The sequence below is a fragment of the Streptomyces sp. NPDC057249 genome, assembly GCF_042669245.1.
GTDB lineage: Bacteria > Actinomycetota > Actinomycetes > Streptomycetales > Streptomycetaceae > Streptomyces.
Window position 1 is genome coordinate 1 of the sequence record NZ_JBHUXS010000022.1, and the last position, 110,278, is coordinate 110,278.

The 110,278-nt window shown below is 72.2% G+C and carries 114 protein-coding genes and 1 tRNA gene (1 of these 115 cut by a window edge); 56 read left to right on the top strand and 59 right to left on the bottom strand.

Annotated features, from left to right (window positions below):
* Positions 1–141: 141 nt before the first annotated feature.
* Positions 142–1,656 carry a M4 family metallopeptidase gene (locus tag ACFUJY_RS30420; RefSeq protein ID WP_383305719.1) on the top strand — a complete coding sequence of 505 codons (1,515 nt, stop codon included), beginning with the start codon at positions 142–144 and terminating at the stop codon, positions 1,654–1,656.
* A 30-nt stretch (positions 1,657–1,686) separates the two neighbouring features.
* On the opposite strand, the gene ACFUJY_RS30425 is transcribed toward ACFUJY_RS30420, so the two are convergent.
* The 4 genes from ACFUJY_RS30425 to ACFUJY_RS30440 are packed head-to-tail and all read right to left on the bottom strand — an operon-like array spanning position 1,687 to position 5,528.
* The gene (locus ACFUJY_RS30425; protein WP_383305613.1) at positions 1,687–3,111 is read right to left on the bottom strand and encodes a M1 family metallopeptidase; all 1,425 of its coding nucleotides are present in this window, start codon (positions 3,109–3,111) and stop codon (positions 1,687–1,689) included.
* A 50-nt stretch (positions 3,112–3,161) separates the two neighbouring features.
* Positions 3,162–4,325 (bottom strand): hypothetical protein, encoded by a 1,164-nt coding sequence (locus tag ACFUJY_RS30430; RefSeq protein ID WP_383305614.1) that lies wholly within the window; start codon positions 4,323–4,325, stop codon positions 3,162–3,164.
* Positions 4,322–4,942, bottom strand: coding sequence for an ankyrin repeat domain-containing protein (locus tag ACFUJY_RS30435; protein ID WP_383305615.1), 621 nt, complete (start codon positions 4,940–4,942; stop codon positions 4,322–4,324). Before ACFUJY_RS30435 ends, ACFUJY_RS30430 begins: the two co-directional genes overlap by 4 nt.
* Positions 4,943–4,970: 28 nt before the next feature.
* Positions 4,971–5,528, bottom strand: a complete 558-nt coding sequence (locus tag ACFUJY_RS30440; protein ID WP_383305616.1) for a heme-binding protein — start codon at positions 5,526–5,528, stop codon at positions 4,971–4,973.
* A gap of 227 nt (positions 5,529–5,755) precedes the next feature.
* On the opposite strand from ACFUJY_RS30440, the gene ACFUJY_RS30445 reads away from it, so the two are divergent.
* From ACFUJY_RS30445 to ACFUJY_RS30455, 3 genes are read left to right on the top strand one after another with little or no spacing between them, the layout of a single operon-like run.
* The gene (locus ACFUJY_RS30445; RefSeq protein WP_383305617.1) at positions 5,756–7,126 is read left to right on the top strand and encodes a sensor histidine kinase; all 1,371 of its coding nucleotides are present in this window, start codon (positions 5,756–5,758) and stop codon (positions 7,124–7,126) included.
* Positions 7,123–7,764 (top strand): response regulator, encoded by a 642-nt coding sequence (locus tag ACFUJY_RS30450; RefSeq protein WP_383305618.1) that lies wholly within the window; start codon positions 7,123–7,125, stop codon positions 7,762–7,764. Before ACFUJY_RS30445 ends, ACFUJY_RS30450 begins: the two co-directional genes overlap by 4 nt.
* 54 nt (positions 7,765–7,818) lie before the next feature.
* The gene (locus ACFUJY_RS30455; RefSeq protein WP_383305619.1) at positions 7,819–8,316 is read left to right on the top strand and encodes a hypothetical protein; all 498 of its coding nucleotides are present in this window, start codon (positions 7,819–7,821) and stop codon (positions 8,314–8,316) included.
* Positions 8,317–8,334: 18 nt separating this feature from the next.
* On the opposite strand, the gene ACFUJY_RS30460 is transcribed toward ACFUJY_RS30455, so the two are convergent.
* Entirely contained in the window at positions 8,335–9,015 is a 681-nt protein-coding gene (locus tag ACFUJY_RS30460; protein WP_383305620.1) for a pentapeptide repeat-containing protein, read from the bottom strand.
* Positions 9,016–9,130: 115 nt separating this feature from the next.
* Between ACFUJY_RS30460 and ACFUJY_RS30465 the strand changes: the two genes are divergently transcribed.
* Positions 9,131–10,117: a zinc-binding dehydrogenase gene (locus ACFUJY_RS30465; RefSeq protein ID WP_383305621.1), complete on the top strand. Its 987-nt coding sequence runs from the start codon at positions 9,131–9,133 to the stop codon at positions 10,115–10,117.
* An 18-nt stretch (positions 10,118–10,135) separates the two neighbouring features.
* Here ACFUJY_RS30465 and ACFUJY_RS30470 read toward each other — a convergent pair whose 3' ends face one another.
* The gene (locus tag ACFUJY_RS30470) at positions 10,136–10,612 is read right to left on the bottom strand and encodes a GNAT family N-acetyltransferase (RefSeq protein WP_383305622.1); all 477 of its coding nucleotides are present in this window, start codon (positions 10,610–10,612) and stop codon (positions 10,136–10,138) included.
* Between the two features lie 31 nt (positions 10,613–10,643).
* Positions 10,644–11,558 carry an aminoglycoside phosphotransferase family protein gene (locus ACFUJY_RS30475; RefSeq protein ID WP_383305623.1) on the bottom strand — a complete coding sequence of 305 codons (915 nt, stop codon included), beginning with the start codon at positions 11,556–11,558 and terminating at the stop codon, positions 10,644–10,646.
* Between the two features lie 158 nt (positions 11,559–11,716).
* On the opposite strand from ACFUJY_RS30475, the gene ACFUJY_RS30480 reads away from it, so the two are divergent.
* The gene (locus ACFUJY_RS30480) at positions 11,717–12,121 is read left to right on the top strand and encodes a rhomboid-like protein (RefSeq protein ID WP_383305624.1); all 405 of its coding nucleotides are present in this window, start codon (positions 11,717–11,719) and stop codon (positions 12,119–12,121) included.
* Positions 12,122–12,158: 37 nt separating this feature from the next.
* Here ACFUJY_RS30480 and ACFUJY_RS30485 read toward each other — a convergent pair.
* Positions 12,159–12,232: transfer RNA gene (locus tag ACFUJY_RS30485), tRNA-Thr, on the bottom strand.
* Between the two features lie 164 nt (positions 12,233–12,396).
* On the opposite strand from ACFUJY_RS30485, the gene ACFUJY_RS30490 reads away from it, so the two are divergent.
* From ACFUJY_RS30490 to ACFUJY_RS30505, 4 genes are all read left to right on the top strand, one after another.
* Positions 12,397–13,797 carry an RNA-guided endonuclease InsQ/TnpB family protein gene (locus ACFUJY_RS30490; RefSeq protein WP_383305625.1) on the top strand — a complete coding sequence of 467 codons (1,401 nt, stop codon included), beginning with the start codon at positions 12,397–12,399 and terminating at the stop codon, positions 13,795–13,797.
* A 371-nt stretch (positions 13,798–14,168) separates the two neighbouring features.
* Complete coding sequence (locus ACFUJY_RS30495; RefSeq protein WP_383305626.1) at positions 14,169–15,305, top strand: ABC transporter ATP-binding protein; 1,137 nt, start codon at positions 14,169–14,171, stop codon at positions 15,303–15,305.
* A gap of 230 nt (positions 15,306–15,535) precedes the next feature.
* Complete coding sequence (locus ACFUJY_RS30500; protein ID WP_383305627.1) at positions 15,536–15,967, top strand: hypothetical protein; 432 nt, start codon at positions 15,536–15,538, stop codon at positions 15,965–15,967.
* A gap of 46 nt (positions 15,968–16,013) precedes the next feature.
* On the top strand, positions 16,014–16,724 hold the full coding sequence (locus ACFUJY_RS30505) for an NDP-sugar synthase (RefSeq protein ID WP_383305628.1): 711 nt from the start codon (positions 16,014–16,016) through the stop codon (positions 16,722–16,724).
* Positions 16,725–16,800: 76 nt separating this feature from the next.
* Here ACFUJY_RS30505 and ACFUJY_RS30510 read toward each other — a convergent pair whose 3' ends face one another.
* The 10 genes from ACFUJY_RS30510 to ACFUJY_RS30555 all read right to left on the bottom strand — a co-directional run bounded on the left by ACFUJY_RS30510 (position 16,801) and on the right by ACFUJY_RS30555 (position 28,430).
* Positions 16,801–18,417, bottom strand: coding sequence for a DoxX family membrane protein (locus ACFUJY_RS30510; protein ID WP_383305629.1), 1,617 nt, complete (start codon positions 18,415–18,417; stop codon positions 16,801–16,803).
* A gap of 189 nt (positions 18,418–18,606) precedes the next feature.
* Positions 18,607–19,563 carry a 23S rRNA (guanosine(2251)-2'-O)-methyltransferase RlmB gene (rlmB, locus tag ACFUJY_RS30515; protein ID WP_383305630.1) on the bottom strand — a complete coding sequence of 319 codons (957 nt, stop codon included), beginning with the start codon at positions 19,561–19,563 and terminating at the stop codon, positions 18,607–18,609.
* A gap of 81 nt (positions 19,564–19,644) precedes the next feature.
* Positions 19,645–21,048, bottom strand: a complete 1,404-nt coding sequence (gene cysS, locus ACFUJY_RS30520) for a cysteine--tRNA ligase (RefSeq protein ID WP_383305631.1) — start codon at positions 21,046–21,048, stop codon at positions 19,645–19,647.
* Positions 21,049–21,111: 63 nt separating this feature from the next.
* The gene (locus ACFUJY_RS30525) at positions 21,112–22,326 is read right to left on the bottom strand and encodes an MFS transporter (RefSeq protein WP_383305632.1); all 1,215 of its coding nucleotides are present in this window, start codon (positions 22,324–22,326) and stop codon (positions 21,112–21,114) included.
* Positions 22,323–24,047: an ABC transporter permease subunit gene (locus tag ACFUJY_RS30530; RefSeq protein WP_383305720.1), complete on the bottom strand. Its 1,725-nt coding sequence runs from the start codon at positions 24,045–24,047 to the stop codon at positions 22,323–22,325. The genes ACFUJY_RS30525 and ACFUJY_RS30530 overlap by 4 nt, the downstream gene beginning before the upstream one ends.
* Positions 24,048–24,052: 5 nt before the next feature.
* Positions 24,053–25,576, bottom strand: a complete 1,524-nt coding sequence (locus tag ACFUJY_RS30535; RefSeq protein WP_383305633.1) for an ABC transporter substrate-binding protein — start codon at positions 25,574–25,576, stop codon at positions 24,053–24,055.
* A gap of 54 nt (positions 25,577–25,630) precedes the next feature.
* On the bottom strand, positions 25,631–26,221 hold the full coding sequence (locus tag ACFUJY_RS30540; RefSeq protein WP_383305634.1) for a GNAT family N-acetyltransferase: 591 nt from the start codon (positions 26,219–26,221) through the stop codon (positions 25,631–25,633).
* A gap of 112 nt (positions 26,222–26,333) precedes the next feature.
* Positions 26,334–26,852: a 2-C-methyl-D-erythritol 2,4-cyclodiphosphate synthase gene (gene ispF, locus ACFUJY_RS30545; RefSeq protein WP_383305635.1), complete on the bottom strand. Its 519-nt coding sequence runs from the start codon at positions 26,850–26,852 to the stop codon at positions 26,334–26,336.
* Complete coding sequence (gene ispD / locus ACFUJY_RS30550; protein ID WP_383305636.1) at positions 26,842–27,588, bottom strand: 2-C-methyl-D-erythritol 4-phosphate cytidylyltransferase; 747 nt, start codon at positions 27,586–27,588, stop codon at positions 26,842–26,844. The genes ispF and ispD overlap by 11 nt, the downstream gene beginning before the upstream one ends.
* A 359-nt stretch (positions 27,589–27,947) precedes the next feature.
* A complete protein-coding gene (locus tag ACFUJY_RS30555) occupies positions 27,948–28,430 on the bottom strand; it encodes a CarD family transcriptional regulator (RefSeq protein WP_006380568.1) in 483 nt (160 codons plus the stop codon).
* A 609-nt stretch (positions 28,431–29,039) separates the two neighbouring features.
* Between ACFUJY_RS30555 and ACFUJY_RS30560 the strand changes: the two genes are divergently transcribed.
* Positions 29,040–29,690, top strand: a complete 651-nt coding sequence (locus ACFUJY_RS30560; RefSeq protein ID WP_383305637.1) for a DUF461 domain-containing protein — start codon at positions 29,040–29,042, stop codon at positions 29,688–29,690.
* An 84-nt stretch (positions 29,691–29,774) separates the two neighbouring features.
* On the opposite strand, the gene ACFUJY_RS30565 is transcribed toward ACFUJY_RS30560, so the two are convergent.
* Positions 29,775–30,455, bottom strand: a complete 681-nt coding sequence (locus tag ACFUJY_RS30565) for a response regulator transcription factor (RefSeq protein WP_239221456.1) — start codon at positions 30,453–30,455, stop codon at positions 29,775–29,777.
* A complete protein-coding gene (locus tag ACFUJY_RS30570) occupies positions 30,452–31,726 on the bottom strand; it encodes a sensor histidine kinase (protein ID WP_383305638.1) in 1,275 nt (424 codons plus the stop codon). The genes ACFUJY_RS30565 and ACFUJY_RS30570 overlap by 4 nt, the downstream gene beginning before the upstream one ends.
* Positions 31,727–31,934: 208 nt before the next feature.
* On the opposite strand from ACFUJY_RS30570, the gene phoU reads away from it, so the two are divergent.
* Positions 31,935–32,612 carry a phosphate signaling complex protein PhoU gene (gene phoU, locus ACFUJY_RS30575; RefSeq protein ID WP_164399916.1) on the top strand — a complete coding sequence of 226 codons (678 nt, stop codon included), beginning with the start codon at positions 31,935–31,937 and terminating at the stop codon, positions 32,610–32,612.
* A gap of 225 nt (positions 32,613–32,837) precedes the next feature.
* Entirely contained in the window at positions 32,838–32,987 is a 150-nt protein-coding gene (locus ACFUJY_RS30580) for a hypothetical protein (protein WP_383305639.1), read from the top strand.
* Positions 32,988–33,006: 19 nt separating this feature from the next.
* On the opposite strand, the gene ACFUJY_RS30585 is transcribed toward ACFUJY_RS30580, so the two are convergent.
* Positions 33,007–34,311, bottom strand: coding sequence for an MDR family MFS transporter (locus ACFUJY_RS30585; protein WP_383305640.1), 1,305 nt, complete (start codon positions 34,309–34,311; stop codon positions 33,007–33,009).
* 203 nt (positions 34,312–34,514) lie between these two features.
* Between ACFUJY_RS30585 and ACFUJY_RS30590 the strand changes: the two genes are divergently transcribed.
* The 4 genes from ACFUJY_RS30590 to ACFUJY_RS30605 all read left to right on the top strand — a co-directional run bounded on the left by ACFUJY_RS30590 (position 34,515) and on the right by ACFUJY_RS30605 (position 36,504).
* Positions 34,515–35,273, top strand: coding sequence for a phosphoglyceromutase (locus ACFUJY_RS30590; protein WP_383305641.1), 759 nt, complete (start codon positions 34,515–34,517; stop codon positions 35,271–35,273).
* A 97-nt stretch (positions 35,274–35,370) separates the two neighbouring features.
* Complete coding sequence (locus ACFUJY_RS30595) at positions 35,371–35,958, top strand: hypothetical protein (protein WP_383305642.1); 588 nt, start codon at positions 35,371–35,373, stop codon at positions 35,956–35,958.
* Between the two features lie 58 nt (positions 35,959–36,016).
* Positions 36,017–36,265 carry a hypothetical protein gene (locus ACFUJY_RS30600; protein ID WP_143621014.1) on the top strand — a complete coding sequence of 83 codons (249 nt, stop codon included), beginning with the start codon at positions 36,017–36,019 and terminating at the stop codon, positions 36,263–36,265.
* Entirely contained in the window at positions 36,262–36,504 is a 243-nt protein-coding gene (locus tag ACFUJY_RS30605; protein ID WP_383305643.1) for a hypothetical protein, read from the top strand. Before ACFUJY_RS30600 ends, ACFUJY_RS30605 begins: the two co-directional genes overlap by 4 nt.
* A gap of 7 nt (positions 36,505–36,511) precedes the next feature.
* On the opposite strand, the gene ACFUJY_RS30610 is transcribed toward ACFUJY_RS30605, so the two are convergent.
* Entirely contained in the window at positions 36,512–37,312 is an 801-nt protein-coding gene (locus tag ACFUJY_RS30610; RefSeq protein ID WP_383305644.1) for a hypothetical protein, read from the bottom strand.
* A gap of 197 nt (positions 37,313–37,509) precedes the next feature.
* Here ACFUJY_RS30610 and ACFUJY_RS30615 point away from each other — a divergent pair, with 197 nt between their 5' ends.
* Positions 37,510–38,517: a phosphotransferase family protein gene (locus tag ACFUJY_RS30615; protein WP_383305645.1), complete on the top strand. Its 1,008-nt coding sequence runs from the start codon at positions 37,510–37,512 to the stop codon at positions 38,515–38,517.
* A 7-nt stretch (positions 38,518–38,524) separates the two neighbouring features.
* Here the strand turns inward: ACFUJY_RS30615 and ACFUJY_RS30620 are convergent, their stop codons facing one another.
* Both ACFUJY_RS30620 and mshA read right to left on the bottom strand, forming a co-directional pair.
* Positions 38,525–39,049 (bottom strand): YbjN domain-containing protein, encoded by a 525-nt coding sequence (locus tag ACFUJY_RS30620; protein ID WP_383305646.1) that lies wholly within the window; start codon positions 39,047–39,049, stop codon positions 38,525–38,527.
* A 79-nt stretch (positions 39,050–39,128) separates the two neighbouring features.
* Positions 39,129–40,493: a D-inositol-3-phosphate glycosyltransferase gene (gene mshA, locus ACFUJY_RS30625; RefSeq protein WP_383305647.1), complete on the bottom strand. Its 1,365-nt coding sequence runs from the start codon at positions 40,491–40,493 to the stop codon at positions 39,129–39,131.
* A 200-nt stretch (positions 40,494–40,693) separates the two neighbouring features.
* Between mshA and ACFUJY_RS30630 the strand changes: the two genes are divergently transcribed.
* From ACFUJY_RS30630 to ACFUJY_RS30640, 3 genes are all read left to right on the top strand, one after another.
* Complete coding sequence (locus ACFUJY_RS30630) at positions 40,694–41,473, top strand: class I SAM-dependent methyltransferase (RefSeq protein WP_383305648.1); 780 nt, start codon at positions 40,694–40,696, stop codon at positions 41,471–41,473.
* 300 nt (positions 41,474–41,773) lie between these two features.
* Positions 41,774–42,826, top strand: coding sequence for a C40 family peptidase (locus ACFUJY_RS30635; protein WP_383305649.1), 1,053 nt, complete (start codon positions 41,774–41,776; stop codon positions 42,824–42,826).
* 368 nt (positions 42,827–43,194) lie between these two features.
* Positions 43,195–44,532, top strand: a complete 1,338-nt coding sequence (locus tag ACFUJY_RS30640; protein WP_383305650.1) for a PP2C family protein-serine/threonine phosphatase — start codon at positions 43,195–43,197, stop codon at positions 44,530–44,532.
* Here ACFUJY_RS30640 and ACFUJY_RS30645 read toward each other — a convergent pair.
* From ACFUJY_RS30645 to ACFUJY_RS30660, 4 genes are all read right to left on the bottom strand, one after another.
* Positions 44,514–44,849 (bottom strand): DUF2516 family protein, encoded by a 336-nt coding sequence (locus ACFUJY_RS30645; protein ID WP_383305651.1) that lies wholly within the window; start codon positions 44,847–44,849, stop codon positions 44,514–44,516. The two genes, ACFUJY_RS30640 and ACFUJY_RS30645, sit on opposite strands and share 19 nt — an antisense overlap.
* Positions 44,850–44,963: 114 nt before the next feature.
* Positions 44,964–45,593, bottom strand: a complete 630-nt coding sequence (locus ACFUJY_RS30650; RefSeq protein WP_383305652.1) for a hypothetical protein — start codon at positions 45,591–45,593, stop codon at positions 44,964–44,966.
* Positions 45,594–45,642: 49 nt separating this feature from the next.
* On the bottom strand, positions 45,643–46,050 hold the full coding sequence (locus ACFUJY_RS30655) for a helix-turn-helix domain-containing protein (RefSeq protein ID WP_383305653.1): 408 nt from the start codon (positions 46,048–46,050) through the stop codon (positions 45,643–45,645).
* Positions 46,051–46,173: 123 nt separating this feature from the next.
* Complete coding sequence (locus tag ACFUJY_RS30660) at positions 46,174–47,022, bottom strand: alpha/beta fold hydrolase (RefSeq protein WP_383305654.1); 849 nt, start codon at positions 47,020–47,022, stop codon at positions 46,174–46,176.
* Between the two features lie 128 nt (positions 47,023–47,150).
* Here ACFUJY_RS30660 and ACFUJY_RS30665 point away from each other — a divergent pair, with 128 nt between their 5' ends.
* Both ACFUJY_RS30665 and ACFUJY_RS30670 read left to right on the top strand, forming a co-directional pair.
* Positions 47,151–47,699, top strand: coding sequence for a sigma-70 family RNA polymerase sigma factor (locus tag ACFUJY_RS30665; RefSeq protein ID WP_383305655.1), 549 nt, complete (start codon positions 47,151–47,153; stop codon positions 47,697–47,699).
* Positions 47,700–47,709: 10 nt separating this feature from the next.
* Positions 47,710–48,030: a hypothetical protein gene (locus ACFUJY_RS30670; protein ID WP_383305656.1), complete on the top strand. Its 321-nt coding sequence runs from the start codon at positions 47,710–47,712 to the stop codon at positions 48,028–48,030.
* 6 nt (positions 48,031–48,036) lie between these two features.
* On the opposite strand, the gene ACFUJY_RS30675 is transcribed toward ACFUJY_RS30670, so the two are convergent.
* From ACFUJY_RS30675 to ACFUJY_RS30685, 3 genes are all read right to left on the bottom strand, one after another.
* Positions 48,037–49,290 (bottom strand): GNAT family N-acetyltransferase, encoded by a 1,254-nt coding sequence (locus tag ACFUJY_RS30675; protein WP_383305657.1) that lies wholly within the window; start codon positions 49,288–49,290, stop codon positions 48,037–48,039.
* Between the two features lie 71 nt (positions 49,291–49,361).
* Entirely contained in the window at positions 49,362–50,351 is a 990-nt protein-coding gene (locus ACFUJY_RS30680; protein WP_383305658.1) for an asparaginase, read from the bottom strand.
* Positions 50,352–50,401: 50 nt separating this feature from the next.
* Positions 50,402–51,031 (bottom strand): ABC transporter substrate-binding protein, encoded by a 630-nt coding sequence (locus ACFUJY_RS30685; RefSeq protein WP_383305659.1) that lies wholly within the window; start codon positions 51,029–51,031, stop codon positions 50,402–50,404.
* Between the two features lie 118 nt (positions 51,032–51,149).
* Here ACFUJY_RS30685 and dtd point away from each other — a divergent pair, with 118 nt between their 5' ends.
* Positions 51,150–51,599: a D-aminoacyl-tRNA deacylase gene (gene dtd, locus ACFUJY_RS30690; RefSeq protein ID WP_073964780.1), complete on the top strand. Its 450-nt coding sequence runs from the start codon at positions 51,150–51,152 to the stop codon at positions 51,597–51,599.
* Positions 51,600–51,612: 13 nt separating this feature from the next.
* On the opposite strand, the gene ACFUJY_RS30695 is transcribed toward dtd, so the two are convergent.
* From ACFUJY_RS30695 to ACFUJY_RS30720, 6 genes are all read right to left on the bottom strand, one after another.
* Positions 51,613–52,578: a YgfZ/GcvT domain-containing protein gene (locus tag ACFUJY_RS30695; RefSeq protein ID WP_383305660.1), complete on the bottom strand. Its 966-nt coding sequence runs from the start codon at positions 52,576–52,578 to the stop codon at positions 51,613–51,615.
* Between the two features lie 45 nt (positions 52,579–52,623).
* Positions 52,624–53,094: a Fur family transcriptional regulator gene (locus ACFUJY_RS30700; RefSeq protein WP_383305661.1), complete on the bottom strand. Its 471-nt coding sequence runs from the start codon at positions 53,092–53,094 to the stop codon at positions 52,624–52,626.
* A gap of 49 nt (positions 53,095–53,143) precedes the next feature.
* Positions 53,144–53,716 (bottom strand): FABP family protein, encoded by a 573-nt coding sequence (locus ACFUJY_RS30705; RefSeq protein WP_383305662.1) that lies wholly within the window; start codon positions 53,714–53,716, stop codon positions 53,144–53,146.
* 259 nt (positions 53,717–53,975) lie between these two features.
* Positions 53,976–54,857 carry a hypothetical protein gene (locus ACFUJY_RS30710; RefSeq protein WP_383305663.1) on the bottom strand — a complete coding sequence of 294 codons (882 nt, stop codon included), beginning with the start codon at positions 54,855–54,857 and terminating at the stop codon, positions 53,976–53,978.
* Complete coding sequence (locus ACFUJY_RS30715) at positions 54,854–55,729, bottom strand: hypothetical protein (protein ID WP_383305664.1); 876 nt, start codon at positions 55,727–55,729, stop codon at positions 54,854–54,856. Before ACFUJY_RS30715 ends, ACFUJY_RS30710 begins: the two co-directional genes overlap by 4 nt.
* Complete coding sequence (locus tag ACFUJY_RS30720; protein ID WP_383305665.1) at positions 55,726–56,568, bottom strand: hypothetical protein; 843 nt, start codon at positions 56,566–56,568, stop codon at positions 55,726–55,728. The genes ACFUJY_RS30715 and ACFUJY_RS30720 overlap by 4 nt, the downstream gene beginning before the upstream one ends.
* Positions 56,569–56,675: 107 nt before the next feature.
* Between ACFUJY_RS30720 and ACFUJY_RS30725 the strand changes: the two genes are divergently transcribed.
* Positions 56,676–57,038 (top strand): DsrE family protein, encoded by a 363-nt coding sequence (locus tag ACFUJY_RS30725; RefSeq protein WP_361029930.1) that lies wholly within the window; start codon positions 56,676–56,678, stop codon positions 57,036–57,038.
* Positions 57,039–57,070: 32 nt separating this feature from the next.
* On the opposite strand, the gene ACFUJY_RS30730 is transcribed toward ACFUJY_RS30725, so the two are convergent.
* The 8 genes from ACFUJY_RS30730 to ACFUJY_RS30765 all read right to left on the bottom strand — a co-directional run bounded on the left by ACFUJY_RS30730 (position 57,071) and on the right by ACFUJY_RS30765 (position 62,470).
* Positions 57,071–57,388, bottom strand: coding sequence for a DUF3099 domain-containing protein (locus ACFUJY_RS30730; protein WP_383305666.1), 318 nt, complete (start codon positions 57,386–57,388; stop codon positions 57,071–57,073).
* A 158-nt stretch (positions 57,389–57,546) separates the two neighbouring features.
* Positions 57,547–57,834 carry a DUF1416 domain-containing protein gene (locus tag ACFUJY_RS30735; protein WP_018101653.1) on the bottom strand — a complete coding sequence of 96 codons (288 nt, stop codon included), beginning with the start codon at positions 57,832–57,834 and terminating at the stop codon, positions 57,547–57,549.
* Positions 57,835–57,881: 47 nt separating this feature from the next.
* The gene (locus ACFUJY_RS30740; RefSeq protein WP_383305667.1) at positions 57,882–58,727 is read right to left on the bottom strand and encodes a sulfurtransferase; all 846 of its coding nucleotides are present in this window, start codon (positions 58,725–58,727) and stop codon (positions 57,882–57,884) included.
* A 160-nt stretch (positions 58,728–58,887) separates the two neighbouring features.
* Positions 58,888–58,995, bottom strand: coding sequence for a putative leader peptide (locus ACFUJY_RS30745; RefSeq protein ID WP_365679305.1), 108 nt, complete (start codon positions 58,993–58,995; stop codon positions 58,888–58,890).
* Positions 58,996–59,201: 206 nt separating this feature from the next.
* Positions 59,202–59,897 (bottom strand): DUF2993 domain-containing protein, encoded by a 696-nt coding sequence (locus tag ACFUJY_RS30750; RefSeq protein ID WP_383305668.1) that lies wholly within the window; start codon positions 59,895–59,897, stop codon positions 59,202–59,204.
* Positions 59,898–60,064: 167 nt separating this feature from the next.
* Positions 60,065–61,255 (bottom strand): hypothetical protein, encoded by a 1,191-nt coding sequence (locus tag ACFUJY_RS30755; RefSeq protein ID WP_383305669.1) that lies wholly within the window; start codon positions 61,253–61,255, stop codon positions 60,065–60,067.
* Between the two features lie 10 nt (positions 61,256–61,265).
* On the bottom strand, positions 61,266–61,520 hold the full coding sequence (locus ACFUJY_RS30760) for a MoaD/ThiS family protein (protein WP_143621062.1): 255 nt from the start codon (positions 61,518–61,520) through the stop codon (positions 61,266–61,268).
* A gap of 65 nt (positions 61,521–61,585) precedes the next feature.
* Positions 61,586–62,470 (bottom strand): alpha/beta fold hydrolase, encoded by an 885-nt coding sequence (locus ACFUJY_RS30765; RefSeq protein ID WP_383305670.1) that lies wholly within the window; start codon positions 62,468–62,470, stop codon positions 61,586–61,588.
* Between the two features lie 239 nt (positions 62,471–62,709).
* Here ACFUJY_RS30765 and ACFUJY_RS30770 point away from each other — a divergent pair, with 239 nt between their 5' ends.
* The 5 genes from ACFUJY_RS30770 (at position 62,710) to ACFUJY_RS30790 (ending at position 67,938) form a co-directional block, all read left to right on the top strand.
* Positions 62,710–63,495 carry a response regulator transcription factor gene (locus tag ACFUJY_RS30770; RefSeq protein ID WP_383305671.1) on the top strand — a complete coding sequence of 262 codons (786 nt, stop codon included), beginning with the start codon at positions 62,710–62,712 and terminating at the stop codon, positions 63,493–63,495.
* Positions 63,496–63,519: 24 nt separating this feature from the next.
* Positions 63,520–64,560 carry a LacI family DNA-binding transcriptional regulator gene (locus ACFUJY_RS30775; RefSeq protein WP_383305672.1) on the top strand — a complete coding sequence of 347 codons (1,041 nt, stop codon included), beginning with the start codon at positions 63,520–63,522 and terminating at the stop codon, positions 64,558–64,560.
* Between the two features lie 93 nt (positions 64,561–64,653).
* On the top strand, positions 64,654–65,715 hold the full coding sequence (locus ACFUJY_RS30780; protein ID WP_383305673.1) for a S1C family serine protease: 1,062 nt from the start codon (positions 64,654–64,656) through the stop codon (positions 65,713–65,715).
* A 70-nt stretch (positions 65,716–65,785) separates the two neighbouring features.
* Complete coding sequence (locus ACFUJY_RS30785) at positions 65,786–66,517, top strand: response regulator transcription factor (protein ID WP_383305674.1); 732 nt, start codon at positions 65,786–65,788, stop codon at positions 66,515–66,517.
* Positions 66,514–67,938, top strand: coding sequence for a sensor histidine kinase (locus tag ACFUJY_RS30790; RefSeq protein ID WP_383305675.1), 1,425 nt, complete (start codon positions 66,514–66,516; stop codon positions 67,936–67,938). Before ACFUJY_RS30785 ends, ACFUJY_RS30790 begins: the two co-directional genes overlap by 4 nt.
* A 12-nt stretch (positions 67,939–67,950) precedes the next feature.
* Here the strand turns inward: ACFUJY_RS30790 and ACFUJY_RS30795 are convergent, their stop codons facing one another.
* Complete coding sequence (locus tag ACFUJY_RS30795; protein ID WP_383305676.1) at positions 67,951–68,460, bottom strand: peptidoglycan-binding protein; 510 nt, start codon at positions 68,458–68,460, stop codon at positions 67,951–67,953.
* Positions 68,461–68,672: 212 nt separating this feature from the next.
* Complete coding sequence (locus ACFUJY_RS30800; protein WP_383305677.1) at positions 68,673–70,550, bottom strand: bifunctional metallophosphatase/5'-nucleotidase; 1,878 nt, start codon at positions 70,548–70,550, stop codon at positions 68,673–68,675.
* A 132-nt stretch (positions 70,551–70,682) separates the two neighbouring features.
* Between ACFUJY_RS30800 and mshD the strand changes: the two genes are divergently transcribed.
* The 11 genes from mshD to pstB all read left to right on the top strand — a co-directional run bounded on the left by mshD (position 70,683) and on the right by pstB (position 82,008).
* Positions 70,683–71,621: a mycothiol synthase gene (gene mshD, locus ACFUJY_RS30805; protein WP_383305678.1), complete on the top strand. Its 939-nt coding sequence runs from the start codon at positions 70,683–70,685 to the stop codon at positions 71,619–71,621.
* An 89-nt stretch (positions 71,622–71,710) separates the two neighbouring features.
* Positions 71,711–72,121, top strand: a complete 411-nt coding sequence (locus tag ACFUJY_RS30810) for a GntR family transcriptional regulator (RefSeq protein ID WP_383305679.1) — start codon at positions 71,711–71,713, stop codon at positions 72,119–72,121.
* Positions 72,118–73,008, top strand: a complete 891-nt coding sequence (locus ACFUJY_RS30815) for an ABC transporter ATP-binding protein (RefSeq protein WP_383305680.1) — start codon at positions 72,118–72,120, stop codon at positions 73,006–73,008. The genes ACFUJY_RS30810 and ACFUJY_RS30815 overlap by 4 nt, the downstream gene beginning before the upstream one ends.
* The gene (locus ACFUJY_RS30820; protein ID WP_383305681.1) at positions 73,005–73,775 is read left to right on the top strand and encodes a hypothetical protein; all 771 of its coding nucleotides are present in this window, start codon (positions 73,005–73,007) and stop codon (positions 73,773–73,775) included. Before ACFUJY_RS30815 ends, ACFUJY_RS30820 begins: the two co-directional genes overlap by 4 nt.
* A 251-nt stretch (positions 73,776–74,026) precedes the next feature.
* Positions 74,027–76,279: an RNA degradosome polyphosphate kinase gene (locus ACFUJY_RS30825; RefSeq protein WP_383305682.1), complete on the top strand. Its 2,253-nt coding sequence runs from the start codon at positions 74,027–74,029 to the stop codon at positions 76,277–76,279.
* Complete coding sequence (locus ACFUJY_RS30830; protein WP_383305683.1) at positions 76,266–77,285, top strand: CHAD domain-containing protein; 1,020 nt, start codon at positions 76,266–76,268, stop codon at positions 77,283–77,285. The genes ACFUJY_RS30825 and ACFUJY_RS30830 overlap by 14 nt, the downstream gene beginning before the upstream one ends.
* Positions 77,282–77,695 carry an NUDIX hydrolase gene (locus tag ACFUJY_RS30835; RefSeq protein WP_383305684.1) on the top strand — a complete coding sequence of 138 codons (414 nt, stop codon included), beginning with the start codon at positions 77,282–77,284 and terminating at the stop codon, positions 77,693–77,695. Before ACFUJY_RS30830 ends, ACFUJY_RS30835 begins: the two co-directional genes overlap by 4 nt.
* Before the next feature lie 177 nt (positions 77,696–77,872).
* A complete protein-coding gene (gene pstS / locus ACFUJY_RS30840; protein ID WP_383305685.1) occupies positions 77,873–79,009 on the top strand; it encodes a phosphate ABC transporter substrate-binding protein PstS in 1,137 nt (378 codons plus the stop codon).
* Positions 79,010–79,132: 123 nt separating this feature from the next.
* Positions 79,133–80,119, top strand: coding sequence for a phosphate ABC transporter permease subunit PstC (pstC, locus tag ACFUJY_RS30845; RefSeq protein ID WP_383305686.1), 987 nt, complete (start codon positions 79,133–79,135; stop codon positions 80,117–80,119).
* Positions 80,116–81,204, top strand: coding sequence for a phosphate ABC transporter permease PstA (pstA, locus tag ACFUJY_RS30850; protein WP_383305687.1), 1,089 nt, complete (start codon positions 80,116–80,118; stop codon positions 81,202–81,204). The genes pstC and pstA overlap by 4 nt, the downstream gene beginning before the upstream one ends.
* Positions 81,205–81,231: 27 nt before the next feature.
* The gene (pstB, locus tag ACFUJY_RS30855; protein ID WP_383305688.1) at positions 81,232–82,008 is read left to right on the top strand and encodes a phosphate ABC transporter ATP-binding protein PstB; all 777 of its coding nucleotides are present in this window, start codon (positions 81,232–81,234) and stop codon (positions 82,006–82,008) included.
* A gap of 173 nt (positions 82,009–82,181) precedes the next feature.
* On the opposite strand, the gene ACFUJY_RS30860 is transcribed toward pstB, so the two are convergent.
* A complete protein-coding gene (locus tag ACFUJY_RS30860; RefSeq protein ID WP_383305689.1) occupies positions 82,182–83,180 on the bottom strand; it encodes an anion permease in 999 nt (332 codons plus the stop codon).
* Positions 83,181–83,185: 5 nt separating this feature from the next.
* Entirely contained in the window at positions 83,186–83,806 is a 621-nt protein-coding gene (locus ACFUJY_RS30865) for a DUF47 domain-containing protein (protein WP_164401152.1), read from the bottom strand.
* A gap of 200 nt (positions 83,807–84,006) precedes the next feature.
* On the opposite strand from ACFUJY_RS30865, the gene ACFUJY_RS30870 reads away from it, so the two are divergent.
* A complete protein-coding gene (locus tag ACFUJY_RS30870; protein ID WP_383305690.1) occupies positions 84,007–84,384 on the top strand; it encodes a metal-sensitive transcriptional regulator in 378 nt (125 codons plus the stop codon).
* A gap of 6 nt (positions 84,385–84,390) precedes the next feature.
* On the opposite strand, the gene ACFUJY_RS30875 is transcribed toward ACFUJY_RS30870, so the two are convergent.
* Together ACFUJY_RS30875 and ACFUJY_RS30880 are read right to left on the bottom strand one after the other, a co-directional pair.
* Positions 84,391–84,585 (bottom strand): hypothetical protein, encoded by a 195-nt coding sequence (locus ACFUJY_RS30875; RefSeq protein ID WP_383305691.1) that lies wholly within the window; start codon positions 84,583–84,585, stop codon positions 84,391–84,393.
* A 114-nt stretch (positions 84,586–84,699) separates the two neighbouring features.
* The gene (locus ACFUJY_RS30880) at positions 84,700–85,560 is read right to left on the bottom strand and encodes a hypothetical protein (protein ID WP_383305692.1); all 861 of its coding nucleotides are present in this window, start codon (positions 85,558–85,560) and stop codon (positions 84,700–84,702) included.
* Between the two features lie 284 nt (positions 85,561–85,844).
* On the opposite strand from ACFUJY_RS30880, the gene ACFUJY_RS30885 reads away from it, so the two are divergent.
* Together ACFUJY_RS30885 and ACFUJY_RS30890 are read left to right on the top strand one after the other, a co-directional pair.
* Positions 85,845–86,018 (top strand): hypothetical protein, encoded by a 174-nt coding sequence (locus tag ACFUJY_RS30885; protein WP_383305693.1) that lies wholly within the window; start codon positions 85,845–85,847, stop codon positions 86,016–86,018.
* A gap of 66 nt (positions 86,019–86,084) precedes the next feature.
* Entirely contained in the window at positions 86,085–87,677 is a 1,593-nt protein-coding gene (locus ACFUJY_RS30890; protein WP_383305694.1) for an FAD-binding oxidoreductase, read from the top strand.
* Between the two features lie 78 nt (positions 87,678–87,755).
* Here ACFUJY_RS30890 and ACFUJY_RS30895 read toward each other — a convergent pair whose 3' ends face one another.
* The 5 genes from ACFUJY_RS30895 to ACFUJY_RS30915 all read right to left on the bottom strand — a co-directional run bounded on the left by ACFUJY_RS30895 (position 87,756) and on the right by ACFUJY_RS30915 (position 94,378).
* Complete coding sequence (locus ACFUJY_RS30895; protein ID WP_383305695.1) at positions 87,756–88,487, bottom strand: phosphatase PAP2 family protein; 732 nt, start codon at positions 88,485–88,487, stop codon at positions 87,756–87,758.
* Between the two features lie 239 nt (positions 88,488–88,726).
* Positions 88,727–89,737, bottom strand: a complete 1,011-nt coding sequence (locus ACFUJY_RS30900) for an NlpC/P60 family protein (protein ID WP_383305696.1) — start codon at positions 89,735–89,737, stop codon at positions 88,727–88,729.
* A 636-nt stretch (positions 89,738–90,373) separates the two neighbouring features.
* A complete protein-coding gene (locus ACFUJY_RS30905) occupies positions 90,374–92,251 on the bottom strand; it encodes an alpha/beta hydrolase (protein ID WP_383305697.1) in 1,878 nt (625 codons plus the stop codon).
* A complete protein-coding gene (locus ACFUJY_RS30910) occupies positions 92,248–92,655 on the bottom strand; it encodes a hypothetical protein (RefSeq protein WP_383305698.1) in 408 nt (135 codons plus the stop codon). Before ACFUJY_RS30910 ends, ACFUJY_RS30905 begins: the two co-directional genes overlap by 4 nt.
* Before the next feature lie 166 nt (positions 92,656–92,821).
* Positions 92,822–94,378, bottom strand: coding sequence for a hypothetical protein (locus ACFUJY_RS30915; protein WP_383305699.1), 1,557 nt, complete (start codon positions 94,376–94,378; stop codon positions 92,822–92,824).
* A 336-nt stretch (positions 94,379–94,714) separates the two neighbouring features.
* On the opposite strand from ACFUJY_RS30915, the gene ACFUJY_RS30920 reads away from it, so the two are divergent.
* Complete coding sequence (locus ACFUJY_RS30920; protein ID WP_383305700.1) at positions 94,715–95,905, top strand: low temperature requirement protein A; 1,191 nt, start codon at positions 94,715–94,717, stop codon at positions 95,903–95,905.
* Positions 95,906–95,907: 2 nt separating this feature from the next.
* Here the strand turns inward: ACFUJY_RS30920 and ACFUJY_RS30925 are convergent, their stop codons facing one another.
* On the bottom strand, positions 95,908–97,071 hold the full coding sequence (locus ACFUJY_RS30925; protein WP_383305701.1) for a hypothetical protein: 1,164 nt from the start codon (positions 97,069–97,071) through the stop codon (positions 95,908–95,910).
* A gap of 286 nt (positions 97,072–97,357) precedes the next feature.
* On the opposite strand from ACFUJY_RS30925, the gene ACFUJY_RS30930 reads away from it, so the two are divergent.
* Both ACFUJY_RS30930 and ACFUJY_RS30935 read left to right on the top strand, forming a co-directional pair.
* Positions 97,358–98,146 (top strand): DUF4232 domain-containing protein, encoded by a 789-nt coding sequence (locus tag ACFUJY_RS30930; RefSeq protein ID WP_383305702.1) that lies wholly within the window; start codon positions 97,358–97,360, stop codon positions 98,144–98,146.
* A 78-nt stretch (positions 98,147–98,224) separates the two neighbouring features.
* Positions 98,225–98,662, top strand: a complete 438-nt coding sequence (locus ACFUJY_RS30935; RefSeq protein ID WP_383305703.1) for a DUF6892 domain-containing protein — start codon at positions 98,225–98,227, stop codon at positions 98,660–98,662.
* A gap of 7 nt (positions 98,663–98,669) precedes the next feature.
* Here the strand turns inward: ACFUJY_RS30935 and ACFUJY_RS30940 are convergent, their stop codons facing one another.
* On the bottom strand, positions 98,670–99,542 hold the full coding sequence (locus tag ACFUJY_RS30940; protein WP_383305704.1) for a helix-turn-helix domain-containing protein: 873 nt from the start codon (positions 99,540–99,542) through the stop codon (positions 98,670–98,672).
* A complete protein-coding gene (locus ACFUJY_RS30945) occupies positions 99,539–100,387 on the bottom strand; it encodes a helix-turn-helix domain-containing protein (RefSeq protein ID WP_383305705.1) in 849 nt (282 codons plus the stop codon). Before ACFUJY_RS30945 ends, ACFUJY_RS30940 begins: the two co-directional genes overlap by 4 nt.
* 270 nt (positions 100,388–100,657) lie before the next feature.
* Between ACFUJY_RS30945 and ACFUJY_RS30950 the strand changes: the two genes are divergently transcribed.
* The 9 genes from ACFUJY_RS30950 to ACFUJY_RS30990 all read left to right on the top strand — a co-directional run.
* Positions 100,658–103,048, top strand: coding sequence for a glycoside hydrolase domain-containing protein (locus ACFUJY_RS30950; protein WP_383305706.1), 2,391 nt, complete (start codon positions 100,658–100,660; stop codon positions 103,046–103,048).
* Positions 103,045–103,707 (top strand): hypothetical protein, encoded by a 663-nt coding sequence (locus ACFUJY_RS30955; RefSeq protein WP_383305707.1) that lies wholly within the window; start codon positions 103,045–103,047, stop codon positions 103,705–103,707. The genes ACFUJY_RS30950 and ACFUJY_RS30955 overlap by 4 nt, the downstream gene beginning before the upstream one ends.
* Positions 103,708–103,745: 38 nt before the next feature.
* The gene (locus ACFUJY_RS30960; RefSeq protein ID WP_383305708.1) at positions 103,746–104,189 is read left to right on the top strand and encodes a peptidoglycan-binding protein; all 444 of its coding nucleotides are present in this window, start codon (positions 103,746–103,748) and stop codon (positions 104,187–104,189) included.
* 111 nt (positions 104,190–104,300) lie between these two features.
* The gene (locus ACFUJY_RS30965) at positions 104,301–104,990 is read left to right on the top strand and encodes a DUF402 domain-containing protein (protein WP_383305709.1); all 690 of its coding nucleotides are present in this window, start codon (positions 104,301–104,303) and stop codon (positions 104,988–104,990) included.
* Positions 104,991–105,269: 279 nt separating this feature from the next.
* Positions 105,270–105,578, top strand: coding sequence for a hypothetical protein (locus ACFUJY_RS30970; protein WP_024493027.1), 309 nt, complete (start codon positions 105,270–105,272; stop codon positions 105,576–105,578).
* Positions 105,579–105,760: 182 nt separating this feature from the next.
* A complete protein-coding gene (locus tag ACFUJY_RS30975; protein ID WP_383305710.1) occupies positions 105,761–106,630 on the top strand; it encodes a hypothetical protein in 870 nt (289 codons plus the stop codon).
* Positions 106,620–107,969: a hypothetical protein gene (locus ACFUJY_RS30980; protein ID WP_383305711.1), complete on the top strand. Its 1,350-nt coding sequence runs from the start codon at positions 106,620–106,622 to the stop codon at positions 107,967–107,969. The genes ACFUJY_RS30975 and ACFUJY_RS30980 overlap by 11 nt, the downstream gene beginning before the upstream one ends.
* Positions 107,966–109,516 carry an SCO6880 family protein gene (locus tag ACFUJY_RS30985; protein WP_383305712.1) on the top strand — a complete coding sequence of 517 codons (1,551 nt, stop codon included), beginning with the start codon at positions 107,966–107,968 and terminating at the stop codon, positions 109,514–109,516. Before ACFUJY_RS30980 ends, ACFUJY_RS30985 begins: the two co-directional genes overlap by 4 nt.
* Positions 109,517–109,555: 39 nt before the next feature.
* Positions 109,556–110,278: the 5' portion of an ATP-binding protein gene (locus ACFUJY_RS30990; RefSeq protein WP_026171334.1), read on the top strand. 696 nt of this gene lie beyond the right edge of the window; only the first 723 of its 1,419 coding nucleotides appear in the window; its start codon is at positions 109,556–109,558; its stop codon lies off the right edge, out of view.

Consider the following 110,278-nt stretch of genomic DNA (forward strand, 5'->3'; position numbering starts at 1 on the left):
GCCCACTCCGTCAGATTCACGCCCTGAGAACGACACTCACTCATGCGTGGTTACGCTCACTCCCTCAGCTCTGAGGAACAGCAGGTGGATACCCCCCACGTCACCACCCGTCGCGCCGCAGCCCTGGCCGCCGTGGCCGCGATGGTCCTCGTCGGCATGCAGACCGGTACGGCGAACGCCCACCCGAACACCCCCGGCGACTCCGCCTCCGCCACCCCGGCCTTCAACAGCGCCTCGGCCCGCACCGCCGCCATCGAGTCCGCCCAGTCCGACGCCTCCGCCACCGCCTCCGCACTGAAGCTGGGCGCCAAGGAGAAGCTGATCGCCCGTGACGTGATCAAGGACGCCGACGGCACCGTCCACACCCGCTACGAGCGCACCTACGCCGGACTGCCCGTCCTCGGCGGCGACCTCGTCACCCACACCGCCGCGAACGGCCGGCTCAAGAGCGTCACCAAGGCGACCACCGCCCGCATATCCGTGCCGTCCACCACGCCGAAGATCAAGACGGCGGCGAGCGCCCGCACGGTGATCTGGGCAGGCGACGGCACCCCCGTCCTCGCCCTGGAATCCGTGAAGACCGGCGTCCAGAAGGACGGCACCCCCAGCCGCAAGCGCGTCATCACCGACGCCACCACCGGCAAGGTCCTCCAGAGCTACGAGGAGATCGAGACCGCCGGCATCGGCAACAGCCAGTACAGCGGCACGGTCGACCTCACCACCACCGCGTCCGGCTCCGGCTTCGAGCTGACCGACGGCGACCGCGGCGGCCACAAGACGTACGACCTGGGCCAGGGCACCAGCGGCACCGGGGACCTCGTCACGGACGACGACGACACCTGGGGCGACGGCACCGGCGACGACCGCCAGACCGCCGCCGTCGACGCCCACTACGGCGCCGCGCGGGCCTGGGACTTCTACAAGTCCGCCTTCGGCCGCGACGGCATCGCGGGCGACGGCAAGGCCGCGTACTCCCGCGTCCACTACGGCGACGCGTACGTCAACGCCTTCTGGGACGACAGCTGCTTCTGCATGACCTACGGCGACGGCGCCGACAACAAGAGCGCCCTCACCGCCCTCGACGTCGCCGGCCACGAGATGAGCCACGGCCTCACCTCGTCCACCGCCAACCTCGACTACGCGGGCGAGTCCGGCGGGCTCAACGAGGCCACCAGCGACATCCTCGGCACCTCCGTCGAGTTCTCCGCCGACAACGCCACCGACGTCGGCGACTACCTCATCGGCGAGAAGATCGACATCAACGGCGACGGCAGCCCGCTGCGCTACATGGACCAGCCCAGCAAGGACGGCGGCTCGGCCGACTACTGGGACAGCGGCGTCGGCGACCTCGACGTCCACTACTCCTCCGGCGTCGCCAACCACTTCTTCTACCTGCTCGCCGAGGGCAGCGGCGCGAAGACGATCAACGGTGTCGACTACGACTCCCCCACCGCCGACGGCTCCACCGTCACCGGCATCGGCCGGGACAAGGCCGTCCAGATCTGGTACAAGGCCCTGTCCGCGTACATGACCTCCACCACCGACTACGCGGACGCCCGCACCGCCACCGAGAAGGCGGCGACCGACCTCTACGGCGCCGACAGCGCCGAGCTCAAGGCCGTCGACGCGGCCTGGAGCGGCGTCAACGTGAAGTAACCCGTACGCGGGAGCAGAAGCGGGAGCCGGTCAGCCGTCCGCGGCGGGCCGGCTCCTGCCGTACAGCCACGCCTTCCACAGGTCCGACAGGTCCTGCCCCGTCTCCTCCTCCACGTACGCCGTGAAGTCCGCCGTCGACGCGTTGCGGTGCCGGTACTTCTCCGTCCAGCCCTTCAGCAGCGCGAAGAACTCCTCGTCGTCGTCCACCGCCTCGCGGATCTTGTGGACGACCATCGCCCCGCGCCCGTACACCGGATCGTCCGAGATGGCCGCGGCCGACGGCGGATCGGCGGGCGGGAACGCCCAGTTGTCCTCGTCCTCGTAGGCGTCGTCGAACGACTCCTCCGCCGGGGTGTCCTCCTTCTCCTCCTCCCACAGCCACTCCGCGTACGTCGCCAGACCCTCGTTCAGCCACATGTCGCGCCAGCTCTCCGGTGTGACCGAGTCGCCGAACCACTGGTGCGCCATTTCGTGGACGAGCAGCCCGGCGCTCGGCGGGCCGGGGAAGAACGGCCGGGTCTGCGTCTCCAGCGCGTACCCCGCGTCGTCCTCGCGGTCCACGATCGCGCCCGTCGCCGAGAACGGATACGGACCGAAGTGCTCCGCCTCCCACGCCACGATCTCCGGGACCCGGCCGACGGTCCGCGCGCTCGCCTTCGCCACCTCCGGGTCCACGGCCGTGAACACCGTGATGCCGTCGGCCGTCGTCGACGTCTTCGTCTCGAACCGCCCGACGGCCAGCGTGGCGAGATAGCTCGCCATCGGCTCGGCGGTGTGCCAGCGGAAGGTGGTGCGGCCCTTCTCCGTCACCGGCGGCCCGGCGAGCACTCCGTTCGACACCGCCGTGAGGCCCTTCGGGACCGTGACCGCCAGGTCGTACGCGGCCTTGTCGCTCGGGTGGTGGTTCCCCGGGAACCAGGCCATCGAACCGGTCGGCTCACCGAGCGCCAGCGCCCCGTCGTCGGTCGGCAGCCAGCCCTCCTCGGACCCGTCCGGGTCGGTGATCGTCTTCGGCGATCCGGAGTAGCGCACGAAGGCACGGAACGTCTCACCCTTCCGCAGCCGGTCCTCGACCTCCGCGTCCGTACGGAGCGTCAGCTCGTTGCCCGCGCGGTTCACGGCGGCCGGGCGGCCCTCCACGGTCGCCGAGTCCACGGTCAGCCCGGCCAGGTCCAGATTGAACGAGCTCAGATCCTGCGTGGCGCGCGCGGTGATCTCGGCCGTCCCGCGCAGCGTCTGCTCGTCCGGGTCCACGTCGAGCGTGAGGGCGTAGTGCGTGACGTCGTAGCCCCCGTTGCCCAGCTTCGGGAAGTACGGATCGCGCACACCGGACGCGCCCGGCTTCCCCTCGACCCCGCCGGAGCAGGCGGGCGCGAGGAGGGCGAGGGTGAGCAGGGGGAGGGCGGCGCGGGCTGCCCTGGGGGCCCTTCGGCGTACCGGAGTTCGATGATCCACACGGATGATCCTATGTGCGGAATGTCGCCATCCGGGGGTGGTGCGCCGGGTCACAGCACCGCGATCCCCAGCGGCCGTTCGCCCGCCGCCAGCCGGACCGGGGGCGTCCTCCCGTCGAGGGCGACGACCGTGATGCCGTTCCAGTAGCCGTCCCGGGTGAAGCCTCCCGTCACGTACGCCGTACGGCCGTCCCGCGACACGGCGACGTCCTCGTGCGGACCGTCCAGCCGCACGACGCGCTCGGAGCCGTCCGGCTCACGGATCGTCAGTGACGCCGCGTCGTCGCCGGAGGTGATCGGGCCGGTGCCGACGACGAGCAGCCGGCCGTCGGGGGTGAGCGCCGCCCCGTGCTGGTGGGTGTCGGCCGTCATCCGCTCGACGGCCACCTGCCCGGTGCGCGGGTCGAGGACCGCGAGCCGCTCGCCCTCGAACGGCAGCAGCAGCTTCCCGTCGGACGGCCGGACCACCGCGTAGTGCGGCTTCAGCCAGGACCCCAGCCCGCCCTCGGTCCCGTACGGGGCGACCTCCATGCGGCGCGCGCGGAGCGTGTCCGTACGGACGGACGTCACGTCGAACGAGTCGTGCCCGGTGGCGTACGCCTCCGAGCCGTCGCGCGACACGTCCACGTCGAAGGGCCGGCGCCCCACGGGGACCGTGCCGGTGACCGTCCGGGTCGCGGTGTCGATGACCTCAAGGACCCCGTCGCCGTCGGGCACGTTGACGCCGACGTACGCGTGGCGGCCGTCGGGGGCCAGCGCGATACCCATCCCGCCGCCCCGGTATTCCCCCGTCGTCACGGGCCCGGTCCGCGTCCGGTACGGAATCCGGGCCAGCCGCGTCCGCTTCCCGGTGTCCACGACCGCGACGCCCTCGGCGGTGGCGACCCACGCCCGCCCGTCCGCGCCGACCGCGACGCCGTAGGGGGCGGTGCCGACCTCCACCCGGTCGAAGACGCCCCGTACCGGGTCCACGAAGGACACGGTGTCGGCCCCGAAGTCGGCGACGAGCAGAGTCCCTTCGGGGGTCGCCCCGGGCTCGGGCGTGGCGGTGGGCGCGGGGGCCCGGGCGTCCGGCGCGGAGGGCGGCCCCCCACCGGGCGCGGCCGTACCCCCGCACCCGGCGAGCAGGGCGACCGCCGCGAGCACGGCCGCGACGGCGGGGGCGGCCCGGCGACCACCCGCACGGCGCGCCGGGCGGACGGGGCCGGCGCTCACCGCGTGCCCCCGCCGTCCGACGCCTCCGCGTCCCGCAGCAGCGCCGCGATCCCCGCGAACCCGCGCCGTTCCGCGTGCTCCAGCGCCGTCACCCCGTCGCCGTCCGCCAGCCCCGGCGTCGCGCCCGCCGCGAGCAGCAGCTCCACGATCTCCAGGTGCGCCCGGCCGCCGTCACCGAGGATCACGGCCTCCAGCAGGGCCGTCCAGCCCAGCCGGTTGACGTGGTCCACCGCGATGTCGGTGACCCTCAGCAGCTCCCGTACGTACGCGACATGACCGCGCTCACTCGCCGGGATCAACGCGATCCCGCCGAACCGGTTGCGCAGCTTCAGATCGGGCCCCGCCGGGAGCAGGGCGTGCAGCATCTCCACGCTGCCGGTGACTCCGGTGGCCAGCCACGGGCTCTCCTCGCGCCGGTCCTGCGCGTCCGGGTCGGCACCCGCCGCGACGAGCAGCCGGGCCACCTCGACGTGGTCCCCGTGGACGGCCAGGAGCAGCGGGGTGCGCAGTTCCTCGTCGCGGGCGTCGACCCGGGCGCCGCCCTCGATCGCGGTCCGCACTCCGTCGGGGTCGCCGGTGCGCGCGGCGTCGAGCAACTGGTGATCGAGGGCGTTCATGTCCGTCTCCCGGGGGTGCGCGTGCGTACTACTTGGCCAGGGCGGCGACGCCGGCCCGCGCGAACTTCTCGTCCAGGTCGCCGCTGGGCGCGCCCGCGACGCCGATGCCCGCCACCGGGGCGCCCTTGACCTGCACGGGGGCGCCGCCCCCGAGGAACAGCGTGCCAGGGATGTCCTTCAGGTTCGGGGCCTGGGCGAGCCGCTCGGCCAGCTCGGAGGTCGGGGCGTTCCACGACACGGCGGTGTACGCCTTCTTCTCGGCCGACTCGTACGCCTGCGGGCCCGAGCCGTCGCCGCGCAGGGTCAGGATCGTGTTGCCGTTGCGGTCCACCACCGAGACCGCGACGCGCTGGTTCTCCTTCTTCGCCGCGTCCAGGGCGGCCTTCGCGGCCTTCGTCGCGGCGTCGAGCGTCAGGTGCGTCGACTGCTGGAGGTTGCGGTGCGCGGTGTCGGCCTTGACGGCGGTCGCGGGGGCGGCGGCCGGGGTGGACGCGTTCGCGGACATCGCGCCGAACGTGCCGGCCCCGAGGGCGGCGGCGGCGACGGCACCGGTCAGGACGCGGGTACGCAGCGACATCTTCTTCATCAGGGGCTCCTCAGCGGGGGACGGAAGCGGGTGGTTCCCGCGTCCTGTCATCCATCGTTGGCCCGGAACCGCCTCCGGACGGTCGTCGTACCGGCTCGACCCGGCGCCCGGGACGGCTGACGTCCCCATCGGCCGATCGGTTGATGCGCGGGCGCCCGTCCGGGGTGACGATGGAATGTCCACGCAGGTCAACGGGGGTCCCCTTGGGACCGGAGAGGGGGTGCGAGGTGGATCAGGACGAGGGAACCGAGCGGCAGCCCCCGCCCTCGGACCGAACCGAACGGCACGGGTCCCGCCGCGACGCCGACGCGGCACGCAATGCCGACGCGGCACGGGGGCGCGGGGGTGCGCCGCGTGACGCCGCACGCCCGCGTCGCCGCCCGGGGTCGGCGGGGTCCCGGCCCGTCGACGACGCCGACACCCGCCCTCTCGCCCTCCTCATGCACGCCGCGTTCTTCCTGCTCCTCGGCGCCTCGCTCGCCCGGTTCCTGCTCCGGCACCCCGGGGAGGCCCGCACGCCCTGGATCATCGGGCTGTCCATCGCCCTGGCCGTGCTCTACGTCATGGGGCCGGTGCTCGGCTCGCGTCCCACCGCCCGCAGCCTCGTCTGGCTCGGCGGGCTCGTCGTCGTGTGGATGGTGGTGGTCGTCCTCGCGCCCAGCTTCGCCTGGTGCGCGGTGCCGCTCTTCTACACCGGGCTGCGCATCCTGCCACCCCGCGCCGCGTACGCCCTCGTCGCCCTGCTCACGCTGTTCGTCGTCGCCGCGCAGCTCCGCCTCGCGCACGGCTTCGACCCCAACCTCGTGCTCGCCCCGCCCGCCGTCGCCGCCGTCGCCACCGCCGTGTTCGTCCATATGCGGCGGCAGGCCGTGCGACAGGGCCGGCTCATCGACGACCTCCTCCGCACCCGCCGCGAACTCGCCGCCACCGAGCGCCGCGAAGGCACCCTCGCCGAACGCCAGCGGCTGTCCATGGAGATCCACGACACCCTCGCCCAGGGCCTGTCCAGCCAGCAGATGCTCCTCCAGGCCGCCGACCGCACCTGGGACACCGACCCGGCCGCCGCCCGACGCCACATCCGTACCGCCGAAGGCATCGCCGAACGCAACCTCGCCGAGGCCCGCCGCTTCGTCCACGACCTGGCCCCCGCCGACCTGGCCGAGGGCGGCGGCCTCGACGCGGCCCTGCACGCACTGGCCGCCCGCGAAACCGCCCAGGCGCAGGGCAGGCTCACCGTCCGCTGCCACATCGAGGGCGCCCCGCACACCGTCCTGCCCGACCGCACCCAGTCCGCCCTGCTGCGGATCGCCCAGGGCGCCCTGGCCAACGTCGCCGAACACGCGGGCGCCACCGAGGCCGCCCTCACGCTCACGCACCTGGACGACCGCACCGTCCTCGACATCGCCGACAACGGCCACGGCTTCACGCCCGCCACCGCCACCGGAAGCCCCGGCGGGGTGCGCGGCCACGGGCTGCCCGCCATGCGCGCCCGGCTGCACCAGCTCGGCGGCACCCTCACCATCGAATCGGCCCCCGGCGAAGGCACCGTCGTCACCGCCACCGTCCCCGTCGCCCCCACCCCCCAGGACCCCGCATGACCGCCGACCCCACCACCGACCGCATCCGCATCCTGCTCTGCGACGACCACGCCGTCGTACGCGCCGGGCTCCTCGCCCTCCTCGGCAGCGAACCGGACATCGAGGTCGTCGGCGAGGCGGGCAGCGGCGAGGAAGCCGTCGCGCTCGCCACCCGGCTCACTCCGGACGTCGTCCTGATGGACCTCCAGCTCGGCACCGGCATCGACGGCGTCGAGGCGACCCGCCGCATCGCGGCCCGGACCGGCACCCACGTCCTCGTCCTCACCACGTACGACACCGACGCCGACATCACGCGCGCCATCGAGGCCGGCGCCACCGGCTACCTGCTCAAGGCCGAACGCCCCGAGGAACTGTTCGCCGCCATCCGCTCCGCCGCCCAGGGCCGCACCACGCTCTCGCCGCCCGTCGCCAGCCGCGTGATGGCCCGCATGCGCGCGCCCCTGCCCACCCTCACCGACCGCGAACGCGACATCCTCGGCCAGCTCTCCCGGGGCCTGGGCAACCGCGAGATCGCCCGCGCCCTGTTCATCAGCGAGGCCACGGTCAAGACGCACCTCGGCCGCATCTACGACAAGCTGGGCGTCGACACCCGCGCGGGCGCCGTCGCCGTCGCCAAGGAACAGCGCCTGCTGCCCTGAGGCCCCCGGACCGCTGGTGCCGGACCGACACGCCGGGCATGACACCATCGGACCGTGCTCGACATCGGCTACTCCCTCTCCCGCCGCTTCCCCGACCCCCCGCAGACCGACTACCGCCGCGCGGACGTCCACGCGCTGCGGCACGACCTGTTCTCCGGGGACGTCTACCTCGCGGACACCAAGGAGGACCGCGAAGTATCCACAGCCTGGGGATGGGTGCCGGTGCTCGACTTCGCCTGGGCGCTGTGCGACATCGTGGAACGGATCGACCAGGACCCGCGCGGCAACCGCTCGCACCGCCGCCAGCAGGCCGAACTGGACTTCACCGAGTCCTCCGACCGCATGCTCTTCGAGCGCCGCTTCGGCTGGGTCGACATCGAGGCCGACTGGATGGACCCCGAGGAACCGCCGCTCACCTTCAGCCACTCCCTCCTGCGCCGCGAAGCCCGCGACTTCCTGCACGACCTGATCGCCGACCTGGCCGACATGCATGAGGGCCTGGCCGACAACCCGGCCGTCTGGGACCTCCAGTCCCGCTTCCCCCGCCTCTGACCCGGCCCGGCCGCCCCCTCACGCCTCCACCCGCACCCCGATCTGCGCCGCGAACGCCGGCGCCAGCTCCATCAGCTGCACCGGGCTGATCACCGCACCCGCCAGCCGCTCCACCCCCCGCGCGATGTCCAGCTCCGCGACCGCCCGCAGATCCACCGCCTCCATCCGCGCCGCGCTGAAGTCCGCCCGCCTCAGCACGCAGTCCCGGAACTCCACCCGCGTCAGCCGCGCGCCCCCGAAGTCCGGCTCCGCCAGCACGCAGCCCTCGAAGACGACATCCGTCAGCCGGGCCTCCCGCAGATTCAGGTAGTCGATCTTCCCGCCGCGCACGAGCACCCGTTCCAGCACCGCCCCGTGCAACTGCGTCCCGCCCAGCCGCGCGTCCACCACCTCCACGTCCCGCAGCGACGCCTCCGCGAGATCGGTGCCCACCCCCCGTACCCCCGTCAGCACCGCGTCCATGAACCGCGCCCGCACCAGCTCCGCCCGGTCCAGGGCACAGCCCTCCAGCGCGCAGTCCATGAACCGCGCGCCCCTGCCCGACGCGTCCGCGAGTTCCACCGACGCCCCGAACCGCACCCCGTCGTAATCCCCGTCCGGTACGAGCCCGTCCCCCTCGAACTCCACCAGCGGCGGCAACCGCACCTCCGGCCGCCGCGCCGCCTTCACACCACCGCTCCGACCACCACCGCGCACCATGCCCCCATCGTGACGCACGCCACTGACAACGCCCCGCCGACGCTTGACCTCAACCCTGCTTGAGGTCACAGGCTGGGGCCGACAGAGCCCGCACACCACTCCGGGGGGACCCGCCATGCACGCCGTACGACTCCACGCCTTCGGGCCCGCCGAAAACCTCGTCCACGAACACGTCGACACCCCCCGGCCCGGCCCCGGCCAGGTCCGCATCGCCGTCCGCGCCGCCGGCGTCCACCTCCTCGACACCACGCTGCGCCAGGGCATCCCCGGCCCCCTCCCACCCGCCCAGCTGCCCACCGTCCCGGGCCGCGAAGTCGCCGGCACCGTCGACGCGCTCGGCGAAGGCACCGACCCCGACTGGCTCGGCCGCGACGTCGTCGCCCACCTCGGCAACGTCCCCGGCGGCTACGCCGAAATCGCCGTCAGCGACACCGACCGGCTCCACCTCGTGCCCGAAGGACTCGGCCACGCGGAAGCCGTCGCCATGGTCGGAACCGGCCGCACCGTCCTCGGCATCCTCGGCTTCACCCCCCTCGGCCCCGACTCCCTCGTCCTCGTCACCGCCGCCGCCGGAGGCATCGGCACCCTGATCGTCCAGTACGCCAAGAACGCCGGAGCCACCGTCATCGGACTCGCCGGAGGCCCCGCCAAGACCGCCCGCGTCCGGGACAACGGCGCCGACCTCGCCGTCGACTACACCCGCCCCGACTGGCCCGACCACGTCCGCGCCCACCTGGACGCACTCGGCCGCCGCGCCACCGTCGTCTACGACTCCGTCGGCTCCACCACCGCCCGCGCCGCCGTCGACCTCCTCGGCAAGGGCGGACAGCACGTCATCTACGGCCGGTCCGGCAACGGGCACCCCTTCTCCCCCACCGAGGACGAACGCGAAGCACGCGGCATCACCTCCGAGAACGTCCTCGGCCCCGGCCTGTTCCGCAAGGGCGGCGGACCGCGCGCGCTCGAAACCCGCGCCCTCGCCGAAGCCGCCGCCGGCCGCCTGCGCCCCGCGATCCAGAGCTACCCGCTCGCCCGCGCCGCCGACGCGCACCGCGACCTGGAGACCCGGCGCACCATCGGCAAGGTGGTCCTCATCCCCTGACGGCGGAACCCGCCCGCCTCACGCCCCGCCCAGCTCCGCCAGCGCCCCGTCGGTCAGCCGGTACACCGTCCACTCGTCCTGCGGACGCGCGCCCAGCGACTCGTAGAACGCGATCGACGGGGCGTTCCAGTTCAGCACCGACCACTCCAGGCGCTCGTAACCCCGCTCCACACAGATCCGCGCCAGCTCCGTCAGCAGCGCCTTCCCGTGCCCGCCGCCGCGCCGCTCCGGGCGTACGTACAGGTCCTCCAGATAGATCCCGTGCACTCCGCGCCACGTCGAGAAGTTCAGGAACCAGAGCGCGAAGCCGACGACCTCGCCGTCCTCGTCCGACTCGGCGATGTGCGCGAACGCGGCGGGCCGCTCGCCGAACAGCGCCTCCCGCACGTGCTCCTCCGTCGCACGCACCTCGTGCAGGGCCTTCTCGTAATCGGCCAGCTCACACACCATGGCGTGGAGGGCGGGGACATCTGCGGGGGTAGCGGTACGAATCATGGGGGCAGCGTAAACAGCGCCCCGCCGACGGCTACCCCCGGCCCAGCACCACCCGTGCGATCTCCGCCTGCTCCGGCGCCAGCCGCCGCGCCCCGCCGGACACCGTCCAGCACCCGTTCTGCAGTACCCGTCCCAGCGTCCACGCCGCCGCCCGCTCCCGGTCCAGCCCCAGCACTCCGGTCAGCACGTCGAACCGCCTCCCCACCGCGTCCGCGTCGAACCTGTTCACCAGCGCGGGCAGCAGCTCGAATCCCGGGTCCCCCACCAAGGGCTTCGGATCGATGGCCACCCACCCGGACCCGCCGTCCGCCGCCAGCACGTTCCCGAAGTGCAGGTCCCAGTGCAGCAGCCGGTCCCCCGGCTCCGCCGCCACCTCACGCACCGCCGCCGCGCAGTCCCGTACGAGCCCCCGCTCCTCCTCGTCCGCCAGCGCCGCCACCACGTCCGGCGCGGCGGCCAGCATCCGGGAAGCCGCCTCCGCGAGCCCGCGCAGCCCGTGCCCGGCCCCCGCCGCCCCCGGCCGCACCGCCGTCAGCTCCGCCAGCAGCCCGGCGATCACCCGGACCGCCCGGTCCGCGTCCGGCTCACCCTCCAGCGAACGGCTTCCGTCCAGCCGCTCCAGGAGCATCGCCCCGGACTCCGGATCGTGCTCCAGCAACCGCACCGCCCCGGCCCCCGCCGCACCCCACAGCCGCAGCGCGACCGGCTCCCCCACCGTCTCCGCGTCCACCGGCTGCAACTTCAGTACCGCCCGCCGCCCGTCCCCCACCCGCACCACCGGCACAACCAGCGCGCACACCCCGTGCATCACCGCACCGTCCCGGCGCAGCCCCCACCGCTCCATGCACTCCGCCGCCATCCCCGGCAACGCGGCCACGAACGCCCGGCCGGCCTCCCCGTTGTACGCGGACTGGGTGGCGACGAGCTCATCCGGAATCTCGATCACGGCCCCGATCGTAGGAGCGTGCGCCGACCGGGCAAGCCCTCCGGCCACCCAGCACGGCCCGGCCGGCTCCTCCGCGCACCGGTTCCTGGATCCGCAGCGCCCCCGGCACCTACCTCTGGCTGGCCGCCCTCCTCGTCACCACGGTGATCGTCCACCAGATGTCACCAGCCTTCGAGGAGGAGTTCCTCGTGCCAACGCTCCACCAACATCCACGAGCTGTCCCGCGCCCCCGTCCGCGTCCTCATCGCCGGCACGTCGCCGCCACCGCCCACGTCCTCGCCACCCTCGTCAGCGAATCCATCCTCGCCTGGGCCATCCGCCACGGCCATGCCCCGCCCTCCGCGGCCGACACCCTCGACATGGGCGCCAGCTACGCCCTGGCCGACGTGATCGCGGTCCTCACCTACTGCATCCCCCGCCCCTGGCGCCCGCCGTACCTCTTCGCGGTCCTGGTGATCTACACGCTCCCCCTGACCGCCAACCCGACGTTCACGGACATCGGCCACCTGACAGCGGCCCTGATCGGGCTGGGGTGCTATCCGCTGACGCGGCGCGGGGCATAAAAAAAACCAGGTCAGCGGGGCGCTGACCTGGGATTTGAGCCGCCTGTCGGAATCGAACCGACGACTTTTCGATTACAAATCGAACGCTCTGGCCAACTGAGCTAAGGCGGCAACGCGCACGCTGAGAAGGCCACGCGCGCGATCCTCACTTTACACAGCACCCCACGTTCTACTCCACGAAGATCTCTCGCCCCCGTAACCACCCGAGCACCCGTGCGTTAAGAACACTGACGTGCTGATCCGGATATCGGACGGCCGAGGGGCGGGGAGGGCTCATGGCGGACACCGAGGACCAGCGGACGCGCGTTACGGGCGACGAGGCCAAGCGCATCAAGCGCGAGGCACTGGGCATCGGCGACCGCAGAAAGCATCAGGGTCGTGCGGCCACGGCCATCAAGAGCAGGGTCAAGGAGCCGGGTACGCAGCAGCGCGTGTACCGCTACCGCTTCTACCCCACCCCCTCGCAGGCCGAGCAGTTGGAGAAAACGTTCGGGGCCTGCCGTTGGGTCTACAACGAAGGGTTGGCACTCCGGTCGGGTGCGTGGGAGCAACACCGTGTGTCCGTCGGCTTCGCCGAGTCGTGCCGGGCGTTGACGGGCTGGCGGCAGGCGCCGGAGACGTCGTGGCTGCGCGAGGTCTCGTCGACGGTCCTTCAGCAGGCGTTGCGCCATCTGGACGGGGCGTTCACACGGTTCTTCAAGCAGTCGGCGAAGTATCCGCAACGAAAGAAGAAGCATCGGTCACCGGATTCGGCGAGCTACGTACGCACCGGCTTCCGGTGGTCGGAGGATCCCGAGCGGCCCGGCACGGGCCTGGTGACACTGGCGAAGCAGACAACGCCACTGGATGTGCGCTGGTCCCGGCCCTTGCCGGCTGGTGCGGCGCCGGTGAGGTTGTCCGTGACGCGTGACCGCGCCGGCCGGTACTTCCTCGCGGTGCTGGTGGAGGAGTACATCGCTCATCTGCCCACAGCGCTCCTGCCGGGCAGTCGCGAGCCGAAGGCCGTCGGAATCGACCTCGGCCTGGCCGCCCTCGTGACTCTGGACGACGGAACGAAGGTGGACCATCCACGGCTGCTGAAGAAGTACGACAAGGAGCTGGCGCGGCTGCAGCGGGGTCTACACCGCAAGAAGAAGGGGTCGAACAACCGGGGCAAGGCCCGGAAGCGGATCGCTCGGCTGTACGCGCTGATCAGTGACGTACGCAGAGGCATGCTGGACCAGTTGACCACCCGCCTCGTGCGCGAGAACCAAGTGCTCGTGGTGGAAGACCTGGCCGTCATGAATCTGCTGCGTCCGGCAGTCGGGAAGGGCCGGCGCCGCAAGGCCCGGCTGAACCGGTCGATCATCGATGCCGCCTGGGGTGAGCTCGTACGGCAGTTGCGGTACAAGTGCGCGTGGTACGGGCGGACGCTGGTGATCGTGGACCGCTTCTTCCCGTCGACACGGCGGTGCTCCGACTGCCACGCGAAGGGGCCGTCGCTCGACGTGTCCGTACGGGAGTGGACCTGCACGGATTGCGGTGCGGTCCACGACCGGGATGTGAACGCGGCGCGGAACCTCCGTGACGAGGGCATGCGGCTGTACTGGCTCGTGGCCACCGCGCTGCCGCCGGGACGGATGCCACCGCCGGTGATCAAGGCGTCGGAGCTGGCAGACGTACAGCTGGCTGCGTAAGAAGTACTGCGGTACGGACCGACGGGCCGTCGGTCGTCATGCCTACGGAGCCCATGTAAGACCGGTCGGGAGCGCCCCTCAGGGGTGCGTCCGGGCGGCGGGGGCGTCGAAGCAGGAAGTGCGTGCGAGGCACGAGGCCAAAAAGCCGGCGCTCTGCCCTGCGCGTGCGGGTCAAAAGTGCGGTGCTCTGCCATCCCGCACGCACACGGTCAAAAGGCCACCGCTCTGCTGCGAGATTTTCCTCCCCCAAGAACTACTGACAGATTCGAAACCGCCAGGTAGCGTCCTTGCAGGTTCACTCCGATGGACCAGACCACTCCCTTACAACGGATCGTCCGGCACGTTCCTGCCGGTGGAGGAGAAGAATCAGCATGGCCAGTGTCACGTTCGACAAGGCGTCCCGCGTCTACCCCGGCTCCACGAAGCCCGCGGTCGACCAGCTCGAGATCGACATCGCGGACGGTGAGTTCCTCGTCCTCGTCGGTCCCTCCGGTTGCGGCAAGTCCACCTCCCTCCGCATGCTCGCCGGCCTCGAGGACGTCAACGGCGGCGCCATCCGCATCGGCGACCGCGACGTCACGCACCTGCCGCCGAAGGACCGGGACATCGCCATGGTGTTCCAGAACTACGCGCTGTACCCGCACATGACCGTCGCGGACAACATGGGCTTCGCGCTCAAGATCGCCGGTGTCAACAAGACCGACATCCGGGCGAAGGTCGAAGAGGCCGCCAAGATGCTGGACCTCACCCAGTACCTGGACCGCAAGCCGAAGGCGCTCTCCGGTGGTCAGCGCCAGCGTGTCGCGATGGGCCGCGCGATCGTGCGTGAGCCGCAGGTCTTCCTCATGGACGAGCCGCTGTCGAACCTCGACGCCAAGCTCCGTGTCTCCACCCGTACGCAGATCGCCTCGCTCCAGCGCCGCCTGGGCATCACGACCGTGTACGTCACCCACGACCAGGTCGAGGCCCTGACCATGGGCGACCGCGTCGCGGTCCTCAAGGACGGTCTCCTCCAGCAGGTCGACTCGCCGCGCAACATGTACGACAAGCCGGCGAACCTCTTCGTGGCCGGCTTCATCGGCTCCCCGGCGATGAACCTGGTCGAGGTCCCGATCACCGACGGCGGCGTGAAGTTCGGCAACAGCGTCGTCCCGGTCTCCCGCGAGGCGCTGACCGCCGCCGCGAACCGCGGTGACACCACCGTCACGGTCGGCATCCGCCCCGAGCACTTCGACATCGTCGAGCACGGCGGCGCCGCCGGCAAGGCCCTCGTCAAGGACACCTCGGGTGCCCCGGCCGGCCTGGCCGTCTCGGTCAACGTGGTCGAGGAGCTCGGCGCCGACGGCTTCGTCTACGGTGCCGCCGAGGTCGGTGGCGAGCACAAGGACCTGGTCGTCCGCGTCGGCGGCCGCGCCGTTCCGGAGAAGGGCACCAAGCTGCACGTCGTGCCCCGCCCGGACGAGCTGCACGTCTTCGCCACGTCGACCGGTGAGCGCCTCACCGCCTGACGTCGCACCCGCTGTACGGTGGCCCCGCACGCTCGTCGTGCGGGGCCACCGCGCGTTCCGGGCCGGGTTCGCGGCGGCGGAGGCGTGTGAAGCGAGCGGGGGCGAATTCCCCGCCAGAACGGTCATTTCGCTCCCGCTCGTCAACACGCGATTCGAAAAGCGCACTCGAACCATCCCCCGCGAGAGTGACGTAATGTCGCCACGCCATCACCGGCCGCTACGCTCGCTGCGTGACCCACACCGTGCGCCGTATCGGCCGAACCCTCGCTTTCGTACTGCCCGTCGTCATGGTCCTGTCCGGGACCCTCGCGGTCACCGCCGTGCCGTGGGCAGCCAGCAACTCCGACTCGCAGCTCCTCGCCGCGTCGGCCCGTACCGTCTCCGACGCCAAGGGTGCCGAAGCCGCCGTCAAGCCGCGGGCCCCGCAGGACGTCCTGCGCGACCGGCTCCTCCAGGAGCTCCGCGCCAAGGACCCCGGGGTCGCGCTGACGGACCTCCAGCGCGCCGTCGAGGGGCGCCCGTCGCTCGCCAAGCACTGCATGTCCATCGCGAAGACCCTGGGCAAGGCGGCCGTCGAGAAGTACGGCCCGACGCGCGCGCACCGCTTCTCGCGCCCCGTCTGCGACACCTCGTTCGCCTCGGGCGTCGCCCAGTTCAGCTGACCGGCGCACCACTCCCCGCTGCCGGGCACGGCCTATCGTGCCTGGCATGCATACGTTTCCGACGCAGGCCGTGATCCTGGCGGGTGGCCAGGGGTCACGGCTGCGCCCGTACACCGATGACCGCCCCAAGCCGATGGTCGAGATCCCGGGCACCGGGACGCCGATCATCGGCCATCAGCTTTCCTGGCTGGCCGCCGAGGGCGTGACCGACGCCGTGGTGTCGTGCGGGCATCTGGCCGAGGTGCTCCAGGAGTGGCTGGCCGATGCGGTGCTGCCGCTGCGCGTGACGACGGTGGTGGAGTCCGAGCCGCTGGGGCGCGGCGGGGGCCTGAAGTACGCGGCGGCGCGGCTGCCCGAGCCGGACGAGCCGTGGTACGCGACCAACGGGGACATCTGGACGCGGTTCTCGCTGCGCGAGATGGCGGCGTTCCACGCGGAACGCGACGCGACGGCGACGCTCGCGCTGGCCCGGCCCCGGATTCCGTGGGGTGCGGTGGAGACCGACGCGTTCGGGCACATCACCGACTTCATCGAGGCGCCGCCGTCGCCGTATCTGATCAATGCGGGGGTGTACGTGTTCTCCCCCGCGTTCACGGGCATGCTGCCGGACCTGGGCGATCACGAGCGGACGACGTTCCCCCGGCTGGCCCGCGAACGCCGGCTGGCCGGCTACCCGTTGCCCCACGGGGCGTACTGGCGGGCGATCGACACCGCGAAGGACCTGACGGAGGCCGCCAAGGAGCTGGGCGAGCGGTAGGACGTACGGAAGCGGGGCGGGCCCGGAGGATGTTCCTCCGGGCCCGCCCCGTTCGCTGCCTCAGGGGCTCCCGCGGTCAGCCGAGGAGGCCGCCGATCGGGTTGCGGCCCCCGCTGCCGCCGTCCCCGCCGCCCGAGCCGGCGCCGGGGTCGGGGTCGGTGCCGCCGGTGGTGGAGCCGCCGCCGGTGCCGGTGGTCCCGGAGGAGCTGGGGCCGGAGCTGGTGGCGGGGGGCTGCTGGGGGGTGGTCTGCTGCGGGGGCTGCTGGCCGGTGCCCTGGGTCTGGCTGGGCTGTCCGGTGCTCGCGCCCGCCGCCTGGCCCGTCTCGCGGACGCTGCCCGAGGAGGGCGTGGAGGCGTCGGCGGACGGGGTGCTGGGTGCGGTGCTGTGGGACGGGGCGGGCTGGTGGCCGGTGGGGCTCTTGGACGCCTTGCCCTTGCGGGACTTGTCGGGGAGGGGCGAGCCGGGGAGCTGGTTGGTGGGCACGCCGTGCGGGCCGGGAACGGTGACGACCTCCGTGGAGCGGACGGCGCCGCCGAGGACGGAGCCGATGAGCAGGGTGAGGCCGACGACGACGCTGGCGACGACCGCGCCCCGGCGCAGCACGCGGCGGCGCAGGTCCCAGATCTCGGAGCGGGGGCCGAGCTTGCGCCAGGCCTCTCCGGCGAGCCGCCCGTCGATGGAGTAGACGGGGGCGCCCGCGATGATCAGCGGGCTCCAGGCGGCGAGGTAGATGATGTCCGGCGCGTCGTAGGCGGCGACGGTGCGCCAGCTGACGGTGACCAGGAGGGCGGCGGACAGCAGGGCGCCGACGGTGGCGGCGACGCGCTGCCAGAGCCCGAGGACCGTGAGGACGCCGACGACGACCTGGAGGAAGGCGATGGAGAGGCCGGCCCCGACGGGGTGCGAGAGGGCGAACTCGCGCAGCGGCTCGGCCATCGCCCACGGGTGGAGCGAGTTCAGCCACTTGACCATCGAGCCGCGCTCGCCGCCGTCGAAGTACACGGGGTCGCAGAGCTTGCCCATGCCGGCGTAGATGGAGATGAAGCCGAGGAAGACCCGCATCGGCAGGAGGACGACGCCGAGGTTCATGCGGCGGCCCGGGTAGTACGCGTGGCGGACGTCGTCGGCGCCGCCCTGACGCCGGCCGCGCTCCTCCTCGTCGGTGAGGTCGACGGCGGCCTCGTCGTCGTACGGGCCCCGCTCGTCGTAGCCGTCCGGGTCGTACGGCCCGGGGTCGACGGGGTCGTAGGCACCGACCGCCCGGCGCATGGGCGGCAGCAGGGGCCCGCCGGAGCGGGGTGCGCCGATGACGGGGTTGGGCTGGGTCTCTTCGAGCGGGGACTCGTCGAGGCGCGGGATGACCTGGGTGCCGGCACCGCCGCGTCCGTGGTCGAACTCGTAGGAGGCGTACGGGTCGTAGGGGTCGTACGCGGTCTCCGGGCTGCCGGTGGTGGAGTTGCGTACGGCCTGGAGGAGCCCGGTGGCGCCGGGGTCGCCGGGGGCGGACTTGCCGCTCCAGACGACGGGGGCGCGCCGGCCGCGTCCGGCTCCGGGGGCGCTCATGGCGGGAATCCTGGGCGCGCCGGCGGGGGTCACACCGCGCAGCCGTGCGCGCTGGCCGGGGGCGAGCTGCACCCGGAAGCTGGCGTGGTTGACGATGACCTGCGCAGGGTCGCAGTCCACCTTGGTCATGCTCAGGGCGGGTAGTTCGTCGAACCGAGGCGTTCTGGTGTCCACACTCATCTAACCGAGTGATGTGTGATTAGGACACTGCCTTGACCGTGCCGAAGGTGTCCGAGACCCGTCAACAGGTGGTGGGGGGTTGCGCGGGGGCGCGTGCACGTGCGCGCGCGCCCCCGGGCGGCCCCTCGGACCGGTCGGTCAGGCGCGGCGGCGCGCGACCTCGTACATGACGATGCCGGCGGCGACACCGGCGTTGAGCGACTCGGCGCCGCCCGGCATGTTGATCCGGACGCGGTAGTCGCAGGTCTCGCCGACGAGGCGGCCGAGGCCCTTGCCCTCGCTGCCGATGACGATGACGACGGGCCCGCCGAGCGCTTCGAGGTCCTCGACGGTGTGCTCGCCGTCGGCGGCGAGGCCGACGACCGCGATGCCGTCCTTCTTGAACGCTTCGAGGGCGCGGGTCAGGTTGGTGACCTTGGAGACGGGGGTGCGGGCGGCGGTGCCGGCCGAGGACTTCCAGGCCCCGGCGGTCATGCCGGCGGCGCGGCGCTCGGGGACGACGACGCCGTGGCCGCCGAAGGCGGAGACGGAGCGGACGATCGCGCCGAGGTTGCGCGGGTCGGTGACGCCGTCGAGGGCGACGATGAGCGGGTCCTCGCCGTTGTCGTACGCGGCTTCGAGGAGGTCCTGCGGGTCGGCGTACTCGTAGGGCGGGACCTGGAGGACGAGACCCTGGTGGTTGAGCCCGCCCGTCATGCGGTCGAGCTCGGGGCGCGGGGCCTCCATGAGGTTGATGTTGCCGCGCTCACCGGCGAGCTGGAGGGCTTCGCGGACGCGCTCGTCGTTGTCGATGTACTGCTGGACGTAGAGCGTGGTGGCGGGGACGCCGTCGCGCAGAGCCTCGTACACCGGGTTGCGGCCGACGACCATCTCCGAGGTGCCCTTGACGCCGCCGCGCCGGGGGGCGGGGCGGCGGGCGGCCGCCTGCCTGGCCTGGGCGTTGGCGACGCGGTTCTTCTTGTGTCCCTTGCGGGCGGAGGCGGGCGGGGTCGGGCCCTTGCCTTCGAGGCCCCGGCGTCGCTGGCCACCGCTGCCGACCTGCGCGCCCTTCTTGTTGGACGTGCGGCGGTTCCTGCGCTGGCTGTTCCCGGCCATGACCTACCTGTTTCGTTGCTTCGGTCGTGCGTGCGTACAAGTGAAGTGTGCCGCCCGGCGGACCGGGCGGCATGTGGTGGGCTACTGGCGGGGGCCGAGTGTCCACCGGGGGCCGGACGGGCTGTCCTCGATGACGAGTCCGGACTGGTTGAGCTGGTCGCGAATGGCGTCGGCGGCGGCCCAGTCCTTGCGGGCGCGCGCGGACTGCCGCTGGTCGAGGACGAGGCGGACGAGCGTGTCCACGACGCCGTGGAGGTCGTCGCCGCGGTCGCTCTCACCGGCCCAGTGGTCGTCGAGCGGGTCGAGGCCGAGGACGCCGAGCATGGCGCGGACCTCGGCGAGGCGCGCGACGGCGGCTTCCTTGTCGTCGGCGGCGAGGGCGGAGTTGCCCTGGCGGACCGTGGTGTGGACGATCGCGAGCGCCTGCGGGACGCCGAGGTCGTCGTCCATGGCGTCGGCGAAGGCGGGCGGCACCTCGGCGGCCGGGGCGACGGTCTCGCCGGCCTTCTCGGTGACGCGCTGGATGAAGCCCTCGATGCGGGCGAACGCCGACTCGGCCTCGCGCAGGGCCTCCTCGCTGTACTCGATCATGGACCGGTAGTGCGGGGTGCCCAGGTAGTAGCGCAGGACGATGGGGCGCCAGGTTTTGACCATCTCGCTGACGAGGACGGAGTTGCCGAGGGACTTCGACATCTTCTCGCCGGACATGGTGACCCAGCCGTTGTGCACCCAGTAGCCCGCGAAGTCGTCGCCGAACGCCTTGGCCTGGGCGATCTCGTTCTCGTGGTGCGGGAAGATCAGGTCGATGCCGCCGCCGTGGATGTCGAAGGCGGTGCCGAGGTACTTGTGCGCCATGGCGGAGCACTCCAGGTGCCAGCCGGGGCGACCGCGGCCCCAGGGCGTCTCCCAGCTGGGCTCGCCGGGCTTGGACGCCTTCCACATGGCGAAGTCGCGCTGGTCGCGCTTGCCGGTCTCGCCCTCGCCGGAGGGCTGGCGCAGGTCGTCCAGCTCCTGGTTGGACAGCGCCAGGTAGCCGGGGAACGAGCGCACGTCGAAGTAGACGTTGCCGTCGGCGGCGTACGCGTGGCCGCGCTCGATGAGCCCGCGCATCATCTCGATCATCTCCGGGACGTGCCCGGTCGCGCGCGGTTCGTAGGTGGGCGGCAGGCAGCCGAGCGCGTCGTAACCCGCGTTGAACGCCCGCTCGTTCTCGTAACCGATGGACCACCAGGGGCGGCCCTGGTCGGCGGACTTCGCGATGATCTTGTCGTCGATGTCCGTGACGTTCCGGACGAACGTCACGTCGTAGCCGCGGTACGCGAACCAGCGGCGCATGATGTCGAAGTTCAGTCCGGACCTGATGTGCCCGATGTGCGGGGCGGCCTGGACGGTGGCGCCGCAGAGGTAGATCGAGACACAGCCCGCGGTGAGCGGGACGAAATCACGGATCTGCCGGGCGCTGGTGTCGTACAGGCGAATAGTCACCCCTCAAGGGTAGTGGGCCCGCACCAGTGCCCCGCGCCCCTGTGGATATTGCGGTCCCAGTTGTTACGCCCGCGCGGCCGGGGTCCGCTCGCGATGCGCACCCGCCGGCAGGGCCAGGGCGAGGGCGGCGCCCGCGAGGGGCACGGCGGCGAGCGCGGACCAGCGCAGCGGGGCGGACACGTCGAGCAGGGCGCCGGTGGCGGCGCTGCCGCCGAGCACGGCGAGCCCGGACACGGAGGAGAGCGCCCCGGTGGCGAGGCCGAGGTGGCGGTCGTCCACGAGGTCGGGCACGAGTCCGCGGGCGGCGGGCACCAGGAGCATCTGGCCGAGGGTGAGCAGGACGACGAGCACGGTGGCGGGGAGCAGTCCGCCGGGGCCGGCCGGGGTGAGCGGGACGGCGGCGAACCCGGCGGCGACGACCGCGAGGCCGGCGGCGAGCGCGGTGCGCGGGGTGACGCGGTCGGCGGACCAGCGGGTCAGGGGCAGTTGCGCGCAGACGACCAGGAGGGACGAGAGGGCGAAGAGGCGGCCGAGCGCCGTCTGCGATCCGGTGGCGTCCTCCACCTCCGCCGGGAGCGTCAGGTAAAGCTGGTTGTAGGCGATGAGGTAGCCGCTGTACGCGAGGCAGAGCAGCAGGAACGGCCGCCGGGTGAGGACGGCGCGCAGCGAGCCGGGCGCCGGGGTGCGGGCGACGGGGGCGCGGCGCGGCATCAGCAGGGCGTGGCCGGTGAGGACCGCGGTGAAGACGAGGGCGCCGGCGAGGCAGGCCGCGCGGAAGCCGTCGTCGAGGAGCAGCAGCAGCGACCCGATGAGCGGCCCGAGGAAGGCGCCGGCCTGTCCGGCGGCGGAGAAGCGGGCGAGGACCCGGGCGCGCGGGGTGCCGGTGAGCCGTTCGTGGCGGACGGCTTCGCGCGCGGTCTCGGACTCGACGGCGGGCGAGAAGAGGGCGGCGGCCAGTCCGGTGAGGACGACGGCGCCGATGACGGCGGCGGTGGAGGAGGCGAAGGCGAGCCAGCCGAACCCGGCGATGCGCAGGGCGCAGCCGGCGAGGACGACGGGGCGGGGGCCGTACCGGTCGGTGAGCGCCCCGCCGACGACGAAGAGGCCCTGCTGGCTGAAGGTGCGCAGGCCGAGGACGAGGCCGACGAGCCAGCCGGTCATGCCGAGGCCGGTGCCGAGGTGGGTGGCGAGGTAGGGCAGGACGGCGTAGAAGCCGATGTTGAAGGCGAGCTGGGTGGTGGTGAGGAGGCGCAGGTACGGGGTGGTGGCGGGGCTCATCGGGTGGCGTTCCGGCCGGTCCGGCCCCGCACGGCCGCGGCCGTGAGCACGGTCAGGACGCCGAGGACGGCGAGCGCGGCGGCGGGGGCGAGGACCGGCCAGGGGGCGCGTTCGGCGTAGGGGAGGTTCTCCGAGAGCATGCGGCCCCACTCGGGCGCGGGCGGAGCGGTGCCCAGGCCGAGGAAGCCGAGGGAGGCGAGGGCCAGCGCCAGGGCGGGGACGCGCAGGACGGCGTGCCGGACCACGGGCGGCAGGATGCCGGGCAGCAGGTGGCGGCGCAGCAGGTGGAGTCGTCCCGCGCCGAGGGCGCGGGCGGCGGCGAGGTGGGGGGCCGCGCGTTCCTGGGCGCAGAGGGCGCTGGTGTGGGCGGCGAGCGGGGCCCAGGCGACCGCGGTGACGGCCGCCGCCGCGCTCCACGGTCCGGGTCCGGCGATCCCGGCGACGAGGAGGCCGGTGAGGATCGCGGGCAGGGCGTTGGCGGTCTCGGTGAGCGCGGTGGCGCGCAGGGCTCCCATGACGAGGCCGATGACGAGGGTGGTGGCGGCGACGGCCAGCGCGGTCAGCACGGTGCGGGCGGCTCCGTGGCCGAGGCGGGCGAGGACGTCACGCCCGAGGGAGTCGGTGCCCAGGGGGTGGTCGAGGCTGGGGGCGGCGAGGCGGGCGGCGGCGTCGAGGTGGAGGGGGTCGCGCAGGAGCCCGGCGACGGTGGTGGCGGCGAAGAGGGCGGCCAGGAGGAGGGCGCAGGCGATGAGGGGGCGGCCGGCGCGGGCGGCGGGCGGGACCAGGGCGGGCAGGGCGCGGTCGTCCAGGGCGGGGCCGAGGAGGGCGCGGGTGCCGAGGTGGGCGGCGAGCCCGGCCGCGGTGCCCAGGAGCAGGAGGACGAGGACGCAGGCCCGCAGGACGGGGAGGTCCTGCGCGACGGCGGCGGCCAGGGCGGTGGAGCCGAGGCCGGGGATGGCGTAGAGGGTCTCGACGGCGACGGCCCCGCCGGTGAGGCCGACGACGGTCAGCCCGATCTGCGGGAGCAGGCCGGGCAGGGTGCGGCGCAGCGCGTGGCGGGCGGTGCGGCGGGCGGGCAGGCCGTGGGCGGTGGCGGCGCGCGCCCACGGCTCGGCGAACGCGGCGGGCAGCGCGTCGTCCAGGAGCCGGCCGATGAGGGCGCCCGCCGGGACGCCCATGGCGAGCGCGGGCAGCACGGCGTGCCGGGGGCTGCCCCAGCCGAGCGCGGGGAGCCAGCCGAGCCGGACGGCGACGACCGCGGCGAGCACGGCGGCGATGAGGAACTCGGGGAGCGCGGCGAGGACGGCGGCCGCGGTACCGGCCCGGGGGGCCGCGGTGCGGTGCCGGGCGCCTCGGCGCAGGGTGCGGGCGGTGAGGGCGGCCGCGGTGAGGAGGGCGGCGGTGAGCGAGACGCCCATCAGGGCGAGGGAGACGCCGAGGGCGGACAGGGTGTCGGGCGCGATGGGCTGTCCGGAGACCCAGGAGGTGCCGAGGTCGCCGTGGAGGAGGCCGGTGAACCAGTCGCCGAGGAGGCGCAGAGGGTGGCCGTCGAGGCCGGTCTCGGCCCGGATCGCGTCGAGGGTCTCGGCGGTCGGGGGCCGGTCGGCGTAGCGGGCGTGGAGGATGGTGCGGGCGGGGTCGGTGTGGGTGAGGCGGGGCAGCAGCCCGATGACGGCGAGGACCGCGAGGAGCGCGGCGGCCCGTCCGGCGAGGTGCTTCACCCCGGTCACCCGACGCGGGTGTCGGCGGTGATGAGGGTGCGTTCCAGCGGGTCGAGGGCCACGCCGTGCACGCGGGAGTCGTCGTACCCCTGGACGAAGCGTTCGTGGACCAGCGGGACGAGGGCGTCGGTGCCGAGGACGCGGGCTTCGGCGGTCGCGACGGCGCGGTGCCGGGCGTCGGTGGCGGCGGTGGACGCGGCCCGGGCGACGGCGGCGTCCACGCGGGCGTCGCAGAGCTGCGAGATGTTGAAGCTGCCGTCGCAGGTGAAGTCGGACGCCAGGTACGAGACGGGGTCGGCGGTGTCCAGGAGGGTGTTGCGGGCCTGGATGAAGGCGTCGTACTTGCCGACGAGGGCGTCGGCCTCCATCTGGGCGTAGTCGCGGACGACCTGCTTGACGGTGAAGCCGCGCTTGCGGAGCTGTTCCTGGACGACGGTGGCGGCCTCGGGGAGTTCGGGCCGGTTGGTGTAGGTGGCGAGGACGATCTCCCCCGTCCCGGCGACCTGGGCCCGGCCGGCGGCCTCCGCCCGGCCGGTGGGGGGCGTGCGGACGGCGCCGGCCCAGGGGACGCCGGGGCCGAGGAGCCCCTGTCCGGCGTCGGCGCGCCCTTCGTAGACGGCCTTGACGAGGGCCGGGGAGTCGATGGCCTCGCGGGCGGCGGCGCGCATCGCGGGGTCGGCGAAGACGCCGCGCCGGGTGTTGAGGGAGAGGCCGTTGGTGCGGGCCGAGGAGAAGGCGTGGGCGAGCCCGTCGCCGAGGAGGGACGCCTGGGAGACCGGTATGTACTCGGCGACGTCGACGGCCCCGGTGCGCAGGGCGTTGGCGCGGGCGGTGCCGTCGGCGACGAAGGTGACGTCGGCGCCGGGGGCCTTGGCCTTGCCGCCCCAGTAGGTGTCGTTGCGTTCCAGGGTGGCGCTGACGGCGCCCTTGACGGCGGTCAGCGTGAAGGGGCCGGTGGCGTGGCCCGCGGGGTCCACCCTGCCGTCCTTGTAGGCGGCGCCGGACAGGATGGCGAGGGAGGGGTTGGCGAGGCGCTGGGGCAGCAGCGGGTCGGCCTCGTCTGTGACGATCCGTACGGTGCGGGCGCCCCGCGCCGTGGCGGTGATGTCGGTGTCGGACAGGACGCGGGGGCCGGGTGACGCCTGGTCGGCGGCGTTCAGCGAGCGGGCGACCGAGGCCGCGTCCACGGCGGTGCCGTCCTGGAAGGTCGCCTCGCGCAGGGTGAAGGTCCAGGACGTGGGGGTGTCGCGCTTCCAGGAGGTGGCGAGTGCGGGCGTGGCCGCGCCCTCGTCGTCCAGGGCGGTGAGGCCCTCGACGACCGCGAGGCGGCTGAGGGTGACGGCGTCGTCCCCGTAGGGGGACATGGCCTGGGCGGGCGGGAAGGCCATGACGACCCGGAGGCGCTTCCCGTCCCCGGCCGTGGCCCCGGCGTCGGAGCCGCCGGAACAGGCGGTGGCGAGCGGGACGAGGAGGGCGGTCGCGGACAGGATCAGCGGCAGCGCGGAGCGACGACGGCGGGGGGTGGGCATGGCGACGACCTTATATGAAAATCATTGTCATTTACTCGGCGGGGTGCGGCCCGTTCACGACTCCGGGAGGCTCCCGGCCCCCGGCAGCGGCAGCTCGAAGTGGACGATGCCCTGGCCACCGCCCGGCAGCGCGCGCTCGTCGCACACCTCCCGCGCGAGGGACCGCCAGAACGGCTCGGCGCCCGGCACGGCCGGGTCGGTGTGCAGGTAGACCGCCTCGTAGCCGCCGGCCCGCGCCGCGAAGGCGCACAGCTCGCGCACCATCCGGCGGGCCAGGCCGTGCCTGCGGTGCTCCGGTCGCACGTAGATCCGGCACAGCTGCGCCGTGGTGCCGGACGGGAAACGGTCGGCGACCCACTGCGGATTGGGCGGCGCCTGCGGACCCCGGTCGCGCACGGCGCCGGTGGCGACGATCTCACCCGCGTACTCGGCCACCAGCAGCGTGCAGCGGGCCGGCCGCAGATAGGCGGCCTCCGGATCGATGATGTCGGCGTGCCAGCGTGGTACGTAGCCGGAGCGCAGGTCGCGGTAGACGGTGTCGAGCATCACGGCCCGCGCCCCGCCCACGTCCCCGGGGCCCGCGGTGCGCAGGACGTACTCCCCCGCACCGGCCCGCAGCGCCGTCGCTCCTGTGGCCGTCGCCATCCCGCAGCCCCACCGATCCTCGCCGTCACATTCTTGCCGTACCAGCGTACGTGCGAACGATGCGCAACAAGGGTGGGGGGCCGGGGAGCCCGCGGCCGGCGGGCGGCCCGCGTCAGCCGGTGCGGTACACCAGGGCGGTCGCGATCCCCGCGATCCCCTCGCCCCGGCCGGTGAACCCGAGCCCGTCGGAGGTGGCGGCGGACAGCGAGACGGGAGCGCCGACCGCGTCGGACAGCACCCGCTGCGCCTCGTCGCGCCGCTTGCCGATCTTCGGCCGTACGCCCACGACCTGGACGGCCACGTTGCCGATCTCGAAGCCCGCCGCGCGGACGATGCGGGCGGCCTCGGTGAGCAGCGTGACGCCCGCGGCGCCCGACCACTCGGGGCGGCCGGTGCCGAAGTGCTGCCCGAGATCGCCGAGCCCGGCGGCGGAGAAGAGGGCGTTGCACGCGGCGTGCGCGACGACGTCCGCGTCCGAGTGCCCGGCGAGCCCGGGGCCCTCGCCGTCCCAGCGCAGACCGGCGCACCACAGCTCGCGGCCCTCTTCGAAGGCGTGGATGTCGGTGCCGATGCCGACGAGCGGGATCACCGGCGCGGGGGCCCCGCCGGGCCCGGGGGTCTCAGAAGCCATCGTTGGCCCTCCTGCGTGCGAGAACCGCCTCGGCCAGGACCAGGTCCAGGGGGCGGGTGACCTTGAACGCCTCTTCGTGTCCGGGGACGACGACGACGGGTGCGCCGAGCTGTTCGACCATGCCGGCGTCGTCGGTCGCGCCCTCGCCGCCGACGGCGACCTGCTCGTGGGCGCGGAGCAGGGTGGCCCGGTCGAAGCCCTGCGGGGTCTGTACGGCCCTGAGCCGGGCGCGGGCCGGGGTGGCGAGCACCGGCTCGGGGGCGCCGGGGGCCCCGGGCTCGACCTCCTTGACGGTGTCGGCGAGCGGCAGGGCGGGAACGACCGCGGGGGCGCCGTCGCGTACGGCCTCGACGACGGCGTCCACGGTGTCCACGGGCACCAGGGGCCGGGCCGCGTCGTGCACCAGGACGGCGGAGATGGTGTCGGGGAGCGCGTCGAGGCCGCACTTCACGGATTCCTGGCGGGTGCCGGCGCCGGGCACGACGAGGAAGTCGGTGCGTTCCGGCAGGGCGTACTCGTCCAGGAGGCCGCGAACCTCGGCGGTGCCCTCGGGCGGTGCGACGACGACGACCAGGGACACGTGCCGGGAGGCCGCCATGGCGCGTACGGCGTGCACGAGCATGGGCGTACCGCCGAGGGCGCGGAGCGCCTTGGGGGCACCCGGGCCGAGCCGTACGCCGCGGCCGGCCGCGGGGATCACGGCGGCCGTGCGGTAAGGACGCGGTTGTTCAGACATCGGTTGCACTCCGAGGCTTCGGCATGTTTGTGTCCACGGCCGACGTGGGTATGGCCACAAGCGAGCCGGGCGCTGCGCCATGACTCGACCGGGACCCTTTCCGTGACCCCGGGCGGGCCGGGACGCGCCGCGGCCGTTCGGGGTCGGTCTCGCACGCCGGGTTCAGCAAGATCGCGAGCAACGTACCAAGGACGGGTAGCGGGGGATCGTCGGGAAGTGGCCGGAATTCGCCGTTGGGTTTGCGGTCCGGACATGCCGCAGCGCCCGACGACACAGCGTGGATACGGCTGGTCAGCGGGCACCGCGGCACATTTTCTACGGCCGGTGCGATCCGGTCGTCAGGACCGGTGCCATCCGGTTCAGGATGCGAGGACCTCGTCGAGGAGAGCCTCGGCCTTGTCCTCGTTGGTGTTCTCCGCGAGAGCGAGCTCGCTCACCAGGATCTGCCGGGCCTTGGCGAGCATGCGCTTCTCACCTGCGGAAAGTCCGCGCTCACGCTCGCGGCGCCACAGGTCGCGCACGACTTCGGCGACCTTGATGACATCGCCGGACGCGAGCTTCTCGAGATTTGCCTTGTAGCGCCGGGACCAGTTCGTCGGCTCCTCGGCATACGGTGCGCGCAGCACCTCGAAGACGCGGTCCAGCCCTTCCTGCCCGACTACGTCGCGCACGCCCACGAACTCCGCATTGTCCGCCGGCACACGCACCGTCAAGTCGCCCTGAGCGACCTTGAGCACCAAGTAGGTCTTGTCCACGCCTTTGATCTGGCGAGTTTCGATAGCCTCGATCAGCGCGGCCCCGTGATGGGGATAGACCACGGTGTCGCCAACCTTGAACGTCATGTGACAGGTACCCCTTCCGTGGCTATCAAGCGTAACACGAGAATCGCTACTCCTGAATGGCGTTTTCGCAGGTCAGGGCATATCTCGGGGCTTGACAAGAGAGACGGGGACGTGCTGCGGAGGGTCCGCGGAAGACGGTATTCGCAGGTCGGAGCGGCTGTCCGGCGGCGGAGAAACGCGGACGTTACACACACTCCACCTCGCTCCGAAGGGGCCGAACGTCCTGTTTTGCCGGGTTCCGCTTGCTGAACTTTCCGTAGTCCGTTCGGCGATGGATCACTCGTTCGGACGTAAGTACCGATGGCCAATGAAATTGATCAACGTACGACCCCGGCGGGGATTATGCGCAATGAATGCGCCACCGTCCGTGAACCGCCACGAAGCCCGAGGCGAACGGGTGGCCGGAATTTGATCAAGCGCGTTATGTGAAGGGACCGCGAATGTCCGTAGGTGTCCGAGCCCCGCGATCACGGGCCCGTCAGGGGCGGGTCGGGTGCGGGGCGGCGAGGAGGGCTCGGTAACCTGACGGCTGACAGACCCTTAGGGCGGCTTTATCCCAGGCGCCCGACCCGTCCGCACCGTCCGCACGTTCAAGGAGTTGCCGCCGCCGTGAGCCGCAGCCTTCGACACGGCGCCCTCGCCGCCACTGCCATCGCGTTCTCGATCACCGCGCTCACCGCATGCGGCGCGGGCAACAACGCGCAGACGCTCGGGGTGCGGCCGGACAACGCCTCCACCCGGTCCGGCGCGATCAAGATCCAGAACGCCAACGTCATCACCCAGCCCGAGCGCGAAGCCGAGGGCCCGGCGGTCGTCACCGCCACGCTGTTCAACAACGGCACCGAGCCGGAGACCCTGGACTCCATCACCCTGAAGGGCGGCAGCGGCTCCGTGCAGCTGCACCCCGCCGAGGGCTCGGGTCCGGTCGTCGTCCCGGCCGGCGGCCGGGTGATCCTGGGCGGTAAGGGCAACGCGTCCGCCGTCATCGAGAACGGCGACGAGGCCACGGAGAACGGCGACGTGCAGCCGCTGGTCTTCAAGTTCAGCCGCACCGGCGACATCTCGCTGGGCGCCTCCGTCGTCCCGGCGACCCACTACTTCAAGGGTTTCGGCCCCAGCGCGCTGCCGGAGCCGCCGAAGACGCCGGACGCCTCGCCGTCCGGCTCCCCCTCCGGGTCGGCGTCGCCGGACGCGTCCGGGAGCCCGTCCGGCGAGGCCGGGGCCTCCGCCTCGGCCTCCACGTCCGGCCAGCCCGGCTGAGCCGCACCCCGCACGCACATGGCCGAGGCGCCTTCCCCACCCGGGGGAGGCGCCTCGGCCATGTGCACGGTGTCCGGGGCCGGCCTACGGCTCGAACTTGTACCCGAGGCCCCGCACCGTCACCAGGAACCGGGGCGCGCCCGGGTCCGGCTCGATCTTGGCGCGCAGCCGCTTCACGTGGACGTCGAGGGTCTTGGTGTCACCCACGTAGTCCGCGCCCCAGACCCGGTCGATGAGCTGCATCCGGGTCAGCACCCGGCCCGCGTTGCGCAGCAGCATCTCCAGCAGGTCGAACTCCTTCAGCGGCAGGTCGACCTTGCCGCCGGAGACCGTGACGACGTGCCGGTCGACGTCCATGCGGACCGGTCCGGCCTCCAGGGCGGCGGGGGCGACCTCCTCGGGCTCGCCGCGCCGGCGCAGCACGGCCCGGATGCGGGCGACGAGCTCGCGGGAGGAGAAGGGCTTGGTGACGTAGTCGTCGGCCCCTATCTCCAGACCGACGACCTTGTCGATCTCGCTGTCCTTGGCGGTCACCATGATCACGGGCACGTTGGAGCGGCTGCGCAGCTGGCGGCAGACCTCGGTGCCGGGGAGTCCGGGCAGCATCAGGTCGAGCAGTACGAGGTCGGCGCCGTTGCGCTCGAACTCGTCCAGACCGTCGGGTCCGGTGGTCGCGATGGCGACCTCGAAGCCTTCCTTGCGGAGCATGTAGGACAGGACGTCGCTGAAGGATTCCTCATCCTCGACGACAAGCACTCGGGTCACGGAAGGGCCTCCGGGGAAGGGAACGAATCGAAGGAGTCGGGGGCGGCGCCCGGGTGGGGCGCCTCGTCGCCGTTGACGATGAGCGGGCCGCCGGACGCACGGTCCCGGCCGCGTGCGGAGCCCGCTTCGGGCAGCCGCAGGGTGAAGGTGGAGCCCTGTCCCTCCGAGCTCCACACGGTGACCTCCCCGCCGTGCGAGGCGGCCACGTGTTTGACGATGGCCAGGCCGAGGCCCGTACCACCGGTGGCGCGTGAGCGGGCCGGGTCGACGCGGTAGAAGCGTTCGAAGACCCGTTCCCGGTCCTTCTCGGAGATGCCGATGCCCTGGTCGGTCACGGCGATCTCGATCTCGTCCCCGCCGGGCACGACCACGCGGCGGGCGGCGATGCCGACGCGGGTGCGGGCGGGGCTGTAGTTGACGGCGTTCTCGACGAGATTGCCCAGGGCTGCGGCGAGCTGGCCGCGGTTCCCCCATATCCGCAGGTCGGCGGTGCCGCCGGCGGCCATGGTGATCTGCTTGGAGCCCGCCTGCTGACGGCAGCGGTCGATGGCCTCGGCGACCAGCTCGTCCACCCGGACCGGCTCGGCGTCCTCCAGCGGGTCGTCGTTCTGCACCCGGGAGAGGTCGATCAGCTCCTGGACGAGGTTGGTGAGCCGGGTCGCCTCGATCTGCATGCGGCGGGCGAAGTGCTCGACGGCCTCCTGGTCGTCGGAGGCGTCGAGCACGGCCTCCGAGAGCAGGGACAGGGCGCCGGTCGGGGTCTTGAGCTCGTGGCTGACGTTGGCGACGAAGTCGCGCCGGACCGCCTCGATGCGGCGGGCCTCGGTGAGGTCCTCCACGAGCAGCAGCACCAGCCGGGAGCCGAGCGGGGCGACCCGCGCGGAGACCGCCAGGGCCTCGCCCCGGCCCGTGCCGCGGCGCGGGAGGTCCAGCTCGACCTGGCGTATCTCGCCGTCGCGGCGGGTGTCCCGCGCCATGTTGAGCATCGGCTCGACGGCGAGCCGGCCGCCCCGGACGAGCCCCAGCGCGTATGCGGCGGAGCTGGCCTTGACGACGCTGTCGCTCTCGTCCAGCACCACGGCGGAGGAGCTGAGCACGGACAGGACCGTGTCGACGCCCGGGGGCAGCGGGGCGCCGCTGACGGGCCGCAGGGAGGTGCGCGTCGGCTTCTTCAGGTCGCGCTCGCTCCAGCGGAACGCCAGCATGGCGATCACGCCGGTACCGACACCGGCGATCGCGGCAGCTGCGGCGACCGCCGCGTTCACGTCCATGTGTCCAGGTTATGCGGCTCCTCGGACACTCTCCCAGCCGTCCCGGGGCCTCCTCGGCCACTCGTCGCCCAGAGTTCACCGAGGGGCAAGGGCCGGTTCACTTGGCCGGTCGGAATCCGACGCGTACGCCCGTCACGGTGGTGTCGTGGGGTTCGGAGCCGGTCGTCGGCGGGCCCCGGCCTCGGTCAAGGACTGGAGAGGGACACCCATGCGTGACGCGTACCACGAGGAACTCGACTCGATCGGCGAGGGCCTGGTCGAGATGGCCCGGCTCGTCGGCTCGGCGATAGGCCGGGCGACGACGGCGATGCTCGACGCCGACCTGAAGCTGGCCGAGTCGGTGATCGCCGCCGACCAGAAGGTGGACGACCTCCAGCACGAGCTGGAGGCGCGGGCCATCGCGCTGCTGGCCCGGCAGCAGCCGGTGGCGACCGATCTGCGGATCGTGGTGACGTCGCTGCGGATGAGCGCGGACCTGGAGCGCTCGGGCGACCTCGCCCAGCACGTCGCCAAGCTGGCCCGGCTGCGCTTCCCGCAGTCCGCGGTCCCGCACGACCTGCACGCCACCATCCTGGAGATGGGCCAGCTCGCGCAGCGCCTGATGGCGAAGGCGGCGGAGGTGATCGTCACCAAGGACGTCGACCTCGCGCTCCAGCTGGAGCAGGACGACGACGAGATGGACCTGCTGCACCGCGCGCTGTTCCAGCACCTGATGGACGACCGCTGGAAGCACGGCATCGAGACGGCCGTCGACGTGACGCTGCTCGGCCGCTACTACGAACGGTTCGCGGACCACGCGGTGTCGGTGGCCAAGCGCGTGGTCTACCTGGTGACGGGTGAGCACGCGGACGAGATCCAGCAGCCCGCGCCGGTCGAGGGGGCTTAGCGTCGAGGGGGCTTGGCGGGGCTGCGGCGCGGGAAGGGCGGGGCGCGAGCGGCCGGGCGCACGCCCGCGCGCACGGCTCGTACATACGTTCCTGCGCGCGTGCGCCGTTGATGCGCCCGTCCGGGTGGGCATGCAATGGGACGGGGCGGCACGACGTGTCCGTACGCCCCGGTCGCGGGCCCCGCTGCGGGCGTGCGGCCCTGTCGTACGCCTTGAGGAGGAACCATGGCCGATTCCCCCATGACCGAACCGGAGCGGGAGGCCCCCGCCGAGGTGGCGCCGCTGACCGTCCTGGGCGCCTGCGGCTGCGGCTCGGGCTGTGGGTGCGGCTGCCAGTCCGGGGCGCCCTGCCAGTGCGGGGGCTGCTCCGGCTGACACCGCCGGACCGTACGGGTTACGAGGGTGACGCCTCCGCCTTCGTGGCCCGTGCCCCGGCCCTCGGCGACGGTGCGGCGGCCTCCGCCACCGCGGTCTCCCCCGTCGGCAGGCCGCGCATGAGCAGCCAGTACCCGGCGGCGGCCACCGTGCCCAGGAGGGCGGTCGTCGCCCACAGCCAGCCGGCGCCGAAGTGGTCGATGACCACTCCGGACATCAGCGGGGCGATGAGCGCGGCGGCCGACCAGGACAGGGTGTACATGCCCTGGTAGCGGCCCCTGCCGTGGGCCGGGGACAGCTGGACGACCAGGCCGTTCTGCACGGGCGCGTTGATGATCTCGGCGACCGTCCACACGCTGATGGTCAGCGCGTACACCCCGACGGAACCGGCGAAGGCGGTCAGCCCGAACCCGTACCCCGCGAGCAGCGAGGAGGCGACGAGCAGCCGGCGCGGGTCGCGGCTCTGGATGAACCGGGTGACGGGGATCTGGAGCACGACGATGAGGACGCCGTTGACGGCGATCGCGGTACCGAAGTCGGAGCTGCTGAGCCCGTCGGCGCCCATGGCGACCGGCAGGCCCACATACCCCTGCTGGAAGATCAGCGCGATCACGAACGACAGGCCGACGACGCCCATGAAGCGTCCGTCGCGCAGCACGGTGGAGAGCCGCACCCCGTCGTCGGCCGGCGCCCCGCCGGGCACCGCCGGCGCCGAGCGCTCCGGGCGCGATTCCGGCACCTTCAGGAAGACGACGACCGCGCAGACGAGGGTCATCGCGGCCTCGCCGAGGAAGCCCGCGCGATAGCTGTACTCGGCGACGAATCCGGCGCCGGCGGAGGAGACCGCGAAGCCGAGGTTGATGGCCCAGTAGTTGACCGAGAAGGCCCGCACCCGGTCCTTCGCGGGGACGATGTCGGCGATCATCGCCTGGACCGCCGGGCGGGAGGCGTTGCTCGCCATGCCGACGAGGAAGGCGACCCCGGCGATGGCCACCGGATGCGTCATGAAGCCGAGCACGGCGACCGCGGCGGCGGTGGAGAGCTGCGCGGCGAGCATGGTGGGCCGCCGCCCGATGCGGTCGGTCAGCACCCCGGACCCGAGCGAGGAGACGACCCCGCCGAGCCCGTGGAGTGCGGCGACGAGACCGGCGAACGAGGCGGAGTAGCCGCGGTCCAGGGTCAGGTACAGGGCCATGAAGGTGGCGACGAACCCGCCCAGGCGGTTGACCAGGGTGCTGGTCCACAGCCACCAGAACTCCCTGGGGAGCCCGGAGACGGTTTCCCGGGTGGCACGGGTGGCCCGTCCGAGACCGGTGGCAGACATACGGGTTCCCCCCAGGGACGCACGGCGGATGGGGCCGGAGGAGGTAAGTGGCCCACCGGCGGTCCGAACATTACGAATCCGCGGGGTGCCGCTGCCAGTCAATTGACGGTCGCCGTCAAACGTCGGAAGGCCCCCGCCGCCGGCCCTGTCCGCTCTGTGACCGGTCGCGCGCCGCCCGGACGGGTTCGATTACGCTCGGAGCCATGGCCGACGCACCGTACAAGCTGATCCTCCTCCGCCACGGCGAGAGCGAGTGGAACGCGAAGAACCTGTTCACCGGATGGGTGGACGTCAACCTCACCGAGAAGGGCGAGAAGGAGGCGGTCCGCGGCGGTGAGCTGCTGAAGGACGCCGGCCTGCTCCCCGACGTGCTGCACACCTCGCTCCAGAAGCGCGCCATCCGCACCGCCCAGCTCGCGCTGGAGGCCGCGGACCGCCACTGGATTCCCGTACACCGTTCCTGGCGCCTGAACGAGCGCCACTACGGCGCGCTGCAGGGCAAGGACAAGGCGCAGACGCTCGCCGAGTTCGGCGAGGAGCAGTTCATGCTCTGGCGCCGCTCGTACGACACCCCGCCGCCCGCCCTCGAGGACGGCACCGAGTTCTCCCAGAGCGACGACGCGCGCTACGCGACGATCCCGCCGGAGCTGCGCCCGCGCACGGAGTGCCTCAAGGACGTCGTCACGCGCATGCTGCCGTACTGGTACGACGGCATCGTCCCGGACCTGCTGACCGGCCGCACGGTCCTGGTCGCCGCCCACGGCAACAGCCTCCGCGCCCTGGTCAAGCACCTCGACGGCGTCTCCGACGCCGACATCGCGGGCCTGAACATCCCCACGGGCATCCCGCTGACCTACGAACTCGACGCGGACTTCCGCCCCCTGAACCCGGGCGGCACCTACCTCGACCCGGACGCCGCGAAGGCGGCCATCGAGGCCGTGAAGAACCAGGGCAAGAAGTAGTACCCGCCCCCGAAGGCCCCCGCCCCGCACCACCGGGCGGGGGCCTTCGCGTGACGGCGCTGCGGAGCACCGGATCCCCACATGTAGGTTCAGCTCCGTGCCCGAACAGACAGCCGATCATCGGTCCGTCATCAACGCGATCCTCGACAACTGCCGCCGCGCGACGCTGCCGTACCAGCACCGCGGGGGCGTTGACCCGCTACGAGCTCGCCGAGATACGTCTGCGGCACGAGCTGTCGGACACACCCATGAATGGGCGTGGGCGACCGACGAGATCACCGACGGCATCGCCGCGAAGGAGCAGGACACCGCCCTGCTGGGCGACGGTCCCGTGCCGGCGTACGCGCTGGGCCATGACGTGGGGCCGGACCGCACGCAACGCGAACAGGCCGTGGTCGTCGGGGAGATCGTGCGCTGCGGCGAGGGCCGTGGCTTCGTGTGGAGCGGGCACGCACCTCGGGGCTGCGCCGGGGCGCCGGTCTTCGTCGGGCTCCACCTGGCGGACCGCAGCTTCAGGCTCGTGTGTCTCGGCGTGTTGCTGCCCGGAGAGGGGGAGGGCGATACGGCGTTCCACCGCGTGGCCACCTTCGATCGCATCCGTACCGCCGTGAGGGGCCTGCCGCGGCAACCCGCCGCCGGGGCCGCGACGCCCGCCCCCGCCCGGTGGTGGCGAAGGCAGAAGTGACGCGCGTCACCCCGGCCCGTACGCTGTACGCCATGCGGGGAAGAGCGGGAGGGCGGTTATGGGTGAGCCGTTGAAGACCTTTGTCGGGGGTGCCGAGGTCGAGGTGCCCAACAGCATTCCGGCGATCCGGGACGCGTTGCCGGAGGGGCGGCGGGCGGAGTTCGAGCGGGCCATCAACGAGGCCGGGGTGCACGAAATCCAGGCCGTGATGCGGCACTGGATGCTGGAGGCCGTTCCCGATCCCGAGGCCGAGCGGATTCTGGACCGGCTGGCGCAGGACGAGGCCGAGAGGCGGAGCGTCGCTTGAGCTTCCGGATCTCCTATGCGCCGCCCGCCGACGACACCCTCGCCAAGATGGCGGACGGTGAGCCGTTCCGGGACGAGATGGCGGCGACCCTGGGGCGTGAGCCGTACGGCCACGGGTCGACCGCCGTCAAGGGGGAGCACGATCGCCGGGAGGCGACGGTCGCCGGGGCGATCGTGCTCTATTACGTCTCCGGGTCGGTCCTCACCGTCACCGTCGTACGGCTCGTCCCGCTCCCCTGACGGAAAATCAGGCCAGCTTCTTCGCCTGCGCGTCGATCACCGCGGTCGGCAGGTCGAAGTCCTCGCCGGAGCCCGCCGCCGCGAGGTTCATCGAGCTGAGCGTGGCCAGCGTCGCGCCCTGACGCAGCGCGGTGAGCTTGAGCGAGCTCTTCTCGCCGTCCGACTCCACCGTCACCGTCCAGGCAGCCGCCTCCTCGCCGCCCTTGACCTGCTCCTCCGCGATCTTGGCGACCTTCTGCTTGTCCCCGGCCACGGTGAGCGTGAAGCCGCCCGCGCAGTCCGTCGCGGCGGTGCGCAGCGCGGCCAGCGTCTCCTCGGCGCCCTTGCCGTCGTACGAGGCGAGCGTGGTCATCGTCGTCGTGATGTCGAAGGCGGCCTTGAACGCCTCCTCGGGGTCGGCGATGTCCTTGTCCGCGCCCTTCTTCGGCACGCTCGCCACCTTGCGCTGCGTGGCGGCGGCGGGCGAACCGGCCTTGGCGCCCATGAGCGCGTCGCCGAAGACGTCGCAGGACTCCTTGTCCGCGGTCACGTCCTTGGCGTCGATCAGGTCGGCCGGGCCGGCCTTGGTGATCTTGTGGTCCTCGACGTCGCCCTGCGCCAGCGAGACCTGCTCCAGTTCGGCGGCGGACAGCGCCTTGGCGGGGGCCTCCGCGCCCTTGTCGGCGCCCTTCTCCGACGGCTGGGCCGAGGAACCGGCCGCCTTGCCGCCGTCCTTGTCGTCGCCGTCCGAACCGCAGGCGGCGGTCAGGAGTGCCAGGGACATCACGGTGGCGGCAACGGCGGTACGGCGTATGACAGTGGGTCGCATGGCCCGTCCTTCTGCTCAAAGTGTTTCGCCCGCACGCGAGCAGCCCCGCCGGGTTCGGCGCGGCTGAAATGGGGGTGCGTGGGGGTGAGCCAACTCTATGAGCCCGCTGTGGTTTGGCAATCCTTTACCGTGGGCATCGCAGCCGATCGTGACGACGTCGTGATCACTTCGCGCACACCGTTCAGGGGGAGTCCGCCGTGTCGATCGATTCCGTTCTCTCCGATGTCATCGGCACACCGGCCGTACCGCCCGGCCTGGTCGCCTCCTGCGAACCGCTCACCGGGGGCACGTACAACGCCGTCAGCCGCGTCCGGCTGACGGACGGACGGGACTGGGTGGTGAAGGTGCCGCCGCCGCGCGCCGGTGACCACCTGACGTACGAACAGGACCTGCTGGTCAACGAGGTGACGTTCTACCAGGTCGCCGAGGACGAGCCCGCCGTGCCCCTCCTGGTGCGCGCCGCGCTCGATCCGGCCGCCCCCACCGGCCCGTACCTGGTCATGTCCACCCGCCCCGGCCGGCCCTGGCACGAGCTGACCGGTGCCATGGCCGACGGCGAGGAGGCGCGACTGCGCACCGAACTCGGGCGGATCGTCGGCCGGCTGCACGGCGCGCCGGCACCGGGCGGCTTCGGCTACCCCTCGCGGGCGCTCGGCCCGCTCGCGCCCACCTGGCGCCAGGCGTTCACGACGATGACGGACGCGGTCCTGGCCGACGCGCGGACGTACGCGGCACGCCTCCCCCGTACGGTCGCGGAGATCGGCGACACGCTCGCCGCCGCCTCGTACGTGCTGGACGACGTGACCCGGCCGGCGCTGGTCCACTTCGACCTGTGGCAGGGCAACATCCTGGTCACCGGTGAGCCGGGCGCCCGGCGGGTGGGCGGGGTCATCGACGGGGAGCGGATGTTCTGGGGCGACCCGGTCGCCGACTTCGTGTCGCTCGCCCTGCTGGGTGACATCGCGGACGACAAGGATTTCCTCGCCGGTTACGGGGAAGAGGCGCCGGGCGGGCCCGTGGAGTTCACCGCTCCGCTGCGGCTGCGGCTCGCGCTCTACCGGGCGTATCTGTATCTGATCATGCTGGTGGAGACCGTGCCGCGCGGTACGTCCGGGGAGCAGCTGGAGCTGACCTGGAACGAGGTCGCGCCCCGGCTGGCGGCCACGCTCGACGAGATCGGGTCGGCGACGCGCGCCCGGGGGTGACGTGGGGTCAGTCCGCGGGCCGCTGGGTGAGGTGCGCGAAGGCGTCGAGATTGCGGGTGGACTCGCCGCGCGAGACCCGCCAGGCGTACTCCTTGCGGATCGCGGTCGCGAAGCCGATCTCCAGCAGGGAGTTGAAGGCCCCGTCCGCGGCCTCCAGCACGGAGCCGAGCAGCCGGTCCACCTCTTCGGGCGTCACCACGGACAGCGGCAGCTTGCCGGTGAGGTAGATGTCCCCGAGCTGATCGATCGCGTAACCCACGCCGAACAGGCGCAGGTTCCGCTCCAGCAGCCAGCGGTGCACCGCCGCGTCGTTCTCGTCGGGATGCCGGATGACGAAGGCGTTGAGGGAGAGGCTGTGCGCACCGACGATCAGTGAGCAGGTGGTGGCCAGCTTGCGGGTGCCGGGGAGCTGGACGACGTAGCTGCCCGGAGCGGGGCTCTCCCAGTCGAGCCCGGCGTCGGCGAAGCTCGCTTCGAGGACCTGGGCGGCCCGGGTGGCCTCGTTCTTCGCCGGTACGGGTGCGTCAGCCATGTTTCGAGCGTACGTCAGGCGGCGAAGGCGCGCGGTCGGGGAGGGCGTTGCGCGGTGGTGCCCGGCGGGTGGGGCCCGGTCACGCGTGACGTGTGCGGGCCCGCCTGCGGTGTTCCTGGATCGCCGCCGTGTAGACCTCCGCGGTGGCCGCCGCCGCCGTGTCCCAGCCGAACCGCTGGGCGTGCTCCGCCGCCGCGCCGCCCATCCGGGCGACCAGCTCCGGCGCCCGCGCGAACCGCTCCAGCGCCTGGGCGTACGCCGCCGGATCGTGCCCGGGAATCAGGAAGCCGCTGACCCCGTCGCGTACGGCCACCGGGAGGCCGCCCACGGCCGCCGCGACGACCGGCGTCCCGGCCGCCTGGGCCTCGACCGCGACGAGCCCGAAGGACTCACTGTACGAGGGCATGACCAGCACGGACGCGGCCCGGAACCAGTCGGCGAGCTGGTCCTGCCCGACCGGCGGATGGAACCGCACGACGTCCGCGACGCCCAGCCGGGCCGCGAGCTTCTGCAGCCCCTCCGGCTTCGCGAGACCGCTGCCGCTGGGGCCTCCGACGACGGGCACCACGATCCGGGACCGCAGCGAGGGGACCCGGTCGAGCAGCACGGCGACCGCCCGCAGCAGCACGTCGGGCGCCTTCAGCGGCTGTATGCGGCCCGCGAAGAGGGGGATCAGGGCATCCTGCGGGAGCCCCAGGCGGGCCCGCGCGGCGGCCCGGCCGTCGCCGGGGCGGAAGCGGTCCAGGTTGACGCCGGGGTGGACGACGGCCACGGACAGCGGGTCGGCGTCGTAGAACCGGACCAGCTCGCCGGCCTCCTCGGCGGTGTTGGCGATCAGCCGGTCGGCGGCGTCCACGATCTGGGTCTCGCCGATGACACGGGCGGCGGGCTCGGGGGTGTCGCCCTCGGCGAGCGCCGCGTTCTTCACCTTGGCCATGGTGTGCATCGCGTGCACGAGGGGAACGCCCCAGCGCTGAGCGGCCAGCCAGCCGACGTGTCCGGAGAGCCAGTAGTGGGAATGGACCAGGTCGTAGTAGCCGGGGCGCTGACCGGCCCACGCCTGCATCACACCGTGGGTGAAGGCGCAGAGCTGCGCGGGCAGCTCCTCCTTGGCCAGGCCCTCGTAGGGCCCCGCGTCGACGTGCCGGACGAGGACACCGGGCGCCAGCTCCACGGCGGGGGGCAGCCCGCCGGTGGTGGAGCGGGTGAAGATCTCGACCTCGACGTTGATCGCGGCGAGCCGCTTGGCCAGCTCCACGATGTAGACGTTCATCCCGCCGGCGTCACCCGTCCCCGGCTGGTGCAGCGGGGAGGTGTGCACGGAGAGCATCGCGATGCGGCGCGGCCTGCGGTGCGCGGCGGTGAAGGAGCCGGTGAGACCTGCGGGGAACCTGCGACGCGGTGCGCCACGGCTGCTGCCGAGCCGAGAGACGTACTGGGTCACGTCGTCCGTCCTCCTCGCTGGGCCCCAGTGCCCGCACGGCACCGAAGGGGCGCGCACGATCCCTTCGAAGGTGGGGAACAGCGGAATCCCTCCTTTCATTTCCTCTTTGCCAAATCATTACGGTGCTGACGCCGGGCCTCTCCGGATGGTCTCCCGCCCGCCCGGCGCCCGCATCCGCCCGGATCGTTACGCTCTGTGTCATGCGCCCGATCGGCACCGCGACCCGCGGGACCACCAACCCGAACCGGCTGCGCCGCATGGACCGCTGGATCGCCGCCACGCACGGCCCCGCCCTGCGCCGCGCCGACGCCCCCGTCGCCGTCGACCTCGGTTACGGAGCCGCCCCCTGGACCGCCGTCGAGCTGCTGGCACGCCTGCGCACCGCCGAACCGCGCACCGCGGTGGTCGGCGTCGAGATCTCCCCGGAGCGGGTGGCCGCCGCGCAGCCGTACGCGCGCGAGGGCCTGACCTTCCGGCACGGCGGCTTCGAGATCCCGCTGCCGGAGCGGCCCGCGCTGATCCGGGCGGCGAACGTGCTGCGCCAGTACGACGAGGGCGAGGTGGCCGCCGTCTGGCAGCGGCTGTGCGAGCGGCTGGCCCCGGAAGGGCTGCTGGTGGAGGGCACCTGCGACGAGATCGGGCGCCGGCACGTGTGGGTGGCGCTGGGGCCGGAGGGGCCGCGCACGGTGACCTTCGCGACCCGGCTCGGCTCACTGGACCGGCCGTCCGATCTCGCCGAACGACTGCCCAAGGCACTGATCCACCGCAATGTCCCGGGTGAGCGGGTGCACGCCTTCCTGCGCGACTTCGACCGGGCGTGGGCGGCCGCGGCGCCCTACGCCTCACTGGGGGCCCGGCAGCGCTGGATCACGGCGGTGCGGGCGCTCTCGGGCGCCTGGCCGCTGACGGACGGGGTGCGCCGATGGCGTCAGGGCGAGGTCACGGTGGCCTGGGAGGCGCTGGAACCCCGGGGGTGGTGAGGTGCCGGACGGCGAGGGGCGCACTCGGGTGGCGCGGAACGCGCCTCGACTGCGCCGGGATTCACCCCTGAGGTGGGAACGGCCCGCGGGCACCGTTCGTCGGAGTGAGTGGGGTATCGGGGGCGCGGGGGTCGCGGGGAGTGACGGAATGGCGAAGTGCCGCCCGGTGGCCGGAGTCTGTCTGCCTCTGTTGCTTTTCAGTACGGCATGGCACGATCTGGTCGACGCCACATGTTACTGACGGTTAATCAGTTAGTTGGGACTGCTCGAACAGTTGGGAACTGCTCGGAGGGGGAGCTCGTGTACCGACGCCACTGTGCCGCCGCCGCGATGACTCTGGTCTGCGCGCTGGCGGTCCTCGCCTCGCCGGTCCAGGCATTCGCCGCACCGACACCGCCCGGTCCCGCCGACCGGGGCGGCAAGAGCCTGGAAGAGGTGCGCGCGGAGATCGACGGGCTGTACCTCCAGGCGGGCGCCGCCACGGACGCGTACAACCTCGCCGAGGAGAAGGCGAAGAAGCAGTCCGGCGAGCTGGTCGAGCTGGCGCAGTCGATAGTCGAGGGCCAGGCGAAGATCGCCGCCCTCAAGAACCGGGCCGGCGCCCAGGCCCGCGAGGAGTACCGCAACGCCGGGCTCCCGCCGGGCGCACGCCTCATGCTCAGCGGCGACCCCCAGCTCTTCCTCGACGGCATCAGCCGCACGCGCCAGGGCCAGCAGGCCACGAAGGGGCTCCTGGAGCAGCTGAAGAGGACCCAGCAGGACCTGGAGACGTACACCAAGGACGCCAGCATCAACTGGACCAAGCTGGAAGCCGACCGGGTCAAGCAGGCCAAGGCCAAGAAGAAGATCAACGCGAAGATAGCGGCGGCGAAGAAGCTGGAGTCGCAGCTGGAGAAGGAGGAGCGGGCCCGGCTCCTCCAGCTCGAACGGGAGGCGGCGCTCCAGGCGCAGAGCGCGTGGCTCGACTCCGGCGCGCTCAAGGAGATCAACCGGGACGCGAGCCCGCTCGGCAAGAAGGCGGTGGCCTTCGCGACCGCGCAGATCGGCAAGCCGTACGTGTGGGGCGCGGAGGGACCCAAGTCGTACGACTGCTCCGGGCTGACGTCCCAGGCGTGGGCGGCGGCGGGCCGCCCCATCCCGCGCACCTCGCAGGAGCAGTGGCGGCTGCTGCCGCACATCGCGATCAAGGACATGCGCCCCGGCGACCTGATCATCTACCACGCCGACGCGACCCACGTCGGCATGTACGTGGGCAACGGCCAGATCGTCCACGCCCCTCGCCCCGGCCGCGACGTGACCCTGGCGGGCGCGGGCACCATGCAGATACTCGGCGTGGTCCGCCCCGACGCCTAGTCGTCGGGGCGGACGGCGGGCCGGGCCGGGTCGGGTCGGGTCGGGTCGGGCCCGCGGGTCCCCGTCCGTGATCCCCGGGCGGACATGGGGCCGGCTCCTCGGCGGATGCGCGCCGTCGGCCCCGCGTGAGGCGGGCCACTGCGCGGGCCCGGGCCGGCGTGACCTTTGTCATGCCGGAATCGGCCGCCCCGGTGCGGCCCACCGTGCCTGATCCGTGGCGGGACGCGGCTTATGGCGGCGCATATGCCGGGAGCGGTGGGCGGGTCGGCATTCCGTTCCCGTGCTCCGTACCGCTATGGTCCCCGTCTGGCGGATCGTCGATCGTCGTTCCGCCGCGCCCTCGGGGGGAGGGAAGGAAACCCGAACCGATGCCCGTACCCGTACCGCAGCCGTGCTCCGCACCCGCTGCGGAGAACAGCTCCGGCGCCGGCCTCACCCTCCTCGTGATCGAGGACGACCCGGCGAGCACCTTCACCGCCCAGGAGCTCTCCGCCGCGGCCGGTGCCCGGGTCCGTATCCGTGCCGCCCGGAACCTCACCGAGGCGGGCCGGCTCCTCACCGACGACGTGGACTGCATCCTGCTGGACCTGGCCCTGCCGGCCGGTGCCGAGGCGCGGGGCGACGGGGAGGGCGAGGCGGACGGGCTCGCCACGCTCAAGCACGTGCTGCGGATCGCGCCCCGGCACGCCGTGCTCGCCCTCACCGCGGAGGACAGCGCCGAGCTGGCCGCCGAGGCGGTCCGGGTGGGCGCACAGGACCACCTCTTCCGGGGCGAGCTGGACAGCAGGCTGCTGAGCCGGGCCATCCGCTATGCCGTCGAGCGCAAACGGGCCGACGTCGCACAGCACCAGCTCACCGAGTCCCGGCTGCGCGCCCAGGAGAACGCCCGGCTGGAACGCGGACTGCTCCCCACCCCGCTCCTCGACGGCTCCGACCTGCGCTTCGCGGCGCGCTACCGCCCCGGCCGCAGCCGCGCGCTGCTCGGCGGGGACTTCTACGACACGGTCCGCACCCCGGACGGCACGGTGCACGCGATGATCGGCGACGTCTGCGGCCACGGCCCGGACGAGGCCGCGCTCGGCGTGGAACTGCGCATAGCGTGGCGTGCGTTGACGCTGGCGGGGCTGTGCGGCGACGCGTTGCTGTCCACACTCCAGGAGGTCCTGGAGCACGAGCGGGAGAGCGAGGAGATCTTCGCGACGCTCTGCACGGTGGACATCGCCCCGGACGGCCGCCGCGCGGGCCTCTGCCTGGCCGGGCACCCCGCGCCGCTGATCGCCCGGCCCCGACGGCCGGCGCACCTGCTCCCGTACGAGGACGGCGGGCCGGCCCTGGGTCTGCTGCCGCGGGCGCGGTGGCCGCGCCGCCAGGTGGAGCTGGGCGGCGCGTGGAGCCTGATGATGTACACGGACGGCCTGATCGAGGGCCGCGTCGGTGACGGCACGCAGCGCCTCGGCCAGGACGGCATGGTGGCGATGGTCAACCGGCAGCTCTCCGAGGGGCTGACCGGCGAGGACCTGCTCGAAGCGGCGGTCGCCCAGGTGCGGGAGCTGAACGGCGGCGAGCTCACGGACGACGTCGCGGTCCTGCTGCTCGACCGCGACCAGGACACCGCCCGGCACCGGGCTCCGGGCGGCGCGCGGAGCGTGAACATCCCGCGTCCGCGCCCGGCCTCACCGGCGAGGGTTCAGCGCCCGCCGTTGTAGGGGCCGTACGGGCCGTCGCTGCTGGAGCCGCCGCGTCGGCGGCCACCGCCGGTGACGGCCTTGAGGGCGGGCCGGACGTCCACGAAGAAGACGATGGTGGCGATCAGCCCGGCGAGCTGGAGGAAGAGCCACGGAACCCAGAGGTTCACCGCCACCGCGACGCCGAGGATGATCAGCCAGAACGACTTCTTCTGCTTGTCCGCGGCGCGATAGGCGTCCTCGCGCACCATCAGGGCCATGACCAGAGCGACCACGGCAAGGACGAGCATGGCCGTGTAGATCAGCCCGAGGAACGAGTTGAAGCCTTCGAGCAACATGATGTGCACCGCCTAGTCAGTGGATAGCGCCTCGCGGCCAAGGTACCGGGACAACGACCGGGCCACTCGGAATGTGCCCACCCGCCGTCCCGGCACACCTGCCGGGCACCGGTGCTACTTGCCGGAGGGCGGGGTGGCCTTCTTCGCCGCGGGCTTCCGCGCCGGCGCCTTCTTCGCGGCGGCGGGCTTGGCGGCGGCGGGCTTCGGCTTCGCGGCGGCGGCCGGCTTCGCGGCGGGCGCGGCCTTCGGGGTGGGGGCCGGCTTCGACGCGGCGGCCGGCTCGGACTCCTTGCGCGGCTCCACGACGACGGCGATCTCCACGATCTCGTCGGCGGTCTCGCCCCGCCACGTCCGCACGGTGCGCTCGCCCCGCTCGGCGACCTTCTCGTACGTCTCCCGGGCCCGCACGGCGTACTCGGCGGCCACGCCCACCCCGCGCAGCGCCAGGTCCTGGGCGTTCTCGCCGAGCTTCTTCAGGTCGGTGTCGAAGGCGCCGATCACCTCGGTGACCTTGGCCTGCAGGACGGCCTGCGCCTCCCGGGCCTGCTCGGTGACCTTCTCCTGCACGGCCTTGGGGTCGGTGTTCCGTACCGCCTCGATCCGCTCCGGGGCCTCGGCCCGCAGCTGTTCGAGCAGCGCGGGCACCTTGCGGGCCTGGCGGACGGCGAGGTCGGCGGTGCCGGCGGCGAAGTAGAGGGGGGTCGGGTCGGTGAGGGTCTTGCGCAGGTCATCGGTGATGGCCATGACTGTGGTCCTCCCGGATCATCAGACTGGGGTGTGAGGGTGGTGGAGCTCAAGCTGTATCGGCAGCACTGCCGTCGGCATTGAAGGGAGCGTCTGCCCCGGGCTCGTCGTCCACACCGTTCTCCTTGCGGAAGGAGGCGTAGATCTGGAGCAGCACGCTCTTCTGGCGCTCGTTGATCGACGGATCGGCGAGGATCACCGCCCGCGTCTCCAGCTCGTCCTGCTGCCGCTCGTCCAGAATCCCGGCCCGTACGTACAGGGTCTCGGCGGAGATCCGCAGCGCCTTCGCGACCTGCTGCAACACCTCGGCGCTCGGCTTGCGCAGCCCGCGCTCGATCTGGCTGAGGTAGGGGTTGGAGACCCCGGCGGCGTCGGCGAGCTGCCGCAAGGAGAGCTGCGCGCTGCGGCGCTGCTCCCGCAGATACTCGCCGAGATTGCCGACGTTGAGTGAGGCCATGTCTCGATGGTGCCCCCACTTGCTAACTTTTGCAAGCACCCGCTTGCAAAAGTGTCCCCTCCCACACGGCGGCCCCCTGGCAGCACTCGCGATCCGGCCGGGCCGGGCACGCCGCGCCCCTCCTCAGCCGCCCGCCCCGAGGAACCCCGCCACCGCCGCGCCGAACGCCTCCGCGTCGTCCGCCCACGGATAGTGCCCCGCGCCCGGCTGCACGACGAGCGTGGCGTCCCGGAACAGCGCGCCGAACGCGGTCACCGCACTCGGCGGGCTGTTCAGGTCGTAGGCGCCGGCCAGCAGCAGGACGGGCGCGGTGAGGGAGGCCAGGGCCTCGCGGGTGGCCGGCGGGTCGAACGCGCCCTCGGCGCCGAAGAGGGCGACGGACTCCGGGTTGCCGGGGCGGCCGAGCGCCTGCAGGCGGCGGGCCGCGTCGTCCCAGCGGCCGTGGAAGAACGGTTCGACGGCCGCCCAGTCCGTGCCGTTCCCGCGGGTGATCGCCTCCAGCGCCGGATAGGCCGCCGGGAACCACGGTTCGCCGCTCCTCAGCCGCGCGAGCGCCCGCCGTTCGTCCCCGGTGATGTCGATGCCGACGGCCCGCGTGCTCGGGGCGATCAGGGCCAGCCTGCCGATCCGGTCCGGGTGGCGGGCCGCGTACCGGACGACGATGTTCGCCCCGGCGGAGTGGCCGAGCAGGTCGACGCGGGCGAGCCCGAGGTGGCGGCGCAGCGCCTCCACGTCTTCGGCCAGGCGGTCGCAGCGGTACGTGGAGACGTCCTCCGGGACCGCCGAGCCGCCGTTGCCCCGCAGGTCGGGGACGATCAGGCGGCGGTGGGCCGGCAGACCGCCGAGGTCGCCCAGATAGCGGGAGTCGGCCGGGCCGCCCGGCACGCAGACGACCGGGTCGCCGGGGCCGTCCCCGTACGCGCGATAGGCGAGCAGGGTGCCGTCGGGCGCGGTGAAGGTGTCAGGGGTCATGGGAGCAGAGTGACAGCTACAGCCTGGTTATACAACCAGGTTGTAGGATCAGGGGGCAGGTATATAACTGGGTCGTGCCAGGGGAACAGAGACTCACCGAAGCGCAGGCCGCGCGCATGCTCGCCGAAATGAACGAAGTCATCCGCGCGGGCGAGGAGGCGCGTCGGCTGCGCACCGAGATGATCAAGGTGCTCACCGACCTCGGGTGGACCCAGGAGCGCATCGCCCGCCTCACCGACATGAGCCAGCCCGCCGTGTCCAAACAGGTGATCAAGCACCGCGACGCCGGACCGCCCCGGCCCCTCGGCCTCGCGCTCGGGCAGGACGACCCGCCGTGGCTGGAGGGGCGGCTGTGGGGCGTGGCCGAGGACATCGCGGAGACCTACGGCGCCGCCGCGCACTGCCGCCCCGCCGTCGAGGCCCTCGCGCGCGGCCGGCAGCGGTTCACGCCCGACCACGTCGACGCGCTGCGCCGGCTCGTGGAGGAAGACCTGCGGCGGTACGGGGACGGACTCGCCGCGCACCGGGCCGCGTACGACGAGATCAGCCGCGCGCTCGACGTGCCGTCACGGGCCGCCGGCACCCCGCCCGGCTCCGCGTCCGTACGCCGTGCGCTCGCCCACCGCCTCCAACTCGACCGGTTCCGGGGTGGCGACGACCCGCCCCCCGGCCCGTAGGCTCGTCGGCATGGCCTCGTTCCTGCCGCTCCTCGTCTGCGCCGGCGTCCTCGCGGCGGTCATGGGCTCGCTGGGCCGGCTGGCCGTCCACGTCAGGCGGCGCGGGCTCGCCGGATCGGCGATGCGGGCCGGGCTGGCGTCCTGTGACGAGGCGTTCCGGGCGACCGCCCATGAGTCGTACTACGAGATCCGGGCGCAGGCGGACCGGAAGGCGCCGATGGCCTCGCCCGACGACGCGTGGCACCCCTTGCCCGCCCTGCCGCCGGCGCCCCGCACCCGAGGGCCCCGGAGCCCCGGGAAGGCGTTCCTCCACTGGTGGCGCCGGGGCTGACCCGGGTCAGAACACGTCCGGGCACCACGCCCGCCGGGCCGCCCGGAACACCCCGTCCGCCCTCGCCGCCGCGCCCGGGACCAGCTCCTCCACCCGGCCCAGCGCCGCCAGCCGCAGCACCGATTCGTCACCGAGCCAGAGCGTGCCCAGCTCCCGTACGTCCATCGCCAGGTCCGCCGAGCGCGTCGTCGGCGCGCAGGTGGCACCGTCCGGCGCGGCGTCCAGGTGGAAGCGGCCGGCCGCGAGGCCCGCCGCGTCCCGGATCTCCAGGACCAGCGACCCGGGCACCGCGTAGGTGCGGGTCTCCAGGGCGCGTACCACGTCCAGGAGGCGCACCCACAGGAAGTCCGCCTGCGTCACCACACGCGCCGCGCGCGGGTCCGGCAGCAGCAGCGGCAGCAGGTCGTCGGCCGGGCGGAGTCCGGTACGGATGGTGGAGATCCAGTCCACCGAGCACAGGAAGTGCCACAGCGCCCGCTCCGCAGCCGGGGTCACCGCGATCATGTCGCGCACCTTCGCACCGTTCAGCGGCTGCTTGGCATCGCTCCAGGTCGCGTCGGCGCGGTAGATCATCATGCCGTCGACCGTGCCGTCCGCGCCCCGGTAGACGGCGTAGAAGGGCTCCGTCCACTCATCGACCGGGAAGAGCTGCCGCCCCGTGACCAGATTCCACCAGCGGGCGTCGCGGCTCACCGCGCCGTGCTGCCGGGCCCGCAGCCGGTCGTGCAGCGCGGGGCCCAGCTTCAGGGCCTCCGCGCCGTCCACCAGATCGATCCGGCCACCGTCCCCGGGCTCCGGCACCCGGCGGTGCGGGTCGAGGCCCGCGCGGTGGACGTCGACCTCCCACACGGTGCTCCAGGCCGCCGGGCCGAAGCCGTACCTGCCGTAGATCGGGTACTCGGCGGCGATCAGCGTCGCCGCCACGTCACCGCGCTCCTTCGCCTCCGCCAGGTCGTCGGCCATCAGCCGCGTCAGGATGCCGCGCCGCCGGTGGGTCGGCGAGACGGTGACGTTGGTGACCGCGTCGGTCGGCACGGTGGCGCCGCCGACCACCGTCAGCTCCTGCGCGAACGAGCGGAACGTCGCCACGCACCGCCCCGCGTCGAACGCCCCCCGCGTACGCGTGAGGTCCGTGTACTCCCGGCGCCCCGCCACCTCCTCGTCCGTCGGCGTGGGCGGCCTCAGGAAGCCGGTGTTCAGGGCACGGAGCCAGTCGGGGAACTCGGACGGGGTGACAGGGCGTATCTCCGGGGCGTTCATGCGCCCCACGCTAGGCAGCGCGCCACGGGATGTCGCCCCGTTTTGGCGCCCGTTCGGGGAAGCACGAGGGCTCAGAACGCCGCCCGGATCTCCCCCACCTCGGCCCCGCCGCCCAGCAGCGGCGCTCGCCCGATCCGCCCGACCACCGGCGCGTCGATCCCCAGCAGCCCCAGCGCGCGGGCCAGGACCGGGCCCAGCGCCCGGGTCGAACCGTCGTCGATCTTGAAGGCCAGCGCCCTGCCGTCCGCCAGGGCCACCGCCTGCACGGCCTCCGCGCCCATCTTCGACAGCGTGCCGGGCACCTCGCGCATCAGCCAGGTGTCGGGGCGCCGGGTGCCCGCCACGTACTCCGGGTGCGCCCGCATCGCGTCCGCCACCCGGCGCTCCGCCGTACCCGGCTCCGCCAGGACGAAGGCGCGGAACGCGCGCGCCAGGCCCACCAGCGAGACCGCCATCAGCGGCGCCCCGCAGCCGTCCGTGCCGACGGCGGCGACCTCTTCGCCCGCCGCCTCCTCCACGACCCGGTGCACCAGCCGCTGGAGGGGGTGCGCGGGGTCCAGGTAGCCGGCCGTGTCCCAGCCGTTGAGCGCGCAGGCGGCGAGCATCGCCGCGTGCTTGCCGGAGCAGTTCATCGTGATGCGCTCACGGACGTGGCCGGCGGCCAGGTACGTCTCGGCCTCCACCGCGTCCAGCGGCAGGTCGGGCGGGGTCCGGAGGTCCTCGGGCGCCAGCCCGTGCTCGGCGAGCATCTTGCGTACGAGATCGAGGTGGAAGCCCTCGCCGGAATGGCTCGCGGCGGCCAGCGCCAGCCGCTCACCCGACAGGTCGAGCCCGGCCCGCAGCACCGCCGCCGCCTGCATCGGCTTGTTCGAGGAGCGCGGGAAGACCGGCGCCCCCGGATCGCCCAGGGACAGTTCCACGCTGCCGTCGGCGGCCAGCACGACCAGCGAACCCCGGTGGTGGCCCTCGGTGAAACCGGACCGCACGACCTCCGCCAGTACGGGCAGGCCGGGGGCCGGGTCGGATATGGCGGGGGTGGTGCGGGCTGCGCTGGAGGTCATGGTGGCCTTCCGGGGACGGACGGGACCCGCCCGTCCCCGGAGGGGTCGCCTCAGGCGAGCAGGTCGTCTACTTGTGCTTCCCCGTCACGGTACCTGCGGGCGATCTCCGCGCCGCAACCGTCCGCCGTGCGCTGGAGCCGGTGCCGGCGGCGGGAAACCTGCTGTTCGTAGCGGACCAGCCGCCCCATCGCGGTGTGCAGCTCTTCGTCCGTCCGGGCGTCCAGGTCGGACAGCTCGACCTCGGCCAGCGTCTCGGCGGCGAGCTTGCGGTACTCGTCGCTGCGCGGTGTGGACAGCGTGACGTGCCGGGCGGACGAGCGCTGCGGGGACGGGGCGTCGGCGAGGATCTCCGACAGCCGGTCCACCACCGGCGACTCCGGGTCCCGGCGCCTGGCCAGCTCGGCCTTCAGGATGTCGATCCGCCCCTGCACGAGCCTCCGCACATAGCTGAGGTCGGCCTCGTCGCGCTGGGCGTCGCGGCGCAGGGCGCGCAGCTCCGGCAGGCGCAGGGCGGTCAGATCGGACCGGGCCACCCCCTCGCCGGTGTCGTCGCCCTGCCCGGTCCGCTGTACGGGCGGGCGCATGGTGCTGATGTTCGTACCGCTGCCCGTGCTGCTGCTGACACCGGGGCGCGCGACCGGCACTGCGCCCGGGGACTGCCCGGTTCCATGGGTGCTCATGCTTGTGTCCATCCCCTCGACCCGGTGCGTCGGCGCACCGCCTCCCGAGCATCGTGCCACCCCGAGGGGCCTTCTGAGGTTGCTCTGTACCCGTTCGGCCCAAGATAGGTTGGTCTGTATGCGTGCAGTGGTACAGAGGGTGGATGGTGCGAGCGTCACGGTGGCGGACGCCGCGGACGGCGACGGCGGTTCCCGCGTCGTCGGGGAGATAACCGGCGAGGGCCTGTGTGTGCTGGTGGGGGTGACCCACGAGGACACCCCGGAGAAGGCGGCGCAGCTCGCCCGCAAGCTCTGGTCGGTCCGCATCCTGGAGGGCGAGAAGTCCTGCTCCGACGTGAATGCGCCGCTTCTGGTGATTTCGCAGTTCACTCTCTACGGGGACGCCCGGAAGGGCCGCCGCCCCACCTGGAACGCCGCCGCACCCGGCGAGGTCGCCGAGCCCCTGGTGGACGAGGTGGTGGCGCGGCTGCGGGCGCTGGGGGCGACGGTGGAGACGGGCCGGTTCGGGGCGGACATGCGCGTCTCGCTCACCAACCACGGCCCGTTCACCGTCATCGTCGAGGTCTGAACCCCGAAGGCCGCTACGGCTCGACGACCGTCTCCTGGGCCGCCGCCGTGTCGCCGGCCAGCAGCTGTGCGTCGACCGCCACGTTCCGCTTCACCAGGGCGAGGGCGATCGGGCCCAGCTCGTGGTGGCGGGCGGACGTGGTGACGAAGCCCAGCTGGCGGCCGTCCGGCCCGTCCGACGCGAGCCGGACCGGGGTGCCGGGGCCCGGCAGGTGGACCTCGCTGCCGTCCAGGTGCAGGAAGACCAGGCGGCGCGGCGGCTTGCCCAGGTTGTGCACCCGGGCGACGGTCTCCTGACCCCGGTAGCAGCCCTTCTGGAGGTGGACGGCGACGCCGATCAGGCCCAGCTCGTGCGGGATGGTGCGGTGGTCGGTCTCGAAGCCGAGCCTCGGCCGGTGCGCCTCCACGCGCAGCGCCTCGTACGCGAGCACCCCGGCGAGCGGGCCGTGCTCCGCCGCGTACGCCTCCAGCTCGGCACGCGGCAGGAACAGGTCGCGGCCGTGCGGTGTCTCGCGTACGACGGCCCCGTCCGGGACCTCGGCGATCGAGCCGGCCGGGAGGTACACCACCGCGAAGTCGTCGGTGCGGTCGGCGACCTCCACCCGGTAGAAGAACTTCATCGACTCCAGGTACGCGACGAGGTCGCCCCGCGTACCCGGTTCGACGTGCATCCACACCGTCTCGCCGTCGTCCACGAGGTACAGGGCGTGTTCGATGTGGCCGTTCGCGCTGAGGATGAGCGCTTCGGTGGCCCGGCCCGGGGCGAGTTCGGTGACGTGCTGCGTGATCAGGAGGTGCAGCCAGGCCAGCCGGTCGCTCCCGGTGACGGCGACGACGCCGCGGTGCGAGAGGTCGACCAGGCCCGAACCGTCGGCGAGGGCGCGCTGCTCGCGGAACAGGTCGCCGTAGTGCGCGGCGACGCCTTCGTCGCGGCCCTCGGCGGGGACGGCGCCGGGCAGGGACAGCAGGGGGCTCTTCATGCGACCAGCGTACGACTGGTTTTCGGGCCCCGGCCGCCCGGCGTCTCAGGCCCCGGCCGCCGGTGCCGGGTCCACGGCCTCCGGACCGTCCTGCGCCGCCTTCGCCGTGCAGTCGGCACAGCGGCCGAAGATCGCGAAGTGCTTCATGTCCGTCTCGAACCCGAAGGCGTCGCGCAGCTTCTCGGTGAACTCCGCGACGACGCTCACATCGGCCTCGATCACGTCCGCGCAGTCCCGGCACACCAGGTGGATGTGGTGGTGCCGGTCGGCCAGGTGGTACGTCGGAGCGCCGTGCCCGAGGTGGGCGTGGCTGACCAGCTCCAGCTCCTCCAGGAGCTCCAGCGTCCGGTAGACCGTCGAGATGTTCACGCCCGAGGCGGTCCGGCGCACCTCGGAGAGGATGTCGTCGGGCGTCGCGTGTTCGAGCGTGTCGACGGCCTCCAGGACCAGCTGGCGCTGCGGGGTCAGCCGGTAACCGCGCTTGCGGAGATCGGTCTTCCAGTCGGTGCTCACCACAGCCCCCAGTGTAGGTCCGGGCGGACGGCCACTCGGCGGAAACGGGCGGCTACTTGAAGAAGGCGATCCCGTCGTCCGGCAGGTCACCGAGGCTCTTGGCCATCGCCTCGACCTCCTCGGGCGTGACGGTCTTCTTCAGGTGCGCCGACATGTACGGGCGCAGCTCGACCTCGGGCGTCGCCTTCTCGCCGACCCACATCAGGTCGCTGTTCACATAGCCGTAGAGCCGCTTGCCACCGCTGTACGGGCCGGAGGCCGCGGTACGGGCCACCGCGTCGGTGACCAGGTCGATCTGCGGCTTCTTGTCGGCCAGCTCGCCGTACCAGATCTCGATGACGCCCTGGTCGCGGGCCATGACGACCTCGACCTTGCGGTCCTTGTCGATGCGCCAGTAGCCGGTCTCGGTCTCCAGCGGGCGGATCTTGTTGCCGTCGGCGTCCAGGACCCAGGAGTGCGAGGTGTACTCCAGGAAGTCACGGCCGTCGTGGCGGAAGGTGACCTCCTGGCCGAAGTTGCACTTCTCGGCGCCCGGGAAGTCGGAGACTCCCGCGCCCACCCAGTTGCCCAGGAGGAAGGCCAGCGGGACGAGGTCCGGGTGGAGGTCGGACGGGATCTCGATCATGAGCGGCTCAGTCGATCTGTGAGGCGGGAGGCGGGAAGGCCGGGAACGGGGAGGTGGTCAGCGCTGACCCTGGTACAGCTTCTTCACGGTCACCGCGGCGAAGGCGAGAACGCCGACGCAGACCAGGACCAGCAGGGCGGAGAAGAATGCCTCAAGCACGGGGGGCTCCTCGAACGAGCGGTTTGGCGGCAGTACAGGGCAGTACAGGACCGGGCCCCAGCCTAATAGGTGGGGCCCGGTCCCGCCGTTCCGGGGCGGGTCAGCCCAGGAGCTGGTTCTGCAGGATCAGCGTCTGGTGGAACGGCACGCGGGGCGTTCCGGCGCCGCCCTTGCGGGACTGGACGACCACGGCGAGGGTGTCCCCCGCGATGACGTAGCCCGTCCGCACCTGCGCGGAGCCGTAGGGCTTCGGCTCGCTGAAGACGTACGAGGCCGTGGCGTCCACCTTGCCGCCGCCCTTCCAGCTCTCGTCGAGCTCCATCTCGTGCGCGCCGAGCATCTCGTCCCCGGCCGACGCGCCGATGTAACGGTCGTCCCGGAACGCGTCCGCGTCGTCCGCCGAGCTGAACTGGAGCAGGTAGATCCGGTTCGACGTGCCGTCGGGCATGGTCCAGCCGCGTGCCGCGATGTGCCGCAGGGTGCCCTCGCGCAGCGTCTCGCCGATGCCGGCCCGCCCGCCCTCGGTGAACTCCGAGGTGAACTGCCCGGTGCTGACCCAGCCGCCCTTGAGCTTCTTGTCCACCGTGGCCCCGGCCGGTGCGGGAAGCAGCAGCTCGCGCAGGTCGGCGTGGTGGACCTCGGACGGGTTGCCGTCGTTGTAGGGGCGCGGCTTGTCCGCCGGGAGCGCCGGCAGGGCAAGCCGGGGGTAGTCCCAGCGCCCGTCGTCCTCGGTGGCGAGACCGGGTACGTCGGTGCGCTCCATCGACGTGATGCCGTACGCCGTACCCGCCCCGGCCGCGCCGAACACCAGCACGGCGGCGGTCCACCGCGCCACGGCCCGCAGCACCCGGCGCGGGGGCCGGGGGCCCCGCGCCACCGGGGCCGGCGGCACCGGCGGCATGGGCGGGAGGTCCGGGAGCGGCGCGGGGGCCGGGGCCGCGGGCTCCGGCCCGGTCGCGGGCGCGGCCGTCTGCTCGGTCATACGTACTCCCCCGGGGACGTGATGTGCTTCAGCTGGTCCTTCACCAGTTCGGCGACGGCCGACTTGCGGAACGGTTCGATGCCCGACGCCGAGAAGGTGACCATCACCTCGCCCTCGTACGCCATGCAGAACATCCCCTCGATCCGCCGGTCTTCGTCCTTCGGGGCGAGGAAGCAGGAGGCGTTCTTCTTGTGGCCGGCGATCTTCGGGCCGTGACGCAGGACGCTGATGCTGTCGAAGAGGTCCGCCCGGAAGGTGTAGAGGTCCCGGACGGCCTTCTTGTCCTTCATCCGCACCAGCTGGGTGTCGATGACCAGGTCGTTGTCGCGCGAGGCGTAGGTGCGGACGGCCAGGCCCTGGATGCGGAGCTTGTCGATCCGCTTCTCGAAGTCCCGCCGCTGCCGGCCCGACAGGCCGCGCCCGCCGTCCTTCATCTCGGCGGTGGCGGCGGCGCCGCTGAGTTCGGCGTCGTTCCCGTACGTGCCGGAGTCCGGGCCGAGCCGGTAGCCGGCCGGGACGGGCAGCAGCAGCTTGCTCAGCTCCGTGGAGGCCCTGCCCCGGGCCACGTCCCCGGCGGGGTCCTTGGCCGGTTCACCGGAGGGCTTCTGCCACAGCCGGGTGGGGACCGTGCGGTCCGCACCGTCGACGGTCACCTTCGTGTACGCGGCGGCGCCGCCGACCGCGGCGAGCACCAGCACGGCGGGGAGGACCGCGAGGACCACGCGGCGCGCCCGGCCCTTCCGTGCGGGGGCCGGCTCCGGAGCGGCGGCGGGCTCAGGAGCGGGGGCCGGCTCCGGAGCGGCGATGGGCTCTGGAGCGGCGACGGGCTCCGCGTCCGTGGGCTCGGGGCGGGTCGTGTTCTCGTCGCTCACAGGCGCTCCAGCTGTCGCTCGGCCAGCGTCCGGATGTCCTTCTTGCTGATCGGGGCGCTGTCGTAGACGTGGATGTCGACCATGACGTCGCCCCGGCTGAAGATGGCCCTGGCCTGGTAGAAGGGCAGGTAACCGGCCTTGCGCTCGGCCGGGAAGAGGTAGTAGCGGCCCTCGGCGCTGCCCTTGATCGCGGTGCCCTCGTTGCCGGCGGCCCGCTTCCCGGGCATGTACGAGCGCTGGTCCTCCGCGTGCGCGGCGGCGGCGGCGCCCGAGCTGAACTGCACCAGGTACACGTCGGCCGCGCGGTACTCGCCCTTCTTCCAGGAGGCGCCCGCGACCCGGCGGAGGCCCTGGTCGAGGAGGTCGCCGTACATGTAGTCCTCGTTCTCGAAGTTCATGGCGTAGTTCTCCACCCCCAGCCACCCGTCCGGGGAGAGGGCGGTCAGGCCCTTGTCCTCCTGCCAGCCCTTCGGCCGGGGCACGATGAGCTTGCGCAGGTCGCCGTCGGTGCGGACCCGGCGGTCCTGCGAGGCCGGCAGCGGGTCGGGCGCCTTGTCGGCGGGCAGCGCCTTCGCCGGGTACGCGAGGCCCGGCTGCGAGAGCGCGGCGAGCGGCGTCGGGGCGCGGTCGGCCTGGACGGCGTAACCGGTCGCGATGCCGCCGGCGATGCCGAGGACGACCGCGGCGGCGATGATCAGGGTCGTACGCCCGCGCGGGCGCCGCTTCGGGGCGACGGCCGGCTCCGCCGCCGTCTCCGGATGCTCCCCCGCGTCGGCCAGCTCGGCCGCTTCGGCGGGCGGCTCGGGCTGCCCGTCGGAAATGCTGTCTTTCGGATGCAAAATGGGTCCCCCCACGAGACCTTGAAGCACGGATTCCGTTATCCGCGCACACAACTGACCCACAACGGCGGGGTGGGGTTGTGCGGCCGACGATTACAGTTCCGTATATGCCGAAGAAGCTCGTGATCAAGGTGACCGCAGGTGCCGACTCCGCCGAGCGCTGCTCGCAGGCGTTCACGGTGGCGGCGGTGGCCGTCGCCAGCGGGGTGGAGGTCTCGCTCTGGCTGACCGGGGAATCGGCGTGGTTCGCCCTGCCCGGTCGCGCCGCCGAGTTCGAACTGCCGCACGCCGCACCGCTGCCGGACCTGATCGAGTCGATCCAGGCGGGCGGCCGGATCACGCTGTGCACCCAGTGCGCGGCCCGGCGCGACATCACCGAGGAGGACGTCCTGGAGGGCGTGCGGATCGCCGGCGCCCAGGTCTTCGTCAGCGAGGTCATGGCCGACGGCGTCCAGGCGCTCGTCTACTGAGAAGCCCGGCCGGGCACCGGCCGGGCGTGCCCTCAGCCGCGCCGTTTCCTGCCGTCCAGCTCGTCCCACCAGGCGTCCGACTCCGGATCGCCGGTGGCGCCGCCGTCCTTGCCCGGCCGGGCCTCACCGGGCGGCGGCTGCCGCTGACCGCCGGGCTCGTCCCACCACCGGTCCTCCGGCCCCTTGCGGTTGCCGACCATCGCCGCGACGGGCGGGATCACCATCGCGACCACACACATCGCGATGGCGGCGGGCATCGACCAGAGCCTCACGAAGGCCCAGGCCGAGACGAAGAGGACGAGACAGACGCCCATCAGTACGAAGTAGGCGCGCCGGCGTCGGCGGTACATGAATCCAGCGTAGGCCCGATCGGCCCGCTCGGCCGGTCCGGAGGAGACCCGCCCCCGGCGCGGGCAGCACGAAGGGCCGTACCCGCGCCAGGCAAGCGTCCAAACCCCCTGGGGTACGGCCCTTCGGCCGGTCGTCGGCCGCGCCGACGGTCGTCGTCCTAGACGGCGATGGCCACCTCGGCCAGGCCGCCGGTCTGCGCGACGACCGTGCGGTCGGCGGTGCCGCCGGGGACGAGCGCGCGGACGGTCCAGGTCCCCTCGGCCGCGTAGAAGCGGAACTGGCCGGTCGCCGAGGTCGGGACCTCGGCGGTGAACTCGCCGGTCGAGTCCAGCAGGCGGACGTAGCCGGTGACGGGCTCGCCGTCGCGGGTCACGCTGCCCTGGATGGTGGTCTCACCGGGCTTGATGGTCGAAGCGTCGGGGCCGCCGGCCTTTGCTCCACACATGGTTCAGTCCTTCGGGTCGGGGTTCGTGCTGGTCCAGGTCGTACGGGTTACTTGTTGGCGCCGAGCTCGATCGGCACGCCGACGAGGGAGCCGTACTCGGTCCACGAACCGTCGTAGTTCTTGACGTTCTCCTGGCCGAGCAGCTGGTGCAGCACGAACCAGGTGAGCGCGGAGCGCTCGCCGATCCGGCAGTAGGCGATGGTGTCCTTCGACAGGTCGACCTGCTCGGCCTCGTAGAGGGCGCGCAGCTCGTCGTCCGACTTGAAGGTGCCGTCGTCGTTGGCGTTCTTCGACCACGGGATGTTGCGGGCGCTCGGCACGTGGCCGGGGCGCTGCGACTGCTCCTGCGGGAGGTGGGCCGGGGCGAGCAGCTTGCCGCTGAACTCGTCGGGCGACCGCACGTCGACCAGGTTCTGGGTGCCGATGGCCTTCACGACGTCGTCGCGGTAGGCGCGGATCGACTCGTCCTGCGGCTGGGCCCGGTACTGCGTGGCCGGGCGGGACGGGACCTGGTCGCCGTCCACGAGGTCGCGGGAGTCGAGCTCCCACTTCTTGCGGCCGCCGTCGAGCAGGCGGACGTCCTGGTGGCCGTAGAGCTTGAAGTACCAGAACGCGTAGGACGCGAACCAGTTGTTGTTGCCGCCGTAGAGGACGACCGTGGTGTCGTTGGCGATGCCCTTCGCGGACAGCAGCGCCTCGAAACCGGCCTGGTCGATGAAGTCGCGGCGGACCGGGTCCTGGAGGTCCTTCGTCCAGTCGATCCGGATCGCGTTCTTGATGTGGTTCTTCTCGTACGCGGAGGTGTCCTCGTCGACCTCGACGATGGCGACCTGCGGGTCGTCGATGTGGGCCTCGACCCAGTCGGCGTCTACCAGGACGTCACTGCGGCTCATTGTGTTTCTCCTCCGGGGCAGTCTGCGGCGAGATGGTGCACGGGTCGTGCGTGATGCGGATGTGCGGGGCGCGGGCCGGGCCCGTGTCCACGGGCGGCATGCCGGATGGCCCCGACGTGCGGTCGAAGGGCCTGGGAATGCGGGAAACCGGGCGTCCCGCTCAGACAGTGCGACAGAGCATGGCGGCGACGCGGCACAGGTCCACTGCCCGCCGCTTCGTGAGATCCGCCTGGCCACCCTGAGGGAGGCCGCCAATAGAGCACTGCATGGGACCGATCGTAGGGAGGTACCGGCGGACATGTCACCGCCGTGTCGCATTTTGAGACGCGATCGTCCGCAATGCGGAACAGCCACCCCTTCGGCACCGCCCGGGACCGTCCGGCGCGGCGCCGGATCGGTCGGTCATCTACGGACCGGACCCGCCCGTCTCACTATGTGGTCTGGATCACTCGACCCCGCCGGCCGCGGGCCCGGTCATCCCGCCAGGCGCACGTCGGTACCGGTCACCGATATCTCCAGGCCGTCGGCGGTCGGCTGGATCTTCTCCAGCTTCAGACCGTTCGGCAGCCCGCCGACCTCGCGCTCGAAGTCCGTCTTCCCGCGGATCAGCTTCTCCAGGCCGGGGATGCCCTCGCCCGGCACCTTGTCGGCGTGGACGCGGACGGTGCGGCCGTCGACCAGGGTGACGGTGGACAGGACGCTGCGGGAGACCGGGCGCCCCAGGAAGGGGACGGCGACCGTCCCCGTCACCTTCACCTTGTTCCGGCCGCCGTACTCGACCCGGACGCCGTCGCTGGCGGCCTTGGTCAGGTCCTCGTACGAGATGACGGCCGTCCCGGTGGCACGGGCGGCGGTGGCCCCGGAGAAGCCGTCGGTCAGCCGCACGTCGCGCAGTTCGGCGTTCATGGTGGAGATCCGCAGCGTGCGCCCCCCGGCACGGGTCTCGATGCCGGTGATCTTCACGTCGACCTCGTCCAGCTCCGAACCGGCGACCTGGGTGAGGAACGGGAAGCCCTTGATGGAGATGTCGGTGGAGCCGATCTCCGCGCCCGGGACCTTCACCCGGTCCTCGGCCTGCGACTCGGCGATGTTCACCGCCACCCGGTCCACGGCCACGGACAACGCCGCCAGGACCACCAGGACGATGGCCCAAATTCGCAGTGCACGCATGCCTGTCCTTCCCCCGCCCTGCCGTCCGTACGGACCCCCGGGGCCCGTGAACCTCCTGCCGGCCGCACGGCGCGTCCCCGCGTGATCGACGTGCGAAAGCCCCCCAACGGTTCCCCGTGGAGGGCTTCGCCATGCGGATGGAGCGCTACGGACCGCGCGGTACGGGACTACGCCAGCACGCGGCCCAGCACATAGACGGCCGGCGCGGCCGCGGTCAGCGGCAGGGCCACACCCGCCGTCATGTGGACGAAGCGTGACGGGTAGTCATAGCTCGCGACCCGCAGCCCGACCAGCGCGCAGACCCCGGCGGCGAGGCCCAGCAGGGCCCCCTTCGCCCCCAGGTCCGCCACCGCGCCCGCCACCGCTCCCGCCCCCGCCGCGACGGCCAGCGCCGCCACGACGGACACCGGCGCGGGCAGCGGCAGCGCCCGTACGAGCACGGCGGCGGCGACCGCGACCGCGCCCGCCGTCACGGCGTCCGGGACGGCCGCGAGGTGGCCGGCCGCCAGCACCGCGAGCGCGGCCGACGCGACGGTGGCCATGAGGCCCTGCATCCGCTCGTCCGCACCGGCCCTGCTGCGCAGCTGGAGGACCACGGTGAGCAGCACCCAGACGCCCAGCGTGCCGATGATCGCGGCCGGTCCGTTCTCCCGGCCCGCCGCGAGGAGCGCCACATCGGCGACCAGTCCGCCGGCGAACGCCAGCGCGATGCCCTGCCGGGCCGGCCACATGCCGTTGAGCCGGAACCAGCCCGCCGCCGTCACCGCCTGGAGCAGCACCAGCGGGACGAGCAGGGCGTACGAGCCGACGGCCGCGCCGAGCGCCAGCAGCAGCCCGAGCACCGCGGTGATCGCGGCCGGCTGGATTCCCGGCGCGATGATCGGGGAACGCCCTTCGGCCCGGGCGCGCTGCGCGTCGGTGATCCGGGCGTTGCCCAGGGTGGTGGGCGCGCTGTACCCGTCGGCGGCGGGCGCGGAGGAAGCGGCGGGTGCCGGGGCGGGCGCGGGCGGCGCGGGCTCGGCGTGGACCTCGGGCGGCAGCGGGTAGGAGCCGGTGCCGACGGGGGCGGCGTGCTGCCCCTGCGGCGCGGGCCCGTCCGCGGAGTGCACGGCCGGCTGGTACTGGGTGTCCCAGGTCTGCCCCTGCCAGGTCTGGGTGGCGCCCTGGTCCGGCTGCCCGGCCGAGGGGTCCGGGTAGTACCCCTGCTGGGGGTACGCCGGCTGCTGCGGGTAGCCGTACGCCTGCTGCTGGTCCTGCCCGTACGCGTACTGCTGCTGCGGGTCCTGGCCGTACCCGTACGGCGACTGCTGCTCCGGGCCCTGACCCGGGTGGTACGGGTGCTGCTGATCGTTGCTCATGTGCTGGGGTTCACCCTCCTGCGAACGGCGGGAGCACCTCGACCGTGCCGCCCTCGGCAAGGCGTACGGTCTCATGGCTCCGGGTCCCGACGGGGTCGCCGTCGATGAGGAACGAGCACCTTCGCAGTACGCGGCTCAGCTCGCCGGGGTGCCGTTCGCGCACCGCGTCGAGCGCCTCCTTGAGGGTCGCGGCGGCGTACGGCTCCTCCGCGGTCCCGGCCGCGGCCTTGGCGGCTGCCCAGTAGCGGATCGTTCCCGCAGGCATGGCGGCGCTCCTTTCGTTCCGTTCCTCCGGTGCCGGTTCGGGGGACACCGCACCCCCATCATGGTTCACCGTTGCACCACCCAGCGGGCGATGCGGGTGAGCAAGGTCTCGTCGGCCGCGTTCTCCGCGTGCCCCATGCCGCGCTCCAGCCACAGCTCGGCCGCGTCGCCCGCGGCGGCGGCGAGCATGCGGGGGTGGTCGACCGGGAAGTACGGGTCCCGGTCGCCGTGGACGATCAGCAGGGGCGCCGGGGCGATCAGGGCGGCGGCCGCGACCGGGGAGAGCGGGACCGGGTCCCACGCCTCGCGGTGGATGCGCGTGCGGAAGCCGTAGCGCCCGACGAGCCGTCCGGCGGGCCGGGTCACCATCCAGTGCAGGCGGCGCATCGGAGCCGTGCCCCGGTAGTACCAGCGCGCGGGGGCGCTCACGGACACCACCGCATCCGCGTGCGCTCCCGTACGCGCCCTCGCGCGCCCCTCGCGCTCCGCAACGCCTCCGGCCGCGCCGCCGTCCCCGCCCTCCGCCGCCGGGGAGGCGTACAGCGCGCCGTGCCGCAGCACCACCGAGCCGCCCATCGAGAAGCCGACCGTCACCACGCGCCGGTGGCCGAGCGAGCGCGCCCAGGCCACCGCAGCCGCCAGGTCCAGCACCTCGCGGTCGCCGACCGTGGAGAACCCGCCGGACCTGCCGTGACCCCGGAAGGAGAAGGTCACCACCGCCACGTACCGGGAGAACGCGCGCACCGCCCGCCGCACCGCCGGCCGGTCCACCGAACCGGTGAATCCGTGCGCGACGACGATCGCGGTCTCCCCGTCGTCGTCCCCCGTACACGGGTCGTACACCGCCTCGATCCAGGTCCCGTCATCCGCCCGCAACGCGGCCCGCAGCGGTACGCGCGTGACCGGACGAACAGCGGAATCCGGAATTCTCCCCTCGGACACAGAACTCATGTGGGTTATTCTCCTGTGAAGAGGATCCGGGCAGAGCAGCCCCCGGGTCCTTTTGTGCTTTCCGGACGTTGTTACGACGACGTTTCGACAAGCTCAGCGGAACCGTACGAAGCAGAGCCGCATACTCCCCCGGGCCCCGTCCGGGAGTGCCCCTCTCGCAGGGAACGAGGAGGACCGAACGTCATGGGCGAGCCGACCGAGCACCATCAACGACCGATGAACCGGGCAGGTGGACCGCGATGAGTTCGCTGCTGCTCCTGACGAATGCCCTCCAGCCGTCGACGGAGGTGCTTCCCGCCCTCGGCCTCCTGCTGCACAGCGTGCGCGTCGCGCCCGCCGAGGGCCCCGCGCTCGTGGACACCCCGGGGGCCGACGTCATCCTCGTGGACGGGCGCCGCGACCTCCCCCAGGTCCGCTCGCTCTGCCAGCTGCTGCGGTCCACTGGGCCCGGCTGTCCGCTGATCCTCGTCGTCACGGAGGGCGGCCTCGCGGCCGTCACCGCGGACTGGGGCATCGACGACGTGCTGCTGGACACCGCGGGCCCCGCCGAGGTCGAGGCCCGGCTGCGGCTGGCGACCGGCCGGCAGCAGATCACCGCCGACGACTCCCCGATGGAGATCCGCAACGGTGACCTCTCCGTGGACGAGGCGACGTACAGCGCGAAACTCAAGGGCCGGGTCCTCGACCTCACCTTCAAGGAATTCGAACTGCTGAAATACCTGGCGCAGCACCCGGGCCGGGTCTTCACCCGCGCCCAGCTGCTCCAGGAGGTCTGGGGCTACGACTACTTCGGCGGTACGCGCACGGTGGACGTGCACGTACGGCGGCTGCGCGCCAAGCTCGGCCCCGAGCACGAGTCGCTGATCGGAACCGTGCGGAACGTGGGCTACCGCTTCGTCGCCCCCGAGAAGGTCGAGCGGGCGGCCGAGGAGGCCAAGGCGGCCAAGCGCGGCGTCGCCCGTTCGGAGCAGTCACGCGTTGCCGAGGTCACGGAAGAAGCCCCGGTCCGGCCTGCCAAGAGATAGTTCCATCCGCGTAGACTGCCGCGCGTGGCCAAGGTGACGCGGGACGATGTGGCGAGACTGGCGGGGACGTCGACCGCGGTGGTCAGTTACGTCATCAACAACGGACCCCGGCCGGTCGCCCCGGCCACGCGCGAGCGGGTGCTCGCCGCGATCAAGGAGCTGGGCTACCGGCCCGACCGGGTCGCCCAGGCGATGGCCTCGCGGCGGACCGATCTCATAGGGATGATCGTGCCGGACGCCCGGCAGCCGTTCTTCGCGGAGATGGCGCACGCGGTCGAACAGGCCGCCGCCGAGCGCGGAAAGATGGTCCTCGTCGGCAACTCCGACTACCGCGACGAGCGCGAGGTCCACTATCTGCGGGCCTTCCTCGGCATGCGGGTCTCCGGCCTCATCCTGGTCAGCCAGGGCCCCAGCGAGCGCGCCGCGGCGGAGATAGAGGCGTGGGACGCCCGGGTCGTGCTGCTGCACGAGCGGCCCGAGGCCATCGACGACGTCGCGGTCGTCACCGACGACATCGGCGGCGCCCAGCTCGCCACCCGCCACCTCCTGGAACACGGCAACGCGTACGTGGCCTGCCTCGGCGGTACGGAGGAGACCCCGGCGGTCGGCGACCCGGTCGCCGACCACGTCGAGGGGTGGCGGCGTGCGATGCACGAGTCGGGCCGCTCGACGGAGGGCCGGCTCTTCCAGGCCCCGTACAACCGCTACGACGCCTATCAGGTGGCCCTGGAACTGCTCTCCGGACCGGACAGGCCGCCGGCCATCTTCTGCGCGACGGACGACCAGGCGATCGGCGTGCTGCGGGCCGCCCGCGAGCTGCGCATCGACGTGCCGGGCGAGCTGGCCGTCGCCGGGTTCGACGACGTCAAGGAGGCCGGGCTGACCGATCCGCCGCTCACCACGGTCTCCTCGGACCGCCCGGCGATGGCGCGGGCGGCGGTCGACCTGGTCCTCGACGACTCGCTGCGGGTGTCGGGTTCGCGGCGGGAACGGCTGAAGCAGTTCCCCTCGGCGCTGGTGGTCCGCCGCTCCTGCGGCTGCGGAGAGCCGCCGGCGTCCGCCTGAGGCCCCGGGCTTTATATCGGGCATACGCGGTTCTGCCGGGCTTCTCAGGGCGTACTCACACTCCTCTCATCTTGGCCGGACACTCTCAAAGGCATGACAGAGAGCCAGCGCCCGAGCGGCGAGTACCCGATGTACCCCTCGTACGGCAACGGCGAAGCGGCCTACCCGCCGCCGCCGTCATACCAGCCGGTCCAGCCGGCCTTCCCGGCCCCGACGGGCCCGGCCTCCCCCGGCCCCGCTCCCGAGCCGCCCGCCGCCCGGCGCCGGGTCCGCAAGCCGGTCGCGCTCGTCGCCGCGGTGGCCATCGCGGCGGCCGTCGTCGGCGGCGGCACGGCCACGGTGATCGGCAGGCTCGCCGACGCCCCCGCCGCCACGGCCGCGGGGAGCGGCGTCGTACCGGGCACCACCGTCTCGCAGAGCGACAAGGGCACGGTGGCCGGTGTGGCGAAGGCCCTCTCGCCCACCATCGTGGAGATCGGCGCGACCTCGACGGCCGGCCAGTCCACCGGTTCCGGCGTGGTCATCACCTCGGACGGCGAGATCGTCACCAACAACCACGTCATCGCGGACGCCTCGCAGATCAAGGTCACGCTCAGCACCGGCAAGACGTACACCGCCGACGTCGTCGGCACCGACCCCGACAAGGACCTCGCGCTGATCAAGCTGGAAGGCGCGAGCGGCCTGAAGACGGCCACGCTCGGCGACTCCTCCCAGGTCGCCGTCGGCGACCAGGTCGTCGCGATCGGCTCGCCCGAGGGCCTGACCGGCACGGTCACCAGCGGCATCGTCTCCGCCCTCGACCGGGACGTGACGGTCGCCAAGGAGGGCGACAACGGCCAGGGCCAGGAACAGCAGGGCGGCGGGCGCCAGTGGCCCTTCGAGTTCGGCGGACAGCAGTTCAACGGTGACACCGGCGAGTCCACCACCACGTACAAGGCCATCCAGACCGACGCCTCGCTCAACCCGGGCAACTCCGGCGGTGCGCTGATCAACATGAACGGCGAGATCATCGGCATCAACTCCGCGATGTACTCGGCGAGCTCGGCGAGCGGCCAGGGCAGCTCCGGTGCGGGCAGCGTCGGCCTCGGCTTCGCCATCCCGGTGAACACCCTGAAGGCCGACCTCGACACCCTGCGGGCCGGGAACGGCTCCTGACCGTACGGGGCTGAGAAACTGGGACCGCCCGCGCTCCGGCCCGTACGACCGAGAAGAGGACGAGACAGCGATGAGCCCCGCCGAAGACGATCCGCAGCGCATCCTGATCGTCGACGACGAGCCCGCCGTGCGCGAGGCCCTGCAACGCAGCCTCGCCTTCGAGGGATACGGCACCGAGGTCGCCGTCGACGGCCTCGACGCCCTCGCCAAGGCGGAGTCGTACGCCCCCGACCTCATCGTCCTGGACATCCAGATGCCCCGCATGGACGGCCTGACCGCCGCCCGCCGCATCCGCGCCACGGGCACCACCACGCCCATCCTGATGCTCACGGCCCGGGACACCGTCGGCGACCGCGTCACCGGACTCGACGCGGGCGCCGACGACTACCTGGTCAAACCGTTCGAGCTGGACGAGCTGTTCGCCCGCATCCGCGCGCTGCTGCGCCGCAGCTCGTACGCGGCGGCCTCGGGCGGCCCCGTCCCCGACGACAACGTGCTGTCCTTCGCCGATCTGCGCATGGACCTGTCGACCCGGGAGGTCGTGCGCGGCACCCGGCACGTGGAGCTGACCCGTACCGAGTTCACCCTCCTGGAGATGTTCCTCGCGCACCCGCGCCAGGTGCTCACCCGGGAGCAGATCCTGAAGGCGGTGTGGGGCTTCGACTTCGAGCCGAGCTCCAACTCCCTGGACGTGTACGTGATGTACCTCCGCCGCAAGACGGAGGCCGACGGCGAACCGCGCCTCGTCCACACCGTGCGCGGTGTGGGATACGCGCTCCGCTCGGGCGGGGGCGACGGATGACGGGCCCGCTGCGGCGCGTCCGCGCGCTGCCGCTGCGCTCCCGGCTGGCCCTGCTGGTCGCGACGGCGGTCGCGGTGGCGGTCGCGGCGGTGGCGGTGGCGTGCTGGTTCGTGACGCGTGAGCAGCTGGAGGACCAGCTGGACGCGACGTTGCGGAATTCGACGGTCGACAAGGGATACCTGGCCGACCTGTACGACTACTGCACCAGTACCGGCAAGGCGCCCCCCGCGCCCTACACGGCCATGACCGTCCAGCTGATCGACGCCCAGCGGACCGTCTGCATCGCCCCGGGCGCGTCCGCGCTGCCGGTGACCGAGACGGACCTCGCGGTCGTCAACCGGCAGCGGCAGGACGCGCTGCACTCGGAGACCGACACCGACGGGGTGAGGATGCGTGTCTTCACCTACCAGGTGACGGTGACACCTCCCGGGCCGGGCAAGCCGCGCATCGAGATCGCCGTGTCCGTCGCCCGCCCCCTCAGCGAGATCGGCAGCCCCCTGTCCACCCTCGCCTGGGTCCTCGCCCTCGTCGGCGGCATCGGCGTCATCGGCGCGGGCGCCGCCGGCCTCTGGGTCGCCCGGTCCGGCCTGCGCCCCGTGGACGAGCTCACCGACGCCGTCGAGCACGTGGCCAGGACCGAGGACCTGACCGTCCGCATCCCCGTCGAGGGCGAGGACGAGATCGCGCGCCTGTCCCGGTCGTTCAACTCGATGACCGCGTCCCTGGCGACCTCCCGTGACCGGCAGGCGCAGCTCATCGCGGACGCGGGCCACGAGCTGCGCACCCCGCTCACCTCGCTGCGGACCAACGTGGAGCTGCTGGCCCGCAGCGACGAGACCGGCCGGGCGATCCCGCCGGACGACCGCCGGGCCCTGATGTCCTCGGTGAAGGCGCAGATGACGGAGCTGGCCGCGCTCATCGGCGACCTCCAGGAGCTGGCCCGCCCGGACGCCGCCCAGCCGGGCCCGCTCCAGGTGGTGGCCCTGCACGACATCACGCGCGCCGCCCTCCGGCGCGCCCGGCTGCGCGGTCCGGAGCTGACGATCACGGAGGACCTCGCCCCCTGGTACGTACGCGCCGAACCGGCGGCCCTCGAACGGGCGATCGTCAACGTCCTGGACAACGCGGTGAAGTTCAGCCCGTCGCACGGCACGATCGACGTGGTGCTCCACCGGGGCCGGCTCACGGTCCGCGACCACGGCCCCGGCATCCCCGCCGACGAACTCCCGCACGTCTTCGAACGCTTCTGGCGCTCCCCGTCCGCCCGCCAGCTCCCCGGCTCGGGCCTCGGCCTGTCGATCGTGGCCCGTACGGTCCAGCAGTCGGGCGGCGACATCGCCCTCACCCACGCCGCGGGCGGCGGCACAGAGGCGGTGATCAACCTCCCGGGGGCGCCGCAGCCGCCGCCGGACACGCCCTGAGGCGTCTCCCGTTCAGCAGCTGCTGTACGAGGCCCGGCGCTGCTCCGAGCCGATCCAGACGACCCACCGCCCGTTCGAGTCACGGTCGGCAAGCGGACGGTAGGTGGACTGCGGGGAGTCGTAGCGGATGATGCGCCGGCCGTAGATGTTCGTACCGGCGTCCTTCAGGTACTTGCCCGCCTTGGTGAACGTGTTCTTCCCCGGCACCCCGTCGGCCGTCAGGCCGTGCGCCTTCTGCCACTTCTTCGTGGCCGCGAGGGTGTCGGGGCCGAAGGAGCAGTCCACCGTGCTGTCGTTGGAGCCCAGGTAGCCGTCGTTCCAGAGAATCCTCTGCCACACCGCGACCGCGCCGCTGCGGTCCCCGTAGTGCAGAGGCCCTTCGTCGTTCAGGTCGTCCAGCACCGACCCGGTCCCCGAGACGTACCCCGAGGAGGCGGATGCGTGGGCCGGAGCGCTGAGCGTCAGGGCGCCGGCGAGCGAGAGGGCGATGGCCGTGACACCTGTGTACAGCTTGCGTTTCATCACTGCGTCCGTTCCTCGGTTCGGCGAATGGGGAGGAAGCCGCTGTCACCGCCGGACGACGGCGGCTTCGGCCCCGAGATTAGGAGCGGACGGGAGCGCCGGATGTGCCGTGCGTGCGCGAATGTGTTCCGGCCGCGCACGGCGGCAGGTCACCGGGTGCGCGAGAGGACCCGCCACCGGGAAGGTGACGGGCCCTCTGTGCGGTGCGCGGGTTACCGGACGACCGTGATCCGGTCCGCCGCCGGCGGGGCCAGCGGGGACGAGGCCGTGGAGTGCGCGGCCAGGTAGGAGTTGAAGAGGTCCAGGTCGGAGGGGCCGACCAGCTTGTCGGTGCCCTGGCCGAGCGCCGCGAAGCCGTCGCCGCCGCCCGCGAGGAACTCGTTCATCGCGACGCGGTACGTCTTGGCCGGGTCGATCGCCTCGCCGTTCAGCCGGATCGTGTCCGTCACGACGCGGGCCGCGCCGGACTTGGTCATGTCCAGCGTGTAGGTGAGGCCCTTCGAGACCTGGAGGATCTTCGGGCTGGCCTCGTTCGAGCCGCTGACCTGCTGCTGGAGGGCGGTCACGAGCTGGGCGCCGGTCAGGTCCACAACGTTCATCATGTTGGTGAACGGCTGCACGGTGAACGCCTCGCCGTAGGTGACGACGCCGTCGCCCTCACCGCCGGACGCCTTGTACACCAGGTCCGCGCGGATGCCGCCCGGGTTCATGAAGGCGACGACCGCCCCGCCCTTGTCCGCCGGGGCCAGGCCCTCCAGCTGCGCGTCGGCGATCAGGTCGCCGAGCGGCTTCTCCAGGGCCGTGGAGCCCCGCCCGTTGATGTCGGCGGAGATGTAGCCCTGCGGCCGGTTCGAGATCGGGGCCGCGAGGGTGTTCCAGCGGGCGATCAGGTCGGTCATGTCCTTGGCGGGCGCCTGGTCACGGCTGACGAGGTGGTTCGCGGAGACCGGGTTGGACGGCTGCGACCCGTGGTGCTTCGAGCCGTGCTTGCCGCTGCCCCGCACCGCCGTGCGCACGATGTCGCCGGTGCGGCGGTCGTACGTCAGCGTGGTGTCCGTGTACAGCCGGCCGAACGAGGCCGCCGACGTGACCAGGCGCGGGTTGCCCGCGGGGTCCGGGATGGTGCAGACGTACGCCTGGTGGGTGTGGCCCGTGACCAGGGCGTCCACCTTCGGCGTGATGCCCTTGGCGATGTCCGTGATCGGCCCGGAGATGCCGTCACCGGCGCCCGGGCTGTCGCAGTCGTAGTCGTACGAGGAGGAGGCGGGCAGGCCGCCCTCGTGGATGAGCGCGACGATCGACTTCACGCCCTGGCGGTCCAGCTCCTTGGCGTACTTGTTGATCGTCTCGACCTCGTCGTGGAACTCGAGCCCCTTGACGCCGTTGGCCGTCACGATGTTCGGCGTGCCCTCCAGGGTCACCCCGATGAAGCCGATCTTGACGCCGTTCTTCTTCCATACGGTGTACGGCTTGAGGATCGGCTTCCCGGTCTTCTCGTCCGTCACATTGGCCGCGAGGTACGGGAAGTCGGCACCCGGGAACTTCTTGCCCTCCTCGTAGCACCCCTCGACCGGGTGGCAGCCGCCGTTCTGGAGGCGGGCCAGCTCGGTGGCACCCTCGTCGAACTCGTGGTTGCCGACGGTCGTCACGTCGAGGTCGATCTTGTTCAGCGCCTCGATGGTCGGCTCGTCGTGGAACAGCCCCGACAGCAGCGGGCTAGCCCCGACCATGTCGCCACCGGCCGCGGTGATCGAGTACGGGTGGCCCTTGCGCGCGGTACGCAGCGAGGAGGCGAGGTACTCCACCCCGCCGGCCGGGATCGCCTTCGTCGTCCCGTCGGCCTGCGTCTCGGTGACCGTACCGGCCGAGCCGGCCGGCGGTTCCAGGTTGCCGTGCAGGTCGTTGAAGGACAGCAGCTGCACGTCGACGGTCCGGGCCGGCGTGTGGTGCCCGTGGCCGTGGTGGTCGCCGTGGCCGCGCCCATGGGCGCCGGCCGGCATGGCCGCGACGAGCGCGCCCATGGTGGCGAGACCGGCCGCGGCGGCGAGCACCCGCCGTGACGCCCGGTTCTTCTGCGGTGTCGCTGACATCGGTCCCCTTGTGAATTTCAGCGGGTGAAGTACGAGCCGCAGCCTAGAGTCAACGCGCGTAGCGCGACAGATGTACGGGGTTACGAACTGGTTGCCAACCGGTGCGGGCCACAGACGCTTACGCTCGGACCCATGACGACAGACGCACCCCTCCCCGCCCCCGGACGCGAGATCCAGACGCTCGACACCCTCTCCCCCGAGCAGGCCGCGGCCGTGCTCGACCTGCTCGCCGAGGCCGCGCGGTCCGACGGCCGGCAGGCCGTCTCGGAGCAGGGCCGTCTGCAACTGCGGGGCGGGCAGCGGGAGGGCGTACGGCACTTCCTGCTGTCGGCGGGGGGCGTGCTCGCCGGGTACGCGCAGCTGGAGGACACCGACCCCGTGGAGGCGCCCGCCGCCGAGCTGGTCGTGCACCCCTCGCACCGGGGCCACGGCCACGGCCGCGCGCTCGGGGCCGCCCTGCTCGCCGCCACCGGGAAGCGGCTGCGGGTCTGGGCGCACGGCGGAAAGGCCGCGGCGCGCCATCTCGCCCAGGTCCTCGGCCTCTCCCTGTTCCGGGAACTGCGCCAGCTGCGCCGCCCGTTGAACCCGCTGAACCTCGCCGAGCCGGCCCTCCCGCCGGGCGTCACCGTGCGCACCTTCGTCCCCGGCGAGGACGACGCCGCCTGGCTCGCGGTGAACCGCGCGGCCTTCGCCCACCACCCCGAGCAGGGCTCCCTGACCCAGCGCGACCTGGACGACCGCAAGGCCGAGCCCTGGTTCGACCCGAAGGGCTTCTTCCTGGCCGAGCGCGAGGACGGCGCGGGCGCCACGGAGCTGATCGGCTTCCACTGGACGAAGGTGCACGCCGAGGAGCAGCTCGGCGAGGTGTACGTGGTCGGCATCCGCCCCGACGCGCAGGGCGGCGGCCTCGGCAAGGCGCTCACCGCGATCGGCCTGCGCCACCTGGCGGCGGAAGGGCTGCCGACCGCGATGCTCTACGTCGACGCGGACAACCCGGCCGCCCTCGCGGTCTACGAGCGCATGGGCTTCGTGACGCACGAGGTCGACCTGATGTACCGCACGGAGTCCTGAGCACCTTCAACTCCCCCGGGGGCGGCGTCGCTTGACGCCGCTCCCTTCTTACGACACCCTTTCACTACTCAATTAGTGAAAGGGTGAAGATGGCAGAGTCCGCGGCAGTCGAGTTCCGCATCGACCGGCGCAGCGGTGTCGCCACGTACCTCCAGATCGTCCAGCAGACCAAACAGGCCCTGCGCCTGGGCCTGCTGGAGCCCGGCGACCGGCTGCCCACCGCACGCGAGGTGGTCGAGGCCACCGCGATCAATCCGAACACCGTGCTCAAGGCGTACCGCGAGCTGGAACGCGAAGGACTGGTCGAGGGCCGCCGCGGCCTCGGCACCTTCGTCACCCGGTCGCTCGGTGGCGCGGCGGCCGACGACGACTCCCCGCTGCGCACCGAACTCGCCGCCTGGGCGGGCCGGGCGCGGGCGGCCGGACTCGAACGCGACGACGTGAGCGCGCTCTTCACCGCCGTACTGGACAGCACATTCGAGGGGGACCAGGACCGATGACAGGCACCGCGCTCGAGGCCGAGGGGCTCGGCATGAGATACCGGGGCCGCGGAGGCGGCTGGGCGCTGCGGGACTGCACGTTCCGGCTACCCGCCGGCGCCGTCTGCGCGCTCGTCGGGCCCAACGGCGCCGGCAAGTCCACCCTGCTCGCCCTGGCGGCGGGTTTCCTGCGCCCGGCCGAGGGAACGCTGCGGGTCCTGGGCTCGGCGCCCGGCGAGACGCGTGCCCGGATGGCGTACGTGGCCCAGGACAAGCCGCTCTACCCGCAGTTGACGGTCTCCGAAACGCTGTGGGCGGGTGCGGAGCTGAACCCGGACGGCTGGGACCGGGACACGGCGGCACGCATCGCCGATCCGCTGCCGGCGGACGCGAAGGTCCGCGACCTCTCCGGCGGCCAGCGCAGCCGTCTGGCCCTCGCCCTGGCCCTCGGCAAGCGCACCGGACTCCTGCTCCTGGACGAACCGATGGCCGACCTCGACCCCCTCGCCCGCCACCAGTTGATGGGCGCCCTGATGGCCGAGGCCGCCGAGCACGGGACGACCATCGTGATGTCCTCGCACATCCTCAGCGAGCTGGAGGGCGCCTGCGACCACCTCCTCCTGATCGACGGCGGCCACGTCCGCCTCGGCGGCGAGACGGACGAGCTTCTCGCCGCCCACGCCGTCCTCACGGGCCCGGCCCGCGACCTCGCCCCGCACACGGTGATCGAATCCCGCACGACGGGCCGCGCCCTGACCGCCCTGGTCCGCCCGGACGGCCCGGTCGACCCGGCCTGGGACCGCTCCGACCCCACCCTGGAGGAGCTGTTGCTCGCCCACCTGCGCTCCCCGGAAGCCCCCGCGCTGCTCACCCCGAGCGCGACGGTCCGCGAGGCGGTGGCGGCATGAGCGCGGTTGCCCTGCGGGGCCCGGCGCGACTCGTCGTCCGGCAGCACCGCCTCGTCCTGTGGGTGAGCGGTGCCCTCGCCCTCGTCGGGGTCGCCCTGGTGGCCGGGGCCTGGTGGTTCACCTCCTCCGCCGCCGACGACTTCGCCGGCACCGGCTGCTCGGTCCAGCACACCGTCACCGGCTGCGGCATCCAGGTCCGCCACTTCCTCAGCATCGAGCTGCACTACGCCCGGCTCGTCGACTACGCTGCGCTGATCATGGCGGCCCTCCCCGCGCTCATCGGCCTCTTCGTCGCCGGGCCGCTGATCGGCCGGGAACTGGAGGACGGCACCTACCGGCTCTCCTGGAGCCAGTCGGTGAGCCCCGCCCGCTGGCTGGCCGCCAGGCTGGCCGTGCCCGGTGTCCTCACCGTGGCCGGGGTCGCCGTACTGTCCGCCGTCTACGCGTGGGGCTGGTCCCGTACGCACGAGACGCACTATCCGTCGGCGTCGTCCGAACCACTGGTCCACGGGGCGATGGGCCCCGTACCCGTCGCCTCCGCCCTGCTCGGCCTCGCCCTCGGCGCGCTGATCGCCCTGCTGCTCCGGCGCACCCTGCCATCGATGGCCCTCACGGTGGCCGTCTCCCTCGCGTTGATCGTGGTCAGGGAAGCCGTCCGCCCCGGCGGACACTTCTGGCCACTCCAGCTCACCGAAACCACCACCCTCCTCGTCCTCGCCGCCGCCACCGCCCTCGCCTTCCGGGTGCTGCGGCGCCACCACGCCTGAGGCGATCCCAAACCCGTCCGGGGCCCCGGCCCCGGACGGGCCCCCACACACGGCCACCCACCGCTTCCCGCACGTCATGTCGTCGTAACCACGCATTCAGACGGCCTTGCGACCCTCGCAGGATGCAGCCAGCTGTGCCGTCCCCCCGCAACGGGCGAAATACCGGCAGAACGCGCCCCGACCGCGCCGTCCACGCGATCTCGTCCGCCTCCGACGCGCTTGTGGAGCGCTCCGGGCGGAACAATGGATTCATGAGCCAGCAGCCCAGCTCCGAGGTCCCGGTCCAGCCCGCCGCCCAGCCGTCCGTCGGCGCCCTCGCCGCGCACCGGCCGCACGCCGTCGCCCCCTCCGGAAGAGGCGCGGCCCTGTCCACCGCCGCCGACTTCGATCCGGACATCGACGCCGACGCCGACGCCTACGAGCCCGAGGTGGACGGGGACGAGCTGCCCCAGGGCCGCTTCCTGGACCGGGAACGCAGCTGGCTCGCGTTCAACGAACGCGTTCTCGAACTGGCCGAGGACCCGACCACACCCCTCCTGGAGCGCGCCAACTTCCTGGCGATCTTCGCGTCGAACCTGGACGAGTTCTTCATGGTCCGGGTCGCCGGCCTCAAGCGCCGCATCGCGACCGGGGTCGCCACCCGGTCCGCGTCCGGCCTCCAGCCCCGCGAGGTGCTGGACCTGATCTGGACCCGCTCGCGCGAGCTCATGGCCCGGCACGCCGCCTGCTACCAGCAGGACGTCGCCCCCGCCCTGTCCGACGAGGGCATCCAGCTGATCCGCTGGCCGGAGCTGACCGACAAGGAGCAGGCCCGCCTGTTCACCTTCTTCCGGCAGCGCGTCTTCCCCGTCCTCACCCCCCTCGCCGTCGACCCGGCCCACCCCTTCCCGTACATCTCCGGCCTCTCGCTGAACCTCGCCGTCGTCGTACGCAACCCGGTCAGCGGCCACCGCCACTTCGCCCGGGTCAAGGTGCCGCCGCTGCTGACCCGCTTCCTGGAGGCGTCGCCGGAGCGCTACGTCCCCATAGAGGACGTCATCGCAGCCCACCTGGAGGAGCTGTTCCCGGGGATGGAGGTGATGGCGCACCACATGTTCCGGGTCACCAGGAACGAGGACCTGGAGGTCGAGGAGGACGACACCGAGAACCTGCTCAAGGCGCTGGAGAAGGAGCTCATGCGCCGCCGCTTCGGCCCGCCGGTCCGCCTGGAGGTCGAGGAGTCCATCGACCCGTACGTGCTGGACCTGCTGGTCCGCGAGCTGAAGGTGTCCGACGCCGAGGTCTACCCGCTGCCCGGCCCCCTCGACCTCACCGGCCTCTTCGGCATAGCGTCGCTGGACCGCCCCGAGCTGAAGTACCCCAAGTTCATCGCGGGCACCCACCGCGACCTCGCCGAGGTGGAGTCCGCGTCCGCGCCGGACATCTTCGCCGCCGTACGCGAGCGCGACGTGCTGCTGCACCACCCGTACGACTCCTTCTCCACCTCCGTCCAGGCGTTCCTGGAGCAGGCGGCCGGCGACCCGGACGTCCTCGCGATCAAGCAGACGCTCTACCGGACCTCGGGCGACTCACCGATAGTGGACGCCCTCATCGACGCCGCGGAATCGGGCAAACAGGTCCTCGTCCTGGTCGAGATCAAGGCCCGCTTCGACGAGCAGGCCAACATCAAGTGGGCGCGCAAGCTGGAAGAGGCGGGCTGCCACGTCGTCTACGGGCTCGTCGGCCTGAAGACCCACTGCAAGCTCTCCCTCGTCGTCCGCCAGGAGGGCGACACCCTGCGCCGCTACTCACACGTCGGCACCGGCAACTACCACCCCAAGACGGCCCGGCTCTATGAGGACCTGGGGCTGCTCACCGCCGACCCGCAGGTCGGCGCCGACCTCTCCGACCTCTTCAACCGGCTCTCCGGCTACTCCCGCCGCGAGACCTACCGCCGGCTGCTCGTCGCCCCCAAGTCGCTGCGCGACGGCCTGGTCGCCCGCATCACCAAGGAAGTCACGCACCACCGCGCCGGCCGCCCCGCCTACGTACGCATCAAGGTCAACTCGATGGTGGACGAGGCGATCATCGACGCCTGCTACCGGGCCGCACAGGCCGGCGTCCCCGTCGACATCTGGGTCCGCGGCATCTGCGCGATCCGCCCCGGCGTCACCGGCCTCTCCGAGAACATCCGGGTCCGCTCGGTCCTCGGCCGCTTCCTCGAACACTCCCGGGTCTTCGCCTTCGGCAACGGCGGCGAACCCGAAGTCTGGTTCGGCAGCGCCGACATGATGCACCGCAACCTCGACCGCCGCATCGAGGCCCTGGTCCGGGTCACCGACCCCGCCCACCGCGCCGCGCTCAGCCGCCTCCTGGAGACCGGCATGGCCGACACCACCTCCTCCTGGCACCTGGGTCCGGACGGCAACTGGACCCGGCACTCCGTGGACGCGGACGGCAAACCCCTGCGGCACGTACAGGAAATGCTCATTGACGCCCGGAGGCGCCGGCGTGCGACGCCCTGACCAGCACACCCAGGCCACGGCCCCGGCCCACGCCCCCGGCATCACCGGCGTGAGCGCGGGGTCGGTCCTCGGCCCCTATCTGCGCACCCAGGCCGCGGACTTCCTGCGCAGCCTGCGCCTGCACCGCGAGAACACCGCCCCCACGGACGCCGGATCGCGCGCCGCCGAACAGGCCGCCACCGCCCTGCGCCGCTCCTCGCGCCGGATCGGCGCCGCCCTGCGCACCTTCCGCACCGCGCTCGACCCGCTCTGGGCGGAGCAGTTGCGCACCGAACTGTCCTGGCTCTCCGGCACCCTCGCCCGCGAACACGCCTACGCGGACCGGCTGACCCGGCTCCTCGACGCCCTGCACGGCCTCTCCGGCGACCCCGCCCTCCCGGCCGCCCGCACACCCGGCGAACCCGCGGGCCAGGGCCGCCCCGTCCTCGGCGTCGGCGCCGCCCGGGCCGGCGCGCTCCTCGAACGCCAGCTCACCCTCGCCCGGACCCGCGCCCACTCCACCGCCCTCCAGGCCCTCGGCTCCTCCCGCTTCCACGCGGTGGCCGACGCGGTCGCCCTGCTCGCCTCCGAGGTCCCGCTCTCCGCCACCGCGGCCGGGCCGGCCGGGGACGTGCTCGCCGGACCCGCGGCCCGGGCGGAGCAGCGGCTGCTCGGGGCGGTCGCCGCGCTGCCCTCCGACGAGTCGGCGGAGCCGTACAACGAGGCGCACGACGCGCCCTGGCACCAGACCCGCCTGCTGCTCCGGCTGCACCGCTACGCCCACGAGGTCGTGCACGGCGCCCCCGACCCGGTCCTGGCCGCCCCGGGCCACGCCCTCGACCTGCACCGGGACGCGGCGGAGGCGGCCGGCGCGGCGGCCACGGCCGCCCGCACGCCCAGGATCGCCCCGGCGACCGCGTACGCCCTGGGCGTGCTCCACGCCGACCAGCGCCACGAGGTGGAGGCGGCGCGCGCGGTCTTCCGCGAGAGCTGGCCCTGCGCGGCGACGGGGGCGGCGCGGTCGTGACCGGCACGGTGCGGGCGGCGGGCTGCGTCCTGTGGCGCCGGCCGCCCGCGCCCGCCGCGGGCGTGGAGCTGTGCCTCGTCCACCGGCCGCGTTACGACGACTGGTCGTTCCCCAAGGGCAAGCTGAAGCGCGGCGAGTCCCCGCGGGCGGCGGCGGTCCGCGAGGTCCTGGAGGAGACGGGCCACCACTGCGTGCCGGGGCCCGTGCTGCCCATGGTCCGGTACGTCGCGAACGGCCGCCCGAAGGAGGTCACGTACTGGTCCGCCGAGGCCGTGACGGGCTCCTTCACCCCGAACGACGAGGTGGACGCGGTGGTGTGGCTCCCGCCGGCAGCCGCCCGCGAGCGCCTCACCCAGCCGCGCGACCGCGAGCTGCTGGCCGCGGCGCTGAAGACGCTGCCGGAGGCATAGGGCCCGGAACCGGGCCGCCCGCCACGGTTCACTCTCCGTTCACCCACCCCCGTCAACCGCGTCACCTGTTCTGCCTAATTTCAGACCTACCGGGTGCAGCGATCAGCCACTGCACCGCCCGCGTCGCACGCCGCCCGCAACATCAGCCGCGGCGGCTTCTGGAAGGAACACCCGAAAGTGAAGCTTCAGCGCAAGAACCGGCTTCGTGCCACCGCGCTCGGTGCCCTCGCCGTCTCCGGCGCCCTGGTCCTCACGGCGTGCGGTTCGGACGACAACAGCGGTGACACCTCCGCCACCGGCGGCGCCAAGACGAAGGCCGCGTCCAACGTCAAGTGCGACGGCGCCAAGGGCCAGCTGCGCGCCTCCGGCTCCAGCGCGCAGAAGAACGCCATGGACCTCTGGGTCAAGGAGTACATGGCCGCCTGCTCCGGCGTGGAGATCAACTACAACTCCTCCTCGTCCGGCGAGGGCATCGTCGCCTTCAACCAGGGCACCGTCGGCTTCGCCGGCTCCGACTCGGCACTGAAGCCCGAGGAGGTCGCCGACTCCAAGAAGATCTGCAAGTCCGGCCAGGGCATCAACCTCCCGATGGTCGGCGGCCCGATCGCGATCGGCTTCCACCTCGAAGGCGTCGACAGCCTGACCCTGGACGCCCCCACCCTCGCCAAGATCTTCGACACGAAGATCAAGAAGTGGAACGACCCGGCGATCGCCAAGCTCAACCCCGACGCCAAGCTCCCGGACAAGGCGATCCAGCCCTTCCACCGCTCCGAGGACTCCGGCACCACCCAGAACCTCGGCAAGTACCTCGGCGCCGCCGCCCCGCAGGACTGGAAGTACGAGGCCGAGAAGAAGTGGCCCGCCCCCGGCGGCCAGGCCGCTTCCGGCTCCTCCGGCGTCGCCACCCAGGTCAAGCAGGTCGACGGCTCCATCGGCTACTTCGAGCTGTCCTACGCCACCTCGCAGCAGCTCTCCACGGTCGACATCGACACCGGCGGCTCCGCCCCGGTCAAGGCGTCCTCCGAGAACGCCTCCAAGGCCATCGCCGCCGCCAAGATCAAGGGCACCGGCAAGGACCTGGCGCTCGACCTCGACTACACCACCAAGGCCGACGGCGCCTACCCGCTCGTCCTCGTCACCTACGAGGTCGTCTGCGACACCGGCAACAAGGCCGACACCCTCGGCACCGTCAAGTCCTTCCTGACCTACACCGCCTCGGCGGACGGCCAGAAGCTCCTCACCGAGGCGGGCTACGCCCCGATCCCCGAGGAGATCAACGCCAAGGTCCGCGAGACCGTCGCCGGCCTCTCGTAACCAGCCGTACGACACCCAGCACATCCGGTGGCCGGTCCGGAACACCCCTCCGGACCGGCCTCCACCCCTCCGGTGCACCGCCGCCAGGGGAGCCCCGGCTCCCCCACACAGACCGGAAAGACCATGGCTACCACCACACAACAGATAGAAACCCCACCGGGCAGGCGATCCGGCCCCCGGTCCACGGGCCGCACCGGCGACCGGGTCTTCCTCGGCCTCTCGCGCGGCTCCGGCATCCTGCTCCTGCTGATCATGGCGTCGATCGCCGTGTTCCTGAGCTACCGCGCCGCCGTCGCCATCTCGAAGGACGAGGGCAACTTCCTCACCACCTTCGACTGGAACCCGGCCGGTGACCCGCCCGTCTTCGGCATCGCCGTCCTGCTGTTCGGGACCATCGTCAGCTCCGTCATCGCGATGGCCATCGCGGTCCCCGTCGCCGTCGGCATCGCCCTGTTCATCTCGCACTACGCCCCGCGCAAGCTGGCCGGCACGATCGCGTACGTCATCGACCTGCTCGCCGCCGTCCCCAGCATCGTCTACGGCATCTGGGGCGCCCTCGTGCTCGTGCCGTACCTGGAGGGGCTCAACCTCTGGCTCGACCAGTTCTTCGGCTGGACGTACGTCTTCGAGAAGACCGAGATCGGCGTCGCCCGCTCCCTCTTCACCGTCGGCATCCTCCTCGCGGTCATGATCCTTCCGATCGTGACCAGCGTCAGCCGCGAGGTCTTCCTCCAGGTCCCCCGGATGAACGAGGAAGCCGCGCTCGCCCTCGGCGCCACGCGCTGGGAGGTCATCCGCCTCTCGGTCCTGCCGTTCGGCCGCTCCGGCGTCATCTCCGCGTCGATGCTGGGCCTCGGCCGCGCGCTCGGCGAGACGATGGCCGTCGCCACCGTCCTGTCGCCGAACTTCCTGATCTCGCTGCACGTGCTCAACCCGGGCGGCGGGACGTTCGCCCAGAACATCGCGGCGAAGTTCGGCGAGGCCGACGCGTTCGGGCGGGACGCCCTGATCGCCTCCGGCCTGGTCCTCTTCGTCCTCACCCTGCTCGTCAACGGCGCGGCCCGGCTCATCATCGCCCGCCGCAAGGAGTACTCGGGGGCCAACGCATGAGCCACGCCACCACCACCCCCGGCGTCCAGGAACTCCCGACGCCCGCACCGGCCGCCCCGCGGCGCAGCCTCAGCAGCCGGTCCCTGCCGCGCCTGGCCCCGCTCGGCTTCGCCGTCGTCGCCGTGGCCCTCGGCATCGGCATCGGCCTCGCCGCCGGCTGGCAGAGCCGTGTGCAGTGGGGCCTGATCTCCGCGCTGCTCTTCCTGGCCATCTCGTACGTCACCACCAGCGTGGTCGAGAACCAGCGCCAGGCCCGGGACCGCCTCGCCACCAGCCTGGTCTGGGTGTGCTTCCTGCTCGCCGTCGTCCCGCTGGCCTCGCTGCTCTGGACGACCGTCAGCCGCGGCTCCGAACGCCTGGACGGCTACTTCCTGACCCACTCGATGGCCGGTGTCCTCGGGCCCGAGGCCAGCGGCGGCGTCTACCACGCGCTGATCGGCACCCTGGAACAGGTCGGCATCGCCACCCTGCTCTCCGCCCCGCTCGGCCTGCTCACCGCCGTCTACCTGGTGGAGTACGGCAAGGGCGCGCTGGCCAAGGCCGTCACCTTCTTCGTGGACGTCATGACCGGCATCCCGTCGATCGTGGCCGGTCTCTTCATCCTCTCGATCATGCTCATCGCGGGCCTGGAGCCCTCCGGCCTGATGGGCGCGCTCGCCCTGACGATCCTGATGATGCCGGTGGTCGTCCGCTCCACCGAGGAGATGCTCAAGCTCGTCCCGAACGAGCTCCGCGAGGCGTCCCTCGCCCTCGGCGTCCCGAAGTGGCGCACGATCCTGAAGGTGGTCCTGCCGACCGCCATCGGCGGCATCGCGACCGGCGTCATGCTCGCCGTCGCCCGCATCGCCGGTGAGACCGCCCCGATCATCCTGCTGGTCTTCGGCAGTCAGCTGATCAACACCAACCCCTTCGAAGGCGCCCAGTCGTCACTGCCCTTCTACATCTACGAGCAGTACAAGATCGGTGAGGCCGCGTCCTACGACCGCGCCTGGGCAGCGGCCCTGGTCCTGATCGCCTTCGTCATGATCCTCAACCTGGTGGCCCGCGGCATCGCCCGCTGGAAGGCCCCCAAGGCCGGGCGCTAGGCCCGCCGGAAAGCAGCAGTGATTCACATGGCCAAGCGCATCGACGTCAGCGGACTGTCGGCCTACTACGGCAGCCACAAGGCGATAGACGACATCTCCATGACCATCGAGCCCCGCTCGGTGACCGCCTTCATCGGCCCCTCCGGCTGCGGCAAGTCCACCTTCCTGCGCACCCTGAACCGCATGCACGAGGTCACCCCCGGCGGCCGCGTCGAGGGCAAGGTGCTCCTGGACGACGAGAACCTGTACGGGACGAACGTCGACCCGGTGACCGTACGCCGTACGGTCGGCATGGTCTTCCAGCGCCCGAACCCCTTCCCCACCATGTCGATCTACGACAACGTGGCGGCCGGCCTGCGCCTCAACGGCTCGTACCGCAAGAGCGCCCTCAACGACATCGTCGAGAAGTCGCTGCGCGGCGCGAACCTGTGGAACGAGGTCAAGGACCGGCTGAACAAGCCCGGCTCCGGCCTCTCCGGCGGTCAGCAGCAGCGCCTGTGCATCGCCCGCGCGATCGCCGTCGAGCCGGACGTGCTGCTGATGGACGAGCCGTGCTCCGCCCTCGACCCGATCTCCACCCTCGCCATCGAGGACCTGGTCGGCGAGCTCAAGGAGCGGTTCACGATCGTCATCGTCACGCACAACATGCAGCAGGCCGCCCGCGTCTCGGACCGCACCGCGTTCTTCAACCTGGCGGCGGTCGGCAAGCCGGGCAAGCTCATCGAGATCGACGAGACGGAACGCATCTTCTCCAACCCGTCGGTCCAGGCCACCGAGGACTACATCTCCGGCCGCTTCGGCTGATCCGCCCGGCCCTCCCGTACGGCCTTGGGGTGCTGCATGGCGGTGCCACCACAAGGCGAAATGGGTCCGCCCCGCACTCCCGAGGGAGCGCGGGGCGGACCCGCATATCAAGCCCGTCCGGCGATTGAGGACAAAGCGCCCGCCGAGGCGCACCCGAGCGACACCTGTCCGGGCTAGCCGAACATCAGGTAGACGACCCCGTAACTCGCCGCAGCGACCAGCGCCGCGGCCGGCATCGTGATGAACCACCCCAGGATGATGTTCTTCGCGACACCCCACCGCACCGCGTTCACCCGCTTCGTGGCACCCACACCCATGATCGCCGAGGTGATCACATGGGTGGTCGAGATCGGCGCGTGGAAGAGGAACGCCGAACCGAACATGATCGACGCACCCGTCGTCTCGGCGGCGAACCCCTGCGGCGGGTCCAGCTCGATGATCTTCCGGCCGAGCGTACGCATGATGCGCCAGCCGCCCGCGTACGTACCGAGCGACAGCATCAGCGCGCAGACCAGCTTCACCCAGACCGGAATCGGGTCGCTCGGGGACTCGACGTCCGCGATGACCAGGGCCATCACCACGATGCCCATCGTCTTCTGCGCGTCCTGGAGACCGTGCCCGAGCGCCATGCCGGCGGCCGAGACCGTCTGCGCGATGCGGAAGCCGCGCTTGGCCTTGTGCGGGTTGGTCTTCCGGAACATCCACATGATGGCGACCATCACCAGATAACCGACCACCAGGCCGATCACCGGCGACAGGAACATCGGGATGACGATCTTGTCGAGCACCCCGTCCCAGTGCACCATCGTCCCGCCGGCCAGCGCCGCGCCGACCATCCCGCCGAACAGCGCGTGCGAGGACGACGAGGGCAGGCCGAAGTACCAGGTGACCAGGTTCCAGATGACGGCACCGACGAGCGCGGCGAAGAGGATGCCCATCCCCTTGTTGCCCTCGGGGGTCGCGATCAGGCCCTCACTGACGGTCTTGGCGACCCCGCTGCCGAGGAACGCGCCCGCGAGGTTCATCACGGCCGCCATCGCCAGCGCCGCACGCGGCGTCAGCGCACGCGTCGAGACCGACGTGGCGATCGCGTTCGCCGAGTCGTGGAAGCCGTTGGTATAGGTGAAGCCGAGCGCGACGCCGATGGTCACGATCAGTACGAAGGTGTCCACGTGGTTCAGGACTCCTTGACCGCGATGGTCTCCACCGTGTTCGCGACGTGCTCGAACGCGTCGGCAGCCTCTTCCAGCACATCCACGATCTGCTTCAGCTTCAGCACCTCTATGGCGTCGTACTTGCCGTTGAAGAGGTGGGCGAGCAGCTTGCGGTGGATCTGGTCGGCCTGGTTCTCCAGACGGTTGACCTCGATCCAGTACTCGGTGAGGTTGTCCATCGTGCGCAGACCCGGCATGGCCTCGGCGGTCAGCTCGGCCGCCCGCGCCAGCACCTCGACCTGCTGCTCCACACCCTTGGGAAGCTGGTCGATCTGGTACAGCACGACCAGATCCACGGCCTCCTCCATGAAGTCCATGATGTCGTCGAGCGACGACGCGAGGTTGTAAATGTCCTCACGGTCGAACGGCGTAATGAAGGAGGAGTTCAGCTGGTGGAAGATCGCGTGGGTGGCATCGTCCCCCGCGTGCTCCGCTGCCCGCATGCGCTCCGCGATCTCGGCCCGGGAGGACGAATCCGCCCCGAGCAGTTCCATCAGGAGTTTCGAGCCCGTGACGATGTTGTCCGCGGATGCGGAGAACATGTCGTAGAAGCTCGTCTCCCTGGGGGTCAGACGAAAGCGCACGTGGGGTCCTCGGGGTGCTTTGGATTCGGTCAGGCTGATGCTAGGCGCATCATCCGGCCACGGCTAACCGGCATTCTTCAGTGTCGCGCATCAGGCACAGTGATCAGCACGGGACCCCGGTCACGTTTCAGCTGAATTCGTTAGGATATACCCACCAGGGGTATTCAAACGGCAGGGCAAAGGGAAAACGGGAGGCAGCAATGACCACCACCGAGGCCACGGACACCGAACCCTCGCCGGACGCGGCATCCGTCGCGGCACCCGTGGAGGCGATCGTCACCGACCACGACCGCGGCATACACGGCTACCACCACCAGAAGACCGAACACCTCAAGCGCCTGCGCCGCATCGAGGGCCAGATCCGCGGCCTTCAGCGCATGGTCGACGAGGACGTCTACTGCATCGACATACTCACCCAGGTCTCGGCGTCCACCAAGGCCCTCCAGTCCTTCGCGCTCCAACTCCTGGAGGAACACCTGCGCCACTGCGTCGCCGACGCGGCCCTCAAGGGCGGCGACGAGGTCGACGCGAAGGTCGAGGAGGCCACCAAGGCCATCGCCCGCCTGCTGCGCACCTGAGACGCCTCAGTCCCGGTGGTCGCCCTGCCGGGGGACAGTGGTGCGGCCGGTGCTCACCTTCACGTCGAGCACCTCGTCGATACGGTCCGCGCTGAGCCGTTCCCCGATCGCCGCGGACGCGGCGATCATCAGTTCCCCGCACAGCTCGATCTCGGCGAGCGCCACATGGTCCGATACGGTCGGGGCGCTGAGCGTCACCACGTCACTCACCTCTCACTGCCGTTACCGGCTTCCCAGGGTAGAGATCCCGACACGCACCGCGCATGGCACGGACGGACCATTTCGCCCCCACCCGCGCGGGACATGCGACTCATCTCACGCCCGTCCCTGCTCGATCTCGCCGGTGTAGATGTCCCGGTCGTGCGGCAGCCGTACGGTGACGGGCACGCCGAACCCGTAGAGGAGCGTCGTGGAGACGACCTCCGCCGCCCGGCCCCCGTTGGCGAAGCTGAACCGGTGGCGCACCTTGCGCAGCCTCCCCTGCTCGTCCAGATACGCGTCGAACCGCACGGCCCGCGTGCGGAACCCTTTCGCCGCCGCCGCCAGGGCCGCCCGCGCGCCCGGCGCCGCCAGTCGCGCCGCCCGGCCGATGTCCGCGGTGCCCCGGTAGTGCCGCACGGCGACCCCGGCCACATCCGTCTCGCCCACGTACGTCACCGCCCCCGCGCCCCGCAGCAGCTCGGCGGCGGCCAGCGGATCGGTCACCCCTCCGGTGACCAGGTTGCCGTCCTCCAGGGCCGTCGTGTCGATGCGCACCCACTTGCCGGCGGGCACCCCCGCGCCCCGGTTCATCATGTACAGCGCACCCGGCGCCAGCAGCTCCGTGATCGGCCGGTGCTCCTCCTCGCCCGCCGCATCGGGCGGCAGCACCACCTTCAGCCGGCCCGAACCGGCCCGGAAGTCGTACGCCCCCGAGCCCCTGATCGTGACCCGGGTGCCCCCGGCGGCCGTCTCCATCGAGGTACTCACCTCGGCGCTCGCGACGCCGTCCCCGGCGAGCACCGCCGCCGCCCGCCGCACCACCTCGGCGCCGCCGTCCCGGGCGTCCGCGGCCGCCGCGGCCCGGTCGGCGCCGCCACCACCGGCGCACCCGGCGGCCGCCGCCGTCACGCCCACCGCGACGAGGGCGCGCACGACGCGCACCCCGCCTCCGGACCTGTGCTGCTGCACCACCATCGCCTGCCCATCCCCAACGCCGAACCGCTTGCCCGAGGTCGTGTCCGCCTCGCATAACGACGGCCGGTGCCCCCTGTAACGTCCACGCCCCCGATTGGCGCCGTCGGCGCGGTCCTGGGGCCTGTCGTCGAACCGGCGTCATCCGCCCGGAGGGCGGGCCGGGCGGCGAGAGTGCGTGCACGGCGCCGCCCGGCAGACGGCAGGTCGACGACAGGCCCCAGCGCGCCCCCTCACGGTTGACGGACCCCTCCCGGCCGGGGCACCCCGCCCAGTACCGTGTCCGCGTGTACGACCAACACGCCGCCGAGGTCCCGCCGGCCCGCCCCGCCCATGAACCCACCACCGTCGAACGCGGGTCGTTCTGCACCGCCCGCTGCCCCTGCGGCTGGTCCGGGCCCGCCCGCCGGTCCCGCGACCGGGCCCGCACGGACGCCGAGAAACACCGCACCACGGCCTGAGCCCGGCCCTCCCAGGGCCTCTCCTCCGGGTCAGGCCCTCCCCCTCTCCCCCACACCGGAGGTCCGATGACCCCGCCGAACCGGCGCACGCTCCTCGCGGCGGGCGCCGCCGTCCTCACCGGCGCCACCGCCACCGCGTGCGAGGGCACCGACACGACGGACCCGGCCCCCGGCGGCACCCCGGCCGCCGGGTCCGCGTCCTCCCCGGCCCCCTCGGCGTCCAAACCGTCCAAGCCCTCCGGCCCGGCGGACTGGTCCGCGCTGGCCGAGAGCCTCGACGGGCCGCTGATCCGCCCCGGCGACACCGCGTACCCGACCGCCCGTCAGCTCTACAACACCCGCTTCGACGGTCAGAAACCGGCCGGGATCGCCTACGTCCGGCACGAGGACGACGTCCGCGAGTGCCTGGCCTTCGCCCGCCGCTCCTCCGTGCCGGTCGCGATCCGCAGCGGCGGCCACTCGTACGCCGGCTGGTCCAGCGGCAACGGCCGCCTGGTGATCGACGTCGCGTCACTCGACCGCGTCGAGGCGGACGGCACGATCGGCGCCGGCGCCAAGCTCCTCGGCGTCTACGAGAGCCTGGCCGCGCACGGTGTGACGATCCCCGGCGGCTCCTGTCCCACCGTCGGCATCTCCGGCCTCACCCTCGGCGGCGGTCACGGCGTCGCCGCCCGCGCCTACGGCCTGACCTGCGACAGCCTCACGGCCGCCACCGTCGTCACGGCCGATGGCAGGACGCTGACCGCCGACGCCAAACGCGACCCCGACCTCTTCTGGGCCCTGCGCGGCGCGGGCAACGGCAACTTCGGCGTCGTCACGAGCCTCCGCTTCCGTACGCACCCGGCCCCCCGGACGGTCACCGCGTACATGTCCTGGCCCTGGTCGCGCGCCCGGGACGTCGTCACCGCCTGGCAGGAGTGGGGCCCGGACCAGCCCGACGAGATCTGGTCGGCCGCGCACCTCGACGCCGGTCCGGGCGGCAGCAACCCGACGGTCTCGGTCTCGGCGTTCGGCCTCGGCACGTACGGGGACCTGCAGAACGCCGTCGACCGGCTCGCCGACCGCATCGGCGCCTCCGCCACCTCGGTCTCGCTGCGCCGCCGCGACTACCGGGAGGCCATGCTCGTGTACGCGGGCTGCTCGGGCCTCACGGACGCGCAGTGCCACCTCCCGGGGACCACGCCGGGCCGCACCCCGCAGGGCGCCCTCCGGCGCGAGACGTACGCCGCCGCCTCGGACTTCTACGACCGCTCACTGCCCCCGGCGGGCGTTTCGGCCCTGCTCGACGCGGTCCAGGCGTTCACCCGCCTCGCCCCGGACCAGGGCGGTGGGGGCTCGGTCGCGCTGACCGCGCTGGGCGGGGCGGTGAACCGGGTGGACCCGAAGGCCACGGCGTTCGTCCACCGCCGCTCCCGGGTGCTCGCCCAGTACATCGGGGCCTGGCGCCCCGGGACCCCGGGAACCGCCCAGCAGAACTGGCTGAAAGACACCCATGCGGCGATGCGCCCGTACGCCTCCGGAGCGGCGTACCAGAACTACACGGACCCGTCCCTGACCAACTGGCGCACCGCGTACTACGGCTCGTCGACGGCGCGCCTGGCCCGGGTGAAGAAGCGGTACGACCCGGAGGGGCTGTTCACGTACGCGCAGGGGCTCTGAGGAGATCCCGGGCTCCGCATACAGGTGTGCCCCGGACCGCCCGACGGGCTCCGGGGCACATCTGGAGGAGTGCGGGGCTCAGGCCGCGAGGCCCTTCTCGCCGTCGGAGCCGCCGCCGCGCGAACCGGGGCGCGGCTCGGGGATGCCGAGCGCGTCCTCCCGGCCGGCGTCCGCCGTCCGGGGCCGGCGCGAGCGGACGAGGGGGCCGAGGCGGGCGGACCGGGAGACGGCCGCCACGAGAGGCGTCAGCATCATCATGGCCAGGGGCGCGAGGAGCAGCGCGACGGCCGTTCCGAGGGCGAAGCCGCCGATGACGTCGGTCGGGTAGTGGACGCCCATGTAGACCCGGCAGAACCCTTCCAGCAGGGCGAGGCCGATGGCCGCGATGCCGAACTTCCGGTGGGCGACGAAGAGCCCGACGCCGAGGGCCATCGCCATCGTGGCGTGGTCGCTGACGAACGAGAAGTCGTTCTTCCCGTCGACCAGGACGTCGAGCCCGGAATGGTCCTTGAACGGACGGGGCCGTTCCACGAACCCACGGATCGGAATGTTGATGAGCAGGGCGATACCGGCCGCCAGCGGGGCCCAGACGATCCCGGCCACCGCCGACACGGAGTCCTCGGCCGTGCCGCGCCGGCGGACGCTCCACCAGCACCACAGGACCACGAGGACCATGCCGAACATGATCCCGTACTCTCCGACGAACTCCATGACCCGGTCGAACCAGGTGGGAGCGGACTTGGCGAGCCCGTTGATGTCGTAGAGCAGGCTGACGTCGGGGTTCGACCCATCCAGTGCGAGTCCAGCCATCTGCTGCGGCCCCTTGCCTTGTCTGCTGCTGCGGCACACGTCCCTGTGCGCCGCGATTCACGAACCCCCGTGTTCGGTTCGTCCACGTCGATCACTCACGCGCCCAGCCAGAGAACGACGCGCCCCGCGCGTACGTTCCACTCTCCACCGAATGATCACCATGACGTTATCGAAGAGTGACACATCGTCGCAGCTCACGGCCTGGGCTTCACGGAGGGTTCCGGCCACCGGCGCGGACGTCAGGCGGCCGGCCGGGCGGTCGGCAGCGCCGCGGCCCCGTCCTTGGTCACACGTGTGGCACCGAAGTAGTCGGGCGTGTCGATCTTGTCGAACCGAATGACCGCACCAGTGTACGGAGCGTTGATCATGTACCCGCCCCCGACGTACAGGCCGACGTGATGAATGGCGCGCGAATTGGTCAGATCGTCGGAGAAGAACACCAGATCGCCGGGGAGCAGTTCGTCGCGCGAGGGGTGCGGCCCGGCGTTGTACTGGTCGTTCGCGACACGGGGCAGCTCGATGTCCACGGTCCGGTACGCGGCCTGGGTCAGCCCGGAACAGTCGAACCGCCCGCCCTGCTCGGGCGTGCCGTTGCCGCCCCACAGGTACTTGGTACCGAGCTTCTTCTGGGCGAAGTAGATGGCCCCCGCCGCCTGCTGGGAGGGCTGCACACGGCCGACGGGCCGGGCGAAGCTCTTCTCCAGCGACCGGATGACCTTGACGTAGTTCTCGGTCTCCGCGATGTCGGGCACCCCGCCCGACTTGATCACCCGGTACGCCCCCGCGTTGTAGGCGGCGAGCATGTTGTCGGTGGGGTCGCCGGGCACCTTCTTCACGTACCCGGCGATCTCGCAGTCGTACGACGCGGCGGAGGGGATCGCGTCGGCCGGGTCCCACACGTCCCGATCCCCGTCCCCGTCCCCGTCGATCCCGTGGCTCGCCCAGGTCCCCGGGATGAACTGCGCGATGCCCTGCGCGGCGGCGGAGCTCTCGGCGCGGGGGTTCCAGCCGCTCTCCTGGTAGAGCTGCGCGGCGAGGAGAGCCGGGTTGATGGCCGAGCAGAGGTTCCCCCACTTCTGGACGAGCCCCTGATACTTCGCCGGCACGGCCCCCTTGGCCAACGCGACGGCTCCCCCACCGCCCCCTCCGACGAGCCCGGCGGCAGCGGAGTAGGTCCCCACGACGAGCAACGCCACAAAACACGCGGCCCCCCCGACCCCGACCCCGACGGCCACCCAGAATCTACGCACCCGTCAACCATCCCCTATCGGGGTGGGGTTCGGGAGCGTTTTCGAGGGTGTGTACGAGTCACGACCGGGAGCGCGGGGGCGCTCAGGGAGCGCCGACGGACCAGAAGTCGGAGTGGACGTTGGGGGCTGGTACCGGCTCGCCCACGTGCTCGTCCCCGCCAGCAGGCGGAGCAGGCTTAGAAACCGGGGACCGGTCCACGCAGGGCGTTGCCACCTCGAAGAACGCCTGACCACGCCCCCCAATGAGGAGCCTCACTCGAAATCGGTCCGGTGTCTCGAAGTACGTTGCCGGGCTCTGCGTGTTGCTGTTTACGCCAACCTGGCGATAGCCGGCCGTCTGCCACTGCCGTTCGACAACCCCCAAGAAACTCCCCCGCCGCTCCTCGGAGATCACCGTGATAACCGCCCTCCTACGTGAAACATCACAACTTCCTTCAGTGGATTCTCCGTGAACCCACTTCACCGGAGGCTTAATTCCAGAAAACGTCTCGTCGAGGATCCTGTCAGCTCGGTCTGCAGCCTCTTGCATGTTCAACTCACCGCTCCTCTCACTATCGTGTGGAACACCAGGCTCTTCTGCTGACGCGCAGCCTGAGACCCACAGCACAGCAGCAACCGCCACGACCGCTCGCACCCTCACCTTGGACGCTCCCGCTCAATTTCGTCTGACTTTCCGGCAACAATTCTCGCGATGTTGTCCGCAGACACTTGATCCTTCGCCGGGTCGAAGTAGTTGGAGTGCGCTTCCCCGGGCCGGTGCCCCCAATCCAAGGGTCGGGGTCCTTCGCTTACGGCAAACCGAGTCGCCCCAAAATTCCGGTGGGCGGGGTCGGTGCCGAACCACACGTCGCTTTCATCGCTCTGGGCATCTTGCGCCGCGTAACCCATAGCACCGCCTGCAACGCCACCCGTCAAACCACCGACTGCCGCCCCAACGGGCCCTCCACTCAGCCCGAGAGAGAATCCGGCCGACGCACCCCCCACGACTCCGGCCCCCAAGCCACTCGCTTCTCGGTCATTGGGCAACTTCGTGACGGGATCGTTCTCGGCGGCGCCAACGAATACGTGCTCGCCCCCCACGCCGAGTTCTTCTGCGGACCGTGCACCCGTTCCCGGGCTTCCCACCAAGACCACGTCGTCAGCCCCTGGGATTCCACCCCTCTCCTGAGCAGCGAGACCTACTGTCAGTGAGCCGTACGAGTGGCCGATCGCAGTCACGTGAGGGTCTGCATTCTGGTTCGTCGCTGAAATGCCCGCCATAAACTGATTGTAGGCAGCTGCACCGGTCTCTGCGTTCGCCTTCCCAGCCACACCCAATGGGTCATCCAGCGACGCTTGCGGAGCGTCGTAGCCGAGCCAAACAATCGACGCCACCGACGCGTCAGGATCCATCTCCTTCGCGCCGATGGCGGTATCACGCGCCCGCTTGAGGTCCCCTCGGGCGAAATCCTCGTCCAGCGAAGTGTTCAACCCCGGCACATAAGCCGCCACATTCCGCGCCGTATCCGGGTCCCCGTACGAAACGATCGCACGCCCGTTCCCCTCATCCCCGATGCCGAGGAGGTACATCGGCGGCTGGCCACCCTCGGCCAGTTGCCGGTTAATCTCGCGCAACCCCGCCAACCGCACCCGGGACACCTCGTCATCCCGCCCTTCCAGCTTGCCGATCAGCAACTGGAGGTTGTCGCGGTTCGCCGTGTCGCGGATCAGGGACGGGATGCCGTCCAGGTTGCCGATCTGGTCGGGGTACACCGCGAGGTACTCCTCGCGCTGTTCGTCCGTCAGGTGGGCCCACCACTCGCGCCGCTCCGCAGGCGTCGCGTCACGCGGGATGCGGGACTTGAGGTAGCCGCGTGCGGCCTCCCGGACCGCCGCCGCGTCCCCCGCCGCGTCCGTCCACGTGCGGTCCGGGACCTTCAGGCCCTCCTCCGCACGGAGCCGGCGCAGGATGCGGGTGAAGCGCCAGTCGATCCGGCCGGCCGCACGGACCGCCCCCGTGATCCGGTCCGAAATGTCCCGCGCCTTTGCGGCATGGGTGTCCGGGGCGGTCAGCCCCGGGGCAGGCAGCAGCCCCGGCATGCCGGTCACCCGGGCCGTGCCACCGGGCACCGGATCGCCGTCGAACAGTCCCCCGGGCCCGGACGGGTACGACACCGACCCGTCCGCGTGCACGGTGAACTTCAGCGACTCCGCCTCCTCCAGCGCACGCCGCAGCACCCCCTGCTGCACCCGCATCTCGTGCGCGAGGCTGTTCAACGCGGTACGGATCAGCCCGCACTCGGTGTACACGTACTGCAGATTCCGGCTCATCCGCCGCAGCCGCCCGACCGCCGCGTCGGCCGCCGCGCCGTGCTGGGACTCGCGCAGGCCGGCGAGCAGCTGCTTCTCGATCCGGTCCCGCCCGGCATCCGCACGGTTGCTCGCCTTGCCCCACCCGTCCGCCGCGCTCTCCAGCTCCGCGCACCTGAGGTCGCGTAACTGCGCCCACGTCAGCGTGGAGGCCGGCGCGGTCACCGCTCGACCCCGTGCGTGCGGCGCGCGACGGGCGAGAAGGACGACCGCACGGACTCATTCGTCTCGCCCTGCGCCCGCGCGACAGCGCGCAGGCTGCCCGCGAGCGCCCCGCACTCATGGCGGGCGGACTCGACGCGCCGCACCCAGGACTCCCGCACCGCACCCAGCTCGGCCAGCGAGTGCAGACCGGCGGTACCGGCGAGCACCCCCTCGTGCGCCGTCGCCAGCTCCATGCGTACGGGCCCCAGATGGGCACCCATCCCCTCCGCGCCCCCGGCCGCCCGCAACCACGCACCGCCGCTGTGCCGCAGCTCGTCCCCGGCTCCGGCTCCGGCTCCGGCGCCGCCGCCCGTCACCGGACCGCCACCGGCCAGATCGACCAGCCTCAACCGCGTACCACTCATCGTCCACCCCGTTCTTGATCACGAAGATCGTGGAGCGGCACTGTGCCAAACGCGGCAACCGCGACACGCCGGACACCCGGCGGCCGGGGAGCGGGCGCACCCCCGCTTCCCCGGCCCTGCCAACGCGTCGCCCCCGCCCAGGGATCACCCGAACGGTGGACCGGCGCTAACGCCCGTACGCCCTCGGGTCCTCCTCGCCCAGCCGGCGCAACGCGACCGCCGCACGGTCCTCCGGCGGGGTGCCGTCCTCGGGGACGGACCAGAGAAGCTGCCGTACGTGGCCCTGCTCGACGTCGTACAGGAGGCTGACCAGCGTCTCGTCCGGGTCGCGGAAGGCCGTCCCCGCCCAGTCGAACCGGACGCCCCACCGCGCGAGGAGGTCCGGCCGGCCGCGCAGCCCGTCGGCGATCAGCCGGCCGGTCCGCCGGGCCGGCCACATCCAGCTCTCGTCCCCCTCCGCACGGGCGACCTCCGCGTCGTACGCGGCGGCGTCGAAACGGAGTTCGGGCAGTTCGCGTGTGCCGCCCGGCGGAGGGGGACACCGCCATCCGGACCAGACGACCTGGTCCCCGTCCCGCCGGACGGTGACGTACAGCGCGCCGCAGCAGCCCTCGGCGCAGTACGCCTCGGCGAGCCGCACCTCGCGTGGTTCGTCCGTGGCCCGCAGGGCGCCGGGGAACAGCAACTCCTCGGGGGACCCGGCGGGCCCCCGGCCGAAGTGGTCCGGGACCAGCGGCCGTCCGTCGACGAGGATGCGCGCCTCGACGGTCGCCGGGTCCCCGGGATCACGCTCATGGACCGCGATGCGCAACCGCGCACCCGGGGAGTGCGGAGCATCGAGCACCTGCGCCCGCGTACGCCGCACCCAGGCGACCCGCCGCCGCACGCCGGCGTCGCCGCCCGCCTCGTCCGGCACCGCACGCCACTCCGGCCGGCGCAGGACGGCCGTCAGCTCCGACAGGGCCGCCTCACGCCGCCCGGTCCCCCAGTCGTGCAGCACGGCGGGCCCCGTGCTCAGCTCCTGAACGGCGGACAGGAGAAGCGCATGGTGGTCGAGCGTGGCGGGAAGCAGCCCGGCGCCCCGCGCGAACGCCTCGTACGCGCGGGGGGCGTCCGGGTAGGAGAGGATCTCCGGCCGGTAGTCGCGAAGGGTGGTCATGAGGAACAGCAGCCGCCCGGCCCTGGCGACCAGTGCGGCGCCCTCCCGGGCCGACAGCCCCGGGATCTCGGCCAGCAGATCGATGAGCCCGGACGCCTCCGCCACCCGCCGCGCCGCTTCGGGCGCCAGGTCATCCGGCAGTGCGACCAGCCGTTCCCGCACGGCGGTGCGGTCACCGGCGTCGAGCGCGGCGAGCAACGGCCCGAACACCACCGGCCCGTTGTGGTTGCGGAGTTCGAGCAGCGCACCGGCCGGCCGGTCGAGGGCGTCGAGCGCGTGGACGACGGGGTGCACGAGGGTACGCAGCCGGCCGAGGGTCCGGAGATACGGCACATCCTCCGGCCCGCCCAGCTCGGTGAGCAGGGCCAGCCCGGTGCAGACGGCCGGAAAGCCGGTCCCCGTACGCACGAGCACGCGCGCCAGCGCCCGGGCCCTCCCTTCGTCCTCCACCGGCATCCCGGCGACGAGGAGCCGCAGGGTGCGGTGTCTGACGGGCGGGTCCAGGGCGTCCAGGCGCCGGTGCACCTCCTGCGCCGCGTCCACGGGATCGGGGGAGGACAGCAAGGGGCCGAGGAGACGGGTCAGTTCGTCCCTGGTCCGAGCGAAATTCCGGCTGCCCCGGCCGGACGGGACCCGACGGGGGACGGGCGGTACCGCGTCCGGCCGGCACCACGGCCCCTCGGGCTCGGCGCGCTCGACACGCAACGCGCACGCGTACAGGGACGCGGGCCGGGAAGTGAGCGCTCCGCGCGCTGCCGGGGCGCTCAACGGGCGGGGTGGTTCTCGATTCCACAGGTCATGGCGCGGAGTGTGGCAGAGCCCGGCCGCCACACGCCAGCACTTTTCCGCCGGGCGCGGTTCACACGTCCGCACCCCTCCGAGCCGGAAGAATGCGCCCCCATGAGCTCATCGTCCCCCTCCCCCAGCTTCTGGCACCGGCCCATGGTGGCGCGCCGCGCCGACGAGCGGCACCGCGCCTCGACGATGCTGGAACTCTTCTTCGACCTCTGCTTCGTCGCCGCCGTCGCCCAGGCGGCCTCCGCCTTCGAGCACGAACTGGCGGCGGACCGCGTCGGCCACGCCGTCCTCGGCTACGCGATGGTGTTCTTCGCCATCTGGTGGGCGTGGATGAACTTCACCTGGTTCGCCTCCGCGTACGACACCGACGACGTCCCGTACCGGCTGCTGACGCTCGTACAGATCACCGGCGCGCTCGTCCTCGCGGCAGGCGCGGCCGAGGCGCTGGAGCACGAGGACTTCACCGTCATCACCTGGGGCTACGTGATCATGCGGCTCGCCATGGTCACGCAGTGGCTGCGCGCCGCCCGTTCGGACCCGGAGCGGCGCCACACCTGCCTGGGGTACGCCGCGGGGATCTTCCTGGTGCAGATCGGCTGGGTCGTACGGCTGGCTCTGCCCGAGGACACCGGCCTGGCGACCTTCGCGGTCCTCGTCCTCGCGGAGATCGCCGTTCCCGCACTGGCCGAACGCACAACCACCACCACCTGGCATCCGCATCACATCGCCGAGCGGTACGGGCTGTTCACGCTGATCGTGCTCGGCGAATCGATCACCGCCGCCACCGGTGCCGTACGCGCCGCCCTGGACACGCACGCGGCGCTCGGCGACCTCGCCGCACTGGTCGCGGGCGGTCTCCTGACGGTGTTCGCCCTGTGGTGGCTGTACTTCGCGCAGAGCGCACCCCGGTTGCTGACCAGCCTGCGTACGGCGCTGCTGTGGGGGTACGGCCACTACCTGGTCTTCGCGTCGGCGGCGGCGGTCGGCGCCGGGCTCGCCCTCAACGTCGCGCACACCGCGGGCCACGGCCACATCTCCGACCGCACGGCGGCGGCCGTCTACACCGTCCCGGTCGCCGTGTTCATCACCCTGGTCTGGCTGCTGCACCACCGCACCGCGGAACTTCGCCGCAGCGCCGACGTGCTCCACCCGGTGGCGGTGCTCGCCGTCCTGGCGGCCACGTACGCCCCGTCCCCCGTCCTGGCCACGGGCATCATCACCGCACTGCTCATCACGGCGACCCTGCTGCTGGCCGCCCGGCACACGGAGAGCCGTACGGAGCAGGAGGACTGATCTCAGCGGCCGGCCCGCACCGCCTGACCGGGCAGGGCGATCCCCTGCGCCTGGGCGGTCCTCCCGGGCCGCAGGGTCCACGGCACCGGCGGTGTGGAGGTCAGCCAGCCCTCGGCGATGAGGGTGTGCACGATGACCCCGCGCAACTCCCGTCCGAGCTTCTTCCACCTCAGGCCCTTGCACAGCTGGCTGTACGACGGCCCATGGCCGTGCTCGGCCCGGAATTCGACGGTGAACAGCGCCGCCTCGGGCCCGCAGTCCGGGTGGGCGCCCCGCCAGGACTCGTAGGCTTCGAGCGCGGCCCGGGGCGCGGGCAGCGGGGTCGGTCCGGACATGAACGCCGGCGCGACCCGCTCGAAGGGAAGACGGCAGAGCCCGCACGACTCGACCGCCTCCGTGTGCCGCAGCAGTGCGGGGCTGACGCCGGACTTCCAGGCGGCCCAGCTCTCCGGAGTGGGCTCGGTGGCGGCCGCCGCCTCCCGGGCCGCCCGCCGCTCCTCCTCCTCCCGGGCGATCGCGGCGAGCTCCTCCGGGGTGCGGAACCGGCCCGCGAGGTGGCCCACCGACGCGCCGAGCCGGTAGGTCTGCCCGGACACCTCGGCGAGGAACCCCTTCTCCAGGAGCACCGGCACCGCCCCGTAGCAGGCGGCGGGCAAATCGGCCGGCGCCCGGCCGACCAGCTCGTCGGAGCAGTGGGCCGCCAGGAACAGCGCAGCCAGCCGGACCGCCGGCGCCCCCTTCCGCACCGGCTTGGCCAGCCTCGTACGCATGGCCCAGCCCGACACCCGCGACCGCGCGTCCTTGCCGAGGGGCAGCACATGCCCCGGCCCCGGAGCCATCGCCGGCACCACGATGCCGTACGGCACATCCGGTTCCCCGCCGACGAGTTCCCCGGGCACCTCCCACCCGGCCGCGGTCAGTTCGGCCAGGGCCCTCTCCGGGTCCTCCAGCCGCAACGACCGCAGGTCCGTCCCCGTGAGGTTGCCCGCGCCCGTCCGCGCGGCCCGGATGCCCACGACGACCGCGAGGAGACGCGCGTCGACGGAGTCCAACGGCAGGCCGGCCACGTACGAGAGGAGCGCGCGGGCGCCCTCCCCCTGGCGCGGGGTGAGCAGGAAGGACGGTGGCGCGGCGGCGGCACCGTCTCCTGCGGAAGCGTTCGTCACGGGCGGCACGGCGGACACGACAGGTTTGGGCACATCACATCTAACGGTGATCGGACCGCCGAAGTCACGCGCGGACGCTTCTTTCCGCACGAACACCAGGTCACACGTGAGTCGAAGCCCTCCTTCGGGGGACGTCAGCAGGACGTCAGGCAGGCGTTAGCAGAACATGAGCGGCGCGCGGGAGGCTTCCTCTGTCAGACGGTCCGGAGGGGGAGCGGTTCGCCGCGAATCCGGGCCCTGTCTGCACCGACCGATCACACGACCGCCACACACTTCGGGGAACTCCATGCCTACGCTCCGCAACCGCACCGCCGTCCTCGGCGCCGCCGCCACCGCCGTGCTCGCCCTCGCCCTCACCGCCTGCGGCGGCGACGGCGGCGGGACGAAGTCGGCCGGCCCGGCCGACACCTCCGCCTCGGCCGACGCCACCGTGGCCGCCGAGGACACCACCGGCGGCGCCGCCCAGGACCAGGGCGGCACGGCGGACGACGGCGCGAAGACGGGCGGCGGCTCCACGGACGCGGTCACCTCCAGCACCGGCAGGTCCAAGGGGGACGCCGCGAAGACGGGCGGCTCCACGACCGGGGCCACCGGCGGCGACACCAGTGACGCCTACGCGTACAAGCACCCCTGCAAGAGCGGCGACCTGTCGGTGCGCGTGTACGCCCGCGAGGGCTCGGCCACCCAGCACGTGATCGAGGTCAACAACACCGGCAAGAACTCCTGCGGTCTGAGCTACTTCCCGCGCGTCAGCCTGGGCGCCTCGAACGCCACGGACCACAGCGGCGACATCCTCCCCCTGGTCCCCGGCGGCCTCGGCGGCGCACCGGCGTACCCGGTGAAGCCGAAGACCGCGGCGATCGCGGTGATCGACCTCAACCCGGGCGGCGGCAACGGTGTGACCTGGGTGAACGAGCTCAACGTACTCGCCGACGGCGACCACATGCCCAACGCCGAGCAGCTCAACTTCCCGCTCGGCCCCGACGTGAAGGTCGGCACCCCCAAGCTGGGCCTGTACGAGCGCACCGTCGCCGACGCGGTGGCTTCCATGAAGCAGGCGGACTCGAAGTCCTGACCCCGGCCGGGCGGGCCCCGACGGTGCCCTCGGACAGACCACGACGGTCTGTCCGAGGGCACCGCTACGATCCGTGGCATGCCCGCATTCCGCGACTTCAACTTCAAGCTGCTCGTCATAGAACAGCTCATGTACACCGACGAGACGCTCACCCCGGTCTTCCGCATGGCCGACTGCCTCAAGGCCAAGGGCATCGACCAGGACCCACAGACCTACGCCTACGAGAACGACCTCGCCTTCACCGTCCTCGACGAGGCCCGGGCCCACTTCGAGGACCTGGAGATCAGCACGGAGCTGCTGGCCACCGTGGAGACGCTGGTCCTCGACGGCGGACTGGAGGTGTACCAGGAGTGCGCCCCGGTCTGGGACGGAGAGGACGACCTCTTCGACGTGGACTCGCTCGACGACCTGGACCTGCTGCCCAATCTCCGGCTGATCAGCGGGGTGGACGACTGCGGAATCGGCATGTCGTTCGACACCGGCGTCCTCGCGGACCGGGGCATCGCCACCGACTGACGGGCGATCAGGCGGGCATCACCGTGAAGCAGAACGGCTCGCCCCCACGGACCAGGCAGGCCCGGACCTCCGCCCGCGCGTCACCGGACGCGGCGGCCATCGGTGTCGACAGCGACCCCGCGCTGTCGAACCGGTCCTTGACCACCGCCTTCTGCACCGGCCCGCCCGGCACGTGGACCTGCACCAGGTCCCCCTCCCTGCCCCGGTCGATGCGGGCCCACACCGTGTCGCAGACAGCGGAGTGCCGCACCTTCACCATGGTCCCGTCGAGCCGCTGTTCGCCGAGGGTGGTGGGCGGTTCGGCGAAGGTGGAGCACTCCGAATCCTCGGGGTCCTTTCCGCTGCACGTCACGCCGTGGCACCCGGGGCCCACCAGGGCCGTGGCCCCGGCGTCAACGGCTGGCGGCGTCTCCGGTGCGGACGCCGGCCCGGGCCGGAACAGGGCCACCAGCACGCCGGCGGCCACCAGGAGCGCGGCCCCGAGCCACCAGGACCGCAGCCGCCGGGGGACGGCCCCCGGCTCCGCCCCGGCCGGACCGGGCGCGGTGGCCCCGGCGCCCGGCCCAGGGGCCGCCTGGACCTCGCGGACCGGCCCCGGCGGGGACACGCGCCCGGCCCCTCCCGTACGGCCGCTGCCCGCCGTCTCGGCCAGCTCCCACAGGGCGACCGGGCGCCGGGGGTCCGCCCCGGCCAGCAGGCAGAGCTCCTCGACGGCCTGCCGGGGAGGCAGCGTGCGTCCGTTGAGGTAGCGGTCCCACGACGACTTGCTGTACGGCGTCCGGGCGGCGAGGGCGGCCAGGCTCAGCCCCGTACCGGCCCGCAACTCGCGCAGGGCGTCGCAGAGGCGTACCCATTCCGGCGGCCGTCCGGGCCCGCTCACTTGCGCAGGACCTTCCAGGTGTCGGGGCCCGCGATCCCGTCGACCGCGATCTCCGCCCTGTCCTGGAGGCGCCGCACCGCGCGGTCCGTGTTGTTCCCGAAGGCGCCGTCGACCGTGCCCGCCGAGATACCCCGGTGTTCGAGGAGGCACTGGACCTCGACCACCGCCCATCCCGAGGCGTCGCGCTGGAGCTGCTGGGAACGCGTACGGCTGTAGCCCGCGTACAGCAGCCCGTCCTCCGCGTCCCGCTCGACCTCGCACTCGTACGTCGTGCCGGCGTTGTAGGCGAACCTCCCGAAGTGGGGATGTACGGGACCGGCGGCCGGGGAGGGCGCGCCGCCGGCGGAGCCGGTCCGCGTGGCCCCTTCCCACGGGGCGAGGACCATGAGCCCCGCCAGCATCACCACGGCCGTCGTCACGCTGGACAGCAGCATCGCGAGCCAGGGCACCGGCGCCCGGCGCCCGCCCGGAACGGCGGCCTCCGACGCGTCGGGCGGCGTGGACCGCCCGGGGCCCGGCAGCCCGTCGTCACCGTTCGCCTCGTCCGGGGGCGGTACGGCATCCGTGCCGGGCACGGCCTCCGTCCCGGCCGCGGCAGCCAGCTCGCGCAGTTCCAGCAGGGGGGCCGGTTCGACACCGCAGAGCAGGGCGGCGGCGCGTACGGCCTCCTCGGGCGGGACCGCCCTGCCGTTCAGATACCGGTCCCAGGACGACTTGCCGAACCCGGTGCGGGTCGCGAGGGCCGCGATGCTGAGCCCCTGGCGGTCCTTGAGTTCGCGCAACCGCACGACCAGTTCCCGCACATGCGGGTCGAGCGCATCCGGCAGGCCCTTCCAGCGCGCCATGGTTTCCCCCATTTGAGCGTCCGGCTCCGGCGGGCCAGCATGCCAGACCACCGGCACGTCCCGCGACGACCCCGAGCGGGCCGCCATCCCCGCAGGTCAGGGGCGTCCCGTCCCGCAATCGCCCCACCGCCCCGAAGCCGCTGGCGCGCCCGCCCCGCCGGGCTCGATGCTCTGTCGGGCCGGACCGGGGCCTTCGGGGGAGCCCCGGTCCGGCCGCTCGCGTCAGCCATGACCTGCCCGCACCCGCCCGACCGATCCGGGGAAGGAACGATGGACGATCCGAATGTGCTCGCGGCCCAGAAATGGGTGAACGCGACCTATGCCGGCGTTCCCGCGTACGAGCGCTGCGCGGAGGACGGCAGCACCGGCTGGGGCACCGTACTCAGCCTCACCCAGGGCCTCCAGCACGAACTGGGGATCGCGCCCGTCGTACCGAACTTCGGCCCCGGCACCTTCGCCAGGGTGCAGAGCCGCAACCTCCGGCCGGACGCCGAGACGAACAAGAACATCGTCCGGATCTACAACTACGCCCTCTGGTGCAAGGGGTACTACGGCTCCGCCACGCCCGACACCTGGGACTCGACGGCACGGACATCGCTGGCGGACCTCTGGACCAGCATGGGCATGCCGCCCGAGGTCCCGATCGACGCCGAGATGTGGGCCCGGGTCACCAAAGCGCTGCTGCGCATGGACCAGTTCCGCCTGGTGCCGGGCGGCGACACCCTGATCCAGGGCATCCAGCGCCGCCTCAACTCGCGGTACGTCCTCGGCATGGACATCCCCGCCATGAGCCTGGTGCCCTGCGACGGCGTGTACTCACGGGACGTCCAGCAGGGGCTGATGATGGCGATCCAGTACGAGATCGGCATCCCGCCCGAGGACATCACCGGCTACTTCGGCGAGGGGACCATCGCCGGCCTGATGAACCACAACGTCGAACCCGGTGACGACAGCCCTCTCGGCTACCTCTTCAAGGCCGCCTGCTACTTCAACTCGCCCACGTACGACGACGACTACGGCGCGTACCCGTACGACTTCGGCTTCACCGCGACCGAACACGGCGAGTGGCTGCGCGCGTTCAAACGCTTCTCGCTGGTCGAGCCGGTCAACGCCACGGGCAACTACCGGACCTGGGCCCAGCTCCTCATCTCCACCGGCGACCCGACCCGCCCGGCCACCGGCTGCGACGGCATCACGGAGATCACCCCGCAGCGCGGCAAGGACCTGTACGACGCGGGCTACCGCCTCGTCGGCCGGTATCTGGACGAGAAGCTGAAGGAGGGCGACCCCGGCTGGCTCGACAAGACGATCAAACCGGGCGAGCTCCAGGCCATCTTCGACGCCGGACTGCGCGTCTTCCCGATCTCCCAGTACTACGGGGGCGCGGCGAGCGAATTCACCTACGCACGGGGCGAACTGGACGGCTGGAAGGCGTACCAGAGGGCGCGCGGCTACGGCTTCGACCGGGGCACGTGCATCTATTTCGCAGTCGACTACGACGCCATCGGATCGGAGATCAACCAGTACATCATCCCGTACTTCAAGGGCGTCCGCACGGCCCTCTCGCAGTACGGGAACTACTACCAGTTCGGCGTGTACGGCTCGCGGAACGTGTGCGAGCAGGTGACCCGCAACACCGGTGCCCGCTGGTCGTTCGTGAGCGGCATGTCCTGGGGCTTCTCGGGGAACCTCGGCTACCCGCTCCCCCGCAACTGGTCGGTCAACCAGATCCGCGAGTACGACTTCGACGGCGACGGCGTCCGGGACCTCGACCACGACGTCTGGCGGCAGAGCACGGACCCGGGCTCCCGCTCGGTCAACTCGCCCGCGCGCGACCTCGACGAACTGATCGTCGGACTGCAGAAGCTGGAAGCGGCGGCCGGCTTCTACGAGAGCGACGAAGGACTCAGCCGCAACCAGCTCATCACCCAGTTCTTCCGGTACGGGGAATACGACGGCATCGTCTGGGACGGACTGCTCCATCCGATCGACCCCGGGTGGATCACCCATGTGAAGGCCCGGGACATCTCCGTACGCGAGTTCGACGAACTCCGCGACCCCATCACGCAGCACACCATCGGCACGCAGCACCTCATGGCGTCCATCGAGGGCTACCTGCGCCGCCCCGTCACCATCGACAGCACGAACCTCGCCGACATGGCCGGCTGGGGCGGCGACCTGGTGAGCTTCTACGCGGAATGGCGCAAGAAGCGGAACGACTACCCCACAGGGCTGGCCTTCTGCATGGACCGGCTCGCCCGGCCCGACGTCGAATCCACGTTCGGCTACGGCGACTTCATCGAGGACGCCGACGCGTTCAACATCAGCCGCCGCCTGCTCGCCGGACAGCGCATGTCGCAGGCCGTGTCGGAGTACTACACCCAGGTGTCGACGGGGGCCGTCAACGCCGAGGAGCGCTGGCGCAACTTCTACGCCAACCGGTTCGGCGCCGACTCCGCGAACGTCGAGCGCCTGGCCAAGGGCGTCCTGCTGGGCGACGACCTGTGGCAGACCGGGGTGGACCTGGTGTTCCTGGGCAGCGAAGGGCTCGATCTCGACCAGATGCCCGCCTCCATCCCCTCCTCCGAACTGGACTCCTTCGTCCTCGGCTTCCGCTGGGCACTCACCGACCGGGTCGACGCCGAGGGAGGCGCCTCATGACCATCGACCGCCGCACACTCCTGGTGGCCGCGGGGACGACCGCCGCGCTGACCGCGTTCCCGTCGCCCGCGACGGCGGCCCCACGCCGGACCCCGGACGCGCCGGGCCCCCGCCGGTGGGACGCGGACCGCAGCGACAACGGCTGGCCCATCGGCCCCGAAGGCATCACGGAATACACCGTCGAGGGCTCGCCCGCCACGGTGCGCCTGCACCCGGAGGCGTCCGCGGTCCTGCTGCACGTGGCGAGGCGCTGGCACTACGAGGTGCTGCCGCTGCGCGGTACGGCGGACATCCTCGGATACACCGCGGAGCGCGCCGTCCCCGCCGCGTACGGGTCGAACCGCCTCTCCGGGACCGCGATCGTGCTCCCGGGCGCCGGCGACGGGCTGTGGCCGCGTCAGACGGCCGTCGTCCGGGACATCCTCGCCGACTGCGAGGGCGTCGTGCGCTGGGGCGCCGACCTGGCCCCCGCCGCGCCCGGGCACTTCCAGATCGACGTGAAGCCGGGGACGCGCACCCTCGCGCGCCTCACCACAGCCCTCCGCGAAGGACCGGCCCGCGCGGACGCCCCACGCACCGGGGCGCCGGAGGACCCGGCGGCTCCGGAACGACGCAAGCAGGCCGGCCAACTGGCGCGAGCCCAGCGACCGGCCCGCTGAGCCCCGACCCGTACCCCTACACACCGAGGAGAAGGAACATGGCAAGGACCCGTACGACCCGCACGAAGGCCGCACTCACCACCGGCGCCATGGTGCTGGCGGCCATGGGAGGCAGCCTCCTGACCGCCACACCGGCGGCGGCGATCGGCTGGTGCAATGCGACGGTCACCGTCCGCGGCAGCTTCATCGAGTGGGCCGGCGAGGCGAAGATCCCGTCGTACGGCACCAACAAGACCTGCCAGATGAGCAAGGGCTCCCACAGCTCGGCCGTGGGTGCGCTCCAGCTGACGCTGAACAAGTGCTACGGGGAGAAGCTGTCCGTGGACAACGACTTCGGCGAGAACACCCGCCTGGCCCTCATCCGCGCCCAGAAGAGGGCAGGGACCGGGGCGGACGGCATCTACGGCCCGAACACCAGGGACGCCCTCGGTTGGTACTTCAAGCCCGTCACCCCCGGCTACGACGAGTGCAGCCGCATCTGACGGACCGTCCTGATCCCAACGGACACCTAAGGGGCGCGGTGCCCGCCGTTCATCGGCGGGCACCGCGCCCCGTACGTGTCCGGCGCACCCGCGGCGGGAATGATCAATCGCGTGAAAGAGGACAACAGAGACACCACGAACGGCACGACGGGCGAGATCCTGCGCTGGAACCTGTTCATAGGCGGCCACCTCAGCGCCTCCGTACCCGTACGCCTGGTCGAACGGACGGACACCGGGCAACTGGTGTGGATGAAATCGGGCACCCCGATGTGGCGCACCGCCCTTCCGCGCGGCATCACCCACCTGCGCGACATCGACCCCCACGAGCGCCCGGCCGAGGGCTTCCCCGTCGTCGCGGGCCGCTGGCCGATGGGCGACGCCCTCTTCTACCAGCCGACGGGGGCGGCCCACTCGGTGCTGTGGCTCTTCGGCCGCAGACACAAGTTCCGCGGCTGGTACGTCAACCTGGAACGACGCGTGCACCACGGCGCGGACATCGACATCGCCGACCACGAGCTGGACATCAACGTCGCCCCGGACCGGACGTGGAGCTGGAAGGACGAGCGGTCCTTCGCCGAGAAGACCGGGCACCCCGCGTACTGGACGGCCGAGGAAGCCCGCGCGATCCGGACCGAAGGAACGACAGTCGCACAGCTCGCCGAGGCCGGAGCCTTTCCCTTCGACGGCTCCTGGTGCGATTTCCGGCCACCGTCGCACTGGAAGACCCCCGCCCGTCCACCGACCCCGCGCCATCCGCTGCTGCGCCCATCGGGCGCTCCGGCCTCGCCTCCCCCGCCCTGAAGTGCGCGATTCGACCGCTTGGGGATATCCCGGCCAGCCTGGCGTGATGACGATCATTGCCCGGCGTCACTCTCCGTGATACACAGAGTAACCATACGCATTTCGCCCACACACCGATTCGATCCGCAGGTCAGGGCGGTCAGACCGGTCAAATGTGCGAGATCCGGGTAAAGAGTGCCGTGAAGCCGTCGTACGAAAGCAGTTTCATCAGCGAAGATAGAGAGTGACCCGTGCCATGCGGCTCGGGCGCCGAACTACCCAACTGGGGCGGTGACTTACATGATCCTGGCAGCTGAAAAGGGCGACATCACCACCATCATCGGCGGAATCGCCCCGAACTGGGGGCCGTTCGGAACCCTCGGCAACGAGGCCCGCGTGATGATCGAGGTGGTGATGGCGATCGCCATCCTGCTGTGCCTCGGCATCGCAATCTGGGGAGCGGCCAAGCAGCGGATCGGCGCGACGGCTCTGCGCGACACGTTCAGCGCGGAACAGGGCAAGGGGCTGATCGTGGCCGGCCTGACCGGTGTGTTCATCATCGGATCACTCGGCACCCTGTTCACCATTGTCTACGGGATGGCCGTCTGACCGGGCGTCGATCCCGGGCCCCGGGCTCGTCCGTCCCACCCCTCCCATCCGTCCGTCGTGCCCACCGGCAGAGGTTGCGTACCCCTGATGTCGAGTCACCACACCGCGTCCGCGCGGAGAGCAGCACGGCTACCGTCGTACTACGACGTGGTTCAAGCAACGGTTGAGGGGGCGTGCGCGGCATGAGTCTCGGCGACGAGGACGGCTACGGCAACGACGCGGGACGCACGAGCGACGCCTACAGCACGATCGGCGGCACCCGCCAGACCCGCACCCGCCTGCCCGACGGCCCCACCGGCGACCCCTACGGCCCCCGCCGCCCGGCCCGAAACTCCCGCTCCCTCATCACGTTCGCCGGCGTGGTGATCCTCCTGCTGGGCGCCATCGCCTTCGCCAACATGGGCGGCGACGACGGCGGCTCGGGCGCCAAGTCGGGCACGACGTCCGGCAGCAAGGCGGACGCCGCCCCGACCTCACCCACGGGCACGAAGCCGGTAACGGGCAAGAACGGAACCATCCCTTCCGGCTTCGCCCACGACCAACAGGGCGCGGAGAGCGCGGCGGCGAACTACTCGGTGGCGCTCGGCTCCGTCGAAATGTTCGACAAGGCCAAACGCGACGAGATCCTCAACGCCGTCATCGCGCCATCGGCGGTCAACGGATTTCGAACCACTCTCGACCAGGCCTACTCCTCCTCCCTCTTCAAGAACCTGGGTCTCAACGAAGACGGATCCACTCCCGACGGGTTCACGTTCATCTCGCGTACGACGCCCATCGGCACGAGAGTCACGAAGAGCAGCAGCGACCAGGCCACGGTCGAGGTCTGGTGCAGTGGCTTGATCGGGCTGGCCGGCGAGGGATCCACCAAGCCCGTAACAGACGGGTGGTTCACCATCACCATGGAGCTGCAGTGGATTGACGGCGATTGGAAGGCAGTCACTCACTCCCAGAAGGATGGCCCCGCACCCGTGGGTGGGGACACGAGGGCATCCAGTGCCGATGAGATCGCCGGTGCTGTCAATGGGTTCGGAGGGTTCACCTATGCCCGGTAGCCGGCCCCACCGATGGAAGTCCATCGCAGCCTTGTTCGCAGCTGTGCAGGTTTCTGTTGTCCTTTTCGCCTCGCGGGCCGTATCCGCACCCACTCCGAGCCCCGGCCCCAGTAAGAGCAACAACGCATGTGACCTGATCCACGGCCCCGCCAAGGACTACTGTGAAGGCGGGAGCGCCAGCTCCCCCCGGTCCACGCCGCCCGCGAGCACCGACCCCGCGCTCGATCCGCTCACCTCGCTCGGGCGGGGCTGCGCCGACGCCGCCGCGTGGATCGTGGGCAAGCTCAGCGACGCAGTCAAAAGCACCGCCAACGTCGACTTCACGAACACCCGCTTCCTCCAGCAGTACGCCATCGTCTTCGCCGCCTCCACCGTCCTCACCCTCGTCCTCTGGCTCCTCGCCGTAGCCAAGCGCGCCATCCGCGGCGTCCCCCTCACCACCGCCGTCTCCGAGGCCATCGGCTTCCTCTGGCTCACCGTCCTCGCCTCCGCCTTCACCCCCCTCATCCTCTACACCATCGTCTCCGCCACCAACGGCGTCACCGAGGTCATCGCCTCCTCCTCCGGCGGCCAGACCGACGTCTTCTTCGGGTCCTTCGCCCAAGCCCTCAAGAAGGACTCCGACATCGGCGGCGGCCCGATCATGCTGATCGTCGTCTCCCTCGTCTCCATCCTCGCCGCCGGCATCCTCTGGCTCGAACTCGTCATCCGAGCCGCCCTGCTCTACGTCGGCGCCCTCCTGGGCACCGCCGTCTACGCCGGACTGGTCGACAAGAACATGTGGGGACACGTACGCCGCTGGGCAGGCATCATGATCGCCGTGATCATGGTCAAACCCGTCATCGTCGTCGTACTCGGCCTCGCCGGCGCCCTGTCCTCCGACGACGGGCCCGACGCCTTCTCCGCCGTCGTCTCCGGCCTCGCCATCATCCTGCTGGCCATCTTCGCCTCCGCCATGATCTACCGCTTCGTCCCCGGCTTCGGCGACGAGATCCAAGGCGCCCGCACCAACCGCAAGCAGGCCACCGACGGCTCCCAGGCCGCCGCCATGATCAGCTCCCCCGCCGCCCTCGTCTCCCAGGGCATCAAGACCCACAGCAGCCGCGGCGGCCAGAACGGCGGCGACACCAGCAGCGGCGGCGGGCGCCCCGCCAACCCGGTCAGCGGCGGAGTAGCCGCCCACAGCTCCCGCAACGCCGGAAGCGGGTCCGCCCCCTCCGCCGCCCCCCAGCCCCGCAGCGGGTCCGCCCCGACCGCCGGCACCCCCCACAGCAGCCGCGGAACCCGCGGCGGACCAGGCAACACAGGTAACAACCGCACAGGAGGTGGCGGGCGTTGAGCACACAGTCCCATCCGATCGCGCCCCGCCGTACGTATCTCATCGGCCGCGCCCGGCCGAACGCGATCGTCGGCAAGAACCGTGAGACGGGCGAGATCGCCCTGATCATCGCCGGCGCGTTCCTCGGCATGATGAGCGGCCTGCTCGTCCCCGTCCTCTCCCTGCGCATCGTGCTGCTCACCGGCTTCCCGCTGCTCGCCATCGCCGTCGTCTACGTCCCGTACCGGCACCGGACCTTCTACAAGTGGTTCGAGATCAACCGCAGCTACAAGCGCTCCCTGCGCCGCGGCACCGCCTACCGCTCCAGCGCCATGGAAGCCGGCACCCGCGCCGACGGCCGCGAGGTCGAGATCGGCCCGCCCCCCGGCATCGGCCGCATCAACTGGCTCTCCGCCCCCTTCGGCCCCGACGAGATCGCCGTCCTCCTCCACGCCGACCGGCGCACCGTCACCGCCGCCATCGAGATCGAGGGCCCCGGCGTCGGGCTGCGCGACAGCGAGGACCAGGAAGCCCTCGTCGACCGCTTCGGCACCCTCCTCAAGCACGTCGCCAACGGAGACGGGTTCGTCACCCGCCTCCAGATGCTCGCCCGCACCCTCCCCGCCGACCCCGACGCCCACGCCAAGGACGTCGCCCAGCGCGGCGCCCCGTCCTCCCCCCGGTGGCTCCAGGACTCCTACGACCAGTTGCAGTCCATGGTCTCCACCTCCAGCGAGCAGCACCGCGCGTACCTCGTCGCCTGCATGCACTTCAACCGCGAGCTCGCCGCCGAGGCCCACGCCATGGCCCGCGCCGCCCGCCCGCACACCGGCCGCAAACTCGACCGCGACGCCGGACTCGCCGTCGTCATGGCCCGCGAGCTCACCGACATCTGCGCCCGCCTCGCCGAAGCCGACATCCGGGTCCGCCAGCCCCTCGGCCAGAGCCGGCTCGCCTCCCTCGTCCACTCCATGTACGACCCCGACCACCCCATCGACCACATCCAGGCCATGACGAAGCGCAACGCCTGGCCCGCCGAGCTCGACGCCGTCGAACCGACGTACCTCCAGGCCAAGACCCGCGAATCGTCCACCCGCGCCCCCTGGTGCCACTCCACGGCCTGGGTGAAGGAGTGGCCGATGACCCCCGTCGGCGTCAACTTCCTGGCCCCCCTCCTCGTCCACACCCCCGACGTCATCCGCACGGTCGCCGTCTGCATGGACCTGGAACCCACCGAGATCGCCATCGAGCGCATGCTCACCGAGAAGACCAACGACGACGCCGAGGCCAGCCGCCAGGCCAAGATGAACCGCACCGTCGACCCCCGCGACATCGCCGCCCACGGCCGCCTCGACCAACGGGGTGAAGACCTCGCCAGCGGCGCCGCCGGCGTCAACCTCGTGGGGTACATCACCGTGTCGTCCCGCTCCCCCGAAGCCCTCGCCCGCGACAAGCGGACCATCCGCGCCTCGGCCGGCAAGTCGTACCTGAAGCTCGAATGGTGCGACCGCGAGCACCACCGCGCCTTCGTCAACACCCTGCCGTTCGCCACCGGCATCCGCCGCTAACCGCCAGTCCGCGACACCGAGAGGGAGGTCAGTCACGCCATGCGAGATCCGCTGTCCGCGTTGTCGGACGCCTTTACCGCCTTCCTCTTCGGGAAGGTGGAGACGACCCGGCTGCCCGTCCGCACCTCGACGGGCCAGGCCCAGGCCGTCTACCTGCCCACCGCCGCCCCCGGCCTCGGCGACTCCGGTGTGATCATCGGCCGCGAGGTGTACTCCGGCAAGGGCTACATCTACGACCCCTTCCAGCTCTACGGACAGCAGCTCCCCGCCCCGCACTGGCTGGTCCTCGGCGAGTCCGGCAACGGCAAGTCCGCGCTGGAGAAGACGTACGTGCTCCGCCAGCTCCGCTTCCGCGACCGCCAGGTCGTCGTCCTCGACGCCCAGGGCGAGGACGGCGTCGGCGAGTGGAACCTCATCGCGCAGGAGCTCGGCCTCACCCCCATCCGCCTCGACCCCACCTCCGCACTCAACGGCGGCATCCGGCTCAACCCGCTCGACCCGGCCATCACCACCACCGGCCAGCTCGCCCTGCTGCGCACCATCATCGAAGTCGCCATGGGGCACGGCCTGGACGAACGCTCCGGCTTCGCGCTCAAGGTCGCCCACGCCTACGTCAACGCCACCACGACCGACCGCCAGCCCGTCCTCACCGACATCGTCGAGCAGCTGCGCCACCCCGAACCGGAATCCGCCCAGGCGATGAACGTCGACATAGACGACGTACGCGCCTGGGGCCTGGACGTCGCCCTCGTCCTGGACCGG

What these genes read in the sequence shown, in the direction of transcription:
- ACFUJY_RS30420 (WP_383305719.1), top strand. Translation starts at nt 142, where the DNA reads ATGGTCCTCGTCGGCATGCAGACCGGTACGGCGAACGCCCACCCGAAC.
- ACFUJY_RS30435 (WP_383305615.1), bottom strand. Translation starts at nt 4,942, where the DNA reads ATGAACGCCCTCGATCACCAGTTGCTCGACGCCGCGCGCACCGGCGAC.
- ACFUJY_RS30440 (WP_383305616.1), bottom strand. Translation starts at nt 5,528, where the DNA reads ATGAAGAAGATGTCGCTGCGTACCCGCGTCCTGACCGGTGCCGTCGCC.
- ACFUJY_RS30450 (WP_383305618.1), top strand. Translation starts at nt 7,123, where the DNA reads ATGACCGCCGACCCCACCACCGACCGCATCCGCATCCTGCTCTGCGAC.
- ACFUJY_RS30460 (WP_383305620.1), bottom strand. Translation starts at nt 9,015, where the DNA reads ATGGTGCGCGGTGGTGGTCGGAGCGGTGGTGTGAAGGCGGCGCGGCGG.
- ACFUJY_RS30465 (WP_383305621.1), top strand. Translation starts at nt 9,131, where the DNA reads ATGCACGCCGTACGACTCCACGCCTTCGGGCCCGCCGAAAACCTCGTC.
- ACFUJY_RS30470 (WP_383305622.1), bottom strand. Translation starts at nt 10,612, where the DNA reads ATGATTCGTACCGCTACCCCCGCAGATGTCCCCGCCCTCCACGCCATG.
- ACFUJY_RS30480 (WP_383305624.1), top strand. Translation starts at nt 11,717, where the DNA reads ATGTCACCAGCCTTCGAGGAGGAGTTCCTCGTGCCAACGCTCCACCAA.
- ACFUJY_RS30490 (WP_383305625.1), top strand. Translation starts at nt 12,397, where the DNA reads ATGGCGGACACCGAGGACCAGCGGACGCGCGTTACGGGCGACGAGGCC.
- ACFUJY_RS30495 (WP_383305626.1), top strand. Translation starts at nt 14,169, where the DNA reads ATGGCCAGTGTCACGTTCGACAAGGCGTCCCGCGTCTACCCCGGCTCC.
- ACFUJY_RS30505 (WP_383305628.1), top strand. Translation starts at nt 16,014, where the DNA reads ATGCATACGTTTCCGACGCAGGCCGTGATCCTGGCGGGTGGCCAGGGG.
- ACFUJY_RS30510 (WP_383305629.1), bottom strand. Translation starts at nt 18,417, where the DNA reads ATGACCAAGGTGGACTGCGACCCTGCGCAGGTCATCGTCAACCACGCC.
- rlmB (WP_383305630.1), bottom strand. Translation starts at nt 19,563, where the DNA reads ATGGCCGGGAACAGCCAGCGCAGGAACCGCCGCACGTCCAACAAGAAG.
- ACFUJY_RS30525 (WP_383305632.1), bottom strand. Translation starts at nt 22,326, where the DNA reads ATGAGCCCCGCCACCACCCCGTACCTGCGCCTCCTCACCACCACCCAG.
- ACFUJY_RS30535 (WP_383305633.1), bottom strand. Translation starts at nt 25,576, where the DNA reads ATGCCCACCCCCCGCCGTCGTCGCTCCGCGCTGCCGCTGATCCTGTCC.
- ACFUJY_RS30540 (WP_383305634.1), bottom strand. Translation starts at nt 26,221, where the DNA reads ATGGCGACGGCCACAGGAGCGACGGCGCTGCGGGCCGGTGCGGGGGAG.
- ispF (WP_383305635.1), bottom strand. Translation starts at nt 26,852, where the DNA reads ATGGCTTCTGAGACCCCCGGGCCCGGCGGGGCCCCCGCGCCGGTGATC.
- ispD (WP_383305636.1), bottom strand. Translation starts at nt 27,588, where the DNA reads ATGTCTGAACAACCGCGTCCTTACCGCACGGCCGCCGTGATCCCCGCG.
- ACFUJY_RS30555 (WP_006380568.1), bottom strand. Translation starts at nt 28,430, where the DNA reads ATGACGTTCAAGGTTGGCGACACCGTGGTCTATCCCCATCACGGGGCC.
- ACFUJY_RS30570 (WP_383305638.1), bottom strand. Translation starts at nt 31,726, where the DNA reads ATGGACGTGAACGCGGCGGTCGCCGCAGCTGCCGCGATCGCCGGTGTC.
- phoU (WP_164399916.1), top strand. Translation starts at nt 31,935, where the DNA reads ATGCGTGACGCGTACCACGAGGAACTCGACTCGATCGGCGAGGGCCTG.
- ACFUJY_RS30580 (WP_383305639.1), top strand. Translation starts at nt 32,838, where the DNA reads ATGGCCGATTCCCCCATGACCGAACCGGAGCGGGAGGCCCCCGCCGAG.
- ACFUJY_RS30585 (WP_383305640.1), bottom strand. Translation starts at nt 34,311, where the DNA reads ATGTCTGCCACCGGTCTCGGACGGGCCACCCGTGCCACCCGGGAAACC.
- ACFUJY_RS30590 (WP_383305641.1), top strand. Translation starts at nt 34,515, where the DNA reads ATGGCCGACGCACCGTACAAGCTGATCCTCCTCCGCCACGGCGAGAGC.
- ACFUJY_RS30600 (WP_143621014.1), top strand. Translation starts at nt 36,017, where the DNA reads ATGGGTGAGCCGTTGAAGACCTTTGTCGGGGGTGCCGAGGTCGAGGTG.
- ACFUJY_RS30610 (WP_383305644.1), bottom strand. Translation starts at nt 37,312, where the DNA reads ATGCGACCCACTGTCATACGCCGTACCGCCGTTGCCGCCACCGTGATG.
- ACFUJY_RS30620 (WP_383305646.1), bottom strand. Translation starts at nt 39,049, where the DNA reads ATGGCTGACGCACCCGTACCGGCGAAGAACGAGGCCACCCGGGCCGCC.
- ACFUJY_RS30630 (WP_383305648.1), top strand. Translation starts at nt 40,694, where the DNA reads ATGCGCCCGATCGGCACCGCGACCCGCGGGACCACCAACCCGAACCGG.
- ACFUJY_RS30640 (WP_383305650.1), top strand. Translation starts at nt 43,195, where the DNA reads ATGCCCGTACCCGTACCGCAGCCGTGCTCCGCACCCGCTGCGGAGAAC.
- ACFUJY_RS30645 (WP_383305651.1), bottom strand. Translation starts at nt 44,849, where the DNA reads ATGTTGCTCGAAGGCTTCAACTCGTTCCTCGGGCTGATCTACACGGCC.
- ACFUJY_RS30650 (WP_383305652.1), bottom strand. Translation starts at nt 45,593, where the DNA reads ATGGCCATCACCGATGACCTGCGCAAGACCCTCACCGACCCGACCCCC.
- ACFUJY_RS30655 (WP_383305653.1), bottom strand. Translation starts at nt 46,050, where the DNA reads ATGGCCTCACTCAACGTCGGCAATCTCGGCGAGTATCTGCGGGAGCAG.
- ACFUJY_RS30660 (WP_383305654.1), bottom strand. Translation starts at nt 47,022, where the DNA reads ATGACCCCTGACACCTTCACCGCGCCCGACGGCACCCTGCTCGCCTAT.
- ACFUJY_RS30665 (WP_383305655.1), top strand. Translation starts at nt 47,151, where the DNA reads ATGAACGAAGTCATCCGCGCGGGCGAGGAGGCGCGTCGGCTGCGCACC.
- ACFUJY_RS30670 (WP_383305656.1), top strand. Translation starts at nt 47,710, where the DNA reads ATGGCCTCGTTCCTGCCGCTCCTCGTCTGCGCCGGCGTCCTCGCGGCG.
- ACFUJY_RS30675 (WP_383305657.1), bottom strand. Translation starts at nt 49,290, where the DNA reads ATGAACGCCCCGGAGATACGCCCTGTCACCCCGTCCGAGTTCCCCGAC.
- ACFUJY_RS30680 (WP_383305658.1), bottom strand. Translation starts at nt 50,351, where the DNA reads ATGACCTCCAGCGCAGCCCGCACCACCCCCGCCATATCCGACCCGGCC.
- ACFUJY_RS30685 (WP_383305659.1), bottom strand. Translation starts at nt 51,031, where the DNA reads ATGAGCACCCATGGAACCGGGCAGTCCCCGGGCGCAGTGCCGGTCGCG.
- dtd (WP_073964780.1), top strand. Translation starts at nt 51,150, where the DNA reads ATGCGTGCAGTGGTACAGAGGGTGGATGGTGCGAGCGTCACGGTGGCG.
- ACFUJY_RS30695 (WP_383305660.1), bottom strand. Translation starts at nt 52,578, where the DNA reads ATGAAGAGCCCCCTGCTGTCCCTGCCCGGCGCCGTCCCCGCCGAGGGC.
- ACFUJY_RS30705 (WP_383305662.1), bottom strand. Translation starts at nt 53,716, where the DNA reads ATGATCGAGATCCCGTCCGACCTCCACCCGGACCTCGTCCCGCTGGCC.
- ACFUJY_RS30710 (WP_383305663.1), bottom strand. Translation starts at nt 54,857, where the DNA reads ATGACCGAGCAGACGGCCGCGCCCGCGACCGGGCCGGAGCCCGCGGCC.
- ACFUJY_RS30725 (WP_361029930.1), top strand. Translation starts at nt 56,676, where the DNA reads ATGCCGAAGAAGCTCGTGATCAAGGTGACCGCAGGTGCCGACTCCGCC.
- ACFUJY_RS30730 (WP_383305666.1), bottom strand. Translation starts at nt 57,388, where the DNA reads ATGTACCGCCGACGCCGGCGCGCCTACTTCGTACTGATGGGCGTCTGT.
- ACFUJY_RS30735 (WP_018101653.1), bottom strand. Translation starts at nt 57,834, where the DNA reads ATGTGTGGAGCAAAGGCCGGCGGCCCCGACGCTTCGACCATCAAGCCC.
- ACFUJY_RS30740 (WP_383305667.1), bottom strand. Translation starts at nt 58,727, where the DNA reads ATGAGCCGCAGTGACGTCCTGGTAGACGCCGACTGGGTCGAGGCCCAC.
- ACFUJY_RS30745 (WP_365679305.1), bottom strand. Translation starts at nt 58,995, where the DNA reads ATGCAGTGCTCTATTGGCGGCCTCCCTCAGGGTGGCCAGGCGGATCTC.
- ACFUJY_RS30750 (WP_383305668.1), bottom strand. Translation starts at nt 59,897, where the DNA reads ATGCGTGCACTGCGAATTTGGGCCATCGTCCTGGTGGTCCTGGCGGCG.
- ACFUJY_RS30755 (WP_383305669.1), bottom strand. Translation starts at nt 61,255, where the DNA reads ATGAGCAACGATCAGCAGCACCCGTACCACCCGGGTCAGGGCCCGGAG.
- ACFUJY_RS30760 (WP_143621062.1), bottom strand. Translation starts at nt 61,520, where the DNA reads ATGCCTGCGGGAACGATCCGCTACTGGGCAGCCGCCAAGGCCGCGGCC.
- ACFUJY_RS30765 (WP_383305670.1), bottom strand. Translation starts at nt 62,470, where the DNA reads ATGAGTTCTGTGTCCGAGGGGAGAATTCCGGATTCCGCTGTTCGTCCG.
- ACFUJY_RS30770 (WP_383305671.1), top strand. Translation starts at nt 62,710, where the DNA reads ATGAGTTCGCTGCTGCTCCTGACGAATGCCCTCCAGCCGTCGACGGAG.
- ACFUJY_RS30780 (WP_383305673.1), top strand. Translation starts at nt 64,654, where the DNA reads ATGACAGAGAGCCAGCGCCCGAGCGGCGAGTACCCGATGTACCCCTCG.
- ACFUJY_RS30785 (WP_383305674.1), top strand. Translation starts at nt 65,786, where the DNA reads ATGAGCCCCGCCGAAGACGATCCGCAGCGCATCCTGATCGTCGACGAC.
- ACFUJY_RS30790 (WP_383305675.1), top strand. Translation starts at nt 66,514, where the DNA reads ATGACGGGCCCGCTGCGGCGCGTCCGCGCGCTGCCGCTGCGCTCCCGG.
- ACFUJY_RS30795 (WP_383305676.1), bottom strand. Translation starts at nt 68,460, where the DNA reads ATGAAACGCAAGCTGTACACAGGTGTCACGGCCATCGCCCTCTCGCTC.
- ACFUJY_RS30800 (WP_383305677.1), bottom strand. Translation starts at nt 70,550, where the DNA reads ATGTCAGCGACACCGCAGAAGAACCGGGCGTCACGGCGGGTGCTCGCC.
- mshD (WP_383305678.1), top strand. Translation starts at nt 70,683, where the DNA reads ATGACGACAGACGCACCCCTCCCCGCCCCCGGACGCGAGATCCAGACG.
- ACFUJY_RS30810 (WP_383305679.1), top strand. Translation starts at nt 71,711, where the DNA reads ATGGCAGAGTCCGCGGCAGTCGAGTTCCGCATCGACCGGCGCAGCGGT.
- ACFUJY_RS30815 (WP_383305680.1), top strand. Translation starts at nt 72,118, where the DNA reads ATGACAGGCACCGCGCTCGAGGCCGAGGGGCTCGGCATGAGATACCGG.
- ACFUJY_RS30820 (WP_383305681.1), top strand. Translation starts at nt 73,005, where the DNA reads ATGAGCGCGGTTGCCCTGCGGGGCCCGGCGCGACTCGTCGTCCGGCAG.
- ACFUJY_RS30825 (WP_383305682.1), top strand. Translation starts at nt 74,027, where the DNA reads ATGAGCCAGCAGCCCAGCTCCGAGGTCCCGGTCCAGCCCGCCGCCCAG.
- pstC (WP_383305686.1), top strand. Translation starts at nt 79,133, where the DNA reads ATGGCTACCACCACACAACAGATAGAAACCCCACCGGGCAGGCGATCC.
- pstA (WP_383305687.1), top strand. Translation starts at nt 80,116, where the DNA reads ATGAGCCACGCCACCACCACCCCCGGCGTCCAGGAACTCCCGACGCCC.
- pstB (WP_383305688.1), top strand. Translation starts at nt 81,232, where the DNA reads ATGGCCAAGCGCATCGACGTCAGCGGACTGTCGGCCTACTACGGCAGC.
- ACFUJY_RS30870 (WP_383305690.1), top strand. Translation starts at nt 84,007, where the DNA reads ATGACCACCACCGAGGCCACGGACACCGAACCCTCGCCGGACGCGGCA.
- ACFUJY_RS30880 (WP_383305692.1), bottom strand. Translation starts at nt 85,560, where the DNA reads ATGGTGGTGCAGCAGCACAGGTCCGGAGGCGGGGTGCGCGTCGTGCGC.
- ACFUJY_RS30890 (WP_383305694.1), top strand. Translation starts at nt 86,085, where the DNA reads ATGACCCCGCCGAACCGGCGCACGCTCCTCGCGGCGGGCGCCGCCGTC.
- ACFUJY_RS30895 (WP_383305695.1), bottom strand. Translation starts at nt 88,487, where the DNA reads ATGGCTGGACTCGCACTGGATGGGTCGAACCCCGACGTCAGCCTGCTC.
- ACFUJY_RS30910 (WP_383305698.1), bottom strand. Translation starts at nt 92,655, where the DNA reads ATGAGTGGTACGCGGTTGAGGCTGGTCGATCTGGCCGGTGGCGGTCCG.
- ACFUJY_RS30920 (WP_383305700.1), top strand. Translation starts at nt 94,715, where the DNA reads ATGAGCTCATCGTCCCCCTCCCCCAGCTTCTGGCACCGGCCCATGGTG.
- ACFUJY_RS30930 (WP_383305702.1), top strand. Translation starts at nt 97,358, where the DNA reads ATGCCTACGCTCCGCAACCGCACCGCCGTCCTCGGCGCCGCCGCCACC.
- ACFUJY_RS30935 (WP_383305703.1), top strand. Translation starts at nt 98,225, where the DNA reads ATGCCCGCATTCCGCGACTTCAACTTCAAGCTGCTCGTCATAGAACAG.
- ACFUJY_RS30945 (WP_383305705.1), bottom strand. Translation starts at nt 100,387, where the DNA reads ATGGCGCGCTGGAAGGGCCTGCCGGATGCGCTCGACCCGCATGTGCGG.
- ACFUJY_RS30950 (WP_383305706.1), top strand. Translation starts at nt 100,658, where the DNA reads ATGGACGATCCGAATGTGCTCGCGGCCCAGAAATGGGTGAACGCGACC.
- ACFUJY_RS30955 (WP_383305707.1), top strand. Translation starts at nt 103,045, where the DNA reads ATGACCATCGACCGCCGCACACTCCTGGTGGCCGCGGGGACGACCGCC.
- ACFUJY_RS30960 (WP_383305708.1), top strand. Translation starts at nt 103,746, where the DNA reads ATGGCAAGGACCCGTACGACCCGCACGAAGGCCGCACTCACCACCGGC.
- ACFUJY_RS30970 (WP_024493027.1), top strand. Translation starts at nt 105,270, where the DNA reads ATGATCCTGGCAGCTGAAAAGGGCGACATCACCACCATCATCGGCGGA.
- ACFUJY_RS30975 (WP_383305710.1), top strand. Translation starts at nt 105,761, where the DNA reads ATGAGTCTCGGCGACGAGGACGGCTACGGCAACGACGCGGGACGCACG.
- ACFUJY_RS30980 (WP_383305711.1), top strand. Translation starts at nt 106,620, where the DNA reads ATGCCCGGTAGCCGGCCCCACCGATGGAAGTCCATCGCAGCCTTGTTC.